Source organism: Pseudomonas sp. NPDC077408, assembly GCF_050269105.1.
Taxonomy (GTDB): domain Bacteria; phylum Pseudomonadota; class Gammaproteobacteria; order Pseudomonadales; family Pseudomonadaceae; genus Stutzerimonas.
Map to the genome: position 1 here is coordinate 1 of NZ_JBNNHS010000012.1, position 113,923 is coordinate 113,923.

General features: G+C 61.2%; 102 protein-coding genes, 1 tRNA gene and 1 pseudogene (1 of these 104 cut by a window edge). 43 read left to right on the top strand and 61 right to left on the bottom strand.

The window, feature by feature from the left end; translation table 11 throughout:
* Positions 1-150: 150 nt before the first annotated feature.
* The 3 genes from lafA (ACQKEK_RS20980) to flgA form a co-directional block, all read right to left on the bottom strand.
* Entirely contained in the window at positions 151-1,080 is a 930-nt protein-coding gene (lafA, locus tag ACQKEK_RS20980; protein WP_499144269.1) for a lateral flagellin LafA, read from the bottom strand.
* Between the two features lie 88 nt (positions 1,081-1,168).
* Positions 1,169-2,056: a lateral flagellin LafA gene (gene lafA, locus ACQKEK_RS20985; protein ID WP_499144268.1), complete on the bottom strand. Its 888-nt coding sequence runs from the start codon at positions 2,054-2,056 to the stop codon at positions 1,169-1,171.
* A 326-nt stretch (positions 2,057-2,382) separates the two neighbouring features.
* Entirely contained in the window at positions 2,383-3,051 is a 669-nt protein-coding gene (flgA, locus tag ACQKEK_RS20990) for a flagellar basal body P-ring formation chaperone FlgA (protein WP_499144267.1), read from the bottom strand.
* Positions 3,052-3,287: 236 nt separating this feature from the next.
* On the opposite strand from flgA, the gene flgB reads away from it, so the two are divergent.
* The 12 genes from flgB (at position 3,288) to ACQKEK_RS21050 (ending at position 13,790) form a co-directional block, all read left to right on the top strand.
* Positions 3,288-3,653: a flagellar basal body rod protein FlgB gene (flgB, locus tag ACQKEK_RS20995; RefSeq protein WP_102837137.1), complete on the top strand. Its 366-nt coding sequence runs from the start codon at positions 3,288-3,290 to the stop codon at positions 3,651-3,653.
* A gap of 3 nt (positions 3,654-3,656) precedes the next feature.
* On the top strand, positions 3,657-4,085 hold the full coding sequence (gene flgC, locus ACQKEK_RS21000; RefSeq protein WP_021209033.1) for a flagellar basal body rod protein FlgC: 429 nt from the start codon (positions 3,657-3,659) through the stop codon (positions 4,083-4,085).
* A complete protein-coding gene (locus ACQKEK_RS21005; protein WP_499144266.1) occupies positions 4,085-4,768 on the top strand; it encodes a flagellar hook capping FlgD N-terminal domain-containing protein in 684 nt (227 codons plus the stop codon). The genes flgC and ACQKEK_RS21005 overlap by 1 nt, the downstream gene beginning before the upstream one ends.
* A gap of 50 nt (positions 4,769-4,818) precedes the next feature.
* Positions 4,819-6,006, top strand: coding sequence for a flagellar hook protein FlgE (flgE, locus tag ACQKEK_RS21010; RefSeq protein WP_499144265.1), 1,188 nt, complete (start codon positions 4,819-4,821; stop codon positions 6,004-6,006).
* A 9-nt stretch (positions 6,007-6,015) separates the two neighbouring features.
* Entirely contained in the window at positions 6,016-6,744 is a 729-nt protein-coding gene (gene flgF / locus ACQKEK_RS21015; protein ID WP_499144264.1) for a flagellar basal-body rod protein FlgF, read from the top strand.
* Between the two features lie 14 nt (positions 6,745-6,758).
* Entirely contained in the window at positions 6,759-7,544 is a 786-nt protein-coding gene (gene flgG, locus ACQKEK_RS21020; protein WP_499144263.1) for a flagellar basal-body rod protein FlgG, read from the top strand.
* 5 nt (positions 7,545-7,549) lie between these two features.
* The gene (flgH, locus tag ACQKEK_RS21025) at positions 7,550-8,215 is read left to right on the top strand and encodes a flagellar basal body L-ring protein FlgH (protein ID WP_046163497.1); all 666 of its coding nucleotides are present in this window, start codon (positions 7,550-7,552) and stop codon (positions 8,213-8,215) included.
* A 27-nt stretch (positions 8,216-8,242) separates the two neighbouring features.
* Positions 8,243-9,340 (top strand): flagellar basal body P-ring protein FlgI, encoded by a 1,098-nt coding sequence (locus ACQKEK_RS21030; protein WP_064481219.1) that lies wholly within the window; start codon positions 8,243-8,245, stop codon positions 9,338-9,340.
* A 62-nt stretch (positions 9,341-9,402) separates the two neighbouring features.
* Positions 9,403-10,428, top strand: coding sequence for a lytic transglycosylase domain-containing protein (locus tag ACQKEK_RS21035; RefSeq protein WP_499144262.1), 1,026 nt, complete (start codon positions 9,403-9,405; stop codon positions 10,426-10,428).
* Complete coding sequence (gene flgK, locus ACQKEK_RS21040; RefSeq protein ID WP_499144261.1) at positions 10,425-11,792, top strand: flagellar hook-associated protein FlgK; 1,368 nt, start codon at positions 10,425-10,427, stop codon at positions 11,790-11,792. Before ACQKEK_RS21035 ends, flgK begins: the two co-directional genes overlap by 4 nt.
* Positions 11,793-11,829: 37 nt before the next feature.
* Positions 11,830-12,744, top strand: a complete 915-nt coding sequence (flgL, locus tag ACQKEK_RS21045; protein ID WP_499144260.1) for a flagellar hook-associated protein FlgL — start codon at positions 11,830-11,832, stop codon at positions 12,742-12,744.
* A 14-nt stretch (positions 12,745-12,758) separates the two neighbouring features.
* Complete coding sequence (locus tag ACQKEK_RS21050) at positions 12,759-13,790, top strand: hypothetical protein (protein WP_499144259.1); 1,032 nt, start codon at positions 12,759-12,761, stop codon at positions 13,788-13,790.
* A 20-nt stretch (positions 13,791-13,810) separates the two neighbouring features.
* Here the strand turns inward: ACQKEK_RS21050 and ACQKEK_RS21055 are convergent, their stop codons facing one another.
* On the bottom strand, positions 13,811-14,989 hold the full coding sequence (locus ACQKEK_RS21055; RefSeq protein ID WP_499144258.1) for a lactonase family protein: 1,179 nt from the start codon (positions 14,987-14,989) through the stop codon (positions 13,811-13,813).
* Between the two features lie 243 nt (positions 14,990-15,232).
* Between ACQKEK_RS21055 and ACQKEK_RS21060 the strand changes: the two genes are divergently transcribed.
* From ACQKEK_RS21060 to ACQKEK_RS21085, 6 genes are all read left to right on the top strand, one after another.
* Positions 15,233-16,387 carry an acyl-CoA dehydrogenase family protein gene (locus ACQKEK_RS21060; RefSeq protein WP_499144257.1) on the top strand — a complete coding sequence of 385 codons (1,155 nt, stop codon included), beginning with the start codon at positions 15,233-15,235 and terminating at the stop codon, positions 16,385-16,387.
* A 68-nt stretch (positions 16,388-16,455) separates the two neighbouring features.
* The gene (locus ACQKEK_RS21065) at positions 16,456-19,215 is read left to right on the top strand and encodes a response regulator (RefSeq protein WP_499144273.1); all 2,760 of its coding nucleotides are present in this window, start codon (positions 16,456-16,458) and stop codon (positions 19,213-19,215) included.
* A 79-nt stretch (positions 19,216-19,294) separates the two neighbouring features.
* Positions 19,295-19,651 carry a YciI family protein gene (locus ACQKEK_RS21070; protein ID WP_499144256.1) on the top strand — a complete coding sequence of 119 codons (357 nt, stop codon included), beginning with the start codon at positions 19,295-19,297 and terminating at the stop codon, positions 19,649-19,651.
* Between the two features lie 49 nt (positions 19,652-19,700).
* Positions 19,701-20,168, top strand: coding sequence for a YybH family protein (locus ACQKEK_RS21075; RefSeq protein ID WP_499144255.1), 468 nt, complete (start codon positions 19,701-19,703; stop codon positions 20,166-20,168).
* A gap of 62 nt (positions 20,169-20,230) precedes the next feature.
* Positions 20,231-20,587: a YciI family protein gene (locus ACQKEK_RS21080; RefSeq protein ID WP_499144254.1), complete on the top strand. Its 357-nt coding sequence runs from the start codon at positions 20,231-20,233 to the stop codon at positions 20,585-20,587.
* A gap of 3 nt (positions 20,588-20,590) precedes the next feature.
* Complete coding sequence (locus ACQKEK_RS21085; RefSeq protein WP_499144253.1) at positions 20,591-21,880, top strand: RNA polymerase sigma factor; 1,290 nt, start codon at positions 20,591-20,593, stop codon at positions 21,878-21,880.
* Positions 21,881-22,445: 565 nt separating this feature from the next.
* Here ACQKEK_RS21085 and ACQKEK_RS21090 read toward each other — a convergent pair.
* Together ACQKEK_RS21090 and ACQKEK_RS21095 are read right to left on the bottom strand one after the other, a co-directional pair.
* Complete coding sequence (locus tag ACQKEK_RS21090) at positions 22,446-23,801, bottom strand: sigma-54-dependent transcriptional regulator (protein ID WP_499144252.1); 1,356 nt, start codon at positions 23,799-23,801, stop codon at positions 22,446-22,448.
* Between the two features lie 27 nt (positions 23,802-23,828).
* Positions 23,829-25,592, bottom strand: coding sequence for a sensor histidine kinase (locus ACQKEK_RS21095; RefSeq protein ID WP_499144272.1), 1,764 nt, complete (start codon positions 25,590-25,592; stop codon positions 23,829-23,831).
* Between the two features lie 217 nt (positions 25,593-25,809).
* Between ACQKEK_RS21095 and ACQKEK_RS21100 the strand changes: the two are divergent.
* The 3 genes and pseudogenes from ACQKEK_RS21100 (at position 25,810) to ACQKEK_RS21110 (ending at position 29,739) form a co-directional block, all read left to right on the top strand.
* Positions 25,810-27,013: pseudogene (locus ACQKEK_RS21100) on the top strand (HD-GYP domain-containing protein).
* A 372-nt stretch (positions 27,014-27,385) separates the two neighbouring features.
* Positions 27,386-28,873, top strand: a complete 1,488-nt coding sequence (locus tag ACQKEK_RS21105) for a SulP family inorganic anion transporter (RefSeq protein ID WP_499144251.1) — start codon at positions 27,386-27,388, stop codon at positions 28,871-28,873.
* Between the two features lie 14 nt (positions 28,874-28,887).
* Entirely contained in the window at positions 28,888-29,739 is an 852-nt protein-coding gene (locus tag ACQKEK_RS21110) for a universal stress protein (RefSeq protein ID WP_128119661.1), read from the top strand.
* A gap of 198 nt (positions 29,740-29,937) precedes the next feature.
* Here ACQKEK_RS21110 and cfaB read toward each other — a convergent pair whose 3' ends face one another.
* Positions 29,938-31,119 (bottom strand): C17 cyclopropane fatty acid synthase CfaB, encoded by a 1,182-nt coding sequence (gene cfaB, locus ACQKEK_RS21115; RefSeq protein ID WP_499144250.1) that lies wholly within the window; start codon positions 31,117-31,119, stop codon positions 29,938-29,940.
* A gap of 269 nt (positions 31,120-31,388) precedes the next feature.
* Here cfaB and ACQKEK_RS21120 point away from each other — a divergent pair, with 269 nt between their 5' ends.
* A complete protein-coding gene (locus ACQKEK_RS21120; RefSeq protein ID WP_128119659.1) occupies positions 31,389-31,601 on the top strand; it encodes a DUF6434 domain-containing protein in 213 nt (70 codons plus the stop codon).
* A 33-nt stretch (positions 31,602-31,634) separates the two neighbouring features.
* Here the strand turns inward: ACQKEK_RS21120 and ACQKEK_RS21125 are convergent.
* The 6 genes from ACQKEK_RS21125 to uvrD form a co-directional block, all read right to left on the bottom strand.
* Positions 31,635-31,730, bottom strand: a tRNA-Sec gene (locus tag ACQKEK_RS21125).
* Between the two features lie 44 nt (positions 31,731-31,774).
* Positions 31,775-33,691, bottom strand: a complete 1,917-nt coding sequence (gene selB, locus ACQKEK_RS21130; protein WP_499144249.1) for a selenocysteine-specific translation elongation factor — start codon at positions 33,689-33,691, stop codon at positions 31,775-31,777.
* Entirely contained in the window at positions 33,688-35,097 is a 1,410-nt protein-coding gene (gene selA / locus ACQKEK_RS21135; protein WP_499144248.1) for an L-seryl-tRNA(Sec) selenium transferase, read from the bottom strand. Before selA ends, selB begins: the two co-directional genes overlap by 4 nt.
* A gap of 384 nt (positions 35,098-35,481) precedes the next feature.
* On the bottom strand, positions 35,482-36,327 hold the full coding sequence (locus tag ACQKEK_RS21140) for a Tim44 domain-containing protein (RefSeq protein WP_064481234.1): 846 nt from the start codon (positions 36,325-36,327) through the stop codon (positions 35,482-35,484).
* A gap of 135 nt (positions 36,328-36,462) precedes the next feature.
* Positions 36,463-37,572 (bottom strand): TRAP transporter substrate-binding protein, encoded by a 1,110-nt coding sequence (locus ACQKEK_RS21145; protein ID WP_499144247.1) that lies wholly within the window; start codon positions 37,570-37,572, stop codon positions 36,463-36,465.
* 55 nt (positions 37,573-37,627) lie between these two features.
* Complete coding sequence (gene uvrD / locus ACQKEK_RS21150; protein ID WP_128119641.1) at positions 37,628-39,817, bottom strand: DNA helicase II; 2,190 nt, start codon at positions 39,815-39,817, stop codon at positions 37,628-37,630.
* A gap of 275 nt (positions 39,818-40,092) precedes the next feature.
* Between uvrD and ACQKEK_RS21155 the strand changes: the two genes are divergently transcribed.
* Positions 40,093-42,933, top strand: a complete 2,841-nt coding sequence (locus ACQKEK_RS21155; protein ID WP_499144246.1) for a putative bifunctional diguanylate cyclase/phosphodiesterase — start codon at positions 40,093-40,095, stop codon at positions 42,931-42,933.
* A 159-nt stretch (positions 42,934-43,092) separates the two neighbouring features.
* Here the strand turns inward: ACQKEK_RS21155 and trhP are convergent, their stop codons facing one another.
* Positions 43,093-44,463, bottom strand: a complete 1,371-nt coding sequence (gene trhP / locus ACQKEK_RS21160; RefSeq protein WP_499144245.1) for a prephenate-dependent tRNA uridine(34) hydroxylase TrhP — start codon at positions 44,461-44,463, stop codon at positions 43,093-43,095.
* A gap of 186 nt (positions 44,464-44,649) precedes the next feature.
* On the opposite strand from trhP, the gene ACQKEK_RS21165 reads away from it, so the two are divergent.
* The gene (locus tag ACQKEK_RS21165; RefSeq protein WP_463308616.1) at positions 44,650-45,117 is read left to right on the top strand and encodes a DUF2243 domain-containing protein; all 468 of its coding nucleotides are present in this window, start codon (positions 44,650-44,652) and stop codon (positions 45,115-45,117) included.
* 54 nt (positions 45,118-45,171) lie between these two features.
* Positions 45,172-45,933, top strand: a complete 762-nt coding sequence (locus ACQKEK_RS21170) for a cytochrome c oxidase assembly protein (protein WP_499144244.1) — start codon at positions 45,172-45,174, stop codon at positions 45,931-45,933.
* Positions 45,934-45,965: 32 nt separating this feature from the next.
* On the opposite strand, the gene ACQKEK_RS21175 is transcribed toward ACQKEK_RS21170, so the two are convergent.
* The 6 genes from ACQKEK_RS21175 to zwf all read right to left on the bottom strand — a co-directional run bounded on the left by ACQKEK_RS21175 (position 45,966) and on the right by zwf (position 52,785).
* On the bottom strand, positions 45,966-47,396 hold the full coding sequence (locus ACQKEK_RS21175) for an aspartate kinase (protein WP_128119636.1): 1,431 nt from the start codon (positions 47,394-47,396) through the stop codon (positions 45,966-45,968).
* 98 nt (positions 47,397-47,494) lie between these two features.
* Entirely contained in the window at positions 47,495-48,403 is a 909-nt protein-coding gene (thpD, locus tag ACQKEK_RS21180; protein WP_499144271.1) for an ectoine hydroxylase, read from the bottom strand.
* Positions 48,404-48,472: 69 nt separating this feature from the next.
* Positions 48,473-48,871 carry an ectoine synthase gene (locus tag ACQKEK_RS21185; RefSeq protein WP_045422582.1) on the bottom strand — a complete coding sequence of 133 codons (399 nt, stop codon included), beginning with the start codon at positions 48,869-48,871 and terminating at the stop codon, positions 48,473-48,475.
* Between the two features lie 10 nt (positions 48,872-48,881).
* Positions 48,882-50,156 carry a diaminobutyrate--2-oxoglutarate transaminase gene (gene ectB, locus ACQKEK_RS21190; protein ID WP_128119635.1) on the bottom strand — a complete coding sequence of 425 codons (1,275 nt, stop codon included), beginning with the start codon at positions 50,154-50,156 and terminating at the stop codon, positions 48,882-48,884.
* Positions 50,153-50,686 carry a diaminobutyrate acetyltransferase gene (ectA, locus tag ACQKEK_RS21195; RefSeq protein WP_499144243.1) on the bottom strand — a complete coding sequence of 178 codons (534 nt, stop codon included), beginning with the start codon at positions 50,684-50,686 and terminating at the stop codon, positions 50,153-50,155. The genes ectB and ectA overlap by 4 nt, the downstream gene beginning before the upstream one ends.
* 656 nt (positions 50,687-51,342) lie before the next feature.
* Complete coding sequence (gene zwf / locus ACQKEK_RS21200; RefSeq protein WP_101152764.1) at positions 51,343-52,785, bottom strand: glucose-6-phosphate dehydrogenase; 1,443 nt, start codon at positions 52,783-52,785, stop codon at positions 51,343-51,345.
* A gap of 161 nt (positions 52,786-52,946) precedes the next feature.
* On the opposite strand from zwf, the gene hexR reads away from it, so the two are divergent.
* The gene (hexR, locus tag ACQKEK_RS21205; protein WP_499144242.1) at positions 52,947-53,813 is read left to right on the top strand and encodes a transcriptional regulator HexR; all 867 of its coding nucleotides are present in this window, start codon (positions 52,947-52,949) and stop codon (positions 53,811-53,813) included.
* 104 nt (positions 53,814-53,917) lie between these two features.
* The gene (locus ACQKEK_RS21210) at positions 53,918-54,133 is read left to right on the top strand and encodes a PA3496 family putative envelope integrity protein (RefSeq protein WP_499144241.1); all 216 of its coding nucleotides are present in this window, start codon (positions 53,918-53,920) and stop codon (positions 54,131-54,133) included.
* Here ACQKEK_RS21210 and ACQKEK_RS21215 read toward each other — a convergent pair.
* Complete coding sequence (locus tag ACQKEK_RS21215) at positions 54,075-55,022, bottom strand: LysR family transcriptional regulator (protein ID WP_499144270.1); 948 nt, start codon at positions 55,020-55,022, stop codon at positions 54,075-54,077. The two genes, ACQKEK_RS21210 and ACQKEK_RS21215, sit on opposite strands and share 59 nt — an antisense overlap.
* Positions 55,023-55,272: 250 nt before the next feature.
* On the opposite strand from ACQKEK_RS21215, the gene ACQKEK_RS21220 reads away from it, so the two are divergent.
* The 4 genes from ACQKEK_RS21220 to ACQKEK_RS21235 all read left to right on the top strand — a co-directional run bounded on the left by ACQKEK_RS21220 (position 55,273) and on the right by ACQKEK_RS21235 (position 59,825).
* Positions 55,273-56,688: an acetyl-CoA carboxylase biotin carboxylase subunit gene (locus tag ACQKEK_RS21220; protein ID WP_045422571.1), complete on the top strand. Its 1,416-nt coding sequence runs from the start codon at positions 55,273-55,275 to the stop codon at positions 56,686-56,688.
* A gap of 10 nt (positions 56,689-56,698) precedes the next feature.
* On the top strand, positions 56,699-58,516 hold the full coding sequence (gene oadA, locus ACQKEK_RS21225) for a sodium-extruding oxaloacetate decarboxylase subunit alpha (protein WP_128119631.1): 1,818 nt from the start codon (positions 56,699-56,701) through the stop codon (positions 58,514-58,516).
* A gap of 62 nt (positions 58,517-58,578) precedes the next feature.
* Positions 58,579-59,520: a sodium-dependent bicarbonate transport family permease gene (locus ACQKEK_RS21230; RefSeq protein WP_045422567.1), complete on the top strand. Its 942-nt coding sequence runs from the start codon at positions 58,579-58,581 to the stop codon at positions 59,518-59,520.
* A 2-nt stretch (positions 59,521-59,522) separates the two neighbouring features.
* The gene (locus ACQKEK_RS21235) at positions 59,523-59,825 is read left to right on the top strand and encodes a P-II family nitrogen regulator (protein WP_045422564.1); all 303 of its coding nucleotides are present in this window, start codon (positions 59,523-59,525) and stop codon (positions 59,823-59,825) included.
* Positions 59,826-59,917: 92 nt separating this feature from the next.
* On the opposite strand, the gene ACQKEK_RS21240 is transcribed toward ACQKEK_RS21235, so the two are convergent.
* Positions 59,918-60,313: a hypothetical protein gene (locus ACQKEK_RS21240; RefSeq protein WP_499144240.1), complete on the bottom strand. Its 396-nt coding sequence runs from the start codon at positions 60,311-60,313 to the stop codon at positions 59,918-59,920.
* A gap of 322 nt (positions 60,314-60,635) precedes the next feature.
* On the opposite strand from ACQKEK_RS21240, the gene glsB reads away from it, so the two are divergent.
* Complete coding sequence (glsB, locus tag ACQKEK_RS21245; RefSeq protein WP_128119629.1) at positions 60,636-61,544, top strand: glutaminase B; 909 nt, start codon at positions 60,636-60,638, stop codon at positions 61,542-61,544.
* 128 nt (positions 61,545-61,672) lie between these two features.
* Entirely contained in the window at positions 61,673-62,368 is a 696-nt protein-coding gene (locus ACQKEK_RS21250; protein WP_128119628.1) for a carbonic anhydrase, read from the top strand.
* Positions 62,369-62,390: 22 nt separating this feature from the next.
* On the opposite strand, the gene ACQKEK_RS21255 is transcribed toward ACQKEK_RS21250, so the two are convergent.
* From ACQKEK_RS21255 to ACQKEK_RS21265, 3 genes are all read right to left on the bottom strand, one after another.
* On the bottom strand, positions 62,391-63,179 hold the full coding sequence (locus ACQKEK_RS21255) for a substrate-binding periplasmic protein (protein WP_128119627.1): 789 nt from the start codon (positions 63,177-63,179) through the stop codon (positions 62,391-62,393).
* Between the two features lie 257 nt (positions 63,180-63,436).
* Positions 63,437-63,889 (bottom strand): thioesterase domain-containing protein, encoded by a 453-nt coding sequence (locus tag ACQKEK_RS21260; RefSeq protein WP_045422554.1) that lies wholly within the window; start codon positions 63,887-63,889, stop codon positions 63,437-63,439.
* A 131-nt stretch (positions 63,890-64,020) separates the two neighbouring features.
* A complete protein-coding gene (locus ACQKEK_RS21265; protein ID WP_499144239.1) occupies positions 64,021-64,425 on the bottom strand; it encodes a YkgJ family cysteine cluster protein in 405 nt (134 codons plus the stop codon).
* A 202-nt stretch (positions 64,426-64,627) separates the two neighbouring features.
* Here ACQKEK_RS21265 and ACQKEK_RS21270 point away from each other — a divergent pair, with 202 nt between their 5' ends.
* The 5 genes from ACQKEK_RS21270 (at position 64,628) to ACQKEK_RS21290 (ending at position 69,817) form a co-directional block, all read left to right on the top strand.
* The gene (locus tag ACQKEK_RS21270) at positions 64,628-67,087 is read left to right on the top strand and encodes a glycogen/starch/alpha-glucan phosphorylase (RefSeq protein ID WP_499144238.1); all 2,460 of its coding nucleotides are present in this window, start codon (positions 64,628-64,630) and stop codon (positions 67,085-67,087) included.
* Positions 67,088-67,297: 210 nt separating this feature from the next.
* A complete protein-coding gene (locus tag ACQKEK_RS21275) occupies positions 67,298-68,308 on the top strand; it encodes a class 1 fructose-bisphosphatase (RefSeq protein ID WP_128119625.1) in 1,011 nt (336 codons plus the stop codon).
* Between the two features lie 3 nt (positions 68,309-68,311).
* The gene (locus tag ACQKEK_RS21280) at positions 68,312-68,914 is read left to right on the top strand and encodes a DUF924 family protein (RefSeq protein ID WP_499144237.1); all 603 of its coding nucleotides are present in this window, start codon (positions 68,312-68,314) and stop codon (positions 68,912-68,914) included.
* Between the two features lie 93 nt (positions 68,915-69,007).
* Positions 69,008-69,262 carry an outer membrane protein assembly factor BamE domain-containing protein gene (bamE, locus tag ACQKEK_RS21285; protein WP_499144236.1) on the top strand — a complete coding sequence of 85 codons (255 nt, stop codon included), beginning with the start codon at positions 69,008-69,010 and terminating at the stop codon, positions 69,260-69,262.
* A gap of 9 nt (positions 69,263-69,271) precedes the next feature.
* On the top strand, positions 69,272-69,817 hold the full coding sequence (locus ACQKEK_RS21290; protein ID WP_499144235.1) for a lipocalin family protein: 546 nt from the start codon (positions 69,272-69,274) through the stop codon (positions 69,815-69,817).
* Between the two features lie 26 nt (positions 69,818-69,843).
* On the opposite strand, the gene ACQKEK_RS21295 is transcribed toward ACQKEK_RS21290, so the two are convergent.
* Entirely contained in the window at positions 69,844-70,275 is a 432-nt protein-coding gene (locus ACQKEK_RS21295) for a hypothetical protein (protein WP_128119621.1), read from the bottom strand.
* A gap of 76 nt (positions 70,276-70,351) precedes the next feature.
* Here ACQKEK_RS21295 and pip point away from each other — a divergent pair, with 76 nt between their 5' ends.
* On the top strand, positions 70,352-71,323 hold the full coding sequence (gene pip / locus ACQKEK_RS21300) for a prolyl aminopeptidase (RefSeq protein WP_499144234.1): 972 nt from the start codon (positions 70,352-70,354) through the stop codon (positions 71,321-71,323).
* Positions 71,323-71,760, top strand: a complete 438-nt coding sequence (gene dtd, locus ACQKEK_RS21305; RefSeq protein ID WP_499144233.1) for a D-aminoacyl-tRNA deacylase — start codon at positions 71,323-71,325, stop codon at positions 71,758-71,760. Before pip ends, dtd begins: the two co-directional genes overlap by 1 nt.
* 20 nt (positions 71,761-71,780) lie before the next feature.
* On the opposite strand, the gene ACQKEK_RS21310 is transcribed toward dtd, so the two are convergent.
* The 14 genes from ACQKEK_RS21310 to trmL all read right to left on the bottom strand — a co-directional run bounded on the left by ACQKEK_RS21310 (position 71,781) and on the right by trmL (position 81,517).
* Entirely contained in the window at positions 71,781-72,200 is a 420-nt protein-coding gene (locus ACQKEK_RS21310; RefSeq protein WP_128119618.1) for a UPF0158 family protein, read from the bottom strand.
* 101 nt (positions 72,201-72,301) lie between these two features.
* Positions 72,302-73,009 carry a 16S rRNA (uracil(1498)-N(3))-methyltransferase gene (locus ACQKEK_RS21315; RefSeq protein ID WP_499144232.1) on the bottom strand — a complete coding sequence of 236 codons (708 nt, stop codon included), beginning with the start codon at positions 73,007-73,009 and terminating at the stop codon, positions 72,302-72,304.
* Complete coding sequence (gene tatC, locus ACQKEK_RS21320; RefSeq protein ID WP_128119616.1) at positions 73,006-73,809, bottom strand: twin-arginine translocase subunit TatC; 804 nt, start codon at positions 73,807-73,809, stop codon at positions 73,006-73,008. The genes ACQKEK_RS21315 and tatC overlap by 4 nt, the downstream gene beginning before the upstream one ends.
* A complete protein-coding gene (gene tatB / locus ACQKEK_RS21325; RefSeq protein WP_128119615.1) occupies positions 73,806-74,195 on the bottom strand; it encodes a Sec-independent protein translocase protein TatB in 390 nt (129 codons plus the stop codon). Before tatB ends, tatC begins: the two co-directional genes overlap by 4 nt.
* A gap of 6 nt (positions 74,196-74,201) precedes the next feature.
* Entirely contained in the window at positions 74,202-74,432 is a 231-nt protein-coding gene (gene tatA, locus ACQKEK_RS21330; protein WP_102837074.1) for a twin-arginine translocase TatA/TatE family subunit, read from the bottom strand.
* Between the two features lie 24 nt (positions 74,433-74,456).
* Positions 74,457-74,789, bottom strand: coding sequence for a phosphoribosyl-ATP diphosphatase (locus ACQKEK_RS21335; protein WP_045422524.1), 333 nt, complete (start codon positions 74,787-74,789; stop codon positions 74,457-74,459).
* On the bottom strand, positions 74,782-75,177 hold the full coding sequence (hisI, locus tag ACQKEK_RS21340; RefSeq protein WP_499144231.1) for a phosphoribosyl-AMP cyclohydrolase: 396 nt from the start codon (positions 75,175-75,177) through the stop codon (positions 74,782-74,784). Before hisI ends, ACQKEK_RS21335 begins: the two co-directional genes overlap by 8 nt.
* A gap of 49 nt (positions 75,178-75,226) precedes the next feature.
* Complete coding sequence (ubiB, locus tag ACQKEK_RS21345; RefSeq protein ID WP_499144230.1) at positions 75,227-76,837, bottom strand: ubiquinone biosynthesis regulatory protein kinase UbiB; 1,611 nt, start codon at positions 76,835-76,837, stop codon at positions 75,227-75,229.
* A complete protein-coding gene (locus ACQKEK_RS21350; RefSeq protein ID WP_499144229.1) occupies positions 76,834-77,457 on the bottom strand; it encodes a ubiquinone biosynthesis accessory factor UbiJ in 624 nt (207 codons plus the stop codon). Before ACQKEK_RS21350 ends, ubiB begins: the two co-directional genes overlap by 4 nt.
* Positions 77,457-78,227 (bottom strand): bifunctional demethylmenaquinone methyltransferase/2-methoxy-6-polyprenyl-1,4-benzoquinol methylase UbiE, encoded by a 771-nt coding sequence (gene ubiE, locus ACQKEK_RS21355; RefSeq protein ID WP_045422518.1) that lies wholly within the window; start codon positions 78,225-78,227, stop codon positions 77,457-77,459. Before ubiE ends, ACQKEK_RS21350 begins: the two co-directional genes overlap by 1 nt.
* Before the next feature lie 282 nt (positions 78,228-78,509).
* Entirely contained in the window at positions 78,510-78,884 is a 375-nt protein-coding gene (locus ACQKEK_RS21360) for a gamma-butyrobetaine hydroxylase family protein (protein WP_499144228.1), read from the bottom strand.
* A 53-nt stretch (positions 78,885-78,937) separates the two neighbouring features.
* Positions 78,938-80,284, bottom strand: coding sequence for an ATP-dependent protease ATPase subunit HslU (hslU, locus tag ACQKEK_RS21365; protein WP_046163548.1), 1,347 nt, complete (start codon positions 80,282-80,284; stop codon positions 78,938-78,940).
* A gap of 28 nt (positions 80,285-80,312) precedes the next feature.
* Positions 80,313-80,849, bottom strand: a complete 537-nt coding sequence (gene hslV, locus ACQKEK_RS21370) for an ATP-dependent protease subunit HslV (protein ID WP_045431382.1) — start codon at positions 80,847-80,849, stop codon at positions 80,313-80,315.
* A gap of 206 nt (positions 80,850-81,055) precedes the next feature.
* Positions 81,056-81,517: a tRNA (uridine(34)/cytosine(34)/5-carboxymethylaminomethyluridine(34)-2'-O)-methyltransferase TrmL gene (gene trmL, locus ACQKEK_RS21375; RefSeq protein WP_045422512.1), complete on the bottom strand. Its 462-nt coding sequence runs from the start codon at positions 81,515-81,517 to the stop codon at positions 81,056-81,058.
* On the opposite strand from trmL, the gene ACQKEK_RS21380 reads away from it, so the two are divergent.
* The gene (locus tag ACQKEK_RS21380) at positions 81,516-81,956 is read left to right on the top strand and encodes a hypothetical protein (RefSeq protein ID WP_045422510.1); all 441 of its coding nucleotides are present in this window, start codon (positions 81,516-81,518) and stop codon (positions 81,954-81,956) included. The genes trmL and ACQKEK_RS21380 overlap by 2 nt on opposite strands.
* A gap of 29 nt (positions 81,957-81,985) precedes the next feature.
* Here ACQKEK_RS21380 and ntrC read toward each other — a convergent pair whose 3' ends face one another.
* From ntrC to glnA, 5 genes are all read right to left on the bottom strand, one after another.
* Positions 81,986-83,419, bottom strand: coding sequence for a nitrogen regulation protein NR(I) (gene ntrC / locus ACQKEK_RS21385; RefSeq protein ID WP_499144227.1), 1,434 nt, complete (start codon positions 83,417-83,419; stop codon positions 81,986-81,988).
* Positions 83,416-84,498 carry a nitrogen regulation protein NR(II) gene (glnL, locus tag ACQKEK_RS21390; RefSeq protein ID WP_499144226.1) on the bottom strand — a complete coding sequence of 361 codons (1,083 nt, stop codon included), beginning with the start codon at positions 84,496-84,498 and terminating at the stop codon, positions 83,416-83,418. The genes ntrC and glnL overlap by 4 nt, the downstream gene beginning before the upstream one ends.
* A 167-nt stretch (positions 84,499-84,665) precedes the next feature.
* Entirely contained in the window at positions 84,666-85,298 is a 633-nt protein-coding gene (locus tag ACQKEK_RS21395) for a DUF4124 domain-containing protein (RefSeq protein ID WP_499144225.1), read from the bottom strand.
* Positions 85,295-85,822 (bottom strand): DUF4124 domain-containing protein, encoded by a 528-nt coding sequence (locus tag ACQKEK_RS21400; protein WP_128119606.1) that lies wholly within the window; start codon positions 85,820-85,822, stop codon positions 85,295-85,297. The genes ACQKEK_RS21395 and ACQKEK_RS21400 overlap by 4 nt, the downstream gene beginning before the upstream one ends.
* Positions 85,823-86,006: 184 nt before the next feature.
* Positions 86,007-87,413, bottom strand: a complete 1,407-nt coding sequence (gene glnA / locus ACQKEK_RS21405) for a glutamate--ammonia ligase (RefSeq protein WP_045422502.1) — start codon at positions 87,411-87,413, stop codon at positions 86,007-86,009.
* Between the two features lie 346 nt (positions 87,414-87,759).
* Here glnA and thiI point away from each other — a divergent pair, with 346 nt between their 5' ends.
* Both thiI and typA read left to right on the top strand, forming a co-directional pair.
* Positions 87,760-89,214: a tRNA uracil 4-sulfurtransferase ThiI gene (gene thiI / locus ACQKEK_RS21410; RefSeq protein ID WP_499144224.1), complete on the top strand. Its 1,455-nt coding sequence runs from the start codon at positions 87,760-87,762 to the stop codon at positions 89,212-89,214.
* A 168-nt stretch (positions 89,215-89,382) separates the two neighbouring features.
* The gene (gene typA, locus ACQKEK_RS21415; protein WP_216707009.1) at positions 89,383-91,203 is read left to right on the top strand and encodes a translational GTPase TypA; all 1,821 of its coding nucleotides are present in this window, start codon (positions 89,383-89,385) and stop codon (positions 91,201-91,203) included.
* 557 nt (positions 91,204-91,760) lie between these two features.
* Here the strand turns inward: typA and ACQKEK_RS21420 are convergent.
* The 16 genes from ACQKEK_RS21420 to ACQKEK_RS21495 form a co-directional block, all read right to left on the bottom strand.
* Positions 91,761-92,645, bottom strand: coding sequence for a tetratricopeptide repeat protein (locus ACQKEK_RS21420; protein ID WP_499144223.1), 885 nt, complete (start codon positions 92,643-92,645; stop codon positions 91,761-91,763).
* Entirely contained in the window at positions 92,646-95,105 is a 2,460-nt protein-coding gene (locus ACQKEK_RS21425; protein WP_499144222.1) for a hypothetical protein, read from the bottom strand.
* A gap of 50 nt (positions 95,106-95,155) precedes the next feature.
* Positions 95,156-97,204, bottom strand: coding sequence for a type VI secretion system Vgr family protein (locus ACQKEK_RS21430; protein WP_499144221.1), 2,049 nt, complete (start codon positions 97,202-97,204; stop codon positions 95,156-95,158).
* A gap of 20 nt (positions 97,205-97,224) precedes the next feature.
* The gene (locus tag ACQKEK_RS21435) at positions 97,225-98,214 is read right to left on the bottom strand and encodes a serine/threonine-protein kinase (RefSeq protein WP_216707008.1); all 990 of its coding nucleotides are present in this window, start codon (positions 98,212-98,214) and stop codon (positions 97,225-97,227) included.
* Positions 98,211-98,948, bottom strand: coding sequence for a PP2C family protein-serine/threonine phosphatase (locus tag ACQKEK_RS21440; protein ID WP_499144220.1), 738 nt, complete (start codon positions 98,946-98,948; stop codon positions 98,211-98,213). The genes ACQKEK_RS21435 and ACQKEK_RS21440 overlap by 4 nt, the downstream gene beginning before the upstream one ends.
* Entirely contained in the window at positions 98,948-102,487 is a 3,540-nt protein-coding gene (tssM, locus tag ACQKEK_RS21445) for a type VI secretion system membrane subunit TssM (protein ID WP_499144219.1), read from the bottom strand. Before tssM ends, ACQKEK_RS21440 begins: the two co-directional genes overlap by 1 nt.
* A 15-nt stretch (positions 102,488-102,502) precedes the next feature.
* Positions 102,503-103,375, bottom strand: coding sequence for a type IVB secretion system protein IcmH/DotU (gene icmH, locus ACQKEK_RS21450; RefSeq protein WP_499144218.1), 873 nt, complete (start codon positions 103,373-103,375; stop codon positions 102,503-102,505).
* Positions 103,376-103,380: 5 nt separating this feature from the next.
* A complete protein-coding gene (gene tssK, locus ACQKEK_RS21455) occupies positions 103,381-104,712 on the bottom strand; it encodes a type VI secretion system baseplate subunit TssK (RefSeq protein ID WP_064481266.1) in 1,332 nt (443 codons plus the stop codon).
* A 3-nt stretch (positions 104,713-104,715) separates the two neighbouring features.
* Positions 104,716-105,195 (bottom strand): type VI secretion system lipoprotein TssJ, encoded by a 480-nt coding sequence (gene tssJ, locus ACQKEK_RS21460; protein ID WP_499144217.1) that lies wholly within the window; start codon positions 105,193-105,195, stop codon positions 104,716-104,718.
* A 5-nt stretch (positions 105,196-105,200) separates the two neighbouring features.
* Entirely contained in the window at positions 105,201-106,394 is a 1,194-nt protein-coding gene (gene tagH / locus ACQKEK_RS21465) for a type VI secretion system-associated FHA domain protein TagH (RefSeq protein ID WP_499144216.1), read from the bottom strand.
* A gap of 20 nt (positions 106,395-106,414) precedes the next feature.
* Complete coding sequence (locus ACQKEK_RS21470; protein ID WP_045422479.1) at positions 106,415-106,549, bottom strand: hypothetical protein; 135 nt, start codon at positions 106,547-106,549, stop codon at positions 106,415-106,417.
* 194 nt (positions 106,550-106,743) lie between these two features.
* Positions 106,744-108,882: a lipase family protein gene (locus ACQKEK_RS21475; RefSeq protein ID WP_499144215.1), complete on the bottom strand. Its 2,139-nt coding sequence runs from the start codon at positions 108,880-108,882 to the stop codon at positions 106,744-106,746.
* A gap of 6 nt (positions 108,883-108,888) precedes the next feature.
* Positions 108,889-109,635 carry a hypothetical protein gene (locus ACQKEK_RS21480; RefSeq protein ID WP_499144214.1) on the bottom strand — a complete coding sequence of 249 codons (747 nt, stop codon included), beginning with the start codon at positions 109,633-109,635 and terminating at the stop codon, positions 108,889-108,891.
* A complete protein-coding gene (locus ACQKEK_RS21485; RefSeq protein ID WP_499144213.1) occupies positions 109,632-110,519 on the bottom strand; it encodes a DUF4123 domain-containing protein in 888 nt (295 codons plus the stop codon). The genes ACQKEK_RS21480 and ACQKEK_RS21485 overlap by 4 nt, the downstream gene beginning before the upstream one ends.
* On the bottom strand, positions 110,480-112,555 hold the full coding sequence (locus ACQKEK_RS21490; RefSeq protein ID WP_499144212.1) for a type VI secretion system Vgr family protein: 2,076 nt from the start codon (positions 112,553-112,555) through the stop codon (positions 110,480-110,482). Before ACQKEK_RS21490 ends, ACQKEK_RS21485 begins: the two co-directional genes overlap by 40 nt.
* 16 nt (positions 112,556-112,571) lie before the next feature.
* Positions 112,572-113,923, bottom strand: partial view of a sigma-54 interaction domain-containing protein gene (locus tag ACQKEK_RS21495; RefSeq protein WP_499144211.1) — the 3' portion only. 157 nt of this gene lie beyond the right edge of the window; the window shows 1,352 of its 1,509 coding nt (coding positions 158-1,509); its start codon lies beyond the right edge, outside the window — the gene reads right to left on this strand; its stop codon occupies positions 112,572-112,574.

The window sequence follows — 113,923 nt, forward strand, 5'->3', positions numbered from 1 at the left end:
GCTGAATGGGCATAAAAAATCCGATACCAGAGGACTGGTATCGGATTTTCTAGAAGCCACGGCCTGGACTCAAATGCTTAAGTGAACAGCATTACGAACCAGTCGGGGCTTTTTGATCCGGTCGTAGCGACCAGCGGTACTGCGTGCGGCTTAGCCCAGCAGGCCCATGACCATGCCTGGCATCTGGCCAGCTTGCTTGAGCATGGAGATGCCCGACTGCATGAGCATGGAATTCTTGCTCATGTTGGCGCTTTCGATGGCGAAGTCGGCGTCCATGATGCGGCCTTTGGCCATATCGGTGTTGTCCTTCATGTTCGCCAAGTTGTTGCTGGTGTGGTTCAGGCGGTTGATGCTGGCGCCGAAGGTAGCACGCATGGAGCCGATCGCATTGAGCGCAGTGGCCAGGTTATCGATTTCAGTGTTGGCCAAGGCAGCGGTTTTAATTTCACCACCTCCAGCGCTGACGTCAGCCGCCGGATCTGCCGCCAGTGCCGTGAATACGGTGCTGATGCCGCCGAGGCCGGTTGCGCCGAGTAACGTGGTGAGCTTACCGCTGACGTCTACCGTCATTTTCTCGGCCGTGGTGCCACCGATCTGGAAGGTGACGCCGGCCGCAGTGGAGCCAAACTTGCCCAAAGCGCCGTCTACAACACCCGCTGCGCTCGCAAACAGTTTTTCCCCGGCGTAGCTGGTATTACCCAGAATGTTGGCAATTTCTTTAGCCAGTTCATCGTATTCGCCCTGAAGGGAGGTGCGATCGTCGACGCTGTTGGTGCCGTTGGCTGACTGGGTCGCCAGGTCCTTCATGCGCTGGACGATGTCAGTCATTTCGCTCAACGCACCTTCGGCAGTCTGGAGCATTGACGTGGCATCACCCGTGTTGCGCATGGCAACGCCCATGCCGCGGCTTTGAGCGTTCAGGCGTGTAGCGATCTGCAGACCAGCGGCGTCATCCGCTGCAGAGTTGATACGCAGGCCGGTACCCAGGCGTTGCTGGTTGGTAGCAAGGGCGCCATTGAACTTGTTCAGGCTGGTGTTGGTGGTCAGCGCGGAGTAGTTAGTGTGAATGGACAGTGCCATGGTCTAAATCCTTCTGATTAGCGAGCGTTCAGCTCGTATAAGCGCGGTGTGGCGAGCCATTCGAAGGCTCGCTACGAGGGCGGGTGGTTTAGCCCAGCAGGCCCATGACCATGCCTGGCATCTGGCCGGCTTGTTTGAGCATGGAAATGCCCGACTGCATGAGCATGGAGTTCTTGCTCATGTTGGCGCTTTCGATGGCGAAGTCGGCGTCCATGATCCGGCCCTTGGCCATCTCGGTGTTGTCCTTCATGTTCGCCAGGTTGTTGTTGGTGTGGTTCAGGCGGTTGATGGTGGCGCCGAACTTAGCGCGCACAGTGCCAATGGCGTTCAGCGCAGTTGCTACCTTGTCGATCGTGGCATTAGCGGTGGCAGTGAGTTCGGTTCCGGCGGCGCCCGGTGTCATGTAAGCAGCGGAGGCAGCGTTGATGCCTGTGTTTACGGCCTGAACGGAAAGCGATGCATCAAATGTCATTTTCTCCGCAGTCGTCGCACCAATCTGGAAGTTGATACCCCCCGTTACGCCGAACTTGCCTGCGGCAAGGGCGGCACCGTCGTTGGCGCCGAAGAGCTTTTCACCGGCATAGCTGGTGTTATCCATGATGTTGCGAAGTTCCTTCGACAGCTCGTCGTACTCGCCCTGCAGCGAGGTGAGATCCGTCGCGCTGTTCGTGCCGTTTGCGCCTTGAGTTGCGAGGTCCTTCATGCGCTGGAGGATGTCGGTCATTTCGCTGAACGCGCCTTCAGCGGTCTGCAGCATGGAGGTGGCATCGCCCGTGTTGCGCATCGCAACGCCCATGCCGCGGCTCTGGGCATTAAGGCGGGTGGCAATCTGCAGGCCGGCGGCGTCATCGGCGGCGGAGTTGATGCGCAGGCCGGTGCCTAGGCGCTGCTGATTGGTTGCCAGGGCGCTATTGAACTTGTTCAGGCTGGTGTTTGTAGTCAGCGCGGAGTAGTTGGTATGAATGGACAGTGCCATGAAGATGATCCTTTTTGCGTAGGGCTGTTAGGAGCTGGCTTGACTGCCTGCTGAAAGGGAAGGGCGACAGCGCTGCGCAAAGGATTAAATCCTGACGTCAAATTTTTTTTGAAATCGATCGGCACGCCGGATAGGGGCGTCGGTTTGGTAGCGGCTGGGCTGTAGGGTTAAGCCTCGCCTTCAGCGCTTCGTGCAGCTCGGATCGCCAGCAAGCTGGCTCCTACAGGTCGCACCCGCTCCCTGATCGCTTCACCAGGCCGACGCGATCACGCTGCGTGGAAGCGGGTCGCGAGCGTGCTCGCTTCTACAGAGGCGGACCCGATCAACTAGAACGTACTGGTCACCACACCCTGCTCAAGCACCTTCGCGTCGATGACCTTGCCGCTACCGACGTTGCGCACGCGGATGACGTCGCCTGGCTGGCCGTCGGCCAGGGCTTCGCCAGAGGTAGAGGCTTCGATGCCTTCGTTGCTGGCGACGATCTTCACCGGCTGGCCGCGTTTGACCGCCATGGCTTGTTCCAGCAGGGCCGGGGTGATGGTCTGACCGGCGCGGATGCGGCGCTTGGCTGCCAGGCCGGCCACCTCTTCGATGCGGTTGTAGTAGCCGCGCCGGGCCTTGGCGATGTTGATGCGTTGTAGCTTGAGGTCGTTGGCCGTGAGGGTCTGGCCGCGGTCGATGATGCCTTCGGCGTGGACGGCCGGAAGGAACACGTGGGCTTGGCCTGTGGCGTTCGTTGACCAGCCGGGTGTGTCGACGCAGCGAAGCTGCAGGTTCTGCCGTTCCATGGCCGACGGCGCCTCGCCCGTCGCCCGGACCTGGAGCGCTTCGGAGCAGCGCGGCAGATTGGCCGCGCTGGCCGGCACGCTGATGTCGTAGCGCAGTTGCATGCCTTGCCAGCCCTGACGCGTGGCCTGCTGTTCAAGCATCAGCCGCAGGTGGTTTTCCACGGCCTGCTGAACCTGCGTTGTGGCGTCCGCCTGCGCCTGGGGCATGACACCCATCAGGAGAAAGGTGACGAGCCACCATGCGGAAGGCGCTTTTCCGCTTCCGCATGGCCGCTTCTCGCCAAGCGGAAAAAAACGCTCGCTGCGTTCTGCTCTGTTCTCTATTTTTTCCATGAAAATCAATGGATTACCCGTATCTGTAGGTTCGGCACGCTTTCTGCAAAAAGTATCAGCAAAGCGGTGGGCTGGGTTCAGCCTGCACAGGCTGCAAAGGGTATCGGCAAATGAGTATACGGATTGATGATGCGCTGGGCGTTCACGAGCGCGCCCTCGGTCTGCGCATGCAGCGCAGCGAGATTCTCGCGGCAAACCTGGCCAACGAAGACACCCCGGGCTTCCAGGCGCGGGACATCGATTTCAGCAAGGAAATGCAGCGGCTCGACAGCAGTACTTCGTCGCGCGCCAGCATGGTCGGTACCGATCCGCGTCTGTTGTTCCGCGTGCCGAGCCAGGCTTCGCAGGACGGCAACACCGTCGAGCTGTCGACCGAGCAGGCGCAGTTCTCGCGTAACTCCATGGATTTCCAGACCAGCCTGACCTTCGTCACGATGAAATTTCGTGGCTTGAAACAAGCCATCGAGGGCCGTTAAGCCATGTCGTTCGATTCTATCTACCGCATCGCCGGCTCGGCGATGAACGCCCAGACCGTGCGTCTGAACACCGTGGCGAGCAACCTGGCCAACACCGACTCGGCCGCCAACAACGCTGCCGATGTCTACCAGGCGCGCAAGCCGATGTTTGCCGCCGTGTATGAGAACAACTCGCTGACTCGCGGCGTCGGCCTCGGTGGTGCTCATGTACAGGTGCTCGACGTGGTCACCTCCGGCGCCGAGCCCAAGCGTCGTTATGAGCCGGGTAATCCGCTGGCCGATGGCGATGGCTACGTCTATTACCCGGACATCAACGAGATCGAAGAAATGACCGACATGATGTCGGCCACGCGCAGCTTCGAGACCGGCGTCGAGGTGTTGAACCGTGTGAAAAGCATGCAGCAGAGCCTGTTGCGGCTGGGAGAATCCTGATGGCCGTGACCAATAACCTGCAGGGCAACGGTCTATCCGGCGCTGCAGCGAGCGATCTGCCCAAGCAGGCGGTGAACATCAGCGATGCCACGCAGATGGAGAACAACTTCATCAGCCTGATGGTTGCGCAGATCAAGTATCAGGATCCGACCAAGCCGGTCGACAGCACCGAGTTTCTAAATCAGTTCTCGGCCATGTCTCAGGTCAAGAGCATGGAGAACCTGGCCACCCTGGCGCAGAACAATCTGGTGCTGACAGACAACCTGCAGACCCTCACTGCCGCCGGCCTGGTCGGCCAGCAGGTAAGCGTTGCGGTTGAGTCGCTGGATCTGAGCGGGCAGGCCGTGAGCGGCGGGTTCGATCTGAGCCATGCATCGACACGGACTGCTGTTGTGCTGACCGACTCCAACGGCACCCAGACCCGCATCGAGCTGGGCGCGCAGTCCGCTGGCAAGGTGCCCTTCGTCATCGATCCGGCCAAGCACGGCCTTCGCGATGGCAAATACAGCGTCAGCATCGAATCGGAGAACGGTGAATTCCCACAGGTGGAAGTCGCCGGTCAGGTCTCCAACGTGCGCGTCAGTGCCGAAGGTCCGGTGCTCCAGGTTCAAGGCGTCGGTGCGGTGCCTTTCTACAACATCCTTGAATTTGCCCAGGCCGATGCCGGGCTGCTCGGCGGCTGAGCCCCAGGGCTCGCCAGTCTTCATTTCCCTTTAAGTATCGAGATCAGTCCATGAGCTTCAACATCGCCCTGACCGGCCTGTCCGCCGTCAACGAACAACTCAACACCATCGGCAATAACATCGCCAACGCCGGCACCGTCGGCTTCAAGTCTTCGCGGACCAACTTCGGCAGTCTCTATGCTGAAAGCCAGGCCATGGGCGTTGAAGTGACCGGCACCAGCCAGAGCATCAGTCAGGGCGGTGCCTTGACCACCACCAACCGTAACCTCGACCTGGCCATTTCCGGCGGTGGCTTCTTTGTTACCCGCGCCAGTAACGGCGATGTGGCCTACACCCGCGCCGGCGTTTTCGGCACGGACAAGGACAGCTACCTGACCAACAGCCTCGGCCAACGCCTGCAGGGCTACCCGGCCGATGCAACCGGCAACCTGCAGACCGGCGTGGTCAGCGACCTACAGATGAAGGCCGGCGGCCTGCCTGCCAAGGCCACCGACGCGCTGAGCTTTGTCGCCAACCTCGACGCGAACCAGGAAGTCCCGGCGGTCGCTTTCGATCCGCTGGTCGCCGACAGCTACAACTCCACTTACACCACCAAACTGTACGACTCCCAGGGCAAGGAGCACACCCTGACCCAGTACTTTGCCAAAACGGCCGACAACAGCTGGAACGCCCACTACTACGTCGACGGCGCAGCCGTTGCCGGTCCGCAGCCGTTGACCTTCGATGGCGCGGGCACACTCTCGGCCCCGATTGGCAAGGTGGCGATAAATGCGGCTCTGGCCGGCGGCGTCGACCCGTTGGCCATTCAGCTCGACTACAACGGCACCAGCCAGTACGGCTCCGAGTTCAGCGTCACCAGCAACCGCGCCACCGGGTATTCCGCTGGCGAACAGACCGGCATGAGCGTCGAGAAGGATGGCAAGGTCTACGCCAGCTATTCCAACGGAGAGCGTCTGCTCCAGGGCCAGGTGGTGCTGGCCAACTTTGTCAATGCCGAAGGCCTGAAGAACATCAGTGGCACCGCCTGGACCGAAACCGCGGCGTCCGGCGCGGCCATGCTCGGGGCGCCGGGTGTCGGCCAGTACGGCAACCTGGCCAGCGGCGCGCTGGAAAGCTCCAACGTCGACCTCACCCAGCAGCTGGTGGGCCTGATGGAAGGCCAGCGTAACTACCAAGCCAATACCCAGGTCATTTCCACCAACAAGGAACTGACCCAGGTTCTGTTTAGCGCACTCTGAGGCTGATCCATGGATCGTTTGGGATACACGGCGATGACCGCTGCGAGCCGCACGATGATGTCGCTGCAGGTGCGCTCCAACAACCTCGCCAACGTCAACACACCGGGCTTTCGCGCCGACCTCGAGCGCGCTCAGGCCGTCGCCGTGGAAGGCTACGGCTATGACAGCCGCCACATGGCGGTGGTCGAGAACAACGGTGTCAGCCTGGCCGCCGGCCCGATGGTCGCCACCGGTCGCGAGCTGGATTTCGCCGTCAAAGGTTCCGGTCTGATCGTCCTGCAGGACGGCGAAGGCGAGGCCTATACGCGCCAGGGCAGCATGCAGATCGATGCCGAAGGTCGGCTGACGCTCAATGGCCGCGCGGTCATGGGCGAGGGCGGGCCGATCGAGCTGCCCGAGCATGAGCGGGTTGAGATTGGCAATGACGGCACCGTGTCGATCATGGCGCCGGGCGACTGGATGATGGCCGAGGTCGACCGCATCCGCCTGGTCGACGTGCCGGCTGCGGACCTGATGAAGAACGAGGCCGGCTTGCTGGTCACGCGCAACGGCGAGCCCGCCGCGCCCAGCGAAGACGTGCGCCTGGCCAGTGGTTTCCTCGAGTCGAGCAACGTCTCGGCGATCGACGAGCTGGCCTCGACCATGAGCCTGAATCGCCTGTTCGAAACCCAGGTAAAGATGATGAAAGCCGCCGAGGACCTCTCCGACGCTGGCAACCGAATGATCCGCGGCAGCTGATCGGGAGATAACGCATGAATTCTGCACTTTGGGTCAGCAAGACCGGCCTGGCTGCACAAGACACCGCCATGGCGACCGTCGCCAACAACCTGGCCAACGTCAACACCAACGGCTTCAAGGCTGATCGCGCGGTCTTCGAGGACCTGTTCTACAGCATCGAAAAGCAGCCCGGCGCCCAGGCGGATGAGATCAACACCGTGCCGTCCGGGATCCAGCTCGGCAGCGGCGTGCGTGTCGCCGGCACGCAGAAGGTATTCACCGAGGGCAGCATCCAGACCACCGGCCAGCCGATGGACCTGGCGATCGTCGGCCGTGGCTTCTTCCAGGTCGAGTCGCCCAACGGCGACATCCTCTACACCGAGAACGGTCAGTTCCAGCTCAACGCTGAAGGCGTGATGGTCAATGCCCAGGGCTTGCCGCTGACGCCTGCCATCGAAGTGCCGCAGGGCAGCACCGGCTTTACCGTGGGCGCCGATGGCATCGTCACGGCCGTTCTGCCGGGTGACACACTGCCGTCCGAGCTGGGCCAGATCACCCTGGTCAACTTCACCAATTCGGGTGGCCTGGAAGCGCTGGGCGGCAACCTCTATCGCGAAAGCGTCGCCAGCGGCGAAGCCGTGGAAGGCGTGCCGGGCGAAGAGGGCCTCGGCCAGCTCAAGCAGGGCGTACTGGAAGGCTCCAACGTGCAGGTGGTCGAGGCGATGGTGGCGATGATCGCCATCCAGCGCGCGTACGAGGCCAACGCCAAAGTCCTCGATGCCGCCAGCGGCATGCAGCAGTTCCTCAACCAGACCGTCTGAGAATCATGATGCGTACGCCCATTCTGCTCGTCGCTCTGGCCTTGCTCGGCGGCTGCGCCAGCTTCAACGAAATGCTGCCGGAAGAGCCCTCCACCGAGTACGAACCGCTGGAGCTGGACTACAGCCTGCCGCCGACCACCGGTGGTGGCCTGTTCCGCTCCGGTTACACCGGCTCGCTGATCAGCGACAGGCGCGCGGTGCGGGTCGGCGACATTCTCACCGTGGTGCTGGACGAATCCACGCAGTCGAGCAAGAGCGCCGGTACCAGCTTCGGCAAGGAGTCGAGCGTTGGGATCGGCGTGCCGACCATTCTCGGCAAGACCTACCCGGACGTCGAAACTTCGGCCTCCGGCGAGCGTGAGTTCAAGGGCTCGGCCAAGAGCTCGCAGCAGAACACCCTGCGCGGCTCCATCGCCGTCAGCGTGCACCGCGTGCTGCCCAACGGCACCTTGCTGATCAAGGGTGAAAAGGCCCTGCGGCTGAATCAGGGTGACGAATACATCCGCCTCACCGGCCTGGTGCGTATCGACGACATCAACCGCTACAACCAGGTGTCCTCGCAAAGCGTGGCCAACGCGAAGATTTCCTATGCCGGGCGTGGTGTGCTCAACGACAGCAACTCGGCCGGCTGGCTGACGCGCTTCTTCGCCTCGCCGCTGTTCCCTCTTTAAGTGATGGCCCTTGGAATGACTAGCCCGATGCGATCCCTCAAGCTGTTCCTCGCCGCCGTCGCGCTGTGGCAACTGCCGGCCCAGGCTGTGCCGTTGATGGACCTGGTGGATGTCGAGGGCATTCGTGGCAACCAGCTGATCGGCTACGGCCTGGTCGTGGGCCTCGACGGTACCGGCGACAAGAATCAGGTCAAATTCACCAGCCAGTCGGTGACGAACATGATCAAGCAGTTCGGCGTGAACCTGCCGCCGAACGTCGACCCGAAGCTGAAGAACGTCGCCGCGGTGACCATCACCGCGACGGTCCCGCCGTCCTACAGCGCCGGCCAGACGGTGGATGTCACCGTCTCCTCGCTGGGCGACGCCAAGAGCCTGCGCGGCGGCCAACTGCTGATGACCCCGCTGCAGGGCGTCGACGGTGAGATCTATGCCCTGGCTCAGGGTGCGGTAATCGTCGGGGGCGTCAACGCCGAAGGTGCAGACGGCTCCAAGGTTTCCATCAACACCTCCAACAGCGGCCTGATCCCCAACGGTGCGACGGTCGAGCGGATGATTCCCAGCGACTTCACCGAACGCCCGGAAGTGATGCTCAACGTCCGCCAGCCGAGCTTCCAGACCGTCACCCGTGTGGTCGACGCGGTGGATGCCTATTTCGGTAAAGGCACCGCCACGGCGCTCAACGCTACCAAGGTGTCGATCCGTGCGCCCCTTACCAGCACCCAGCGCATGAGCTTCATGGCCATGCTCGAACGCCTTGAAGTGGAAGAGGGCCGCACCCGGCCGAAAGTGGTCTTCAACAGCCGCACCGGCACTGTCGTGGTCGGTCAGGGTGTGCGGGTCAAAGCCGCGGCGGTGGCCCACGGCAGCCTGACCGTGACCATCAGCGAGAATCCCCAGGTCAGCCAGCCAAACGCATTCGCGGGCGGCGAAACCGTGGTTACGCCGCAGTCGGACGTCGCCATCGAGCAGGACCGCAAGGCCATGTTCAAGTGGCCCGAGGGTGCCAGCCTGGAAAGCATCATCAGCACCATCAACAGTCTTGGCGCCACACCCGACGACGTGATGAGCATCCTGCAGTCGCTGGAACGTGCCGGCGCACTGAACGCTGAATTGATCGTGATGTAACAAGCGCCTGCTTCTGATGAAGCAGGCCTGACGCGCAGCAGATTGAATAGGTTTTTTGTCGGATGAGCATCGTATCCCTCCCCCAGCACCTCAACACCCTGCGCAACCGCCAGGACGGCCCGACCGCGGCCCGGCGCCAGCAGCTGGAAGTCGTTGCCGAACAGTTCGAGGCGATGTTCCTGCAGCAGATCCTCAAGCAGATGCGCAAGGCCGGCGACGTGCTCGGTGCCGGCAACCCGATGCGCAGCCGCGAGCTGGATACCATGCGCGACTTCTATGACGAAGTGCTCGCCGACACCCTGGCCGGCAAGCGCCAGACGGGGATCGCCGACATGCTGGTGCAGCAGCTGAGTGGTGAAGCCGGCAGCGCGCCCGCGCCGACTGCCCTGGCCGGTCACGCTGGCAGCGGTTTGCAGGGTGGCGGCTTGCATGCGCTGCGTGGCACCTGGCAGCGAGGCGTCGATGCGCTGGACAGTGCTTGGGAAAGCGGCAAGGCCGGCTTCAAGTCGCTGGTCGACAGCGTGATCAAGCATGAGTCCAGCGGCAACATCGCTGCCGTCTCGCCCAAGGGCGCGCGTGGCCTGATGCAGTTGATGCCCGGCACCGCACGGGACATGGCGGCCGAGTTGGGCTTGCCGTTCAGTGAAGCGCGGCTGACCACCGATGCGGAATACAACAAGCGCCTCGGCAGCGCCTACCTGAACAAGATGCTCGACCGCTACGACGGCCATCAGGCGCTGGCGCTGGCCGCCTATAACGCCGGTCCCGGGCGGGTAGACGAGTGGCTGAAGAGCCACGGCGACCCCCGCAAGGGCGAGATCGGCACCGGCGCCTGGGTGCAGAAGATCCCTTTTGCGGAAACCCGCAACTACACCCGCAACATCCTCAACGATCTGAGCGCCGCCGCGCCTCGGCAGGCCGAACCGCGTGCGCAGCTGCAAACCGTTCCCCCTGTTGTGCCGTCGCCGCTTAATTCCGCTGGCGATTCGGTCGCTCTTTCTACTGGGCACAGTGTTGTTGCTGGCGCCCGCCTCTCGGTGGCGTTCGCGCAACCGATCCGGATCGAGCCGAAGGAAGTCGTGTCGTGAGTATTCTTGGTCAAATTGGCTACAGCGGCGTTCGCGCCTCGCAGATCGCCCTCTCGGCGACCGGGCAGAACATCGCCAACGTCAACACGCCGGGCTTCAGCCGTCTGACGCCTGACATGAAGTCGGTGGGCGGACAGACCTCGGTCAGCATCGGTGGTGGCGTACAGGTCAGCAGCATTCGGCGTCTGTCCAACGACTTCCAGAATCAGCAGCTCTGGCGCGCCAGCACCGACAAGAACTACTTCAACACCAGCCAGCAATACCTCACTGCCCTCGAAGGCCTGATCGACAGCGAAGGCTCGAGCGTCAGCGTTGGCCTGGACAACTTCTTCGCCGCCCTCAGCGAAGCCAGTTCGACCCCCGAATCCATCGCCCTGCGCCAGCAGATCATCGGCGAGTCGAAGCAGTTGGCACAGCGCTTCAACGGGCTGAACAGCAACATCGGCACCCAGCTCAACGCCCTGCAAGGCCAGCGCGTGGCCATGACCAGCGAAATCAACGGGCTGTCTGGCAACATCGCCGAGTTGAACGCACAGATCCGCGAGATGGAATCTGCGGGCCGTGATACCGCGACCCTGCGCGATTACCGCGACAACCTGGTCAAGGATCTCAGCCAATACGCCGGCATCCGCGTGCAAGAAGCTGCTGATGGCACTCTGAATGTCTCGCTGGCCAACGGTCAGCCGCTGGTCGCCGGGGCAACGGCGGGGCAGTTGAAGGTCAATGCCAACCTGGCCGGCGAGCAGGAAATGACGCTGGTGTTCGCCAAGACCACCTTCCCGCTCAACCAGCAGGGCATCGGCGGCTCGCTCGGCGGCCTCTACGACATGGAATACGGCGCGCTGCGCCCGGCCCAGCAGGACCTGCACGACATGGCCTCGGCCGTGGCGACGATGGTCAATGACACCCTCGCCGGTGGCTTCGACCTCAACGGCAACCCCGGCCAGCCGCTGTTCAGCTACAACGCGGGCAGCACCAGCGGGATGCTGGCGGTCAACGCGCTGGGCGCCTCGGAACTGGCGTTTTCCGGCACGGCAGGCGAGGTGGGTAACAACAAGACCCTGCTCACCATGCTTGAACTCAAATCGGCGGGTGTCACGGTCGCTGGCAACACCGTACCGCTCAACGACGCCTACGCCGGCCTGGTTGGCCGCGTCGGCAGTGCCAGCCGGCAGAACCAGGCGGATCTGCGCGCCGCGACCACGGTGGCCGAGCAGGCCCAGGCTCAGCGCGACAGCGTCAGTGCGGTCAACCTGGACGAGGAGGCTGTCAACCTCATGGCCTACGAGCAGGCCTACCAAGCCAACATGAAAGTCATCAGCACATCCAACGATCTGTTCAACGCCGTACTGGCGATGTTCTGAGTTGGCGCCCGCCGACTCGACTGACGAGAAAGACACCATGCGCATCTCCAACGCCCAAATCACCGCCATGATGCACGGCTCGATGAACACCAGCTCCGAGAAGCTCGGCAAGCTGATGCAGCAGATGGCCACCGGCGAGCGCATGCTGATGCCCTCGGATGACCCGATCTCCGCCGTGCGCGTGCTGCGCATCCAGCGCGAGGAAGCGACACTGACCCAGTACCGCACCAACATCGCCAACGTGTCCGGCAACCTGTCCAAGCAAGAAGCCAACCTCAAGGCGGCGTCGGACACCATGCTCAACGTGCGCGACCTGCTGCTGTGGGCCGCCAACGGCAGCAACACCAGCGAAGACCTGGCCGCCATCGCCAATGAGATGGGCAATCTGGAACGCACCATCCTCAGTTTCGCCAACGTGCGCGACGAGGAAGGTCGTTATCTGTTCTCCGGCACCCTCAGCGATCGTCCGGCCATCACCTTCAATGCCGCCACCCAGAGCTACCAGCTGACCGGCAACGATCAATACCGCCAGGCGGCAGTCGCCAATGGCGTACTGGTCGAGGAGAATGTCACCGCCGCGCAGGTCTTCGGTGGCGGCGTCGGCATGCTCAACGACCTCAATGCGCTGGTCAAAATGCTCGCCGACCCGGCACTGAATGCCAACGATCCGGCAGTACAGGCTTCGATCAGCGCTACGCTCAACAGCCTCGACAAGACTCACGGCGACCTGCTCGGTGCGGTCTCGGAGCTGGGCGGGCGGCAGAACACCCTGACGTTGCTGTCGAGCAGTAACGAGGACGTTTCGCTGGTGAACCAGAAAATCGACGGCGAGCTGTCGCAACTCGACTACGCCTCGGCCAGCATCGACCTGAACAACTATCAGCTGTCGCTGCAGGCGACGCAGAAAACCTATTTGAAGATCAACGGGCTGTCGCTGTTCGGCATGCTCTGACCGAGGTAGCGTGAATGAAGATTGGCAAGCAGCTCCCCGCTGTTTCCGCAATCAACCCACAGGAACGCCGCGAGGCGCTGCTGCGGGATGCGCCTGCGCCGCTGCGTGCCGGTACGCCGGTTGACACCCCGCACACCGAAACGGCCCCCAGCAAGAACACCAGCTTCAGCCTGCAGCTCAATCAGCAACTGTCCTCGATGCAGTCGGCCGACAGCTACCTCGGCGACCTGCAGACGCGTCTGTTGCAGCTCAAGCTGAATCTCAGTCGCCAGATCAGCTCGCCGCAGCCCAACGGCGAGGAAAGCATCCGCCAGACCGTGCAGCAGGTTGGCGAGTTGCTCAAAGAACGCAGCAAACGCTCCGGCAATTCTCTGGACGCCAATCTCAAACTGCGACTGACCGAACCGGTGCGCAGCCGCTTCAGCTTGCAAGGGCTGGAGTCGCTGGAAAAGATTCGCCAGTCAGGCCGCGAGACACTGCTGTTCAGCGGCGGTCGCCAACTGGCCGAGCCCGTGGCCGTAGTGCTCGACGACGAGATGACCGACGAGCAAATCCTGCGCCGCTTCAATGGCAGTCTGGGCCAGGCCGGTATCCGCGCCGAACTGGATCAGAACGGCGAGCTGAAGTTTTCCGCCCGCGAAGGCGACTGGCAAAAGCTCAAGGACCAGCTGGCGGTGCAGGGCGAAGGCAAGCTGTTCGACAAAGGCCGATACGTCCGCGTGCAGAGCGAGGACGAGCAGCTGCTGAGCTTCCCTGAAGAGCTGCAGCTCGATTCCTTCCGCGAATTGCGCCGCCTGCTTGACTCGGTGGTGGCCGGGCTCGACAAGGTCACTTCGCTGCGCGAACAGCTGAGCAACCGCCAGCAGGAGATCCGCGAGTTCCTTGCCCGTCAGGCCCACGCCGACGAGAAGCAGTGGGCCATGGACTTCTCCCGCTCAGTGTTCAACCTGATGCAGCGCAGCCCCTCCAGCTACGCGGCGGTCACCCAGACCGTCGTGGCCCAGGCGACCATTAGCCGCTTCGCAGTGGTCAGCCTGCTCTCCTGATCGATCCTGCGCCGGGCTGCTTACAGCCCGGTTCGATCGATGAATTTCACATCCGAAGGTCGCCCCATCGGCAACGTCTGCACGGTATCGCCCAGCTTGCCGCTGTCGGGGTCGCGCTGCACGATCACCAGTGCATCACTCTTCTGATTGGCAATGATCATGAACTGGCCGCTCGGGTCGATGGCGAACTCCCGCGGCTCGCGGCCCTCACTGTCGCGCTGCTGGATCTCGCGCAGATTGTTGTTCTCCTCGATGGCATAAACCATGATGCGGTTCTTCTCGGCGCGGTCACTGACGTAGAGAAAGCGACCGTCTGGCGAAGGATGGATGGCGCCGGGCGAATGCAGGCTGACATCGCCGCCCGCGGCCAGATCGACCAGTTGACGCTGCACCAGGCCGCCATCCACATGATCGAAGCGCGCCACCTGGGCGCTGAGTTCCAATGTCGCGTAGGCCTGGCTGCCATCCGGGCTGAACACCAGATGACGCGGGCCGCTGCCGTCCGGCAGGCTGATAAAGGCCGGGTCGGCTGGCGACAATGGGCGCTCGGCGTTGGTCGGGTCGTAGCGATAGACGAAGATCTTGTCGGCGCCCAAGTCGCTGACGAACAGCGTCTTGCCGTCCGGTGACATCACCGCGGAGTGCACGTGAGGCGATTGCTGGCGCTCCGGGTGCACTTCGCTGGCCTTGTGGGTCGCGATCTGGGTGACCGGCAAAAGGGTCCCATCCTTGGCCAACGGGACCACCGCGAGGCTGCCACCCGGGTTTGCGCGCGACCCGTAGTTGGAGACGAACAGATAACGCCCGTCGCGGCTCTGGCTCAGGTGCGTGGGTTCGTCGCCCAGGGTGATCTGCTGCTCCAGAACCGATAACTTGCCCGTGGTCGGTGACAGGATGAAGGCGCTGACCCGGCCCACCGGATCAGGATGGCCCGGGCCGTTCTCGTTCACCGCATAGAGCCGGTTGCGGTTGAGGTCCAGCGTCAACCAGGACGGGTTGTGAGTCCGCACGATCTGTAGCGGTTGCGGTTCGATCTGGCCGTTTTCGGCATCGAACTGCATGCGATAAATCCCTTCGCTGTTTCCTTCGGTGGTGTAGCTACCGATCAATATCTGATGCATGGGCGCCGCTGCTCCGCTGGTACAAATGGCTAGGAGTGCCGCGGCTATGCCGTGGCGAAAGGTGCGTGGTTCGTGCATGCCTGCATCCTTTTGGTGTCGGCGCGTGGCTGGGAGCCGTTCTTGCCTGTGGATCGTCTTTGACCAACTTACTGGCAGTACGTTGTGAAGCTCCCTGCCGAACTGTGTAGGGCGATCTGTGTCATTTCCCTGACTAGACCATTGCCCAAGCGAAAAGCTCGGGCATTATGACGGGGCCAATCCCACCAGACTTCATCCCGAACCCTTCCGGGCACTGACTCTCATCAGCGTGGCTTATCTCTCATGGAACTACCTGCTTACCTTCAGTCGCTCCAGGAACGCACGGCCGCCGTCGTTGAAGCCGAAATCGCGCCTCGCTCTTCTCAGGTGGACCAGGCCGCTCAGTGGCCAGCCCACTCGATGAAGGCGCTTGGCGAAGCAGGGCTGCTGGGGCTGATGGTGCCAGCCGCGCTCGGCGGCCATGGCCAAGGACTACTGGGGCTGAGCGTGATTACCGAAGCCATCGGGCGGGCTTGTCCGTCGTCTGCGCTGTGTTTCGGCATGCATTGCGTGGGCACGGCGGTTATCGCCGCCAAGGCTACCGAGTTCCAGCAGGAGCACTATCTGCGGGCCATCGCTGAAGGGCGTCACATCACCACGCTGGCGTTGTCCGAGCAAGGTTCCGGTGCGCATTTCTATGTACCCCAGACCCGAATCGAGGATACCGGCCAGCATTTTCTCGTCGAGGGCACCAAGCAGTTTGTTACCAATGGCGGACACGCCGACTCTTATGTTGTTTCCTCGGTCGCGAGTTCGGACAGTGATGCTGGCGATTTCAGCTGTCTGATCGTTGATTCCGACAGCGCTGGCATGAACTGGCTCGATCCCTGGCTGGGTTTCGGCATGCGCGGCAACTCATCGCGTCCGCTGCATCTGGATCGGGTGCAGGTGAGGCACGAAAATCTGCTCGGCGAAGAGGGCGACCAGGTCTGGTATGTCTTCGAGGTAGTCGCGCCGTTCTTCCTGATGGCCATGGCCGGCACCTATCTCGGCCTGGCTCAGGCTGCGCTCGACGTTACCGGTGAGCACTTGCGGGCGCGGCGTTATACCCATTCGGGCGAGTCGCTGCGCGATATCGAATCAATGCAGACGCGTTACGCCGAAATGTGGATGGCGGTCGAGAAGACCCGTGCGCTGATTCGCGAGGCGAGTCGGCGCGGCGACATGAACCATCCCGAGGCGCTGCCGTTCATCCTCTCCTGCAAGGCTGACGCCGGTGATACGGTGGTGCGAGTCACCAATGAGGCGATGACGCTCTGTGGTGGAGCTGCGTACCGGGAGAACAGCCGCATCGGCCAAATGCTGCGTGACGCCCGTGCCGCCCACATCATGAGTCCTACGACCGATCTGTTGAAGCTCTGGGCAGGCCGTAGCTTGCTCGGCCTGCCGCTGCTTTGAAGAGGACCGAGGCCGTGCAATCGCTGCTCTTGCTCACCGCCGTGGCAAATCAGGAAGCACCGCGCCGCATGCTTGAAGACATTGCGGTAGCGCAGCAGGTACGGCTGGATATCCTTGACCAATCATCATTAAGCGAACGGTTCCAGACAGAAGATGAACCCTCGCTGGTGCTGCTGGCACCTGGGCTTGGCAAGACGTTGTCGCTGGCCCGCGCGGTGCGCAAGCGATGGCCACAATGCGAGCTGATTTTTCTCTGCCTGCCGGGAGGCGTCGATACGCTGCGCCAGTCGTTCGGTATCGCACCGCTCATTGGGACGCACTGGTCCATCGCCGAGATGGAGCGTGACCAGCTCGCCCGTGAGGTGGCTCGCTCGCTGAACGCGGGGCGGCGGCGTAGCAAGCTGCGAACCACGCTGGACCGTGCCAATGCGACGATTGCAAAACCCCGTACGGAGTTCGAAGGCATATCGCAGCGTCGGCTGAACGCCGATTACTACGTGCATAACATCATCGACGCTGCCCGTGATGCCATTGTCGGGCTAGATACCACGCTTGAGGTGTTGTACTGGAGTGCTGGCGCTTGCGAGTTGTTCCGACTCTCCGCTCGTGACACGGTCGGGCGGCAGGCCGAGCAGCTGCCATTCTGGTCGGAAGCGCTGGTAACCGCGGTGCGCCAGGTGTTGTCGGGTAGCGGTACGCAAAGCCATGAATGCAGCTGCGTAGTCGGGGATGTCGAGCTGGCCCTCGAGGTCAACGTCTCGGCAGTGAGTGGTGGCGATGGGCTGGCCGTGGGCGCGTCTCTGACTATCCGCGACATTACGGCCCTGGCCGCGGAACGTCGCGCCAACGCAGAGCGGGGGCGTCAGCTGAGCGATGAGCGCCAGCATCTGCATCGACTGTTTGAACAGGCGCCCGGCTTCATCGCCATCACTCAGGGTCCACAACACGTTGTTGAGATCGCCAATCGCTCGTTTCATCAGCTCGTTGGGTTGCGTGACGTAATCGGCCTGCCCGCTGCGGTCGTGTTTCCTCAGATTGAGGGACAGGACGTTGGCAGCCTGTTGCAACGGGTCTACATCACCAGGCGGCCCTATGTGGGTCGCGGCACGCCAATATTGGTCACTCGTGCTGGCGAAGAGCAGCCGCGCAGAGGCTATGTCGATTTCGTCTTCCAGCCGGTGCTGTCCGAGCAGGATCAGCTCACTGGCGTTTTCTGTCAGGGCCATGATGTAACTCAGCAGGTGCTGGCGCAGCTGGCGCTGCAGCGTTCACAAGAGGACTTGCAAGCGCTGGTGGACGAACGGACCCGGGAGCTGGAGCAGAGCCGTCACGCGCTTTACCAGTCGCAGAAACTGGAAGCCATCGGCAAGCTGACCGGGGGCGTGGCCCATGATTTCAATAACGTGCTTCAGGTCGTCAGCGGCAATCTACAGCTGTTGCGTCCGCTGCTGAGCGGCAATCGCCTTGGTACCGGCCGGCTCGATGCGGCGACCGGCGCAGTCGACCGGGGTGCCAAGCTGGCGGCGGAGTTGCTTGCCTTTGCCCGCAAACAGCCTTTGCGTCCGGCGCCCACGCATCTGGCCCGACTGTTGCGCAACATGGATGCACTGCTGCGCCAGGCACTCGGCGAGGCGATCGAGATCGAGACGGTCGTTGCCGGCGGGCTATGGACCACCATGGTGGACCCGCACCAGCTTGAAAACGTCGTGCTCAACCTGGCGATCAACGCCCGCGACGCCATGCAGGCCAGCGGCAAGCTGACGCTGGAACTGAGCAACGCGATGCTTGACGAGCTGTATACCCAGACCCAAATCGATGTCGAGCCCGGCCAGTACGTGCTGCTGGCCGTGTCCGATACCGGTTCGGGCATGTCGGCGCAAACCCTTGAGCATGCGTTCGAACCCTTTTACACCACCAAGCCCGAGGGCGAGGGAACCGGCCTCGGCCTCAGCATGGCTTACGGGTTTGCCAAGCAGAGTGGCGGGCACATACGGATCTACAGCGAGCCCGGCAGCGGCACCACAGTAAAGCTGTACCTGCCGCGAACCGAACAGCCGGAAGTTCTAGCGGTGCCACTGCCGGTCGGGCCGGCTGTGGGTGGCGACGAAACCATTTTGGTGGTCGAGGATGACCTGGCGGTGCAGGGCACAGTAGTCGAGCTGCTCAATGGGCTCGGCTATCAGGTGCTGCGGGCCAACGACGCGCAGAGTGCCCTGAGCATCCTGCAAAGTGGCCTGCGCATCGATGTGTTGTTCACCGACGTGGTCATGCCCGGCGCGCTCAGCACGACTGAGCTGGCACGACAGGCCAAGCTCTTGCTGCCCGCTATCGCTGTTCTCTTTACCTCCGGCTACACGCGTAACGCCATCGTCCACGGCGGCAAGCTCGATACCGGCGTCGAGCTGCTGAGCAAGCCGTACCGGCAGGAAGAGCTGGCGCGCAAACTGCGGCAATTACTGGCGCCTCGACAGACCCCGGCGCTGCCTCCCGAAGCGGTGCGGCCAGCGGTATTGGTGGTCGAAGACCAGCTGCAGCTGCTAGCCCTGACCTGCGAGATGGTTCAGGAGCTGGGGCTGACCGCAGAGGGCTTTCCTTCGGCCGAAGCAGCACTACCAGCCCTGCGCGAGAAGCACTTTGAGTACCTGTTGGTCGACGTGAACCTCCCAGGCATGTCCGGCCCCGAGTTTGCCAGGCTCGCCTTGCAAGAACAGCCGAAGTTGCAGGTCGTGTTGCTCTCTGGCGAAGGTGCGGTGGAAACCAGCATTCCGGCACGCTCGTTGGGCAAGCCCTATACCTTCGAGCAGCTCGAGGCGATCCTCAAGGGCTGAGTTTTTTTCAGCAAGCTGTCGATTTCCGGCACGGCCAGACGACCAGTACACAAGAGAAGCCGCTGCCGGGGAAGCTGCGATGCGCTATCTGTGCCTGGTCTACCTGAACGAAGACGCCGTGGCGGCACTGCCACCAGGCGTTCACGCCGCGCTCGATGCCGAATGCTGTGAGTACCACGCGCAGCTGCGGCACAGCGGCGAGCTGGTCGTCGGCGAAGACCTGCAGCCGGTGTCGAGCACCACCACGGTGCGCCGACAAGGCGACCGCCTGCTTCTGCACGACGGGCCAGTGCGCGACGGGCACGAGCAGCCCGCGGCCATCTATCTGTTCGAGACCCAGGACCTTAACGGCGCGATCCGTCTGGCATCCCGCCTGCCATCGGCGCGGTTGGGTTGCGTCGAGGTGCATGCGCTGGAGGCGCGAGCGCCGGCTTGAGTGCCAACGACTGTGATCGGCCCGAACCATCGACCCCGAGGATTACGACATGAACAACCTTACCCAAACGCAGGACGAAGCCCGGATCCGCCAACTCACCGAAACCTTCCAGCAGGCCACCGTGCGCAAGGATCTGGACACCATCATGGCGCAGTACGCCGCAGACGTACGGGCCTTCGATGCGGTTGGTCCGCTGCAATTCAAAGGCGCTGAGGCGTACCGCCAACACTGGCAAAGCTGCTTTGATTTTTGTCAGGGCGAAGGCTTTTTCGACATCAGTGAGCTCGAGATCAACGTCAGCGGCGACCTGGCCTATAGTCATTTCCTGAGCCACTGCGGCGGCACCGATGAAAAAGGTGACATGCAGTCCGGGTGGATGCGCGGCAGCCGCTGCTGGCGTCGTCAGGACGGCGACTGGAAGGTCGTCCATGAGCATTTCTCGATGCCATTCGACATGGCCAGCGGCCAAGTCAATTTCGGCATCGAACCCGAACCACAGGCTGGCGCAGCCAACTGATCGACCCTTCGTCCCGTCGTTGCTGCCAGGGTGGCAGCCGACGGGCGCCATCGGAGAATGAAATGAAATACCTGTGTCTGGTCTATTACGACGAGCGGCGCGTAGATTCGATGACCGACGAGCAGTGGGCGGCGCTGGTCGAGCAATGCATTACCAACAGCGAGCGGCTGAAGCAGAGCGGGCAGTTCATCGCCGGCGAGCCGCTGCAATCGGTGCGTACCGCCAAAACGGTGCGGGTCCGCGACGGCGCGGTTTCGGTCGTCGACGGCCCGTTCGCCGAAACCCGAGAGCAGCTGGCGGGCTTCTATCTGATCGAAGCGCAGGACCTGGATGAGGCCCTGCACCTGGCGGCAAAAATCCCGCCCGCGCAACTGGGCAGTATCGAAGTTCGCCCGTTGCGCCAGTTACCTGATCGTTAATCGATGTCTGAGCGGGGCAGGCCGACACCAACCGATCGTGGCGGTAACGGGCCGACGCTGGCCGAAATCGACATGCTTTACCGCACTCAATCGCGGCGGGTGTTGGCGACGCTGATTCGTTTGTTGGGTGATTTCGAACTGGCCGAAGAAGCCTTGCACGACGCCTTTATCGCAGCGGTGCAGCAGTGGCCGCGCGATGGTCTGCCCTCCAATCCCCGTGCCTGGTTGGTCTCGGCGGGTCGCTTCAAGGCCATCGACGGGCTGCGCCGGCGTGCGCGTTTCGACGCATCCCTGAGCCTGTTGGCCGATCAGCTGGACGGCCGCGATGAACCCGAATGGGAACGTGAAGACCTTGAGGACGATCGCTTGCGACTGATCTTCACCTGCTGCCACCCGGCGTTACCGGGCGATGCGCAGGTGGCGCTGACGCTGCGTGAGGTCTGCGATCTCAAGACCGAAGAGATCGCGCGAGCCTTTTTCGTCTCCCCGAGCACCATTGCCCAGCGCATCGTCCGCGCCAAGCAGAAGATCCGCGACGCGAGAATTCCCTACCGGGTGCCCACACGCGAAGAGCTGCCGGCTCGACTGGATAACGTGTTGCGGGTGATCTATCTGGTCTTCAACGAAGGTTATTCCGCCTCCAGCGGCAGCGAGCTGACCCGTGCAGACCTCAGCGCGGAGGCCATCCGTCTCGGTTGTCTGCTGCTCGAACTGTTGCCGGACCCCGAGCTGATGGGCTTGCTGGCGCTGATGCTGCTGCACGACTCGCGTCGCGCCGCGCGTACCGATGAGGCCGGCGAGCTGGTGCGCCTCGACGAGCAGGATCGCAGCCGCTGGAATCAGGCGCAGATCGTTGAAGGTGCCGCGCTGGTGCAGCGTGCGCTCGCCTCCAGGCGCTTTGGCCCTTACACCGTTCAGGCCGCCATCGTCGCTGTACACGCCGAGGCCGCATCTTCAGCTGAGACGGATTGGGTGCAGATTGTCGGGCTCTATGACCTGTTGCTGCGCATCAGCCCGTCGCCGGTCATCGAGCTCAATCGCGCGGTGGCGCTGGCGATGCGTGACGGTGCCGCGGTCGGGCTGGCCGCGGTCGACAGGTTGCTGGCCCGCGGCGAACTGCGTGACTACCATCTGCTGCACGCAGCCCGCGCTGACTTCTGCCGCCAACTGGGCCGCCTGGACGAGGCCCGCAAGGCCTACCGAACCGCGTTGGCCTTGGCTCAGCTGGAGCCGGAAAAGCGCTTTTTGCAGCAGCGGCTCAATGAGCTGGAAACCGGGCCGCGTGAGGCTTGAAGGCGATCGCGAGCAAGCTCGCTCCTACAGGAAATTGCTGCGCGTCCGCGCGGGGTTATTCATCCCGACGGCTTTCTGCGATCACCGTTGCAGCGCACGAAGCATGTCTACACCCGGCTCAAGGGCTCATTCGCACAAGCTTTCGTGGGAGCCAGCTTGCTGGCGAAGCGGGCCTCCCCAAGGTGTACTAAGGATTCGCGAGCAAGCTCGCTTCTACGGGTGTGACCTTGCCGGAGAGCGCATCTTCAGCTCCTTCCTCGGGTCCAGTCGCTTCACCGGCCTTCACGACGAGACCCGAATTGCCGTACAGGGTGTAGATGAGGGCAGTTTCCGGGGTAGGGATAGTCAGCGGAGTCGAGGTTATGGCCGCGATCAACTGCCCTGTACTGATCGCTTTCCGCTTGCTGTCGCTGCACCTCAGGGCCCGCTTATCGTAGGAGCGAGCTTGCTCGCGATCCGCTGCTGCGCGGTGCGACGGTGATGGCCAGCAACGACTCGGCGTGCCTTGGCTTCTACAACAGGCTGCAGGCTGATCGGCCCCGATCCCGGTTCCCCTGGCAACTGCTCAACCCTCAGCAGCGCCGGCTGGCAGGTAATCGCTGCGGCTCAGCCCGTGGCGTTGCATCTTTTCGTTGAGGGTGCGGCGGGGCAGCTGCAGTTGCGCCATGACTTCGCTGATGTTGCCTTTGTGCTGTTGCAGGGCGCTGTGCAGGCACTGGGCTTCGAAGGCTTCCATCTGGTCGGCCAGTGACGTGCCGGTGATGGCTGTCGGGGGCGTGGCGGGTGGAGGTGGCGTCAGGCCAAGGGCGTGGCGCTCGGCGGCGTTGATCAGTTCGCGCACGTTGCCGGGCCAGTCGTGGGTCAGCAGCTGCGCCAGTTCGGCCGGGCTGGCTGGGACCGGATCGCGGCCGTGGCGTTGTGCGGCCTGGGTGGCAAAGTGATCGAACAACAGGGGAATGTCCTCGCGGCGATCACGCAGCGGCGGGATGTGCAGTTCGGCGACGTTCAGGCGGTACAACAGATCCTCACGGAAGCGCCCACCACGCACCTCTTCCAGCAGGTCCGGCTTGGACGCGCTGATCACGCGCAGGTCGACCTCGATGCTGCGGTTCGAGCCCAGCCGTTCCAGCGTTTTTTCCTGCAGGACGCGCAGCAGCTTGACCTGCTGGGCCAGCGGCATGCTCTCGATCTCGTCGAGAAACAGGGTGCCGCCGTGGGCGTGCTCGATGCGGCCGATGCGTTTGCCCTGGGCGCCGGTGAACGCACCGCTCTCGTGGCCGAATAACTCGCTTTCGAAGATGGTTTCCGGAATCGCCGCGCAGTTGAGTGCGACGAAGGGGTGGCGTGCCCGTGGGCTGAAATCATGCAGGCAGCGCGCGACCTGTTCTTTGCCGCTCCCGGTGTCGCCGCGAATAAGTACGTTGACGTCCGTGCCCGCCAGCTCCAGCACCTGGCGGCGAAGGTTCTCCATCGTCCGCGAGACGCCCAGCAGCATCGATTCGATGCGACCTTTGCGGGTGAACTGTTCGCGAAGCTGACGGTTCTCACAGACCAGCCGGCGCTTATCCTGGGCGCGACGGACACTGTCGAGCAGGCGTTCCGGGGTGAAGGGTTTCTCGATGAAGTCGTAGGCGCCCTGGCGCAGCGCCTGGACCGCCATCGGCACATCGCCGTGGCCGGTCACCATGATCACCGGCAGCTCCGGGTCCAGCGCCACCAGCTTCTCCAGCAGGCCAAGGCCGTCCAGGTCCGGCATGCGCACATCGCTGATCAGCACACCGGGAAAGCCCCGGTCGACGATGGCCAAGGCTTCCTGGGCGCGTGCGCAGGTACGGACACTGAAGCCCGACAGCTCCAGCCACTGCTGCACCGCCTGGCGAATCGCCGCTTCGTCATCGATGAAGATCACCTGACCGCTCATGTTTCACTCCTCCTGTGAGTGGCCAGTCTACTCGTCGCCATGCGATTCGGCCGCCGGCAGATGCAGCTCGAATACGGCGCCCTGCGCATCGTTGTGCACGCTGAGGCTGCCGCCAAGGTCGCGTACGATGCCGTAGGAGACGGCAAGGCCGAGGCCGAGCCCGTGGCCGACCGGTTTGGTGGTGAAGAACGGCTCGAAGACCTGATCCAGATGCGCATCAGCGATGCCACCACCGCTGTCGGCAACACTCAGCGTCCAGCCGTCGCCCTGCGGCTGGCAGATGATGCGCAGCGTTTTGGTCTCGGCATTGCACATGGCATCCAGCGCGTTGGTCAGCAGGTTGATCAGCACCTGCTCCAGGCGAATCGCATCGCCATTGACCCAGGCCTCAGACGGCACCTGACAGATCACCTCGACGCGTTCGCTGCGAATGCGCGGGCCGAGCAATTGCAGCGCCTGGTCCAGTACCTCGGCCAGGCTCAATCGTTGGCGCAGCCCGGCGGGGCTCTTGCGCGCGAAGGTCTTCAGGTGACTGGTCAGCGCGGCCATGCGTTCGAGCAGGCCTTCGACCTGGCCGATGCCTTCGCGCACGGCGTCGGTGCGGCCGCTGTCCAGCAGCAACCGCTGGCTGGCGAGCTGCATGCGCAGGGCGGTCAGTGGCTGGTTGATTTCGTGGGCGAGGGCGGCTGACATCTGCCCCAGCGCGGCCATGCGCGCGGCATGCACCAGTTCATCCTGTGCCGTGTTCAGCTCGCGGGTACGTTCCTCTACCAGGCGCTCCAGCTCGTTGCGGCTGCGTCGCTCCACACGCAGGGTCTTGCGCCGCTGGGCCAGGTACAAGAGCAGGAACGCCAGCGTCATCCAGACGCCCGCCGCGGCCAGGCGATAGCTGCGGACGTTGGCGGCCACCAGTTGCGGCTCCTGCAATAGGTGCAGGGTCCAGTCTTCTTCCGGTAGAGCCAGGCGTTGCCAGAGGTAGTCGCGGCGGCCATCGGGGCCGTCGACCAGGCGTCGCTCGCTGTTATCGGCGATACGCTGCAGGCTTTGGCTGGCCAGCGGCTGCAGGTTCTGTTCGGCGTAGCGGCGGACCGCGACGAGGCGGTCGCGCACGGCGTCGCTGAGCGGGCGCAGGTAACGGAAGCGCCAGGCCGGACGGTTGGTCAGGATGACGATGTCCAGCGAGTCGGAGATCAGCAGGATGCCGGACTGCCCGACCCATTCTCGCTGCATGTCTTCAAGTTCGAGCTTGACCACCAGGACGCCGATCACCTCGCCGTTGGCATTCTTGACCGAACTGGAGAGGAAATAGCCGGGGATGCCGGTGGTCACGCCGACGGCGAAGTAGCGGCCCGAGTCGTTGGCCACCGCATCGATGAAATAGGGCCGAAAGGCGTAGTTGTTACCGACGAAGCTGCTCCAGTCGCGCCAGTTGCTGGCCGCCAGGGTTTCGCCATGGCGGTCGAGCAGGTACAGCACCGAGGAGCCCGCGGCCTGATTCTGCTCCTCCAGCCGATGATTGAGCTGCTCACGCAAGGCCTGGTCGCTGGGGTTGTTCAGCAGCGCCTGAATGTCACTGTCGAGCGCCAGCAGCGCGGGCACCGAGCGGAAGCGTTGCACCTGGGTGTGGATCGCTTGGGCATATAACTCGAGCTGGCCTGCAGCTTCCTGGCTGCGCTCGGTCCAGGCACGTTGCTCGGCGATGCGCCCGGCCCAATACATGCTCAGCAGTAGCCCGGCCAGAATAAGCGAGGTGATCAGGGCGACGCGGTAGCGGCTGGTCTGGGCTGGCATGGTCGGCTCGGGCAGTGATGCCGCATGGTAATGCAGCGCATGTCCTGTGATGAAAAGCCTGTACATATATTTCATGTTGTACAGTTATCCTGATAGAGGCACTATGATGCCAACGCGCGACTTTATCGAGTTGCTCGATCAGCAAGGACGCTACTGTCAGTAGTGGCCACCTCGGCAAGGTGGCCAGCTCCTTGTTTCGTATTGCCTCGAGGTGCCCATGCTGAAGAAGATTCCTGCCGATGCGGTGCGTTTAGGCATGTATCTCCACGCATTCGAAGGCAGCTGGCTTTCGCATCCGTTCTGGAAAAATAAGTTCATCCTCGACGATCCTGAAGATGTGCAGCGTCTGCACCAGAGCGGGCTGACGGCCGTTTGGATCGACCCTAGCAAGGGCGTCGATGTCGTCGATCCGGCGGTGGTGCTGTCCACGACGCCGGCCTCGACTCCTCCGCCTGAAGCGCCTACCGCTCCGGTCGTGGCGCGCTGCAGTGCGCGTGATGAACTGCAGCGCGCTGCCCGCGTGCTCAACCGCTCGAAGAAGGCGATCACCGAACTGTTCAACGAGGCACGGCTGGGCAATGCGATCAGCGTCGAAAGCTGCCTGCCGTTGGTGGCGGAGATCAGCGACTCGTTGGCGCGCAACAGCTCGGCGCTGATCGGCCTGGCGCGGCTCAAGCACAAGGACGAATACACCTACATGCACTCGGTGGCCGTTTGCGCCCTGATGGTTTCGCTGGCCCGCCAGCTCGCTCGGCCTGAGCGAAGACGTCGTGCGTGAGGCGGGGCTGGCGGGGTTGTTACACGACGTGGGCAAGATGGCCATGCCAGTGGAGGTACTGAACAAACCCGGCAGCCTGACCGATGCCGAATTCGCCGTGATGCGCAGCCATCCCGAGCGGGGGCATGCGCTGCTGCTGGCAGCAGGGTCAATTCCCGCATCCGCACTGGATGTCTGCTTGCACCATCATGAGAAATACGACGGCAGCGGCTATCCGCATCGCGTGCAAGGCGAGGCCATCAGCCTGTTCGCGCGGATGGGTGCGGTCTGCGATGTATATGACGCCATCACCTCCAACCGTCCTTATAAAAAGGCATGGAACCCGGCGGAGTCGCTGGCCCGCATGGCGCAATGGACTGGCCACTTCGATACCCAGGTGTTTCACGCCTTTGTGCGCTCGGTGGGCATCTATCCGCTCGGCTCCTTGGTGCGGTTGGAATCCGGCCGGCTCGGCGTGGTGATTGACCAGCACCCGGAAAAACTCACCGAACCGCTGGTACGGGTGTTCTTCTCGGCAAAGGCCAAGACGCCAATCCAGCAGCTGGACCTGGACCTGTCTCGGCCGGGTGCGAACGACCGCATCGTGGGCCGGGAAGATCCTGCGCAGTGGGGCTTCGGCAACCTCGATGACTTCTGGCGGTAGGCCGGTCATGCCGGATTTGGAGGCACTCGACCAGATCCGTAGGGCGCGTCGGGCGCGACGGCGGAGGCTCTGACGGCCGCTGTGGGTCGCGCCAGACGGCTTGCTGCGCTATCATCCGCGGCCTGTTTTCAGCGGCTTCGAGCTGTCGAAGCCCGCCACCGAGTAAGACCTGTCACATGATTTGGTTGCCCAGTCCGCCTTAGCGCAATGCCCCCGCCTTGCCGCGATCGCTTGTAATCGGATGCAGGCGCACACGGCTGCACGCACGTCGCATGTGCGCGAATCGCACGTTAATCGAAATCAGAAACTAGCCTTGTATCAACCGCGTGCCGCCTCCGGCCTGCCTGCGATGCCTTTGCTCCGGAAATCACCATGCTTCATTCACTGAAACAAAACTGGTTCTGCAACATTCGTGGCGACGTGCTCGCCGGTCTCGTCGTCGCCCTGGCGCTCATTCCAGAAGCGATCGCCTTCTCGATCATCGCCGGGGTCGACCCACGCGTCGGCCTTTATGCCTCTTTCTGCATCGCTGTGGTGATTGCCTTCGTCGGCGGCCGACCGGGGATGATTTCCGCGGCCACCGGCGCCATGGCGCTGCTGATGGTGACGCTGGTGCGCGAGCATGGCCTGCAGTACCTGCTGGCGGCCACATTGTTGTGCGGCGTGCTGCAAATCGGCGCCGGTTACCTGCGCCTCGGCTCGCTGATGCGCTTCGTCTCGCGTTCGGTGGTCACCGGCTTCGTCAACGCGCTGGCGATTCTGATTTTCATGGCGCAGCTGCCGGAGCTGACGAACGTCACCTGGCACGTCTACGCCATGACCGCCGCCGGGCTGGGCATCATCTACCTGTTCCCCTATGTGCCGAAGATCGGGCGGATCATTCCGTCACCGCTGGTGTGCATCCTCGCGCTGACCGCCGTCGCCATGTACATGGGCCTGGATATCCGCACCGTGGCCGACATGGGCGACCTGCCGGACACCCTGCCGATCTTCCTCTGGCCCGAAGTGCCGCTGACCTTCGAAACCCTCGCGATCATCTTTCCGTACTCCGCCGCGCTGGCCGTGGTTGGCCTGCTGGAATCGCTGATGACGGCGACTATCGTCGATGACCTGACCGATACCGGCAGCGACAAGAACCGCGAATGCAAAGGCCAGGGCGTCGCCAATATCGTCTCCGGACTGTTTGGTGGCATGGCTGGCTGCGCGATGATCGGCCAGTCAGTGATCAACGTGAAATCCGGCGGCCGCACCCGACTGTCGACCCTGATCGCCGGCGTCGTGCTGCTGCTGATGGTGGTGTTCCTCAGTGACTGGGTCGGTCAGATCCCCATGGCGGCGCTGGTTGCCGTGATGATCATGGTCTCCATCGGCACCTTTAGCTGGGACTCGCTGCGCAACCTCAAGCGCTACCCGCTCTCCACCAATATCGTCATGGTGGTGACCGTCGTGGTGGTGGTCTTTACCCATAACCTGGCGTACGGCGTGCTGGCTGGCGTGCTGCTGGCGGCGCTGTTCTTCGCCAACAAGGTCGGGCATTACCTGCACATCGGCTCGGAACTGGATGCCGAAGGCAACCAGCGCACCTACCGGGTCACGGGCCAGGTGTTCTTCAGCTCCTCGGACAAATTCACCGCCGCTTTCGACTTCAAGGAAGCGCTTTCCCGCATCATCATCGACCTGACCCATGCCCATTTCTGGGACATCACCGCCGTTGCGGCGCTCGACAAGGTCGTCGTCAAACTCCGCCGGGAAGGCACCGAGGTCGAGGTGCTGGGATTGAACGAAGCCAGCGCGACCATCGTCGACCGCTTCGGTGTCCACGATAAACCTGAAGCCATCGACAAGCTGATGAGCCACTGACCAGGAGAACAACAATGAACAACGTAATGGCTTGCATCGACGGCTCCCCTCAGGCCTCAGCCGTCTGCGATTGCGCCGCCTGGGCCAGCCGCCAGTTGGATGCACCGCTGACCCTGCTGCACGTGCTCGATCAGCAGCAGTACCCGGCGACCGGCAACCTCAGCGGCATCATCGGCCTCGGCAGCCGCGAATACCTGCTCGAAGAACTCGCCGCGCTGGATGAAAAGCGCAGCAAACTGGCGCTCGAAGAAGGCCGGATGATGCTCGACGCGGCCAAACATCGCGTCGTCGGCGCGGGCGTCGCGCAGCCGGAAGTGCGTCAGCGTCACGGCGATCTGGTGGAAAGCCTGCGTGATCTGGAATCCGATATCCGTCTATTGGTGATCGGCAAGCAGGGGGAGGACAGCGGCACCGACCTGCAACTCATCGGCAGCCAGCTGGAGAGCGTGATCCGCACCCTGCACCGGCCGATCCTGGTCACCCCGGCGAGCTTCTCTGTGCCCACCAGCGTCATGCTCGCCTTCGATGGCAGCGCTACCACCCGCAAGGGCGTGGAAATGCTGGCCTCCAGCCCGCTGTTCAAAGGCATACCGATCCATCTGGTGATGGTCGGCGAGGATACCGGCGACAGCCGCACCCTGCTGGAATCTGCGCGCGATGCGCTGGTGGCGGCCGGGTTCGAGGTGCACATCGCTATCCGTGCCGGCGAAGTCGAACCTACGCTGCATGCCTATCAGGCCGAGCACAACATCGGCCTGCTGGTGATGGGCGCCTACGGGCATTCGCGCATTCGCCAGTTCCTCGTCGGCAGCACCACCACCAGCATGATCCGCTCCGCCACCACGCCGTTGTTATTGCTGCGCTGAGGGCGCCAGGTCGCCGATAAAAGCAAACGCTTCGCCCCGAGGGCGGGCCTCCCACTTCAGCTCTTATTGCAGAACCTGAGGGAGGCGCGACCCGCGGCGAATGGCAGTCCCGGATCTGCCTCGGGGCCGCAGATCGCCGCCCTGACTGGCTGCCATCGTTGATCGGCCGGGGTTCAAGGATGCGATCAAGCGGATTTACTATCGGTAGATATCAGCCCGTGACCAGGGCAGCTCGTGAGAGCCATCGGGCAGCGGCTTGCTGGCCAGGATCTGATGCAGGTTGATCCAGTTGCGCCGGAAGCCGTAGGCACAGCCCGCAAGATAAACCCGCCAGATACGCAGCGCTCGCTCGGGGACCATCCGCTGCGCCTCGTCCAGCCGCGCCTCCAGCCGCTCGCTCCAGAAGTGCAGCGTGCGCGCGTAATGCAGGCGCAGGCTTTCCACATCGACGATTTCCAGTCCTGACTCGCTGATGCAGGCGCCGATCTTCACCAGATGCGGCAGCTCGCCATGGGGAAAGACGTAGCGGTCGATGAACTCGCCAGCACCATGGGCCACGGGCCGGCCGTCGATATGACGCGAGGTGATGCCATGGTTGAGCACCAGCCCACCCGGCCTAACCACCTCTGATAACTGCGTGCAGTACAGCGGCATGTTCTCGTGACCGACATGCTCGAACATGCCGACACTGACTACCTTGTCGAACTGGCCCTCGGTGGCCAGATCGCGGTAGTCCATCAGCTCCAGCTGCACCTGATATTCAAGTCCCTCAGCGGCGACCCGCTCGCGCCCTAACTTCAGCTGCTCACGGCTGAGTGTGATGCCGAGCACCTGTGCGCCATACTCGCGCGCCGCAAAACGCGCCAGGCCGCCCCAGCCGCAACCGACATCGAGGAGACGGTCGCCGGGTTTCAGTCGCAGCTTGCGACACAGATGCTGCAGCTTGGCCTGTTGCGCCTGGTCGAGATCTTCATTCCCCGTCTCGAAATAGCCGCAGGAATAGACCATGTCGCGGTCCAGCCAGAGCTGGTAAAACTCATTCGAAAGGTCGTAATGGTAGGAGATGGCCTCGGCGTCGGTTGCCTTATCGTGGGCTTCACGCACCGGCGGCGCGGAATGTGAGCCGCCCAGTGCCCGGCTGATCTCGTCGCCGATCCGGATCACCTCTTCCAGCGGGCCGTGGAGATCGACCTTGCCCTCGACGTAAGCGCCGCCAAGCAAGGCCAGGCTGGGGTGGGCCAGCTGCGGAATCAGGTTGGGGTCTTTGATCTCCAGTGTCACGCTGGGGGCGGGCCCGAGATCGATCTCGTTGCCGTCCCAAAGCCGCAGACGCAACGGCAACTCCAATTCTCGCAAGGTAGGAAGCAATGTGGCCAACATGCTCGTTCTCCTAGATTTGGCGTGCATGAAGCCTAGCCCAGCTTTTTTCCGCTTGCGCTCCATCGACCGATGGTTTCGGCTATCGGGAGATGGACGGAAGTGATTCGAGCAATGTTAGGGGTGACGGCCGTTTGCGGAAGCCTTCGCGCTAGATGCAGTGGGCTTTGCAGGCGGTAACCTGTCGCTAGAGCGACAGCGATAAACCTGTTTCGTGTACTCCTGTTGGAACCTACGGCCTGTTTGGCGTGCGAACAATAAAAGGCAAAGCGATGACCCATTTCGACTGGCATAGCGATCAGATAACGAACGAAACAGTGGTAACTGCCAGCTATAGAAACACGCAGAACGTACGAAGGTTCATGGCCGAGGCTTGCGGGCCCGATTTCAAGTTCGACCGTGATTTTATGGGCTGGATAAAGGATGGAACATCCAAAACCATGGGGCAGGTAGCCCGCGAGTGGCTGCGACGTCATAAGCGCTGACGCGCTGCCCGGTTAACGAGGCTGCTTCGAAGATGGCGGAAGGCAGTGGGAGTCGAACCCACCCAGGAACGGCTGCCGCCCCCAACCGGGTTTGAAGCCCGGCCGCACCACCGGGTGCGATTGCCTTCCAGCGAGGCCTCGAATGAGGTCTGGACTGGAGGTTAACAAGCAGCCTACCTGACCTCGGGCTCCGAGGCCAAGGCGCTGTCGCGTCGCACCTTGCGTTCGTTGCCGAACCGACGGGTAAGGCCGATGCGGTCGAAATGTTCGAGCAGTTGGATGCTGCGTTTACGGCCCAGTTGGATCTGGTCGCGGAAGGCGGCGGCGCGGATCACGCCGGACTGGCGCTCCATGTCCAGTACCTGGCTGGCCAGTTGGCGGATGGTTGCATCGGGGTAGAAGAGGTCTTTGACGACCTGCTGCAACTCGCCGATGCGCGAAAGCTTGCGCAGCAGGTGCCGGATGCGGTCCTCCTCGACATTCAGCGCGCTGGCGAGGTCGCGAACCCAGGGCGGGTTGAAACGAGCCGCTTCGAGCAATGGCCAGAGTTGGGCCTTCAGGGCTTCTTCTTGCTCGCTCAGGCGAACCCGGTGTCCGGGAAGGTGCAGCCACGGGCCGCTGGCTTCGATGGTGCCAACCGCCAGCAGGCTTTCCAGCAGTGCCAGGTAGACCGGTCGCTCAAGCTGAGGTAGGGCGTAGCGGCGCAGGCGATCACGATCCGGCCCAAGTTCGTCCGGTTGGGTTTCGTGAAAGCGCTGCAGGGCCGCTACCAGGCTTTGGCCGAGGTAGTCCCAAGTGCCGCGTTCGAACAGTCTCGGGCCCTGCCGCGTATCAATCTCCAGCGCTTCGTCTGGCAGCCGCCAGGTCTGCCGAGGACGATTGAATTGCCGCTCCAGCAAGGCGGGGTCCAAACCGTTCAGGGCGCTTGGCAGCAGCCCCGGCAAAATGTCTTCCAGTGTGTCGCCGGCCAGCGCGCGCAGCACCGCAAGGCGCGCCTGACGGTGTCGATTGCGCGGCGGTGCGAAGGGGTCGAGGACACGGCCGCCGCCAAGGGTGCGCTGGGCGGATTGATCGCGCAGCACCACGCGGTCGCCATGCACGGCATGCGCGGGGGCATTGAGCAGCAACTGGGCATGCACGTGCCCACCGGGAGCCAGACATTCGCCTTCTAGCAGGGCGATACGGCCGGTCACATCTTGGGCGCCCAGGTGGACGTGTACCGGTGTCCAGTGGCGCAGCTCACGGGTTTCGCTGGGAAGGAGCGTGAATTCGATGTCGATACGCTGGCTGCCGGCCTGCAGTTCGGGCGTCACCAGCCAATCGCCGCGCCTGATATCAGCTACCGAGAGCCGCTCACCGCTGAGGTTGAGGGCGACGCGCTGGCCAGCCTTAGCCTCCTGGGCCTTCTGATTCTGCGCATGCAGCCCGCGGACGCGGACCTCGCGGCCGGATGGCCCCAGACTCAGTTCGTCACCCACCTTGACGCGACCTGCGAAGGCGGTGCCGGTCACGACCACGCCAGCGCCAGTCACGCTAAACGCCCGGTCGATGGAGAGGCGGAAATGCCCGTCTTCCCGGCGCGCCTGCACTTCGCTGGCCTGCTCGAGCAACTGTGTGCGAAGCGCGTCGACGCCTTCGCCGGACACGCTGGACACCGGAAGGATCGGCGCGCCGCAGAGCGGCCCAGCCTCCAGCAGCGCTTCGACTTGCAGCTGCACTTCGGCGATGCGCGATGGCTCGACCCGGTCGATTTTGGTCAGTGCCACCAGTGCACGACGAATGCCCAGCAGCTCGACGATGGCCAGGTGCTCGCGGGTCTGCGGCATAACGCCGTCATCTGCGGCGACGACCAGCAGCACGCAGTCGATACCGCAGGCCCCGGCAAGCATGTTATGCACGAAGCGTTCATGACCGGGCACGTCGATGAAACCGGTCAGGTCGGGTTCGCCCAGCGAGGCATAGAGGTAGCCGAGATCGATGGTAATGCCGCGCAGACGTTCTTCCTGGCGCCGGTCGCCGGCCTGCCCGGTCAACGCCTGGAGCAGAGCCGTCTTGCCATGGTCGATGTGTCCCGCGGTGCCGATGATCATGATGCCAGCGCCTGCTCGAGTTGCGGAAGCTGTCCGAGAAATGCCGGCTCGTCATCCAACTGGCGCAGGTCGAGCCAGAGCGCGTCTTCGGCCACTCGACCCAGAACCGGGATCGGCAGGTCACGCAGCGCCTCTTCCAGCAAGCGCAGGCTGCGCCCACGCAGACGCCTGGGTTGTTGCGGGCGAATGCACAAGGCTGCGCTCGGCAGGCGCGCCACGGGTTGTGCACCACTGCCGATCATGCCAAGGGCGTCTTCAACCGCGACCTGCCATGACTCGCCCAAGGCGCAGGTCAGCGCCGGTGCCAGGCGTTCGGCCTGGATGCGGATGTCCGGCTGCGGACGGCTGAGCAGGCGCAGGCTGGTCAGTCGTTCACCGAGGCGATCTGGATCGCGATAGAGGTTGAGTACCGCTTCCAGTGCGGCAAGGGTCAGCTTGTCGACGCGCAGGGCGCGCTTGAGCGGGTTTTTCTTGATCTTCTGGATCAGCTCGCGGCTGCCGACGATCAGCCCTGCCTGCGGCCCCCCGAGCAGCTTGTCGCCACTGAAGGTGACGATGTCGGCGCCATCACGCAGGGCTTCCTGCACAGTGGGTTCCTTGGGCAGGCCCCAGCGCGAAAGGTCGACCAGGCTGCCGCTGCCGAGATCTTCTAGTAGCGGCAGACCGTGCGCATGGGCAATCTGTGCCAGCTCGGCGGTAGCGACGCTGGCGGTGAAGCCCTGCACGCTGTAATTGCTGGTGTGCACGCGCATCAGCAACCCACTGCGGGGGTTAATCGCGGCTTCGTAATCCCTGGCGTGGGTGCGGTTGGTGGTGCCCACCTCGTGCAGCTTCACGCCAGCGCGGGCCATGATGTCGGGGATGCGAAAGGCGCCGCCGATCTCGATCAGCTCGCCGCGGGAAATGATGCCTTCCTTGCGCGCGCCAAGGCTGTTCAGCGCAAGCAGCACGGCGGCGGCGTTGTTGTTCACCACGGTGACGGCTTCAGCGCCGGTCAATTCGCGGATCATGTCTTCGATGAGGTCGTCGCGGTCGCCGCGCTTGCCCGTCGCCAGGTCGAACTCCAGGTTCAGCGGATAGCGCGCCGCCAGAGTGATCGCCTCGATGGCTTCATCCGGCAGCAGCGCGCGGCCTAGATTGGTGTGCAGCACCGTGCCAGTCAGGTTAAAAACGCGTCGTACTCGGCTGCGGTGCTGATTGGCGAGCCGTTCGCCCGCGCGGCCTGCAAGCACTGCTTCGGACAGCTCCAGCGCCGCCAGCTGACCGTGGCGGGCCGGTTCTCGCAATTCTTCGAGCAGATCGCGCAGGGTGCCGAGCAGGGCGTCGCGGCCGTAACGCTGTTTCAGCGGCGCACAGGCGGGAGCGCGCAGCAGCTTGTCGACGGAAGGTAGGCGAACGCTATTCATCGTGGGTGTACGCAGTACTGGCGTGCGGTGAACACACCGCCCTGACTACAGCAGTGGCGCCAACCCTTGTTTCGATGCTGCCTGACACGCAGGACCTCTCGACTATTGCTGTTATGCGAACAGCATAGACGTCCATTTGCTGGCAGGGTTCAGATGGCCTCGCCAGGATGGGCAAGGGTTGGAGCCGGTGGAGGTGTGTTGGATCGGCGTGCTGACAGGCGCTATAGGGCAGCCTCTATTCAGCCATGGGCGGCGGTCGGGCAGGGCCCTGCTGGCTCGTTGCGTTCAGGAAGCAAAGCAAGCGCTCAATAAAAAGCCCCGCCAGTACGGCGGGGCTCTTTATCAAACGACTCTGTGCATAGCGGAGTCGCGTCAAACCTCAGCTCAGGCGTTCTGGCGGATGCCGGCCACCAGCCAAGGCTGGTTCTCGCCCTGTGCACGCTCCATGCGCCAGCTTTCGCTGAACGGCTCGCCCTGGTCGAAGCGTGAGTTCTTCGACACGCCTACGAACGTCAGGGTGGCGACGGTCTTGTCGGCCTGATCATCCACGCCATCGAGCTGAATCTGCAGGTCGTCAACGTAGGTAGATTGATAGGCGTCGCCGATCTCGGCACGTTCGCGCTGGAGGAATTCGAACAGCTGCGGCGTGACGAACTCGCTGATCTTGTCCATCTCGTTGGCATCCCAATGCTGTTGCAGGGAGATGAAATGTTCGCGAGCGGCCGCCACGAAGTTCTGCTCGTTGAACCAGGCCGGCGCGTTGATCACCGGTGCGGCAGCCGGACGTGCAGCGCTAGCGCCGCCGAAAATCGATTGCTGGGCAGGCATTTCGCGCTGCATCGGTGCGTTTCCGTGTCCGGCCATGGCCGGTTGTTGCTGGCGACGACGCGCCGCAAGGAATCGGAACAACAGGAAGGCAATGCCGCCGAAGATCAGGATGTCCATGAACTGGATGCCTTCGAAGCCATCGCCCATGAACATCGAAGCCAGCAGGCCACCTGCGGCGAGACCGGCCAGCGGGCCGAGCCAACGCGACGCGCCACTGGCAGCTGCGGGAGTTTGACGGCCAGCCTGGTTGGGCGCCGCCTGAGTTTGTTGGGGTGCCTGGCGAGTCTGATGGCTGGGCGCCGAGCCGAAGCTCTTGCCGCCACCGAAGCGCTTGGCGTGAACGTCGAGGCTGAAGGTCAGGCTGATACACAGGGCCATGAAAATGCTGAGCACACGTTGCATTTGGTATTCCTGAATGGATGATGATACGGCGCTGATGGTGCATGGCCCGGTGCGGGCACGCCAGTCATAGAGTGTTTCGGGCTTTTGCTTCGTTGCGCTTGCCGGCTCACCGACAAGCGCAACGGATCGTCTGACTCAACGCCAGTTGTACAACTCTTTCTCGGAGATCTCGTGCATCGGCTTGACCTGCGCCTGGAACGCCTTCATTGAGGCCCAGATGCGGCCATTCAGCTCGCTTTGTGCGGCCAGTTCGCCAAGGACGACGTCGGACTGCTCGCGCATGGCGTTCAGCACCTCGTCAGGGAAGCGCTTGAGTTGCGTACCTTGTTGCTTAAGCTGCTCGAGCGCCATGGCGTTGTTATAAACGTAATCGTCGATCATGTCGCGGCTGGCGGCGCCGGCCGCCTCGGTGAGGATGGCGCGCAAGTCGTCCGGCAGGGTGTCGAGCGCCTTCTGGTTGATCAACAGCTCCAGCACGGCCTGGGGCTCCTGCCAGCCGGGGTAGTAGTAGTACTTGGCGGCCTTGTGCAGACCAAAGGCGAGGTCGTTGTACGGGCTGACCCAGTCGGTGGCGTCGATCGCGCCGGTTTGTAGCGCGGTGAACACTTCACCGCCAGGCATGTTGACGGTGGTCGCGCCGAGACGGGTCAGCACTTCGCCGCCCAGGCCTGGGGTGCGGATCTTCAGGCCCTGCAGGTCCTGCAGCGAGTTGATTTCCTTGTTGAACCAACCGCCCATCTGCATGCCGGTGTTACCCACGACCATCGGCTTGACGCCATAGGGTGCGTAGGCTTCGTCCCAGAACTCCTGACCGCCGCCGCGGGTCAGCCAGGCGTTCATTTCACTGGTCGACAGGCCGAACGGAACCGAGGTGAAGAATTGCGCGGTGGGCACCTTGCCCTTCCAGTAGTAGGCCGCGCCATGGCCTAGCTCGGCGGTACCGCGCGAGACGGCATCAAACACTTCGAGGGCGGGAACCAGCTCACCTGCGGCATAAACCTTGATCGTCAGGCGACCATCGCTCATGGCCTCGACCCTATCGGCCAAGCGCTGGGCGGCAGTGCCCAGGCCCGGGTAGTTCTTCGGCCAGGCGGTGACCATTTTCCAGTTGTAGGTCTCGGGTGCTTCGCTGGCGGCGGCCTTCGGCTCGGCGGAGGGTTCGACTTTCTTTTCGTCGTTGCAGCCTGCAAGGCTGAGCGATGCAAGCAGGGCAGCAGCGGCACCAAACAAGTGACGGCGTTTCATGAATGGCTGTTCCTTTGGCGAATTTTATTAGTATGGATACAGGTTGACGTAAACGTCATAGCGGTTCCAGTTTGGCATAACTGAGCATCAACCACTTGCTTCCTTCACTTTCGAAATTCACCTGCACCCGCGCCTGGGCGCCGGAGCCTTCGAAATTGAGGATGGTGCCTTCGCCAAACAGCGAATGGCGGACGCGCTGACCGAGGTTGAACGGGGTATCCGGCACATTGGCGCCGTCGAACAGCGAGCCGCCACCCATGCCGCGTGTGTTGAAGCTGCGGCTGACTGTATTGCTCAGACGGACTTCGCTGATCAACGCTGGCGGCAATTCGCGGATGAAGCGCGAGATTTTATTGTAGGTCTCGCTCCCGTAGAGCCGACGGGTTTCTGCGTAGGTGACGATCAGCTGCTGCATGGCGCGGGTGATGCCGACGTAGGCCAGGCGGCGCTCCTCTTCCAGGCGGCCCGGTTCTTCCAGGCTCATCTTGTGCGGGAACAGGCCTTCTTCCATGCCGACCAGGAACACCAACGGAAACTCCAGGCCCTTGGCGCTGTGCAGGGTCATCAGCTGCACGCTATCTTCGTGGTCGCCGGCCTGCTGTTCACCGGCTTCCAGCGAGGCGTGATCAAGGAAGGCGGCGAGCGGTGTCTGCTCGTCTTCCTGGTCTTCGCTGTAGTTGTCGAAGGCGCGCGCAGCGGAGACCAGTTCCTCAAGGTTTTCCACCCGCGCCTGGGCTTTCTCACCTTTCTCGTCACGGTGGTACGCCAGCAGGCCGGACTGTTCGATGACCAGCTGCGCCATGTTGTGCAGCTGCATGCCCTCGACCTTCAGCGCGAGGGTATCGATCAGCTCGACGAAGCCGTTCAGCGCGCTCGCCGCGCGGCCCGACACCACCTTTGTGCCGACCGCCTGATGCAGCGCGGCCCACATCGAGCTTTCCTGCTGCCGGGCCAGCTGGCGAAGGCATTCGACAGTCTTCTCGCCGATGCCACGGGCCGGCACGTTGATTACCCGCTCCAGCGCCGCATCGTTGTCCCGTGCCTGAATCAGACGCAGGTAGGCCATGGCGTTCTTGATCTCGGCGCGCTCGAAGAAGCGCTGACCGCCGTAGATCCGATAGGGGATCCGCTCACGCAGCAAGGCTTCTTCGAGTACCCGCGACTGGGCGTTGGAGCGATAGAGGATGGCGATCTCGCTGCGGCTCATGCCGTCGCGGATCGCTTTCTCGATGCTCTCGACCACGTAGCGCGCCTCGTCGTGCTCGTTGAACGCGGCATACAGGCTGATCGGCTCGCCTTCGCAGCCTTCGGTCCACAGTTCCTTGCCCAGACGGCCCTGGTTGTTGGCGATCAGCGCGTTGGCGGCCTTGAGGATGCAGGCGGTGGAGCGGTAGTTCTGTTCCAGGCGGATGGTTACGGCGTCCTGGAAGTCTTCGCTGAACTGATGCAGGTTTTCCACCCGTGCGCCGCGCCAGCCGTAGATCGACTGGTCATCGTCGCCCACCACCATCAGACTGTCGCCGCCCTTGGCCAGCAAACGCAACCAGGCGTATTGAACGGCGTTGGTGTCCTGGAACTCGTCCACCAGGATGTGGCGGAAGCGGCGCTGGTAGTGATCCAGCAGGCCCGGGTTGTCACGCCAGAGGTCCAGCGCGCGCAGCAGCAATTCGGAAAAGTCGATGACGCCGGCGCGGGCACAGGCCTCTTCATAGCCCTGATAAATGCTCAGCATGGTCGCGAGGAACAGATCGCCGCTGGGCTGGATGTGCTTGGGCCGCAGACCTTCGTCCTTCTGCCCGTTGATCCACCACTGGGCCTGGCGCGCCGGCCAGCGCTGTTCGTCCAGGCCGAGCTCTCGGATGACCCGCTTGACCAGGCGCTGCTGATCGTCGGAATCGAGAATCTGGAAGTTCTGCGCCAGCTTTGCTTCCTGCCAGTGAGCGCGCAGCAGTCGGTGCGCTAACCCGTGGAAAGTGCCAACCCACATGCCTTGAGGGTTGACCTTCATCAGCTGCTCGATGCGCTGGCGCATCTCCGCCGCGGCCTTGTTGGTAAAGGTCACTGAAAGAATCGAGTGCAATGATGCGCGCTCGACCTGGTGCAGCCAGGCGATGCGGTGCACCAATACGCGGGTCTTGCCCGAGCCGGCACCAGCGAGGACCAATTGACGACCCAGCGGCGCGGCCACGGCCTGGCGTTGGGCATCGTTGAGGGAGTTCAGGAGGAGAGAGAGATCGTCATGCATGGGCGCCATTCTAGCCGGAAATCCGGCCGACCCGCTCGTGCAACGGACGGGCGCCAGTCAAGCGAGGGCTTGGTTGGGGGAGGACAGGAACCGCGCCGAGAGCCGGAGCGGGTCGTGGTCATCGACCTGTCGAAAATCCATCTGATCGATACCCGCGTATCGTCATCCACGGTCTTTGGTCGGAGAGACGATGACCAGACGCTAGCGTCGTGCCATTATCGAGGCGTGCTGAATGCACGCCTACTGCTCCAGACATCCATTACAAGAACAACCCGATGACCGATTCCGCACAAGCCAATCCGTCGGCGTCAATGGCCATGGAGGACCACGCCGCTTTCAACCTTGCAGAGCTTGATCAGCGGGCCGAGCGCACGCGGCTGCTCTATGAGGGCTCGCGGCTCGCGCTGCTGCTGATGATCATCACCAGCCTGGTATTCCCTGCCGTGCTCTGGACGGAAGGCCCGAAGCTGCAATTGGCGATCTGGTCTGGTGTGACCTTTGCACTCGCCCTGCTGAGGCTGCAGCAGACGCGCAGCTTCGCCAAGGCCAGCGCCGAGGAGCAGCAGCACCCCCGCTGGTATCGATCTTTCCTGCTGGCCAGTATCGCCAGCGCGGTGACGCTGGACTACGCGATCATCGAGCTGGCGCTAGACGGGCCATTCCTGCAACAAACGGTACTGCTCGGTTCGCTTGCCTCGGTGTTTTTTGCAGGCTGCGTGGCCTGCGGCGTATCGCTTCGCGCGTTCGGCGCCTTTGCCATCCCAGGGCTGCTTCCCGCTGCGGTGGTGCTGTTAAGCAGCGGCGAGCCCCACCTGCAGGGTTGGGGCGTGCTGGCGGCGATCGTGCTGCTGACGCTGAGCATGATTGCTTGGCAGATGAACAAAGTGGTTTCAGCCAGTCTGGCGCAACGTCTGCACAACCAGTTGCTGATTCGTCGCCTGGAAAGCATGCGTGGTGAAGCCTTCGAATTAAACGGCGAGCTGGCCCGGGAGATCGAGCAGCGACGCCATGCCGAGGTCCGGCTGCGAGAGGCTTTCGATGGGCTCGAGCGGCGGGTGATTGAGCGCACCGCTGCGCTGCGTGAAAGTGAGGCACGCCTGAGCCTGGCGCTGGAAGCCAGTGAGCTGGGCATGTGGGACTGGGACATGGCCAACGGTGAGGTCCATCACTCGAGAATGGATGTGGTTTTTGGTGTCGGCCTGAGTGACCGCCTGCTGCTGGCCGAGCAGCAGCGTCCCGAAGTGCATCCCGAAGATGGCCCGCGTGTACGGCAGGACATGATTGATCACCTGAAGGGCAAGACCGAAAGCTATGCCGTGCAATACCGGGCCATGCTCAACGACGGCAGTTCGATTTGGATCGAAGACCGCGGGCGTGTCACCGAGCGCGATGCTAATGGCCGGGCCTTGCGCATGATCGGTACCCGGCGAGACATCAGCGAGAGCCATCGCCAGGCCGAGCAATTGCGGTTGGCGGCCACGGTGTTCGAAGCGGCAGGTGAGGGCATGGCGATCATGGATCCCGAATTTCACCTGCTGGCAGTCAACCAGGCCTGCTGCACGCTGTCCGGTTTCAGCCGAGAGGAACTGATCGGACGAAGCGTCGCCCTGTTGGCGAGTTCCGAGGACAGCCGCCAGCAGTATTCGGTTATTCGCGAAAACCTGGCGCAGCACGGTATCTGGCAAGGCGAGCTGATCGAGACCCGCAAGAATGGCGAGGTGTACCCGCAATGGGCGCAGATGCGAGTGGTGCACGACCGGCACGGCAACGTCACCAACGTGGTCGCGTTCGTTTCCGATCTCAGCGTCAGGCGCCAGGTCGAGGAGCGTCTGCGTTACCTGACCCACTTCGACGAGCTCACCGGACTGGCCAATCGCAGCCTGCTCAAGGAGCGTCTGCACAGCGCCTGCGAGCGTAGCCGATGCAGCAATCGCGGGCTGGCGGTTTTGTATATCGATTTGGACCGTTTCAAGACGCTTAATGAAAGCCTTGGGCACGAGGCGGCTGATCAGCTGTTGCGCGAGGTCTCCCGCCGTCTGTCCCATACGTTGTCGGACGCCGACACCATTGCCCGTTTATCCGGTGACGAGTTCGTGGTGGTGCTCGAAGGTTACGGCAGCCTTGCCAGCCTGGCGCACAGCGGCAGCCGCCTGCTGTCGCGCATCAGCAAACCCATTCCGCTCGACGACCAGGAACTGGTCATCACCGCGTCCATCGGCGTCAGCCTGATGCCAGACAACTCGCGCGAGGCGACCTCGCTGCTGTTGCAGGCGAACATGGCCATGCAACATGCCAAACATCTCGGCGGCAACACCCTGCAGTTCTTCACCGAGCGCTTGCAGGTGTCGAGCCTGGAAAATCTCAAGCTTGAGAACCAACTGCGTCGCGCACTCGAGGAAGGCCAGCTGGAAGTCTTCTATCAACCGCGACTGAACGTGGCGGAAGACAGCCTGGATGCGGCCGAAGCACTGGTGCGCTGGCGGCATCCGCAGAAAGGCCTGATTGCGCCAGGCTTTTTCATTCCCCTGGCAGAAGAAACCGGGCTGATCATCCCGCTGGGTGAGTTTGTTCTGCGCGAAGCCTGCCGGCAGGCGCGTCAGTGGCAACTCGATGGGCTGGCCGCCATTCGGGTGTCGGTGAACCTGTCCGTTAAACAGTTGCGCCAGGGCAACTTCGTCAGCCTGGTGCGACAGGTACTGGAAGAGACCGGGTTGCCCGCCGACCGGCTCGAGCTGGAGCTGACCGAAAGTCAGCTGCTCGATGACATCGACAACGCGATCAACATCAGCCGCCAGTTACGCGCGCTGGGCGTGAAGCTGGCGATCGATGACTTTGGCACCGGCTATTCCTCGCTCAGCTACCTCAAGCGCTTCCCGGTGGACTACGTGAAGATCGATCGCTCGTTCATTTCCGAACTGGATCAGGTCGGAGAGGATTCAGCCATCGTCCGGGCCATCATCGCCATGGTCCATAGCCTGGAGCTGAAGGTCGTCGCCGAGGGCGTCGAAACCCAGGCACAGGCGGACTTCCTCAAGGCTCACGGCTGTGACGAGATGCAGGGTTACCTGATCAGCCGGCCAGTGCCGCCTGAGGAGTTCGTCAAACTCTTGGTTTGATGGTGCGGGCTGGGCTTTTGCGGACCGTAGGGTGGGCTTCAGCCCACCGCTTGTCTCTGCGCCACACCAGCTGCTGGTGGGCTGAAGCCCACCCTACGGCTGTCGCGGCGAAACCCGCCACGTGGTGGGGCGGGTCCTGAGCCAGCGCCGTGCTGGCGGCTAGCCGCGGGTGGTGCCGCCGTCCAGCTCCCGCATCACTAGCGCATACCGCAGGTCCACTGTTTCCGGGACCGGCAGGTAGAGCACGTGTCCGTCGCCGGGTGCCACATCGACACGTTCGCCGCGTTTGTTTTCCAACCCGTCCAGGCGGAAATTCAGGTTGCCCTGCGGCGTCATCAACTCCAGGCGATCGCCGACGGCGAAGCGGTTCTTGACGATCACTTCGGCGAGCCCGTTGCGCCGTTCACCGGTCATCTCCCCGACGAACTGCTGGCGCTCCGATAGCGAAAAGCCTCGCTCATAGTTCTGGTATTCGTCATGCACGTGACGACGCAGAAAGCCTTCGGTGTAGCCGCGGTGCGCGAGCGATTCCAAGGTGTCCATCAGTGACTTGTCGAAAGGTCTGCCTGCGACCGCATCGTCGATTGCCTTGCGATAGACCTGGGCGGTGCGCGCCACGTAGTAGTGGGATTTGGTCCGGCCTTCGATCTTCAGCGAATGCACGCCCATCTGTACCAGCCGCTCGACATGCTGGACGGCGCGCAAGTCCTTGGAATTCATGATGTAGGTGCCGTGCTCGTCCTCGAATGCTTCCATCATTTCGCCAGGACGGCTGCTGTCTTCGAGCAGGAAGACCTGATCGGTCGGCGCGCCGGCACCCAGGGTCGGCTGGATGGCGCCTGCTCCAAGCTGCTGCACGGGGATCGGCTGATACTGCTGGACGATATTGCCCAGCTCGTCTTCCTTGCCTTCGTGCGCCTTGTATTCCCAGCGGCAGGCGTTGGTGCAGGAACCCTGGTTGGGGTCGCGCTTGTTGATGTAGCCGGAGAGCAGGCAGCGTCCGGAATAGGCCATGCACAGCGCGCCGTGAACGAAGACCTCCAGCTCCATGCCCGGCACCTTTTCACGGATCTCGCCGATCTCTTCCAGCGACAGCTCGCGCGAGAGGATGGCGCGGGTGAGGCCCTGCTGGCGCCAGAACTCGACGCTGGCCCAGTTCACCGCGTTGGCCTGTACCGACAGGTGAATGGTCATCTCGGGGAAGTGTTGGCGAACCAGCATGATCAGACCGGGATCGGACATGATCAGCGCATCCGGGCCCATGGCGACCACCGGCTCGAGATCCTTGATGAAGGTGCGCAGCTTGGCGTTGTGCGGCGCGATGTTGACCACCACATAAAACTGCTTGCCCTGGGCATGCGCCTCGTCGATCCCCAGACGCAGGTTGGCGTGGTCGAATTCATTGTTGCGCACGCGCAGGCTGTAGCGCGGCTGCCCGGCGTAGACCGCGTCGGCGCCGTAGGCAAAGGCGTAGCGCATGGATTTCAGGGTGCCGGCGGGCGACAGCAGTTCGGTGCGAGGGTGGGTCATGGTGCGGTGGCTCTGTATACCAGCAGAAAGTGTGCGGATTCTACTGAGTTGGCCGGCGCTTTTCGCCCCGTCAGGTCAAGCCGATGGAGAACTCCTGAGGCTGACCCCAGTCACTCATAGACAGGGCTTGAGTCGAGCGTACCGAGTTCCGATGCAAGCCAACCCGTTAGCAGCCGGAGGCCCATCGTGAGCAAACACCCCGTCGATGCCAGAGGTAGTCTGATCGCGACGAGCTTTTTCGGGATTGGTTTGATGGCCGCCATCGACGAGATCGTCTTTCACCAGATACTCGCCTGGCACCATTTTTTCGACCGATCCACACAAACCGTCGGGCTGATATCTGACGGTCTGTTGCATTCAGCCGAGCTGCTGATGCTGGCCGCCGGCTTTTACCTGTTCGTGCAGCTGAGCAGCCGCCGCGCGGTGTCGCGCTTGCACGCTTGGGCCGGTTTGTTTCTTGGCGCAGGTGGCTTTCAACTGTTCGATGGGATCGTCGATCACAAGATTCTCCGGCTGCATCAGGTGCGCTACGTGGACAATCTTCTGCTCTACGACCTGGCGTGGAATGCATTTGGCGCGCTGCTGCTGGCGATAGGCTTCATGATCTGGCGAACAGCTCGGTCATCCCCTGCCTCGTTGCAAGGGGGTCGGTAGCCGGTGGCCCACGATACCCATCTACTCACCCTGGCCGGCACCTCGCTGCTGGTCTTGCTGACGCTGGCCCTCTGGTTTGCGTATGTTCTCGGTGTACGCGCGCAACGGCGGCGTCGAAAAACCTGGCATTGCTGGCGCACCGTCAGTTTCAGTCTGGGGTGCGGGCTTCTGGTGGCCGCGTTTTCGCCGTTTATGGTCGAGTGGGGCCATGCAGACCTGCGCGGGCACATGGCGCAGCATCTTCTGCTCGGCATGTTCGCGCCGATTGCGATGATGCTCGGCTCGCCGGGCACGCTGCTGTTGCGCAGTGTGCCGGCCGTGACCGCCCGACGAATTACCGAGTTTGCGGGCAGCGTGCCGGTGCGCTGCCTGAGCCATCCGGTGACCGCACTGATGTTGAATATCGGCGCGCTGTACATCCTCTATCTCACGCCGCTATACCAGCTGAGCTTCAGCGAACCCGTCCTGCATGTATGGCTGCATCTGCACTTCGTACTGGCGGGCTATCTTTTCAGCTGGTCGATTGCCGGACCGGACCCTGCGCCGCATCGCCCCGGCATGTGGTTGCGGCTGATCGTATTGTTCGTGGCGATTGCCGCTCATGCCGTGCTGGGCAAACTCATGTATGCCTACGGCTTTCCGCGCGACGCCGGCCACGACCTGGCGGAAATCGAAGCGGCTGCACAATTGATGTATTACGGCGGCGATCTCGCCGAGCTGTTGCTGGCGGTGGTGTTTTTTGCCACCTGGTATCGGCGGCGCAAGCTGGCCGGGTCCTCCAGCGACGGCGGACAGCAAACCGCCGACCCTGGCTAGAGCCAAGGCCGGCGGTCAGGTGCAGCCGTAGCTTAGGCTGCGGCGATCACATCACCGTGGTTTTCCGGCTCGATCAGCGCGCGGTGCAGGGCCGCGACGGCGTCGTCGTAGTCTTCCTCGTTGACCACACACTGCATCTCAACCTGTCGGATCGACTGATGCACCGCCTGTATGCTGATACCGGCACCGGCCAGGGCCGCGACGGTCTTGGCGAGGATGCCTTTGACCTTGAGGTCGGAGCCGATCGCCGAGACGATGGCAACGTTATGCACGGTCACTTCAGCAGCCGGGTACTTCTCCTCGATCAGTCGCGCGGCGCGGTTGATCAGCTTGCGCGAGCCCGACGCGTAGTAGGTGATGCTGTTGGCGTCGGAGTCCTTGTTGACCACGTAGAGGCGCAGCTGCTTGAGCAGCTTGCTGATCTCAATGTCGTAGCCGATGTCGCCGAGCATGTCCTGATCGAACACTTCGATGCCGAAGACATCCTTGCGCCCGGCGATAATCTCGACGCAGGGCCGCTCGCTCTTGTAGTCCTGGCTGATGAGCGTGCCGGCGTGGTCTGGCTCGAAGGCGTTCTTGATGCGCAGCTCGATGCCAGCACGACGCAGCGTCTTGGCCGCGCGCGGATGGATCGCTTCCATGCCCAGGTTCGACAACTGGTCGGCGACGTCGTAATTGGTACGGCCGATGGTGACCACCTTGTCCGCTCCGACCAGGTTCGGGTCGGCGCTGGAAAGGTGGAATTCCTTGTGGATGATCGCTTCACGGGCACCGGTAGCAGCGGCAATCTGAGCAAAGGTGATCTCGCTGTAACCGCGGTCGAAGGTGTTCATCAGGCCTTCGCTGCAGTGCGTGTAGCCGGTTGCGACCACCAGTTCGCGGGAGAGGTCGACCTCTTCGAAGCTATGGCGCACCATTTCTTCGAAGGGCAGCGGCGCGTCGCGATGCCAGCCGGTGAGGTCGACCATTTTCGCGTTGACGCCGCGATGCTTGAGCGCCAACACCGAGTTGAATGCCGAGTGCGCCTCGCCGAGGGAGGCGAGCATCTCGCGGACCTTCATCAGGTGCTCGTCGAGCTGGAAGTGGCCATAGGCACAGAGGCGCTGCAGGCTGCTCATGCACTCGCGGGCATCGTCAATGCGCGAGTTGATGAACTGGTTGGCGGCACGCAGCTCGAAGTCGCTGGCGAACAGCTCAGCGTTCTTGCCGAGCATGCGCTCGCGGACGATGTCCAGTGCATCGAGCCAGGCGCCCTCGTTGCGAGCGTCGGCGAAGCGTTGGTAGACGCCGGGTTCGCCAGTCTTCTTGTGTTCCAGCAGCAGGTTGGTCATGCCGCTGTAGGCTGAGACGACGAAGACGCGCTGATAGAGCTCGTCGCCTTCGCGTCCGCCGATAAAGATATTGTCCAATAGCTCGTCGAAGCGGCTCATGGATGTGCCGCCGATTTTTTCTACGGTATGCATCGATTCAACTTCCCGTCTTGGGGGTGAATTTTCATCCCTGGGCCGCCTCTCGGCCGCCAACAAAGAACAGGCCCGGTAGTCGGGCCTGATCGGGTACGTCAGAGATACTTCTGCTTCTGGATCTGCAGGGGCTCGAAATTCTCGCGTTCACCGACGAAGGCCGGACGTGGCGAGAGGCCGCAGAACGGCGCCTGCGCGGCATTATCTACATGGTTGTAGACATAGAACAGATTGCTGCGCGCGCTGGGTGTAATGTTGCTGTTGGAGCCGTGCATGGTGTTGCAATCGAAGAACACCACGCTGCCCGCCGGGCCCGTAGCGGTCTCGATGCCATAACGGTCCGCCAGCTCGGTCAGGCTGTCGTGATCCGGTACACCGAACTCCTGCTTGCGCAGGGACTTCTGGTAGTGGTTCTCCGGTGTCGCACCAACGCAACGGATGTAGTGCTTGTGTGATCCAGGCACCAGCATCAGCGGGCCGTTGTGCGGCTCATTGTCGGTCAGCAGGATCGAGCAGCTCAGGGTGCGCATGCGTGGCAGGCCGTCTTCGACGTGCCAGGTTTCGAAATCGGAGTGCCAGTAGAACTCTTTGCCGGTGAAGCCGGGTTTGAAGTTCATCCGCGACTGATGCACATAAATGTCACCACCGAGGATGAAGCTGGCGATGGCGGCAATGCGCTCGTCGCTGGCGACACGGGCAAACAACGGATTGTCGGCGTGGATGGCGAACACCGAGCGGATCGCGCCGCTGTCGGGTTCCTTGATGGTCTTGCCGGACTCGGCAACGGCCGGGTCCTGACGCATGCGGTCGAGTTCTTCGCGGAATACCGCGACTTCCTCGGCGCTGAACAGATTGGGGATGACCAGATAGCCGTCACGCTCGAAGCGTTCGATCATCTCTGGTGCGATCGGGGCGTTGGCCAGGTCACTGCGGTAGACGACCGGGTCCAGACGCTCTTGCCAGCTGGGTTCGTCGTGCTGGCGCGAAGGGTACAGGTCGGCTTGCACGGGGTTCACTTTAAACTCTCCTTGAATCGGGTGTCGCAGGGCGGGGTGCAGCCGCCCTGCGGAGTCGCATCAGACTACGGTTTCGGCCTCAAGCGGATACACACCGCTTTCGTCATGCACTTCCTTGCCGTTGAGTGGCGGGTTGAAGACGCACGCCAACTTCATTTCCTCGCTGCCGCCTCGGAGCAGGTGCTCGTCGTGCTTGTCGAGGATGTACAGAGTGCCGGGCTCGATCTTGTAGATCTTGCCGTCAGCGATGGTCTCGATCTCGCCATTGCCGCTCATGCAATACACCGACTCCAGATGGTTCTGGTAGTGGATGTGCGTCTCGGTGTTGGCGTAGATGGTGGTGATGTGGAACGAGAAGCCCATCTTGTCGTCCTTGAGCAGCATCCGCGTGCTGTCCCAGGTATCTGTCTTGATCTTGCGGTTGGACTGCTCGCATTCAGCCAGGGTACGTACGATCATTCTTCAATCCTCAAGAAGCTTGGTTGGCGGCTTGATCGGACATAACGGCAGCGAAGGCCTTGTCCAGGATGCTCATAGCCTTGTCGATCTGCTCTTCGCTGATGATCAGCGGGCAGAGACACTTGACCACTTCGCTGTGGGCGCCGCTGGTTTCGACGACCAGGCCGTTCTCGAAGGAATGGCGGCAAATCGCGGCGGCGGTGTCGCCGTCCGGGCAGCTGATGCCGATCATCATGCCGCGGCCTTTGACGAACAGTGAATCCGGGCCGTAGCGGCGAACGATCTTGTTCATGCCGTCGGCAATACGCTTGCCCTTGGCCTTGACGCTATTGGCGAACTCGTCGTCTTTCCAGAAGTGTTCGATGGCAGCAGCAGCAGTGACGAACGCGTGGTTGTTACCGCGGAAGGTGCCGTTGTGCTCGCCCGGCTTCCACTGGTCCAGCTCTTTGCGCAGCAGCACCATGGCGAATGGCAGGCCATAGCCCGACAGCGACTTGGACAAGGTGATCATGTCCGGCTTGATGCCCATCTCTTCAAAGCTGAAGAACGTACCAGTACGGCCGCAGCCGGCCTGGATGTCATCAACGATCAGCAGCATCTCGTGCTTGCGGCAGAGTTTCTCCAGCTTGCGGACCCACTCGGCGGATGCGGCGTTGAGGCCGCCTTCGCCCTGAACAACTTCCACAATCACCGCGGCCGGCTTGTCGATGCCGCTGGATGGGTCGGTCAGCAGCTTGTCCATCATCGCGATGGTGTTGACCTTGTCACCGAAGTAGTTGGCATAGGGCATGCGGCTGACGTCGGTCAGCGGTACACCGGCGGCGCCACGGTGATGCTTGTTGCCGGTCGCCGCCAGCGCGCCGATGCTGCAGCCGTGGAAGCCATTGGTGAAGCTGATGACGTTGTTGCGGCCGGTCACCTTGCGCGCCAGCTTCAGCGCGGCTTCCACCGCGTTGGTGCCGGTCGGGCCGGTGAACTGCATGACGTAATCCATCTTGCGCGGCTTGAGGATCAGGCGGTCGAAGGTCGATAGGAAGGTTTCCTTCGCCTCGGAGTACATGTCCAGACCATGGGTGATGCCGTCAGCTTCGATGTAATCGAGCAGCGCCTGCTTGAGCACCGGATGGTTGTGGCCGTAGTTGAGCGTGCCAGCGCCAGCGAGGAAGTCGATGTAGTGCTTGCCTTCGCGGGTGATCAGTTCAGCGCCACGGGCTTGCTTGAAGACCACTGGGAAGGAGCGGCAGTAGCTGCGAACGCCAGATTCGTGCAGTTCGAAAGTTTTCATGCGTTTTCCTCTAGTTCTTCTTCTGAATTAGGTGCGGCGAACGGGCCGGCGCGGTAGAGCACTTCGTCTTCATGCTTGCCGGCAAAGTGTTCGGCGCGGGAGAACAGGGTGCGGGTGCTGTAGTCGACGCCAAGTTTGGCGAAGGCCTTTTTAAACAGCGCCTGGGATGCCCCGTTGTCCGGCGAGATGGTGGTTTCCAGATTGGCGACGCCCTGCTCACTGGCGACTCGTGCGACCAGTGCCATCAGCATGCGCAGCGCCAGCCCCTGACCGCGCATCGACGCGTCGACTGCGACTTGCCAGACGAACAAAGTGTCTGGGCGAGCAGGAGGGCAGTAACCGGAAATGAAACCTACCAATTGGCCATCCGCGTTTGTGGCGGCAATGGAGGTGTCGGCGAAATCGGAGCATTGCAGGAGGTTGCAGTACGCCGAATTTGTGTCCAGAGGTTGGCAGCGTGCTACCAGCTCATGGAGGGGGAAACCGTCGCCGTCGGTTGGGCGACGGAGCGTTACGGTAGGAACACTCAAAACAAGACCTTTGGGGTTGCTGATTGAAATCCTTTTCTAGAATAAACACATCAAAAAATTAATCTCAACCTCAGTCGCCGATCATGGGCGTTGATTCGCCGCTGATATCTCCGAAGTTCGCCGTTTATCGCGAAAGTTGAACTTGCCGGTCAAGCGCCGTCACCGGACTCGATCTGGAGCGTATATACGGCCGAATATGCGCGTCGCATTTGGCTCATGGGCTGGGCGAATAGATCGGCCTGTTTCGGGCGCGGCAGAAGAGTACGTCACCGTGCTTGCGAAATTTGACAGAGCCCGCGCGAAACAAGGCGTTTAGCTGATCGTGGTGATAGCGGTTTGGTTGTGGATAACGTGCGCATTAGTCTGGCTAGAACCATCCGAAGTTACGGCTGGATTAAGCCCGGCTCGACGGGCTAGAGCGAGCCAGTTCAGTCGCCGATATCATGCCTAGATATCGGCGATCTGCTCCGCGGAGATGGCGACTTCGTCGCGTTCTGTTAATTTTTTTTGTCAGCGCGACAAATTGATGATGTTTGAAAGTTCAGTCAATAGTTACCAGGCACCTGGTTTGTTAGTTGCCGATACTTGCATTTGACCGCTCTAGTTCGCGGCTGGAAGCGACTTTGCAGGGCCGCTAATTGGATGCTTAGGATGGCTCAGCGCCACCATTGCCGACCCTGATGCTCAATCAGTTGGTGTGCTTGCTCGGGACCGTCCGTTCCGGCCGGATAGGGCCTGGGCTTGCGGTAGTGACTCTGCCAGCCGCAGAGGATCGGATCGACCCAGTTCCAGGCCGCTTCCACCTCATCGCGGCGCATGAACAGTGTCGAGTCGCCTTCGATAACGTCCAGCAACAGCCGCTCGTAGGCCTCCCAGCGGCGTGTGCTGCTGAACGCATGGGCCAGATTCAGATCGAGCTCGACGGGCTCCAGTTGCATCCCTTTACCGGGTGCCTTGGCCATGAGCTGCAGGCTGATGCTCTCCTCCGGCTGCAGGCGGATCACCAGGCGGTTGACCTCGCCTTTGGTGAACAGCATGTGCGGCACCTGTTTGAAGGTGATGATGATTTCCGAGCGCTTCTTCGCCATGCGCTTGCCAGTGCGCAGGTAGAAGGGCACGCCAGCCCAGCGCCAGTTGTCGATTTCGGCCTTTACGGCGACGAAGGTTTCGGTGTCGCTGTCGTTATCCACGTCCTTTTCGAAGTAGTAAGCCTGCACATCATTGCCGCCGATCTGCCCGGCGACGTACTGCCCGCGCACGGTCTTGTCCTGCACGTCGTTACCGGTAATCGGCTTGAGGGCTTCCAGAATCTTGACCTTTTCGCCGCGAATCGATTTGGCATCGAAGCGCACCGGGGCTTCCATCGCCACCAGGCAGAGCAGTTGCAGCAGGTGATTCTGCAGCATGTCGCGCATGGCGCCGGCATGGTCGTAATAGCTGCCGCGCTCCTCGACGCCGAGGGTCTCGGCCACCGTGATCTGTACATGATCGATATGGCCGCTGCGCCAGATTGGTTCGAACAGAGCGTTGGCAAAACGCAGCGCCATGAGGTTCTGCACGGTTTCCTTGCCGAGGTAGTGGTCGATCCGATAAATGCGCGATTCGGGGAAGACGTTACCGATGGCCTCGTTGATCTCGAGTGCTGATTCGAGGGAATGGCCGATGGGCTTCTCCAGGACGATGCGCGCGTCTTCTCCGGCAAGCCCGGCGCTCTCAAGGTTCGAGGCAATGGGCTCGAACAGGTTGGGCGCGGTCGCCAGGTAGTGCACCCGCACGCGGCCTTCGGCCTGGCCGAGGTGATGCGCCAGACGGACGTACTCACCCCTCTGAGTGGCGTCCATGGGGAAGTAGTCGAGGCGCTGGCTGAACGCATTCCAGATTTCAGCCTCGAAGTCCGTGCGCGCGATTTGCGCTCGGATATGTCGCTCGGCCAACGCGAGATAGGCGTTGCGATCAATATCCTGGCGCGCAATCGCCAGGATGCGGACATCATCATGCAGACGATGCTCACGGTGCAGGTAATAGAGTGCAGGGATGAGTTTGTGTAGCGCCAGGTCGCCGGTACCGCCAAATACCAGCATGTCGCAGGAAATGGACACAGCGTCACTCCTAGAAGGTGGACAGACTCGATAGGTGGGCGATACTGCGAGGCTTGTAGTATAACTACAAGCCCACTACAACCCAGCCGGCTTGACGGATGCGAGCGCACCCGCAGCGTTCGACCATTCTTGCCAGGTTTTGATCATAGCGAGTCCGCCACGTGAACCTGCTGCAACACATTGCCCAATCGAGAGGTTCGTTACGCAAGTCGGAGCTGAAAGTCGCCGACCATGTACTCCTCGATCCAGCTGCCGTGATGCACAGTTCAATGGCCGACCTAGCCCATGTGGTGGGAGTCAGTGAGCCGACCATCGTGCGTTTCTGTCGCGCCATCGGTTGCTTGGGATTTCAGGATCTCAAACTGAAATTGGCTCAGAGCCTCGCCGCGGGGGCCAGCTTCGGCCAGTTCGCTATCAGCGAAGATGACTCGGTAACAGACTTCGCGCTGAAGATCTTCGACACCACCCTGCATACCCTGATGGAAGTTCGCGAGAAGCTCGACTCCGATGCGCTCGAGCGCGCAGTGGCGGCGATGGCCAAGGCCGAGCGAGTCGAGTTTTACGGCTTTGGCGCATCCGGCGCGGTTGCGACCGATGCCCAGCACAAGTTCTTCCGCCTGCTGCTCAGCGCCGCGGCCTATTCCGACCCGCACATGCAGGCGATGTCGGCTGTCACGCTGAAGCCCACCGACGTGGCGATCTGCATTTCCCAGTCGGGCCGCTCCAAGGATTTGCTGATCACGGCGAATGTGGTTCGCGAATCTGGCGCTACGCTGATCACCCTCTGTCCGAGCCAGACCCCGCTCGCGGAACTGGCGACCATCAACCTGGCCATCGACGTGCAGGAAGACACCGAGATCTATACGCCGCTGACCTCGCGTATTGCGCATCTGGTGGTGATCGATGTACTGGCGATGGGTGTGGCGATGGCACGTGGTCCAAGCCTGGTCAATCACCTCAAGAGCGTGAAGCGCAGCTTGCGTAGCCTGCGCCTGTCGCCGAAATCGGTGAAGCCGCACGAAGATTGACGAGCGCTTGAGCGACGTTCATCGCTCCGTCATCTGCTTGTCCTCATAGCGTCACCCGGGGCTTCGATGCTGGGCTCTCCCGACACCTGTTCCGGAGACCGCGCATGTCCCAGCACCGTGAAGCCTACGTCAACCTCGATGCCCGTGCCCGCCGCAAGCAGCTGGACGAGCGCCGCATGCATTTCCGCCGTGCCATCGAAAGCTACGACGAGCAGCGCCAGCTGCATGCACAGCTGATGGAGTTCCCCGACCTGCTGATGGTCAGCCCGCTGCTGGAGTGTTTGCCTGCGAGCCGTCAAAGCGCGCAGCCAGGGCGATGATCTGCGCGCGTTCTTCGCGGATAAAAGTGAAGAACGCCTGAGCCACCGGGCTCAGCCGCTTGGCTCGCGGATGCACAACGCACCAGCTGCGGTACAGCGGTAGCTCCTCGACCGGCAGCTCTCGCAGCAGGCCGTGAGCCAGCTCCAGGTGAACTGCATGGCGTGGCATCAGCGCTACGCCGAGCCCTGCTACGACGCTCTCGCGTAGCGCGTCCAGTGAGGCCACCTGGATCGTCTGGGCGAAATGCGCACGCTTCTGGCGCAGATAGTCTTCGCCAGCTTTGCGCGTACCCGATCCCGGCTCTCGGACTAGCAGTGGGTAGGCGGTCAGGTCCTGCAAGGTCAGGGATGTCGCCTGGCTTAGTGGATGATCAGTCGGTGCGACGGCCACGATGGGGTTGTTCAGGAATGGCATGAATTCCAGATCCATGTCAGTGGGCACCTGCGACATGATCAGTAGATCGTCGCGGCTGATCGACAGGCGTTTGACCGCCTGCGCGTGATTGACCACCACGAGTTCCAGGCTGACCTCTGGATGCTTGCGTTTGAAGGCTGCAAACAGGTGCGGGGTGATGTATTTGGCGCTCGACTCGACCGCCAGATTCAGCTGGCCCTGTAGCGAGCCCTGGATGTCGGACAGTTGCATATCCAGGCTGTCCAGGCGCCCAAATATGTCGGTGCTGGCGCGCTGCAGCGCTTCGGCAGCGGCGGTCAGGTAGAGTTTTTTGCCCAGATACTCGAACAGCGGCTGGCCGATCAGCTCCTCGAGTTGGCGAATCTGCAAGCTCACGGCTGGCTGGGTCAGCGCCATTTCTTCCGCCGCTCGGCTATAGGAGCGGCTTTCACATACCGCCCGGAACACCTGCAGCTGACGCAAGGTTATCCGCATCATGCTTTTGCGCATTGATTCCGCCGCTCCTGTTTAGTTGGGTCCACTGATCCCGCTGATTGCTAGGCCGCTAAGGCCCGTCCAGTGGGGGGTTGACTGAGCGTATAAGTTATTGCTTATGCAAGATCAAACTATTATTCATTTTCAGTAATCATGCCGGTAGGCGTAGGGTTTATAGGCTTGTACAACGTGCAGGCGTGACATGGCCCCTCAAGGCGGCCTTCTGCTCATCGACCGAGGGAATGACAGCGTGATCAAGAAGCTGCTGATCGCTAACCGCGGTGAAATCGCCGTCCGCATCGTGCGGGCTTGTGCCGAAATGGACGTACGCTCGGTGGCGGTGTTTGCCGAGCCCGACCGGCACGCGTTGCACGTCAAGCGTGCCGACGAGGCCCATTTCATTGGCGACGATCCACTTGCCGGCTACCTCAACCCGCGCAAGCTGGTGAACCTGGCGGTGGAGACCGGCTGTGATGCTTTGCATCCAGGCTATGGATTCCTCTCCGAAAACGCCGAACTGGCGGAAATCTGCGCCGAGCGCGGCATCCGCTTCGTTGGCCCCAGCGCCGAAGTGATTCGACGCATGGGCGACAAGACCGAGGCGCGGCGCAGCATGATCAAGGCCGGCGTGCCGGTCACGCCGGGCACCGAAGGCAACGTGGCGGATGTCGAAGAAGCGCTGGCCGCAGCGGAGGGCATCGGCTATCCGGTGATGCTCAAAGCCACCTCGGGCGGTGGCGGCCGCGGTATCCGCCGCTGTAACTCGCGTGACGAGCTGGCCCAGGCCTATCCGCGAGTCATCTCCGAGGCGACCAAGGCGTTCGGATCGGCTGATGTATTCCTCGAGAAATGCATCGTCGAGCCCAAGCACATCGAGGCGCAAATTCTCGCTGACTCCTTTGGCAATACCGTGCACCTGTTCGAGCGCGACTGCTCGATCCAGCGCCGCAACCAGAAGCTCATCGAGATCGCCCCCAGCCCTCAGCTCACCCCGGAACAGCGCGCCTATATTGGCGACCTGGCGGTGCGTGCGGCCAAGGCGGTGGGTTACGAGAACGCCGGCACTGTGGAGTTCTTGCTCGCCGAGGGCGAGGTGTACTTCATGGAAATGAACACCCGCGTGCAGGTGGAGCACACCATCACCGAAGAAATTACCGGCATCGACATCGTCCGCGAGCAGATCCGCATCGCCTCCGGTCTGCCGCTCTCGGTCAAGCAGGAGGACATCCAGTATCGCGGCTTCGCCCTGCAATTCCGCATCAACGCCGAGGAACCGCGCAACAACTTCCTGCCCTGCTTCGGCAAGATCACCCGTTACTACGCCCCCGGCGGCCCCGGTGTGCGCACCGATACGGCGATCTACACCGGCTACACCATTCCACCGTATTACGACTCCATGTGCCTGAAGCTGATCGTCTGGGCACTGACCTGGGAAGAGGCACTGGCGCGCGGCTCGCGTGCGCTGGACGACATGCGCGTGCAAGGCGTGAAAACCACCGCCACCTATTACCAGCAGATTCTCGCCAACCCGGATTTCCGCAGCGGGCAGTTCAATACCAGCTTCGTCGACAACCATCCGGAACTGCTGAACTACTCGATCAAACGCAAGCCGGGCGAACTGGCCCTGGCCATCGCTGCCGCCATCGCCGCCCACGCAGGCCTGTGAGGAACGAACCATGACTGCTCAGAAGAAAATCACCGTTACCGACACCATCCTGCGTGACGCCCACCAGTCGCTGCTGGCTACGCGCATGCGTACCGAGGACATGCTGCCGATCTGCGACAAGCTCGACCGCGTGGGCTATTGGTCCCTCGAAGTCTGGGGCGGCGCGACCTTCGACGCCTGCGTGCGTTTTCTGAAAGAAGACCCGTGGGAGCGCCTGCGCCAGCTCAAGGCCGCGCTGCCCAACACCCGGTTGCAGATGTTGCTGCGCGGACAAAACCTGCTGGGCTACCGGCACTACGCCGATGACGTGGTCGAGGCGTTCTGCGCCAAGGCGGCAGAGAACGGCATCGACGTGTTCCGCATCTTCGATGCGATGAACGACGTGCGAAACCTCGAAACCGCCATCCGGGCGGTGAAGAAGACCGGCAAGCACGCCCAGGGCACCATCGCCTACACCACCAGCCCGGTGCATACCGTCGAGCTGTTCGTCGAGCAGGGGCGGGCGATGCGCGACATGGGCGTCGACTCCATCGCCATCAAGGACATGGCCGGTTTGCTGACACCGTTCGCCACCGGCGAGCTGGTTCGCGCACTGAAGGCCGAGATCGACCTGCCGGTGTTCATCCATTCCCATGACACGGCGGGCGTCGCCAGCATGTGTCAGCTCAAAGCCATCGAGAATGGTGCCGACCACATCGACACCGCGATCTCGTCCATGGCCTGGGGCACCAGCCACCCCGGCACCGAGTCGATGGTCGCTGCGCTGCGCGGCACGCCCTACGACACCGGCCTCGACCTGGAGCTGCTGCAGGAGATCGGCCTGTACTTCTATGCGGTGCGCAAGAAGTACCACCAGTTCGAGAGCGATTTCACCGGCGTCGACACCCGCGTGCAGGTCAACCAGGTCCCGGGCGGGATGATTTCCAACCTGGCCAACCAGCTGAAGGAGCAGGGCGCACTCAACCGTATGGATGAAGTGCTGGCCGAGATCCCTCGCGTGCGCAAGGACCTGGGCTACCCGCCGTTGGTGACGCCCACCTCGCAGATCGTTGGCACCCAGGCGTTCTTCAACGTGCTCGCCGGTGAGCGTTACAAGACCATTACTAATGAAGTGAAGCTCTACCTGCAGGGCGGCTACGGCAAGGCGCCGGGCACCATCGACGCCAAGCTGCAGCGCCAGGCCATCGGCGGTGAGGAGCTCATCGAGGTGCGTCCGGCCGATCTGATTAAACCCGAGTTGGACAAGCTGCGACGGGAGGTCGGTGCGCTGGCGAAATCCGAAGAGGACGTGCTGACCTACGCCATGTTCCCCGATATTGGCCGCAAGTTTCTTGAGGAGCGCGAAGCCGGTACGCTGGTGCCAGAAGTGCTGCTGCCGATTCCGGATGGCAGCACGGCAACTGCCGCGGGCGCGCAGGGCGTGCCGACCGAGTTCGTCATCGACGTGCACGGCGAGACCTATCGCGTCGATATCACGGGCGTCGGCGTAAAGGGCGAAGGCAAGCGGCACTTCTTCCTCTCTATCGATGGCATGCCGGAAGAAGTGGTATTCGAGCCACTGAACAACTTCGTCGGCGGCAGCGGCGGCGGACAGCGTAAACAGGCCAATGGTCCGGGGGACGTGAGCACCAGCATGCCGGGCAACGTGGTCGACGTGCTGGTCAAGGAGGGCGACGTGGTCAAGGCCGGCCAGGCCGTGCTGATCAGCGAAGCGATGAAGATGGAAACCGAGATCCAGGCGCCGATCGCCGGCAAGGTGAAAGCGGTGCATGTGGCCAAAGGTGACCGGGTGACCCCCGGCGATCTTCTTATCGAGATCGAAGCCTAAGCAGTTGTCCTCTGGGAGCCGAAAGGCTCCCTTTTTTCTGTTCAATGAATCGGGAGGTATCGATGGGGCTTGACCCAGTAGTGCTGTTCTTCCTGTTCGGCCTGTTTGCCGGGTTGGTGAAGAGTGAGTTGAAGCTGCCACCGGCGTTGTACGACACGCTGTCCATTCTGCTGCTGCTGGCGATCGGTCTACACGGTGGTGTCGAGCTGGCAGAACAAGCCAGCGCAGCGCTGCTGGGCCAGTCCGCGCTTGTGTTGCTGCTGGGTTGTACGCTGCCACTGTTGGCGTTTCCGTTTCTGCGGCTGCTGGGCTTTTCGCGGGTCGACTCGGCCAGCGTGGCGGCGCACTACGGCTCGGTCAGTGCCGGTACCTTTGCCGTGGTAGTGGCCTTTCTGTTGGCCAACAAAATCGCCTTCGAAAGCTACATGCCGCTGTTCGTGGCGATCCTGGAAATCCCGGCGATCCTTATCGGCATAATCCTGGCCAAGGGGATCAGCCGCGATACACATTGGAAGGAGCTGGGGCGCGAGATCTTTCTCGGCAAGAGCATCATGCTGCTACTGGGAGGATTGATCATCGGCGCCATCGCCGGCAAGGAGGGGATCAAGCCGCTCGAGCCCTTCTACACCAGCATGTTCAAGCCAGTGCTCGCACTCTTCCTGCTGGAAATGGGGTTGATTGCGTCCGGCCAGATGGGCTCCCTGCGCCGCTATGGGCTGAGGCTGGCGGTGTTCGGCCTGGGCATGCCACTGGTAGGCGCGGTGATCGGTGCGCTGCTAGCGCGACTGATGGGCCTGTCGCTCGGGGGCACTGCCATGCTCGCCACGCTGGCCGCCAGCGCCTCCTATATTGCGGTGCCGGCGGCTATGCGACTGGCATTGCCTGAGGCCAACCCTTCGTTGTCGCTGACGGCGTCGCTGGGCATCACCTTTCCGTTCAACATCCTGGTCGGCATTCCGCTGTATCTCGCGCTGGCCGAAACCCTGATCGCCTGGGGGCTGTAGACATGACAATCGCAACCCGAACCCTGCTTACCGTGATCTGCGAAGCAGCGCTGGAAAAGAAGCTGGTGGCCGACCTCGACCACCTCGGCGCACCGGGCTGGACGCTGTCCGAAGCGCGCGGGCGAGGCAGCCGTGGTGTGCGCAGCGCCGAATGGGATACCGAAGGCAACATCCGCCTGGAGATCATCTGCAACCGCGAGTTGGCCGAGCGCATCGCAGAGCATCTTCAGGCGCGCTATTACGATAACTTCGCCATGGTCTGCTATCTAGCTGAAGTTGAGGTGTTGCGCCCGGAAAAGTTTTAACCGACTTGTCACGCGCCATCGGCTGGACGAGCTTCAAGCGTTTGGAACGATCCATCGCCTCAGTGCATACCGAGGCGATGTGCCGCGGGAATCTAGCGGTCTAGACGGCGCTGACTGCGAAGATTCTTCAGGTCGCCCTGGGTGCAGCTGAGCGGCTCGGCACCGGTCAGGTCATAGCAGCGCTGACCGAACCCCATCGGCCAGTAGATGATGCCGCCTGGCGGCCAGAAAATGGAGGCGACGCGGAAGCGCGCACGCAGCTTGCCTTGCTGCAGCAGCTCTCCGTCTTCGCTGCTGAGTTTGTAGGGAATGCCGCCAGCGGCTGTCCAGAAGAACGGACGCGTCTTGACCAGACCCTGGGAGTATTGCTGCGGCCGTTCATAAACCGAGACTTTGCTGTTCTCGGGCAGTTTGAAGTAGGTCGCGGTGGAGCAGCCGCTCACTGCCATCGCGAGCGCCAGCAGGCCCGCCGCACGTTTCAGTTTCATCTGTTTTCTTTCCTTGTTGTGACGCCCGAGGCACAGGCCGTGCCCCGTGAAGCGGGCGGCACTATACCGGAGCCAATCGTGATCTCGAAAATAGGGTGCTATGTGTCGAGCGCAAGTTCCGCCGGAATGCGCCGTGAAGCCTTGATGTGTCACCAGCACGCGTTTGATTAGTGGGCTCGGCAGACTGTCTAGAGCATGGGTCGGAACGTGAGGCGTTGCGGTTGGACTCATGAAACAGACGCACCTTTTCGTACTGTGATGACCGTGGTTTTAGCGGCGTCTAGTAGCCTGGTGCGCCTCGCGCCATTTACATGAGGATGTCATGCAAAACCTATTGAGTGAGATTCTCGACGAAGTCCGCCCGCTCCTCGGCCAAGGCAAGGTGGCCGACTATATTCCGGCGCTGGCGCACGTACCGGCTGATCAATTGGGGATCGCGGTCTACAGCGCCGAGGGTGAGCTTTACCACGCCGGTGATGCGAAGACGCCGTTTTCGATCCAGAGCATTTCCAAGGTCTTTAGCTTGGTGCAGGCAATTCAGCATTGCGGCGAGTCGTTGTGGGAGCGCCTGGGTCACGAGCCGTCTGGGCAGCCGTTCAACTCGCTGGTGCAGCTGGAGTTCGAGCGTGGCATACCACGCAACCCGTTCATCAATGCCGGGGCGCTGGTGATCTGTGACATCAACCAGTCGCGCTTTGCCGTGCCGGCACTGTCCATGCGCGATTTCGTTCGGCATCTGTCGGGCAATCCGCTGATTGTGTCCGACTCGGTAGTAGCCGAATCGGAATACCAGCATCGCGCGCGTAACGCCGCGATGGCGTATCTGATGCAGGCGTTCGGTAACGTCCACAATGATGTCGAGGCGGTGCTGCGCAGTTACTTCCATCATTGCGCGCTGCGCATGAGCTGCGTCGACCTGGCGCGTGCGTTTGGCTTTTTGGCTCGTGATGGCGCTTGCCTGGCAGGTGGCGAACCGGTGCTGACACCGCGCCAAGCGAAACAGGTCAATGCGATCATGGCCACCAGCGGTCTGTATGACGAGGCAGGTAATTTCGCTTACCGCGTCGGGTTGCCCGGCAAGAGCGGCGTAGGCGGTGGCATCGTCGCGGTCGTGCCGGGGCGCTTCACGGTCTGCGTCTGGTCACCCGAACTGAACCAGGCTGGGAATTCACTGATCGGCATGGCGGCACTGGAGAAGCTCTCCCAGCGAATCGGCTGGTCTATCTTTTGAGATCAGCGGTACAGATTCATCACGTCGAGGCAAGCGCCCGGCGTTCGTTACGGTCTGTCACATCTGTGCAGTGTCCGGCCTGATGCGTGCAACGTCGTACCTAACCAAACCATAAGAGAGATCGTGTTATGAGTCTCGAAGACAAGAAGACCGAAACAGCGCAGGAGGCGCTCGACAACCTGATCGCGGGGGTCATTCAGTTCCGCGAGGACATCTATCCGGAGCAGCGTGAGCTGTTCAGCAAGCTGGCCCACGAGCAGACGCCTCGGGCCATGTTCATCACCTGCGCGGACTCGCGAATCCTGCCCGAGCTGATCACCCAGAGCTCGCCGGGCGACCTGTTCGTGACCCGTAATGTAGGCAATATCGTGCCGCCTTACGGGATCATGAATGGCGGCGTGTCGACTGCCATCGAGTTCGCGGTGATGGCGCTTGGCGTGCATCACATCATCGTCTGCGGCCATTCCGATTGTGGCGCGATGAAAGCGGTGCTGAATCCCTCGAGCCTCGACGGGATGCCGACCGTACGGAGCTGGCTGCGACACGCCGAAGTGGCAAGAACGGTGGTCGAGGAAAACTGTGGCTGCGCCGACCACAACACGCTGGGCGTGCTGACCGAGGAGAACGTGTTGGCCCAACTCGACCATCTACGTACTCACCCATCAGTGGCGGCGCGGTTGGCCAGTGGGCAGCTGTTCATCCATGGCTGGGTGTACAACATCGGCACCAGTGAAATCCGCGCTTACGATGCGTCCAAGGGCGAGTTCCGTCTGATCGGCGACGGCCCACTGCCGATGGCCACACCGAAGTCACGCTACGTCTAAGCGCCTCGCGACCCCGGTGCGCTCAGGGCACCTTGCGGTCGCGTATCAGATAGCAGAGGTCGGGGGTCTTGCTGCAGCCGGCATACCCCTCGCCAATCACATCATTGAGCGCGCTCTGCAGACGCTCCACGGCTTCGTCAGGCGTGTCCTTGTGCAGCGCCAGGTACAGGTCTTCAGCTCGATAACTCAGCGCTGGCTTGAGGCCTTCTGCGCCCTGTTCTTTGGCCTGGTAACGCCAGACCGGATCAGCCGTTGCCCAGAGATCGAGGCGGCCGCTGAGCAATTTGCGCAGGTTTTCGTCTTCGCTGAGGCTATCGATTGGGCGCAACCCTTGTTGTTCCAGGTACTGGCTGATGCCGCTGCTTTTCTGCGCGCCGATTTCCAGCCCCTGGGCCTGGGCCAAGGAGTTGAGGTCGATGTGCTTGTCCGCCGCCGCGAGCAGCACACTTTCGTAGCGGGCCAGGGGCCCGACCCATTTGAATAAGCCTTCGTTCTGCGCCGTACGGGTGACGGAAAACAACCCGTGACCGGTGTCGGTGAGGGTCTGGTTGTAGATGCGGTCCCAGGGCGAGCGAAGCGTCAGGTTGTAGTCGATGCCGGCACGTTTGAAGATCTCCCGCACGGTATCAGTGGCGATGCCTTGCACCTCATCGCCGCGAGCGAAGTTCTTGTGCGCTGGCCCCATGTTGAAGGGTGGGAAATTGTCGGTCTGCAGGATGATCTGATAGTTCTTCGGCAACTCGGCGTGCGCGGCACCGCTGAGGGCGAGCAGCACACTGAGCAATAGGATGGCTTTACGGGACAGGCCCATGGCATCGGCTCCTTGACGCTGTATTTTTATTGTTGGCAGGTGCAGCGTAGTCCGGCGTGCGCTTGCATGCCAGTCTTAGCGGTAGCTTGCTAGCGCGGTAACGTCCGCAATTGCTTACGATGGGTCACGACCGAACAGCCGGTGCCAGCCCGCCGCTTCGCAGTGGTTGCGCGGGCGTTTGGGCAGCGAGCGGTCAACGGTGCGCGCGGGCTGTAGCAGCCCGACGCACCCTGGCAGTGCAGAGGGGGCGGCTGCGTTTACTTATGCAGCACGAACTGGCCGGTGAAACGCACTGCGTCCCGGCCATCAGCAGCCAGGATGCGGCTGTGCAGGGTCAGACGCGAACGGCCACGGCGACGGTAGATCGTCTCGAATCGCTCCCAGGCGCTATCGTCCGGGGCCGAGCATACAGCGGTGGCGTCATCCATCACGGGCAGCGGATAGTCGATCTGGCCTTCCTGAATGACGATATGACCGTCGTCGATCCCGGCCTCGCGTAGCCGCAGGTGCAGCCAGCCCCAGCCAGCCAGCACCGAGGCGCAGTAGAGGCTGCCACCGAACATGCTGCTTTTGTGGTTGATGTTCGCTTGCAGCGGGACCTTCAGGCGCAGCTCATGATTTTCCCAATGCTCGACGCGCAGGCCCATCGCCCGGGTCAGTGGGATGTCGTGGTGCAGAATGGCTTCCAGGTAGCGGCTATCGCGGCTCATGCCGGGTGGATTCCTAACGTGTGCGGATACAGGCAGACGTCAAGCATGACTGCTGAGTCACGATATTGCCAGTTTCCGCGGCGCTTTTTAGCGGCCGTTTCCCGACGTTTCGGATGGGTTGGAAGGCGGCGTTAACGCGCTGCGGTTTTCTGCTGATAGGCGCAGTAGCCGGGCCTTGGACCGACATGCGGGTGGTTGCGGCAGGTATCGGAGCGCTTGGCATAGACCGTGCACAAGCGTGTCTTGCGATCGAGGTAAAGACCGTCTCCGTTGGCCAGTCGGGTCAGGGTGAAGATGCCGTGCTTCTGATTGAAATGTTCAACGAGGCCTTCTTTGCTCAGGCGTTTGGCGATGCCCTTGAGCGGCTCGTCACGCTCGAAGACGTCGACCATCTCTAGGCGGATCAGGTCATCGATCCGCACCTCGACCGGCAAAGTGCAACACCTGGCGTGGCAATCTCGGCACAGGCCGTTGCTGTATCGCGCCCAGGTTTCGAGGCGTTCGGGGTCGGCAGAAGCGATCAAACGTGTCTTCACGGCGGCGGTATCGGTAATGGCGGCGCGCACTCATAGCGACATGGGGCGGAATTTCCAGCGAAACCCACGAGTCGAACGCCGGACAGACGGTCGCCCAGATGCTGTTGAAACCTGCAAACCTGTCTGTATTGCCGTTTTTTGGGGCGGCCTGGCGCCGCCATGAATGCTTCGTATCCTTTCACCCGCTGCACGAGGTCTGTCCATGACGCAAGAAACGACTGCTCCCAACGCCGATGAGGTCGCAGCTTTTCGTGAAAACGTAATCAGCAAGCTGACCTATTCGATCGGTAAGGACCCCGAGCATGCCTCCGACCATGACTGGTTCGAGGCGGTGGCGCTGGCCACGCGTGACCGTATGATCGACCAGTGGATGGACCGTACCCGACAGGGCTATCGCGAAGGCAAGAAGCGGGTCTATTACCTCTCGCTGGAATTCCTCATAGGCCGTCTGCTCACCGACAGCCTCAGTAACCTGGGCCTGCTCGATGTGGCGCGCGAGGCGCTGGCCGGCGTAGATGTCGACTTCGAGCGCATTCGCGTGCTCGAGCCTGACGCCGCGCTGGGTAATGGTGGCCTGGGGCGTCTGGCGGCCTGTTTCATGGAAAGCATGGCGACTCTCGGCGTTGCCGCGCACGGCTATGGCATCCGCTACGATCACGGCCTGTTCCGCCAGGCGATCGTCGATGGTTGGCAGCACGAGCAGACCGAGACCTGGTTGAATTTCGGCAATCCATGGGAATTCGAGCGACCCGAAGTCAGCTATCTGATCGGCTTCGGCGGCAGCGTGGCGGCGATGCCGTCGGATGGCAGCAGCTCTGATCAGCCCAAGCATTTCTGGCACTGGGCCGAAGGGGTCCGGGCCATTGCCTACGACACGCCAGTGGTGGGCTGGCGCGGTGCTAGCGTTAACACCTTGCGTTTGTGGCGTGCGCGGGCCGAGGCGGACTTCCATCTGGAACGCTTCAACGCTGGCGACCACATCGGTGCGGTCGCTGAGGAAGCGCGCGCTGAAAGCATCTCTCGTGTTCTGTATCCCGCTGACAGCACCGAAGCGGGGCAGGAGCTGCGTCTGCGCCAGGAGTATTTCTTCGTTGCGGCATCCTTGCAGGATCTGCTGCGCCGGCACCTGGATCAGCGCGGCACGCTGATGAATCTTCCGGAATTCGCCGCTATCCAGCTCAACGACACGCACCCGGCGATCGCCGTTGCCGAGTTGATGCGCCTGCTGGTAGACGTGCATGACGTGCCGTGGCGCAAGGCCTGGGAGCTGACCGTCGGCACCCTGTCCTACACCAACCACACGCTACTGCCCGAGGCGCTGGAAACCTGGCCGGTGGGGCTGATGGAGCGCCTGCTGCCGCGGCACATGCAGATTATCTACCTGCTCAATGCCCAGCATCTTGATGCGTTGCGTGAGCGCGGTATCCACGACGTAAATCTGCTGCGCTCGGTCTCGCTGATCGAAGAAGGCCACGGCCGCCGCGTACGCATGGGCAACCTCGCGTTTCTCGGTTCGCACTGTGTTAACGGTGTTTCAGCACTGCACACCGGGCTGATGCGCGAGACGGTCTTCACCGACCTGCATTCGCTCTATCCCAAGCGGATCAGCAACAAGACCAACGGCATCACCTTCCGCCGTTGGCTGTATCAGGCCAACCCTCAGCTGACCCGGCTGCTGGTTGATCATGTCGGTGAAGAGCTGCTTGATTCGCCGGAGACGCTGCTGCGCAAGCTGGAGCCATGCGCCGATCAGCCGGATTTCCGCGCCCGCTTCGCCTCGCAGCGACTGGGCAATAAACAACTACTAGCGCGCATGATTCAGGACCGCCTGGGTATCATCGTCGACTCGAATGCCCTGTTTGATGTGCATGTCAAACGTATCCACGAGTACAAGCGGCAACTGCTCAACCTGCTGCATACCGTCGCGCTGTATCAGGCGATTCGCTCCGATCCAGGTGGTAACTGGGTGCCGCGCGTGAAGATATTTGCCGGCAAGGCGGCGGCCAGTTACCACACGGCAAAACTGATCATCAAGCTGACCAACGACATCGCGCGGACCATCAACGATGACCCAACGGTGCGCGGCCTGCTGAAGGTGGTGTTCCTGCCGAACTACAACGTGAGCCTGGCCGAACGCATCATCCCGGCGGCCGACCTGTCCGAACAGATATCCACGGCGGGGCTCGAGGCGTCGGGCACCAGCAACATGAAATTCGCCCTGAACGGCGCGCTGACTATCGGCACGCTGGATGGCGCCAACGTCGAAATGTGCGAGCAGATCGGTGCCGAGCATATGTTCATCTTTGGCATGACCGCGCAGGAGGTCGAGGCGCGCAAACAGGCCAACGAGTACAACGCCGAAGCCACCATCATCGGTTCGCCACGCCTCAACGAAGTCTTGATGGCGATCCGCAATGGTGCCTTCTCGGCTGAAGACCCGGGCCGCTATACCGCCTTGATCGATGGTTTGAAATGGCACGATACCTTCATGGTGTGTGCCGACTTCGAGGCCTATTGGCAGGCGCAGCTGGAGGTCGAGGCGCGCTGGCGCGATGCGGACAGCTGGTGGCGCTCGGCAGTGCTCAACACGGCACGCACCGGCTGGTTCTCGTCGGACCGTACCATCCGCGAATATGCCCAGGAGATCTGGAAGGTGCTCTGATGGGTAAAGTGAAGCGGCTTGGCGGATTGTTGGATCGAACCGCCGCCGCTTCCGCATGATGGGAGGCGTTCCGGGAAGACGGAAGATATGGTTTGCAGGCACTTTGCCGCTTCGCTGAACTCTGCGCCCGGTCGACAGGTCTGAGGGAGGGTTAGTTTCCCCCCGGCCTGCTAAACTGCGCGGGCTTATCCATCCCTCCGGAGCCATTCCATGTCACGCGTAACCCTGAGTCGCTACTTGATTGAGCAGACCCGCAGCAACAACACCCCTGCAGATCTGCGCTTCCTTATCGAAGTAGTGGCTCGAGCGTGCAAGGAGATCAGCCACGCCGTCTCCAAAGGCGCGCTGGGCGGCGTTCTCGGTGCGACTGAAACCGAGAACATTCAGGGCGAAGTGCAGAAGAAACTCGACGTCCTTTCCAACGAAATCCTGCTCGAAGCCAACGAATGGGGTGGCCACCTGGCCGGCATGGCTTCCGAAGAAATGGACAACGCCTACCAGATTCCCGGCAAGTACCCAAAAGGTGCCTACCTGCTGGTATTCGATCCGCTGGATGGCTCCAGCAACATCGACGTCAACGTATCCGTCGGCACCATCTTCTCCGTGCTGCGCTGCCCAGACGCGTGCTTCTCCCAAAATGACGCCCTTGGCGAGGAGGCTTTCCTCCAGCCCGGTACCAAGCAGGTTGCAGCCGGTTATGCGATCTACGGACCGCAGACCATGCTCATGCTGACGCTGGGCAATGGCGTTATGGGCTTCACCCTCGATCGCGAACTGGGCAGCTTCGTGCTGACTCATGAAAACATCCGTGTGCCGGAAAGCACCGCTGAGTTCGCCATCAACATGTCCAACCAGCGTCACTGGGAAGCACCGGTGCAGCGCTACGTTGGCGAGTTGCTGGCCGGCAATGAAGGCCCGCTGAACAAGAACTACAACATGCGTTGGATCGCTTCGATGGTGGCTGACGTGCACCGCATCCTGACCCGTGGCGGCATGTTCATGTACCCACGCGATTCGCGCGAGCCTGGCAAGGCCGGCAAGCTGCGCCTGATGTACGAAGCCAACCCGATGTCTTTTATCATCGAGCAGGCCGGCGGCGCGGCAACCACCGGCACTCAGCGCATTCTCGACGTCCAACCCGAGTCGCTGCACCAGCGTGTGCCAGTGTTCCTGGGGTCGAAGGAAGAAGTCGAGCGCGTCACTGGTTATCACAAGGCCTGAAAGATGACCTCGCCCTCACAGGAATTGCTGAACTGGTGGTTCGGTGAGGGCACCACCGCTACTGAGATAGCTGGCGCAAAAAATGGCCTCTGGTTCGGCTACAAGCCCGAGCAGGATGAAGAAGCCCGCGAGCGTTTCGGTGGTCTCACCGAGCGTGCACTCGCAGGCGAGCTGAACGAGTGGGCCGAGTCGCCACATGGCTGGCTCGCACTTGTCCTTCTCCTTGATCAGCTTCCACGCATGATCCATCGCGGCACGCCGAAGGCATTCGCCGGCGACGAGCGCGCGCTGCAGCTCGTGCGGGACGGCATGGCCCATGGCGGCGATGTCCTGCTGGCGCCTATACAGCGTGTATTCATTTACCTTGTGCTGGAACACGCGGAAAATCTCAGCGTGCAGGATCAGGCCGTGCAGCAGTTCGAGCAACTCCTTGGCATCGCCGATGCGGGCGAGCAAAAGCTGTTTGCCGATTTCCTCGACTTTGCTGAACGCCATCGGCAGGTCATTGCTCGCTTCGGCCGCTTTCCTCATCGCAATGCCATGCTGGGTCGCAGCTCGAGCGAGGCTGAACAGACTTTTCTCGCCGGGCCTGGTTCAGGCTTCTAGTCCTGCTGAGGAACCTTCCTGGGCGGCTTGTTTTCTATCTTTTACCGCAAGGCCAAGCAAGGCCAGCCGTTGACCCGAAAAAAGGAATCCGTCATGTCGTTGCGCTATGTATCGCTGGTCATCGCTGTCGTGCTGTTGGCTGCGTGCAGTCCGGTGACGCAGGAAAACTTCGCCAAGTTGCAGGCGGGGATGTCCCGTGCAGAGGTCGAAAAGCTATTGGGCAAGCCAGGCGAGTGCGCTGGCGCGCTGGGCATGTCGAGCTGCACCTGGGGGCAGAAAAATCGCTTTATCAGCATCCAGTTCGCGGGTGACAAAGTCATGATGTTTTCGGGCCAAGGTCTGAAATAAGGAGCTTGCATGCGGCTGTTCGTTGCGCTTTTCACTGCACTACTGGTCGCCGGATGTGCAGGTTCCGGCAGTAACGTGAACGGACCTGAGACCGCCGGGCAGGTGGATCTGGAACGCTATCAAGGCACCTGGTACGAGCAGGCGCGCCTGCCGATGTTTTTTCAGCGCAACTGCGTGCGCTCGCAGGCGAATTACCGGCTGCAGGATGATGGCAGCGTGGCGGTAACCAATCGCTGCGAAACCGAAGATGGTGAACAGCAGGAGGCCACGGGGGAGGCAGTACCGCAGCAGAAGGGCGAGACGGACAAGCTGTGGGTTCGCTTCGACAACTGGTTCAGCAATCTCTTCCCGGGCCTGACCAAGGGACATTACTGGATCCTTTATCTTGCCGATGACTACAGTGTGGCGCTGGTCGGCAGTCCTGATCGGGATTACCTCTGGTTGCTATCGCGAGAAAAGGAGATCAAGGATGCAACCCGGGACCGCTTGCTCGACGAGGCGCGTAAGCGTGGCTATGACACCAGCGAGCTGATCTGGCGCGGTGAAGCGGGCTGAGTTGCCATTTCGCAGGGGCAGGTCGGCTAGTCCCAGTTCAATCGAGCCAGTTGCCATTTCCCATCGGCTAGCCACCATTCGAGCCGGGCGTTGTAATGCCCGAGCCGCTGAGGCAGGAGGGCTTCGGCACCGGTCAGCGCCACCTGTGCCTCGCTGTAGCCTTTGTCCGGGTAGGTCGGGTCAATCCAGCTGCGGCTGTTGAGTGCGATGACGTGCACGTTGCGATGACGTAGGAACATCAAAGTAGCCGTGCGTCTTGCCCAGTCCCGATCCGCCTCTTGGTTAGCGCTGAACTCCTGGTGAATGAGATCCATGAGCCGTGAGGCGTCTTTGCTTTCGATGCTCTCCTGCAGCGATTCAACAGCCGCCTGCAGCGCAGCCTCTGGATCATCGCGACCACATCCGACCAGCATCAGCGCTACTGCCATGAACGCGACGGCTAATTTCCATACGGGCATGCCTAACCTCTCGAACCTCGTTATGATGCCGGAAACGTCCGGCGGCCTAACCCGCGTACCGATCATGGAGTGTGCCATGCAAACCTTGTATCCGGAGATCAAACCCTACGCCCGGCATGAGCTGGCGGTCGAAGCGCCGCATGTGCTTTACGTCGACGAGAGTGGGTCGCCGGAGGGCCTGCCTGTTGTATTCGTTCACGGTGGCCCAGGCGGTGGTTGTGATGCGCTGAGTCGTCGCTTCTTCGACCCTAACCTTTACCGCATCATCACGTTCGATCAGCGTGGCTGCGGTCGTTCCACGCCCCATGCAAGCCTCGAAAATAACACCACGGCGCACCTGATCGCGGACATGGAGCACATCCGCGAATTTCTTGGCATCGACAAGTGGGTGCTGTTTGGCGGCTCCTGGGGTTCGACGCTGTCGCTCGCGTATGCCCAGACCTTTCCCGAGCGTGTCCATGCACTCATCCTGCGAGGCATCTTTCTGTGTCGGCCGGAGGACTTCCAGTGGTTCTATCAGGGAGGCGCTAGCCGCCTGTTTCCAGATTATTGGCAGGACTTCATCGCCCCGATTCCGCCAGAAGAACGCGGCGATCTAATGCAGGCGTTCTACAAGCGTTTGACCGGTACCGACCAGATCGCTCAGATGCATGCGGCCAAGGCCTGGTCCTGCTGGGAGGGGCGCACGGCCACGCTGCGGCCCAATACCCAAGTAGTCGATCGTTTCTCCGATACTCATCGTGCGCTGGCAATGGCGCGTATCGAGTGCCATTACTTCGTCAACCAGGCATTTCTTGAGCCGAACCAGTTACTGCGCGACGTGCACAAGATTGCACACCTGCCGGGCATCATCGTGCATGGCCGTTATGACGTAATCTGCCCGCTGGACAATGCGTGGGCGCTGCACGAGGCCTGGCCCAACAGCGAGCTGCAGATCATTCGCGAGGCTGGCCATTCAGCATCCGAACATGGCATCTGCGATGCACTGGTCCGAGCCGCGGCCGAGATAGCACAGCGCCTGCTCGACCTGCCCCCTGAGGAGGCCTGATGAAGGCATTGATCCAGCGCGTGGGACAGGCGCGGGTCGAGGTGGCTGGCGAGGTGATCGGCTCGATCGATCAGGGCCTGCTGGTGCTGGTCGGGGTCGAGCGAGAGGATGATCGAGCGCGTGCCGATAAGCTCCTGCACAAGCTGTTGCGATACCGAGTGTTCAGCGACGAGAACGACAAGATGAACCGCTCACTTTCCGACGTCGGCGGTGGTCTGTTGCTGGTTTCTCAATTCACCCTAGCGGCGGACACGAACAGTGGTCTACGGCCGAGCTTCTCAACTGCTGCGCCTCCAGAGCTGGGTGAAGAGCTCTACAATTACCTGGTCGGTCAGGCGCGTCTGAAGCATGCGAATGTGGCCTGCGGCCGCTTCGGTGCCGATATGCAGGTCTATCTTCAGAACGACGGGCCGGTGACCTTCCTGCTGGAAAGCTGAGGGTAAGGCGGCGGGCAAGGTCAGCGTTTCGACGATTCGAGCCCGTTTTCGTGCAGCCAGGTTATAGCGTATTCACGTAACTGCACCGCTTGATAGTCGAGCCAGGCCTGGCGAACATCCGGAAAGTCTTCCAGCTTGAAGTCGAACGTTCGCAGCGGCTTGCGTCCCTGCAAGGCATTGGCAAGGACGGTATGTGCGTTGGGGTCGTGCTGGGTGAACAGGAACGCTTCACGCATCGCGATCGACTGCGCCAGCCCGAGAGGCTCGATGTGCAAGTAGCGATCTTCTTGCACATCATATTTTTCATCGGCACCTGGGGCGGCTTCTCCGGGGAAAACCGCCTGAATCTGGCCGGACTCCAGGTCCAGGTAATGCTCGCTGGCGTCGCGGTTTTCCAGGGCGTATTCCAGGCGGTGAAGATCTATGGTCAAGGGTCGCATGGCTACAACTATGATTGAGGGGTTCACAGAACCTGACCCGTGCGCACCGCTTGCGTGCACTACGTTCATCGGTACCGCGTCGCATCTCGGCTAAATGATCTTCAGAACAAGCGCGCCAGCAGGACGCTGACGGCGGTCTCAACTCGCAGAATGCGATCCCCAAGCTGCACTGGCTGCAGGCCTGCCTCGGTCAGTTTCTCCACTTCGTAGGGTATCCAGCCGCCTTCGGGACCAATAGCCAGCGTCACCGGCTCGCTCAGTGCACGAGGGCAGGCCGGGTAGTCGCCTGGGTGACCGACCAGGCCGCGGGTACCGGCAACCAGCTGTGGCAGGCGATCTTCTACGAAGGGTTTGAAGCGCTTCTCGATGATGACTTCAGGCAACACGGTATCGCGGGCCTGCTCCAATCCGAGTAGCAGCTGTTCGCGGATGGCCTGCGGCTCGAGGAACGGGGTCTGCCAGAAACTCTTCTCTACGCGGTAGCTGTTAAGCAAGACAAGCTTAGGCACGCCCATGCTGGCTACCGTTTGCAGGACGCGGCGCAGCATCTTCGGCCGGGGCAAGGCCAACAGCAGAGTAACGGGCAATTTGGCTGGCGGAGTTTGCTGCAGCTCGATCTTGAGTTCGGCTTCCGTGGCGTCCAGACGCAGCAGTTGTCCCTGGCCCATTTGGCCGCCTAGCAGTCCGACCCTCAGGCACTCTCCCGCCTCGGCGCGGTGAACCTCATGGAGGTGTGTCAGACGGCGGCCACGCAGAACTACCCGATCGGCGGCGACAAAGTCGGCCGCCTCCAGCAGCAACAGATTCACGGACGTGAAACGGGTGGTTGATCGCCGGGGTCGGGTTCGCTGCCGTCTGCATCACCGCGAAATTCTTCTTCGCGCTTCTTCACCATGCTGCCGCAGATTAGACCGGCCTCGAACAGTATCCACATAGGCACAGCGAGCAAGGCCTGGGAGAACACGTCGGGCGGCGTCAACACCATGCCAACGACGAAGCAGCCGACCACAACGTAGGGACGGCTTTTGCGCAGGGTGGCTACGTCGACGATGCCCACCCAGATCAGCAGGAAGGTCGCTACCGGGATTTCGAACGCCACGCCAAAGGCGAAGAACAATGTCAGCACGAAGTCGAGGTACTGACCGATGTCGGTCATCATCGCCACGCCTTCGGGTGTCACGCTGGCAAAGAAGCCGAACATGATTGGGAAAACCACGAAGTACGCGAAGGCCATGCCGCCGTAGAAGAGGAAGATGCTGGAGATCAGCAACGGCACCGCAACGCGCTTTTCATGCTTGTACAGACCGGGCGCAATAAAGCTCCAGATCTGATGCAGGATGACCGGCATCGACAGGAACAGCGCCACCATCATCGTCAGCTTGAACGGTGTCAGGAACGGCGAGGCCACGCCTGTGGCGATCATCGTCGCGCCTTCTGGCAGGTAGGCCCGCAGCGGTGCGGCCACCAGCGCGTAGATCTGCTGGGAGAAGTAAAACAACCCGCCAAACAGCAGCAGTATCGCCACCACGCAGCGCAGTAGCCGCTTGCGCAATTCGGTCAGGTGGGCAATCAGCGGCATTTCCTGATCATCAATGGATGTATTGCTCATGGCTCAGGCGATTTGTCCGGGCGAGGTACGGGGGCCGTGTCGGCGGGTTTGGCTTCTGTGGACGCTGCCTCTTCGAGGTGGCTAGCATCCGGTGGCGGTGTGGCCGATTGCGGAGATGGCGTGCTGTTGGCGATGGGCGAGCTGGGCATGATGCTCTGCTTCATTTCCCGCTCAAGGTCGAGGATGCGCTCGTTGTGTAGCTGACGGCGAATCTCGTCGGCGCCAATCTCGCGTTCGACCTCGGACTTAATATTCGCAAAGCTTCGCTTGGCGCGACCAATCCAAAGTCCAGCAGTGCGCACCGCACCGGGCAAGCGCTCAGGGCCGAGAACGAACAGCGCAACCAGGCCGATCAGCAGCAGTTCGGTGAAACCGATATCGAACATGGCGCGTCAGTTCTTCTTTGTCGGTTCTTCGACCTTGCGGGCCTCGGCATCGATGGTGTGGTTTTGTTTCTCATCGACACCGGGCTTTTCCTCGTCGGTGCCCATGGACTTGCGGAAGCCCTTGATCGCATCGCCAAGGTCGGAGCCCATGCCCTTGAGGCGCTTGGTGCCAAAAAGCATGACCACGATGAGCAGAACGATCAGGAGTTGCCAGACGCTGATTCCACCAAAACCCATGCTGCAGTACTCCGAAGTTGTCTATCAGGAATGTGGGCGCGCGGCTTTTTCCGCATGCCCAGAGAGACCGAATCGCCGGTCGAGTTCGTCCAGAACCGCCTGTGGATGCTGATCCAACGCGGCCAGCATTACCAAACTGTGAAACCAGAGGTCGGCGGTTTCGTAGATCAGGTCGCTGGCGTCACCGCTTGCGGCAGCGTCTTTGGCGGCTAGTATGGTTTCAACCGACTCCTCGCCGACCTTCTCAAGAATCTTGTTGAGTCCCTTATGGTAGAGGCTGGCCACATAGGAACTGTCTGCCGCGGCTCCCTTGCGGGCTTCCAGCACCTCGGCCAGGCGGGAAAAGGTATCACTCATGTGTGTGCTCCGCGTATATCGCGTGCGGGTCCTTGAGGACCGGTTCGACAGTCTTCCAATCACCGTTCTCAAAGACTCGGTAGAAACAGCTTTCACGCCCGGTGTGGCAGGCAATGCCACCAAGCTGTTCGACCATCAATACGATCACGTCGGCGTCGCAGTCCAGGCGCAGCTCGTGCAGCTTCTGCACGTGGCCGGATTCCTCCCCCTTGCGCCACAGCTTGCCACGCGAACGTGACCAATAGATGGCGCGGTTCTCTGCAGTGGTCAGTTCCAGCGCTTCGCGATTCATCCAGGCCATCATTAGGATGCGCCCGGTCTGATGGTCCTGGGCGATCGCCGGTACTAGCCCGTCTTCGTTCCAGTTGATTTGATCCAGCCAGTTCATCGGATTCTCCACTCTGTACGCTCAGTGTGCCAGCCTGCCCGACCGCTGGCTATCGGCGCACCACGATGTAGATCCCGGCCGCCAGCATCAGCCAGGCGGGCCAGGTCGCCAGCGCGGAAATACTCTCGGCCGCCGCCGCCAGCGTGGCGCCCCCGGCTAGCAACGCGGCGCCGACCAGACGCAATGGCCAGTGATGATGGTGTTCGCGCCAGGGCGGCGGCAGGTTGTTAGCGTGGGGTCCCGACATGCGCTCAAGCAGCTCGCGCGTCATGCCCGCCAGGTGCGGCAGCTGTTCGATCTGCGCCTGGGCGTTCTTCAACAGTTGTTTCGGGCTCATGCGTTCGCGCATCCAGCGCTCGAGGTAAGGCTGGCCAGTGGCCCAGAGGTCCAGTTCCGGGTAGAGCTCACGGCCCAGACCTTCGATGTTGAGCAGCGTTTTCTGGAGCAGGACCAGCTGCGGCTGGACTTCCATGTTGAAGCGGCGCGCGACCTGGAACAGGCGGACCAGCAGCTGGCCGAAGGAGATGTCCTTTAGCGGCTTTTCGAAGATTGGCTCGCAGACGGTACGGATTGCCGCCTCGAACTCATTGACTTTGGTTTCGGCCGGCACCCAGCCCGAGTCGATGTGCAGCTGTGCCACCTTGCGGTAGTCGCGTCGGAAGAAAGCCATCAAGTTGCGTGCAAGATAGTCCTGATCCTCCGGGGTGAGACTGCCGACGATGCCGAAGTCGACCGCTATGTATTGCGGGTTCCACGGCTGGTGCGTGCTGACGAAAATGTTGCCGGGATGCATGTCGGCGTGGAAGAAGCTGTCGCGGAAGACCTGGGTGAAGAAGATCTCTACGCCGCGCTCGGCCAGCTGTTTCATGTCGGTGCGCTGCTCAGCCAGGCGCTTCATGTCGGTCACAGGCACGCCGTAGATGCGCTCCATCACGAGCACCTGCGGGCGGCAGTAGTCCCAGTAAACCTGAGGGACATAAAGCAGCGGCGAACCTTGGAAGTTGCGCTTCAGCTGACTGGCGTTGGCCGCTTCGCGCAGCAGGTCGAGTTCGTCGTAGATGGTCTTGGCGTAGTCGTCGACCACTTCTACCAGGTGTAGGCGGCGGGCCTCGTTGGAGGCGCGTTCGGTGGTCTTCGCCAGCAGGAACAACCAGGCAATGTCCTGGCTGATGATTGGTCGCAGGTTCGGTCGTACCACCTTGACAACCACCTCTTCACCGCTGCGCAGTTTGGCGGCGTGTACCTGGGCGACCGAGGCGGACGCCAACGGCTTGCTGTCGAATCGGGCGAACACTTCGCCCACTGGCGCGCCCAGCTCACGTTCGATGAGTGCCGTGGCGACTGCCGAGTCGAACGGCGGTACCCGGTCCTGAAGCATGGCCAGCTCTTCGGCGATGTCGAGCGGCAGGAGGTCGCGTCGGGTCGAAAGAATCTGGCCGAATTTGATGAAAATCGGGCCGAGCCCTTCCAGCGCCAGGCGCAGGCGCGCCCCTCGAGAGAGTTCGGTGCGCCGGCGTGGCAGCCAGCGCCATGGCAGCAGGTAACTGGTCGCACGCAGCCACCACGGCATCGGCAGGTCGAGAATGATGTCGTCCAGGCGGTAGCGGATCACCACCAGCAGGATGCGAAACAGGCGGCGGGCCGCGGCGAACAGCTTCATTCGGATCGGTCTGGTTTTTGGGAGTGGGTGAGCCGCTCGATGCGGGCTTCGAGTCGGTCGAGGTCGAGCTTGAGGCGGTCGAGTTCAGCGAAGCGTGTTTCAGCCTCAGCTATGCCGACCAGTGTGCGTGATTCTTCGCTGAGGTATTCGGCCAGGTTCTGTTGCAGGCTGTCGGCAGTTTGGCGCAACCAGGCGGATTGACGCCGAGCGCTGGAACCGAGCAGATGCGCACCGACCGGACCCAGCCAGCGCGACACCTCGTATTCCCAATCAAGCTCGAGATCCTGCAGAACTTCGGCGAGGCTCATCAGCGCGCCGCTGTCGCCTTCGATTTCGACATCCGGACCATGCAGGATGGCCGTCTTGTTGCGGTTGGTCGCCAGGCGCAGCAGATCCGTGGCGGAAGCGCGCAAGCGGCAATCCGGCTCGCTGCCCCATTGCGTTGCTAACCGCAGGCCATCGGCATCGGCCAGGATGAATAGTTTCCAAGCCGGTGCCGTGCAGTCGATTTCTATGATTCGACCACTGAGCTTGGACAGCCGCGGCAGGGCGGTCGGATCCAGGCGCAGAACGCCATTGAGGCCGCGCTCGGCGCCGGCCAGCAGGGCAGCGCGCAGCATCAGGGCTTGATGCCGCGGTGCAGGGCGACGATGCCGCCGGTCATGTTGTGGTAGGTGACGCGCTCGAATCCGGCGTCGGCCATCATGCCCTTCAGGGTTTCCTGATCCGGATGCATGCGGATCGACTCGGCTAGGTAGCGGTAGCTTTCGGAGTCGTTGGTGATCAGCTTGCCCATCATCGGCAGGAGGCTGAACGAGTAGGCGTCGTAGGCCTTGGAGAACAGCTGGTTGGTCGGTTTGGAAAACTCCAGAACCAGCAGCCGACCGCCGGGCTTGAGGACGCGCAGCATGGACGCGATGGCGTCTTCCTTGTGCGTCACGTTGCGCAGGCCGAAGGCGATGGTAACCACATCGAAGTGGTTGTCCGGGAACGGCAGCTTTTCGGCATCGGCCTGAACGAACTTGACGTTATCGGCCACGCCTTTATCCAGCAGGCGGTCACGTCCAACCTTGAGCATCGAGGCATTGATATCGGCCAGTACGACTTCGCCGGTCGGCCCGACGATGCGTGAGAACTGGCGCGCCAGGTCGCCGGTGCCGCCGGCGATATCCAGCACCCGGTTGCCGTGGCGGACACCGGACAGCTCGATGGTGAAGCGCTTCCAGAGGCGATGCACGCCGCCGGACATCAGGTCGTTCATGAGGTCGTACTTGGCGGCCACAGAATGGAATACCTCTGCCACCTTCTGCGCTTTTTCGCTCTCCGGCACGTTCTTGTAGCCGAAGTGGGTGGTGGCTTCTGCGTCACGCTCTTTGCGGGGATCGGTCATGTCACTGTCACCGGAAGAATGTGCCGGCATTCTAAACCTAAAAGCATCCTCGAGCGCCAAGCCGCGAGCGGCAAGTCAGCACAGTCCATGCTGGCCGAACACAGCCTGACAGTCGGCGCTGGGCGACGGCGTTCAGACGCAAATCGAGCAAGCCCTGGTGCAGGCGCTTCGATCCTGAACCCCATTTGAGCGCAAGGCTGCTGCGATTTTTTGCAACCCCGGTGACCCGGTCGTGGATCAATGAAGCGCGGTCCACCGTAGCCGGTGCCTACACCTGGAAGCTTAGAGCATCAGTTTGACCGGTGAGATGTCCGGATCACGGGACTTACCAGCGCGGGCAAGTGCGTCGAGGTAGTCCGCCCACATCTGCTGCTGATCGGTCGCCAACCGGTAGAGATAGTCCCAGCTGTACAAGCCGCTGTCGTGGCCATCGCTGAAGGTCAGCTTGAGCGCGTACTGCCCGGCCGGCTCGATCCCTTCAAGCCCGACGTTGATCTTGCCGGTCTGCAAGATCGGATTGCCGTGACCCTGCACCTCGGCTGAGGGCGAGTGGACTCGCAGAAACTCAGCGGATAGCACATAGCGCTGCTCTGGCCCGTACTCCAGCTCCAGTGTTTTCGACGTTTTGTGCAGCTTGATTGCAGTTGGGATACGCATCGATTGCTCCTGACAGCGCGCCGAGCCTCGTCCATGAGGCGCAGTCGCTGGTTTCAAAGGATATAACGCGACAGGTCTTCGTCTTCGGCCAGTTCACCGAGGTGACTGTTGACGTAAGCGGTATCGATGCGGATCGGCTCGCCATTCTGCTGTCCGGCCAGGTCGCCAGCGCTGAACGAGACCTCTTCAAGCAGGCGCTCAAGCAGCGTGTGCAGGCGGCGAGCACCGATGTTCTCGGTCTTCTCGTTGACCTGCCAGGCGATCTGCGCCAGGCGCTTGATGCCGTCCTCGGTGAATTCAATGCCCAGCCCTTCGGTCTTCAGCAGCTCACGATACTGCTCGGTCAGCGAGGCGTGTGGCTCGGTAAGGATGCGCTCGAAGTCTTCCGGCGACAGCGCTTTCAGCTCGACGCGGATCGGCAGCCGACCCTGAAGTTCCGGCACCAGATCGCTGGGCTTGGACAGGTGGAACGCGCCGGAGGCGATGAACAGGATGTGGTCGGTCTTGACCATGCCCAGCTTGGTGTTGACCGTGCTGCCCTCGATCAACGGCAACAGGTCGCGCTGCACGCCTTCACGGGAGACATCGGCGCCGCTGGTGTTGCCGCGCTTGGCGACCTTGTCGATCTCGTCGATGAAGACGATGCCGTGCTGCTCTACCGCTTCCAGTGCGCGGGCTTTGAGCTCTTCCTCATTGACCAAGCGCGCGGCTTCTTCATCGCGGACCAGTTTGAGGGCGTCCTTGATCTTCAGCTTGCGGCTTTTCTTCTTGCCTTTACCCATGTTGGAGAAAAGGCTCTGCAGCTGATTGGTCATCTCCTCCATGCCTGGGGGAGCCATGATCTCGACCCCGGCTGGGCTCTCGGCCACTTCGATATCGATTTCCTTGTCGTCGAGCTGGCCCTCGCGCAGGCGCTTGCGAAACAGCTGGCGCGTATTGGAATCAGTGCTCTGCACCGGTTGCTCCTCATTGAAGCCGGCCGGGCGAGCCTGAGGTAGCAGCGCGTCGAGGATGCGCTCTTCGGCGGCATCTTCGGCGCGATGGCGCATCTTCACTACTTCCTGCTCGCGGAGCATCTTCAGTGCCGCATCGGCGAGGTCGCGGATTATCGACTCGACATCACGGCCGACATAACCCACTTCGGTGAACTTGGTCGCCTCCACCTTGATGAACGGCGCATTGGCTAGCTTCGCCAGGCGCCGAGCGATCTCGGTCTTGCCCACGCCAGTGGGGCCGATCATCAGGATATTCTTTGGCGTTACTTCCGGGCGCAGCTCGGCGGAGAGCTGCATCCGCCGCCAGCGGTTGCGCAGCGCAATGGCAACGGCACGCTTGGCGTCGTCCTGGCCGATGATATGGCGATTGAGTTCGTGGACGATCTCGCGGGGCGTCATGGACATGGTGCGGTACTCCGGGGCTCGAGGGCGATCAAATCGCGCTGTCGAGCTCCTCGATGGTGAGATTCTGGTTGGTGAAGACACAGATGGTGCCGGCAATGTTCAACGCGGTTTCGGTGATGTCCTGGGCGGACATGCTCTGGTCACCTTTCTGCATCAGTGCCATGGCGGCGGCCTGGGCGAAGCCGCCGCCGGAGCCCATGGCGATCAGGTCGTTCTCCGGCTGCACCACATCGCCGTTGCCGGTGATGATCAGCGAGGCGTCTTTGTTGGCTACCGCGAGCATGGCTTCCAAGCGGCTCAGTGAGCGATCGGTCCGCCAGTCTTTAGCCAACTCAACGGCCGCCCGAACCAAATGACCCTGATGTTTTTCCAGCTGACCTTCGAAACGCTCGAACAGTGTGAAGGCATCGGCGGTGGCGCCAGCGAAGCCCGCCAGGACCTGGCCGTGATAGAGGCGCCGGACTTTCTTGGCGTTGCCTTTCATGACGGTGTTGCCGAGGGAAACCTGGCCGTCGCCGCCCATGACGACTTTGCCGTTGCGGCGTACTGAAACGATGGTGGTCAAAGGAAAATCTCCACGCAGCGGGGCGATGAATGCCCGAATGCGCTTGATATGGGGACACTGCCGCGCATTTCAACCGATGCGAGGGAATCGCGTCTTGCCCCCTTATGAACCTGCCGATGTGACGCCAGGCGGCTCGCCGTGCAGGCAGGGCTGAGCGTTACGGATCGCCAAGCGACACGCACGGGCCCGCTGTTGGCGAGGCAGCGCTATTGCAGCGCGAAGTCCAGCTGTCGCCAGGCCTCGTAGACGGCGACGGCCACGGTGTTGGAGAGGTTCAGACTGCGGCTGTCTGGACGCATCGGCAGGCGCAGGCGCTGCTCGTTGGGCAGCGCGTCGCGGATCTCCGGCGGCAAACCGCGGCTTTCCGGGCCGAACAGGAAGGCATCGCCGCGCTGAAATTTGACCTCATGAAAGGGTTGCGAGCCTTTGGTGGTAAAGGCGAACAGGCGAGGGCGGCCGAGGCTCTCTAGGCAACTATCGAGATCGGCGTGTCGCTTGAGCGGCGCGTACTCGTGATAATCCAGCCCGGCGCGGCGCAACCGTTTGTCATCCAGCTCAAAGCCCAGCGGTTCGATCAGGTGCAGGCTACAACCGGCATTGGCGCAGAGCCTGATAATGTTGCCGGTATTCGGCGGAATCTCCGGTTGAAAAAGGATTACATGAAACATGCGCGGCACCGACTCTGAAAACGACCGGCATTCTACTGCGGCTAACGACCCGCTACCTCGCCTTCGCCGGCGCTTTTTCGGCTCGCTGGTGCTGCTCGGGCTGTTGTTCGGCTCTTTTCTCGGCCACGTCTTTCGGCCTGGCCCGGCCGAGCTGTTGCGTATCGAGCCTGTAGCGAGTGGGCTGCAGCTATGGTTTAACCGCGAGCCGGAGCTCTACAGCCAGGACGTCGAAGGCGCCGTGGGCATGCTGTTTCAGTCCAAGGGCAGCGCCGATGCGGGGCGTATAGCGGTTGGGAGCACCAGTGCTGGCTGGCGCGTGCAGACGACGGAAAAGGGGTTGTTGCTGCATTTCGTGGCGACCCGACCGCTCGTAGCGGCCTGGTCGGGTGAAAAAATCGATGGCGAGTGGCGCTTGCTGGTCGAGGTCAAGCCGCGCTAAGGCGCAGCCGCTGGCTGCGCCAGTTCAGGTCAGGCTTCGTCGCTCTCATCCTCGTCTGCGCTGTCGCCCATTCCCAGCTCTTTGATTTTGCGCGTCAGCGTATTCCGTCCCCAGCCCAATAGCAGAGCCGCATCACGGCGGCGGCCGGCGGTGTGCTTGAGTGCAGTCTCGATCATGATGCGTTCGAAAGCCGGTACCGCCTCGTCGAGCAGATTCGATTGGCCGCGAGCCAGCGCCAGGTCGGCCCAATGGCGCAGCGCCTGCTCCCAGTTGTTGGACGGCATGGCATCGGCCGGCTGATTGAGCAGTTCCGGGGGCAAGTCGTCGACATGCACTTCGCGCCCGGATGCCATCACCGTGATCCAGCGGCAGGTGTTCTCCAGCTGGCGCACGTTGCCCGGCCACGGCAGATTTTGCAGGTATTCCTCGGTTTCGGGCTTGAGCAGCTTGGTCTCGACTGCCAATTCGGTAGCGGCACTGGCGAGGAAATGTGAGGCGAGCGTCGGAATGTCTTCGCGGCGGTCGGACAGGCGCGGGATATGGATGCGGATGACATTCAGCCGATGAAACAGGTCTTCGCGAAACTTACCGGCCTGAACCAGGGTTTCCAGGTCCTGGTGGGTAGCGGCAATGATGCGCACGTCGACCTTGACCGGTGTATGACCGCCGACCCGATAGAACTCGCCGTCAGCCAGTACGCGCAGGAGGCGGGTCTGGGTGTCGGCGGGCATGTCGCCGATCTCGTCGAGGAACAGCGTGCCGCCATCGGCTTGCTCGAAGCGGCCGCGACGCTGGTTGGCAGCACCGGTGAAGGCCCCTTTCTCGTGACCGAACAGCTCCGATTCCATCAGATCCTTTGGAATCGCGGCCATATTCAGCGCAATAAACGGGGAAGCCGAACGTGGGCTATGCCGGTGCAAGGCATGAGCGACCAGCTCCTTGCCGGTGCCGGACTCACCGTTGATCAACACAGTAATGTTTGAGTGGGAGAGGCGGCCAATGGCGCGAAACACCTCCTGCATCGCTGGCGCTTCGCCGATGATTTCCGTTGTGTGGCGTTGATCGGCGGGTGCCTTTAGCCCTTGTTGCTCTTTGGCGTGCTGGTTGGCGCGCTTGACCAGCGATACCGCTTCATCCACATCGAAAGGCTTGGGCAGGTATTCGAACGCGCCGCCCTGGTAGGAGGCCACCGCGCTGTCGAGGTCCGAATGTGCGGTCATGATGATCACGGGCAGGCGCGGGTAGAGGTCGCGGATCTGCGCCAGCATGTCGAGACCGCTCACACCCGGCATGCGGATGTCGGAAATGATCACATCCGGCTGCTGCCGTGCGAGTTTCGCCAGTACACCATCAGCGCTTTCGAAACTTTGGGTGGTCATGCCTTCCTGTTGCAGCGCTTTCTCCAGGACCCAGCGGATGGAGCGGTCATCGTCGACAATCCAGACAGTTTCGCTGCGGCTCATGCGGTTGGTACTCCTTGTTCCAGCGGCAGGAAGATCGAAAACGAGGTGTGCCCGGGATGGCTTTCGCATTCGATCAGCCCCTGGTGCTGGCTAATGATGTTCTGGGTAATGGCCAGGCCTAGACCGGTGCCGTCGGGGCGGCCGCTGACCATCGGGTAGAAAAGCGTGTTCTGCAGTTCGGCGGGAATACCTGGGCCGTTGTCGATGATTTCGATCCGAGCGACCAGCCGATGGCGGATATGACCAATGGTGAACTGGCGCAGCGTGCGAGTACGTAGCGTCAGGCGGCCTAGCCCCAGTTCGGTTTGCCCGGCAAGCGCCTGCATGGCGTTACGCATGATGTTGAGCACGGCCTGAATCATCTGCTCGTGGTCCATCAGGACCTCGGGAATACTTGGGTCGTAATCACGCACCAAAATGAGGCTGCCTTGGCATTCGGCTTCGATCAGGCTGGCGACATGTTCGAGTACCTCGTGAATGTTGGTCATCGCCAACGATGGCAACTTGTTTGAGCCGAGCATCCGGTCGACCAGATTTCGCAGGCGGTCGGCCTCTTCGATGATGACTTCGGTGTAATCCTTGAGGTGTTCTTCGGGCAGTTCGCGAGCCAGCAGTTGGGCGGCGCCGCGTATTCCCCCAAGCGGGTTCTTGATTTCATGGGCAAGCCCGCGGACCAGCATCTTGGTGGTTTCCTGCTTGGATAGCTGCGCCTCTTCCTTGGTGATGCGCAGCAGCCGGTCGCGTGGCAGCACTTCCAGCAGCAGCATCGTCTCCTGCTTCGTCAGTACCGGCGTCACGGCGTAGTCGACGGTCAGTGACTGCCCGCTGGCCGAGGTGAGCGTTGCTTCCCGCTTGGTGAACGGATGGGCTTCTTCGACAGCCAGGCGCAATGCAGCCAGGGCTTCCGACGACTCGGTGAACAGTTCGCTGATGAACTGGCCGTGGCTGCGTTGGCCGCTGACTGCCAGCAGCATCTCGGCAGCGGGGTTCATGTATTCCAGGCGCAACCGTGAGTTAAGCAAAAGGGTGGCGGTGGTGAGATTCTCGATCAGCAGGCGCTGTAGGGCTTCGTTGATCATGGCAGTCTGCGTCCGGGGTGTACGTCAGGAAATGCAAGAAGCAAACCAAGGCGCTCCTTTTCGGCGCGGCGCCGCGAGCACTAGCGCTCCAGAGCAGGGCGTCGAACAGGAAGGGGAGCGCTACACAACATGGCTTAAACTATGCACCATTCAGGTGCGCAGCATGGTCACAGAAAGGGCACGAATGGAATATCTTTCTTTTCCTTCGGTTTATCTTTCAGCGGGCATTCTGGCCGAACGCCGTAGTCGCCTTTCTTGCAAGGGTTGACCATGCGGCGTTGCGCAAGGGAGGTGCGCATCATGTGGAACACGCGAGGCGCGCTGGCCTGTAGGCGCTCGCCCTGGCTGTCGATCACTTCGACCACCAACTGGTGGGTACCTCGGTCGACGTTTGGCAGCATCAATACGGGGCTTTCACCTGGCGCGCCCACAGCCGCACCATCAAGCAGCAATTGATACTGATGGCCCGGATGCAGGGCTGGCGTGCTGGTCACACTGACTGCCAGCTCACCGGCATTGTTGCGAATGGTGGCGTCGGGATCGGGCTGCACGATATCGAGCAATGTGTAGCCTGGTGTGGTCGCCTTTAGAACCTTAACCGCTTGCTTCGGCGGCGGTACGGGCTGTGCCGCCATGCTGTTAGCCGGTTTGGTCTCGACCTGCTCGGCGGCGCGGCCGCCCGGGCGATCGGTGAATACGCGGTTACCCTCGGCATCGGTGTAGCTGTAAATGGCTGCGCTCGCGGGCAATGCGAACGCTAGCAGCAGCCCCGAAAGCCCCAGCCGCGTGGTGCGTCTCATCGGCGCGCCGGGCTGGAGGTGTGGACGCGCTGAACGGTGAACTGCTCCTCGGCCTGCTGCACAACTTGGCCCCCGCTGAGCACCTGTACTTCGAGCAGGTGGGTGCCGCGATCCACGTTTATTAACTGTAGTGCGGTCGCGCTGCTGGGTTCTGCCTGGGGAACGCCGTCGAGCAGGAAGCGGATCTGGTGGCCCTGCTTTAGCGGCGGATCGAGCTGGGCGTTGACGATAAAGGTGCCGCTGTTTGCGCGCAGCGCTTGCTCGTCCGGAATACCGCCGATCGCGACGCTCCGATAGGGTTGCTGACGCTCCCCGCCGCTCTGCTCGTTGGCCAGCGGTGGTGGAGCTGTTGGCGTCTTGATATCAACGGTGTTGGCGGGCGGAAGGTCGACAGCGTCTGCCTCGACGCCCTCGGGTGGCTGATTGGTGAAGACGGTGTTGCCCTTGTCGTCGGTGTATTTGTAAATCTGTGCCATGGCCGGGGCCATGAGAGCGAGTAGCAGGCTGAACAATGCAATGCGCATGGGAAGCTCCGCGGTAGGGGTGGCGAGAAGCCTTGCACCGTGCTGGCGGCGAGGCAAGCGCGACCGTTGCGATTTGGGATCGACGCCACTCCGGTCGTTTGTCGTAACGTCGGTATCACCAACTGATGACATCGCAGAAACGGAAAAGCCTCCCGAAGGAGGCTTTTCTGTCACGCGTACTGGCTTAGACGCTGTAGTACAGGTCGTATTCCAGCGGGTGAACGAAGGTACGGACCTTGATTTCTTCCTCGCTCTTCAGCTCGAGGTAGGCATCGATGAAGTCATCGGAGAACACACCGCCCTTGGTCAGGAACGCACGGCCCTTGTCGAGTTCTTCCAGGGCTTCCTTCAGGCTGCCGCATACCTGCGGGATCAGCTTGCCTTCTTCTGGCGGCAGATCGTACAGGTTCTTGTCAGCAGCATCGCCGGGGTGGATCTTGTTTTGGATGCCGTCCAGGCCAGCCATCAGCAGTGCAGCGAAGCACAGGTATGGGTTGGCAGCCGGATCCGGGAAGCGCGCTTCGATACGGCGGGCTTTCGGGCTGGAAACGTAAGGGATACGGATCGAGGCGGAACGGTTACGAGCCGAGTAGGCCAGCATGACCGGTGCTTCGAAGCCTGGCACCAAGCGCTTGTAGGAGTTGGTAGCCGGGTTGGTGAAGCCGTTCAGCGCCTTGCCGTGCTTGATGATGCCGCCGATGAAGTACAGGGCGGTTTCGGACAGGCCGGCATAGCCTTCGCCAGCGAAGGTGTTCTTGCCGTCTTTGGAGATCGACATGTGTACGTGCATGCCCGAACCGTTGTCGCCGTACAGCGGCTTCGGCATGAAGGTCGCGGTCTTGCCGTAGACATCGGCCACGTTGTGCACGCAGTACTTCAGGGTCTGAACTTCGTCAGCCTTGTTTACCAGCGTGTTGAACTTGACGCCGATTTCGTTCTGACCGGCAGTCGCCACTTCGTGGTGATGCACTTCGACGACCAGGCCCATCTCTTCCATGGCGTTGCACATGGCAGTACGGATTTCGTGGTCGTGGTCGCACGGCGGAACTGGGAAGTAGCCACCCTTCACGGCCGGGCGATGGCCCTTGTTGCCGCCTTCGACGTCCTGGTCGGTCATCCAGGAGCCTTGCTCGGAGTAGATCTTGAACATCGAGCCGGAGATGTCGGACTTGAACTTCACCTGGTCGAAGATGAAGAACTCAGGTTCCGGGCCAACGAATACAGTGTCGCCGATGCCGGTGGACTTGAGGAATTCCTCGGCGCGCTTGGCGATGGAGCGTGGGTCGCGGTCATAGCCCTGCATGGTGCTTGGCTCGACGATGTCGCAGACCAGAATCAGGGTTGGCTCTTCGGTGAACGGATCCAGAACGGCAGTTTCATCGACCGGCATCAGGATCATGTCGGAGGCTTCAATGCCTTTCCAGCCATGGATGGACGAGCCGTCGAACATTTTGCCGTGCTCGAAGAAATCTTCGTCGTGAGCATCGCGCGCCGGAACGGTCACGTGGTGCTGCTTGCCCTTGGTGTCGGTGAAGCGCAGATCAATCCACTTCACATCGTAATCTTTGATCAGTTGAAGCGACTTCGACATGGTGCTCTCCAAGTGGTGGAAGCGTTGACAGATATGCTTCCGGAATCTAGGGGGTGAAGCCGAGCGGGCGATACTCCGTCAAGGCGACCTGCCTCACAAGGGAGCAAATTACATGCCAGTGCTCCGAGATGGATCCGAGCACCCTTGTTAAGCCGCCCTAGCGTACTCGCCGTCGTTTAGTGCAGCTGTGCTTGTTTATATGCGCTCTAAATTGGTGCGAAAAGTAATGGGATTGTTCCATAAGGGTGCAAGGTTGGGCTTTCCGATAAAACTGTCTAAAGCTTGACCAAATTCCGATATACTCCGCCCCCCTCTTTTCACGCCATGCTGGCGCTGCGCTGTTTCCATGAAACTGATCGTCAAGGTTTTCCCCGAAATCACCATAAAGAGCCCACCGGTACGCAAGGGCTTCATTCGCCAATTGGCGAAGAACATCCGTACCGTGCTGCGCGACCTCGATCCCGAACTGCGGGTGGAGGGGGTGTGGGACAACGTTGAGGTGGAAACCGCGCTCAGTGATCCGAAAATCTTGCACCAGATGATCGAGCGCCTGCGCTGCACGCCGGGCATCGCCCATTGCCTGGAAGTGCACGAGTACCCGCTAGGCGATCTGGACGACATCCTCGCCAAGTGCAAGGCGCACTATGCCGACCGTCTGCCGGGCAAGATCTTCGCCGTGCGATGCAAACGGGCAGGCAAGCACCCATTCAGCTCGATGGATGTAGAGCGATATGTTGGCAGCGAGCTTCGCCAACAGTGCGGCGCCGCTGGCATCTCGCTCAAAGCACCGGAAATCCAAGTGCGGATGGAAATCCGCGACCAACGCCTGTTTGTCGTGCACGCACAGCACGACGGTATTGGCGGCTACCCGCTGGGCGCGCTGGAGCAGACGCTGGTGCTGATGTCCGGCGGCTTCGATTCCACCGTGGCGGCATATCAGATGATGCGCCGCGGGTTGATGACCCATTTCTGCTTCTTCAATCTGGGTGGTCGCGCCCATGAGCTGGGCGTGATGGAAGTTGCCCACTATTTATGGAAGAAGTACGGCAGCTCCCATCGCGTACTGTTTATCAGCGTGCCGTTCGAAGAAGTAGTCGGTGAGATCCTGGAAAAGGTCGATAACAGCCACATGGGTGTGGTGTTGAAACGCATGATGCTGCGCGTCTCGACTCAGATCGCCGAACGTTTGCATATCGACGCGCTGGTAACCGGTGAAGCGATCTCTCAGGTCTCGAGCCAGACGCTGCCTAATCTGTCGGTTATCGACTCGGCTACCGATATGCTGGTGCTGCGTCCGCTGATCGCCAGCCACAAACAGGACATCATCGACACCGCTTCCGAGATCGGCACCGCCGAGTTTGCCAAGAACATGCCCGAGTACTGTGGCGTAATTTCGGTGAACCCGACGACCAAAGCCAAACGTTATCGCGTCGAGCACGAAGAGAAACAGTTCGACATGGCGATCCTCGAGCGCGCTCTGGCGAATGCCCGGCAAGTGGCCATCGATCGGGTGATCGACGAGCTGGGCCAGGATTTGCAAGTTGAAGAAGTTATCGAGGCGAGTGCCGGGCAGGTGGTAATCGACATTCGCCACCCCGACCTTGCCGAGGACGAACCTCTGCAACTGCAGGGCATCGAAGTGCAAACATTGCCGTTTTATGCACTGAACAACCGATTCAAGGAACTGGACGACAATCGCCAGTACCTGCTGTATTGCGATAAAGGTGTCATGAGCCGCCTGCATGCTCATCATTTGCTGAGCGAGGGGCATGTCAATGTGCGCGTTTATCGTCCGAGCTAAACAGCCCGGCCTGCTGGGCGGCAGTATCCGCCACCGCCCTCCCGACCCGCTTTGCGGCTGAATCGCCGCAACACGTCGCTAACGATTTGTTCCCTTCATCCAATTTTTTCGCGTTGGGCAGCTTGAAGCATTTGCCGAGTAGCCCAACCCAACTACGAGACCACTACTGTGATCGACAATCTTCGCAACATCGCCATCATCGCTCACGTTGACCATGGCAAAACCACTCTGGTCGACAAGCTCCTGCGTCAGTCCGGCACTCTGGAGCGCGGCGAGCTCAACGACGAGCGCGTGATGGACTCCAACGACCAGGAAAAAGAGCGCGGGATCACCATCCTGGCCAAGAACACCGCGATTCGCTGGAACGACTACCGCATCAACATCGTCGACACCCCCGGCCACGCCGACTTCGGCGGTGAAGTTGAGCGCGTGATGTCGATGGTCGACTCCGTGCTGCTGCTGGTCGATGCCCAGGACGGCCCGATGCCGCAAACCCGCTTCGTGACCAAGAAGGCCTTCGAAGCCGGCCTGCGTCCGATCGTGGTGATCAACAAGGTCGACCGTCCGGGCGCGCGTCCTGATTGGGTGCTGGACCAGATCTTCGACCTGTTCGACAACCTCGGCGCCACCGAAGAGCAGCTGGACTTCCAGGTCGTCTACGCCTCGGCCCTGAACGGCATTGCCGGTCTGGATCACACCGACATGGCTGAAGACATGACCCCGCTGTACCAGGCCATCGTCGACCACGTACCGGCTCCGAAGGTCGACATGGACGGCCCGTTCCAGATGCAGATTTCAGCGCTGGACTACAACAGCTTCCTCGGCATCATCGGTGTAGGCCGTATCGCCCGTGGTCGCGTCAAGCCGAACACCCCAGTCACTGCCATCGACATGCACGGCAAGAAGCGTAACGGCCGTATCCTCAAGCTGATGGGTCACCACGGTCTGCACCGTGTCGACGTCGAAGAAGCCACCGCTGGCGACATCGTCTGCATCAGCGGTATGGATGAACTGTTCATCTCCGACACCCTGTGCGACCAGAACAACGTCGAAGCGATGAAGCCGCTGACCGTTGACGAGCCGACCGTTTCCATGACCTTCCAGGTCAACGATTCGCCGTTCTGCGGCAAGGAAGGCAAGTTCGTCACCAGCCGTAACATCAAAGACCGTCTGGACAAGGAGCTGCTGTACAACGTAGCCCTGCGCGTTGAAGAAGGCGACTCGGCCGACAAGTTCAAGGTCTCCGGTCGTGGTGAGCTGCACCTGTCGGTACTGATCGAGAACATGCGCCGTGAAGGCTTCGAAATGGCCGTAGGCCGTCCGGAAGTGATCATTCGTGACGTCGACGGTGCCAAGCACGAGCCGTTCGAGAACGTCACCATCGACATCCCGGAAGAAGCTCAGGGCAAGGTCATGGAAGAGATGGGCTTGCGTAAGGGCGACCTGAGCAACATGGTTCCGGATGGCAAGGGCCGTGTGCGCCTTGAGTACAACATCCCGGCTCGTGGCCTGATCGGTTTCCGTAACCACTTCCTGACCATCACCAACGGTGCGGGCATCCTGACCTCGATCTTCGACCGCTACGACGTGATGAAGTCCGGCCACATGTCCGGTCGTCAGAACGGCGTATTGGTTTCGGTCGAAACCGGCAAGGCACTGACCTATTCCCTGGAAACCCTGCAGGCGCGCGGCAAGCTGTTCGTCGAGCACGGTCAGGAAATCTACAACGGTCAGATCGTCGGCCTGAACAGCCGTGACAACGACATGGGCGTAAACCCCACCAAAGGCAAGAAGCTCGACAACATGCGCGCCTCGGGCAAGGATGAAACCATCGCCCTGGTTCCGCCGGTGAAGTTCACCCTGGAGCAGGCGCTGGAATTCATCCAGGACGACGAGCTGTGCGAAGTCACGCCGAAGTCGATCCGTCTGCGCAAGAAGATCCTCGACGAAGGCGAGCGCAACCGCGCTGCGAAGAAAGCCAAGGCTTGATTTTCGCTTCGCTCCAACAGAAGGCGCCTTAGGGCGCCTTTTTTGCTACCCGCAAAAACTGCCAAACAAACGCCTGGGCTCGAAATCAGTTCAATGCATCGCTTAAAGATACGCAGTACTACTTAGATCGCGGGTCGTTCGGGTGCTCTGTGGGAGAGTCGTTACAGGTCTAGCGCTGTTTATACAGGCACTGGCTTGCTTGCCTGCTCAAGCTATATCGAGTTGTAACAGGTGCTTGCCGCGATGGTACCTCGCGTTAGGGAATGCCGAAGAGCAACGATGCAAGCGATCCAAAGCATTTGTTAGTGAGGCCGCATCTGAGCAAGAGCTGAACGCGATTAGTGAGGCGTTACAGCGTGGTCAGTGACTGGCGATAATAGGTTTATCGACGAAGTGCAACGCCTCACCGAGCGAAAAGCCAATGTAGGCTGCGAGCCAAAAACGAAAGTAAATCTGTTCCGTTTTTTTTTCTTTTTGACAAAAACAAAAACGCCCTAACAAAAGACCGGGCGTTTTTGGTCTCTTCTGCTGGGTTAAGGGTGCATACAACTCTGATGCTATCTCAATAATCGCGCCATGACTCTCGTAGGCACTAGCCTTTTCTTTCCAATATTTTCCATTTGTGAATAATATTTTTGGTAGTAAGGTTTCGCTTCCTCTTGAAGTCCTTTCTCCCAAAGGACGTCGGCCAGATTCAACATGAGTACAGTGCGTTCAGGCGATATTTCTTCTACGTTTCGAAGCACGCAAAGAGCTAGATCAAGCTCGTTCGCTTCAGCTAATGCATAGCCAATGTCGTTATAGATCGAAATGTCGCGTTTAGCGGTTGGAGGTTTTCTAATTGTTTCCTTATTTTTTCTGTCAGAGCTATAGGATCTGATTGCTTCATAGTCGCGGTTTGCCAGTCTGGTAAGAATTATTTGGTGAATAAGCTTAGGGGAGTCAGTTTCCCCATCTTTCAGCTTTTGTTTGGCCAGTTCACTTGTTGGATAAAAGTAATACTGCCTTTCTCCATTTTCTGCGTCCCCCTCGTAGCCAGAGATAAGCCTTTCCAGCCTTTCCAGCCTTTCGATTGATCCAGAAACCTCCTTAAACACGTAGCTGATATATTGCGTTCCTTTTAATCCTAAACCACTGTGGTTCAGGTCATAAGAACAGGTAATAACTAACGCATTAGACCCGTCGGGTAACGCGAGCGAGTAGGAGCTACTAAGCGACGGTTCTCCTCCCTCCGGGTTGCATCGCACTGGAAGGACCATGCGCTGCCCACCTTCCTGAATCAACTCAGCTGTTAGGGCCTTTTCGTCGCCATCGCTAGCGGTGTTAGAAAAGTGTATCTCATGGCTTCCTAAGAAACTTGGTGATAGGGGCTTGATTAGCTCTTCGGCTACACAGGTATTAACGAGGAGGATCGAAACTATTAGTGGCTTAAGGAAGTTCATTTATATCTCAAAGAGTCCACGGAGCGATTCGAAAAGTTTGACACGTTCGGGTAGGCCGATAGTCCCACCGTTAACGATTGTGGAAACGTCCGCGACGTGAGCGGTAATATCACTCTCAGTCCTTGCGCTATAAGATTTCAGTATTTTTCCATTCAAATCGTTCATTTCCCACCAGACAAAGGCGGACTCAATTCCATATTCAAGGTTGCTGGTAACCAAGTCTGGATTGCTTACAAAATCCTGGTGGTCCTGTGCGTTTTTTTCATTATGTATGCGGGTATAGGCTATGTAGTTATTTTTGCCGGTAAGCTGAATAATTCCTCGGCCACGGTACTTGTATCCGTCGCGGCTTTCTTCATCACCATTACCATTTCGGCCAGCGTAAACATAGCTGCCTAGGTTTTCTGCGTTTCTTTCGTATTTGGCAGCTTCTGTCCATAGCTTTGGCCTTAGCCTAGGGGAGATCTTGCAGTCGTCCTTGCTCGCGTCGTAACCACGTATGTTGTTCTTGCAGCCAAATACTTCCCGCATACGCTTGGCAGAATAGCTCAAGTTTTCTGATCTCACTATAAAGCCGCTTTCATGGCCGACTTGAGATAGAAAGTTGGCAATAAGTAGCGGCGTGTCTATCTTGTATGATATGGCGTATTTATTGAGGTGCGGAAGTACAGCTTCAGCGTAATTGTCAGTAATGCTAGGGCTCGCAGTTTTGAGCATTTTAAGAGTAATGAACTCTTTGCGTTTCGCTTTAAAGAGGACTGTTAACCACTGAGGCTGTACATGCCAAGCCTTACCATCCCCACCGATCCCGTGTTTTTCGGCTAGATCGCTCCACCAGCTCAGCTTCTCGATTCGCTGCTTTTCCGTTTGCCAAATCAGATTCGGTCTTCCAGGCTCTTCCTCCAGTAACGGATCCAGCTCATCCCATTTACTTTTTTCCCAGAACCATTCGCTTTCATGTCTGGTGATCAACTGTCCGATCAGTTGCGCCTGCCAAGGTTTGGCTAGGGCAGCACGGATTTCCCGGCTGCTCAATGTGCCGTCATTGTCTGTGTCGACGATGTCATGCAACCGGGCCAGCGTCAGGATGGGGCCACCGTCTGCCTTGTTGATCTGGGCGCGGTAGTTTTGCTGTTCTTCCGTGCTCAGCAGGCGGCGGGCGTTGAGACTATAAGCAAGCTTCTCGACAGCAGTCCCGGTTTCCTCGACGCATTGGAAGCCTTCCCATTCCCAAGGGCTATGGCGGGTAGTGATCAGCTCCTGCTCGGCGAGCCAGCCATCGATGGGGTTGCCGTTTTCGTCGGCGAACAGGCCGTTCAGTCGCCACCATATGGTTGTGCTTGCTGGCGTACTGCCTTCGGCAGGGATAGTGACCTGAATCTTGTGCGAAGCCGGCAATCCATCCAGCAGCGTTTGCGGAATTATCAGGTCGACACCGACTTGCGAGCCTTCATCGCTGAGTTTGGGTGGATTCTCAGCACCTATGTCCTCTCGATGAGCGATCAGTTTGCTGGCGCCTTTGTAGACCTTGAGCAGGGTTTTCTGGCCGTCTGGCAAGCGGCTGGCCCAGGCGCGGCTGCGCGCGATGAACGCAGGTGCATCATCGCAGCTGAACAGTTCGACATGGACCATGTGCTGGGCGGCGCTGTCGTGGTTCTGGTACAGGCCTGGATGGCCGATCAGATCACCGGCCTTGATCGGCAGCCCGCTCTCGAGAACGACTACCTTGTCGTATTCCGTTGGTTCGCTGTGCGGTTTGAGCAAACTGGTGGATACATAGCCGGGCAGTTGCCCTTGATCGTCAGCAGCCAGCGCGGGCTGTGCCGTCCCGCTGATGATGCTGATCAGCTTGCTGAATTCGCCTTCCGTTTCGCCAATGGTGACTTCAGCACCCTTGCACAGCTCTGATAGTTTGGTGGTGTTCTTACTCGGGCCTGCGCGAACGCTCAGACCGTCTCTCTGCGTATTCACGGTATAGCGCTTGGCCTCCCAGAAAGCGGGGCGCGCCAGGTCCGGTTTCGCTTGGTAGCCTGCCCAGTCCAGCAGATGCATGTACAGGCTGTAGAGGGTCAGGCTTGGAGGGTTTTGCTCATTGCTAAGGCTGCCGTCAGCGTTCTTTAGTGGCGGTGGCTGGAGGCTGTGCTTGACCAGCACGAACCCCGTGGAAAAGGGCGCTCGTTTCACGCGCGGGATCTCGTCAGTGAATTCGCTGACCGGGTAGCGCTCGTCGATGCGGTAGGCAATCACTTCGCCATCGGCTATACAGCGCACGCTCGACTGATTGAAAAATGCTGCCGTGCCATCGTCGAAATGTACGCCGCCGTGCCATAGGCCATTCTCCCCAGTGGGGTAGTAGCCACCCTTGGCGTTAGCCATATGGGTCATGAGCTGCAGTGGGTTGCTGTTCGGTTCCTTGCTGGGAAACGGGTATGCCCAGTTGATCGGCTTGTTTTCGGCCATCGATGCTTCCTTACTGTTCGAGCTGGCCTGACGGCCGCCCCTGTCCTTTTCTAGCCGGAGAAATTGAGAGAGCGCTTGCGTTTGCTGGTTACCTTGGCTCCCTCGCCCGGTGGTACCTGTTCCATCAGGCTCCCCGCCTTATCCCTATCAGCCATTCCCGGCGGCACCGGCGGCTTGATCTTTATCCCTGCTCCCTTACCTGGCGCACCACCGGCGTTGATCTTGATCATCGGGCCGCTGACGGTGATGCCGCCGGGGTCTAGCTTGATAAAGCTGCCGCCTGCTTGCAGGGTCAGTTCGATGCCGGCTTCGATGACCATCTTCTGGCCGGCTTTTAGGTGAATCTCGCGGCCGGCTTTGGTCAGTTGGGCGGTGCCGAGCTTAATGTGCTGGGCCTGGCCGACGGTGAGGTGATCTTCAGGTTTGACTTCGACCTTGCGGTGGCCGACGACGGTCAGGTGTTCTTCGGCGCGGAACTCGCTGTAGCTGTTCTTCTCAACGGTGTCGTGGCGTTCGTGGCCAACGCGGATCTTCTGGTCGTGCTCGATGTTTTCGTCCCAGTCCCGCTGGGCGTGGATATAGATTTGCTCGGCGCCCTTGCGGTCTTCGATGCGCAATTCGTTATAGCCGCCACCACTGGGCGAGCTAAGCGTCTTGAAGACGCTGCGGGTCTTGTTGGCTGGCAAGTCGTAAGGGACCTGATGCTCCTTGTGGTACAGGCAACCGGTAACAAGCGGCTGATCAGGGTCGCCTTCCAAAAAGGTGATCAGCACCTCCATCCCAACGCGTGGGATGGCTATGCCGCCGTAACGGTCGCCTGCCCAGCTTGAACTGACGCGTAGCCAGCAGCTTGTCTTGTCATCAGCTTGGCCGTGGCGATCCCAGAAGAACTGGACCTTCACGCGGCCGTATTCATCGCAATGGATCTCTTCGCCGGCCGGGCCTGTAACCACAGCGCTCTGGCTACCGAGCACCTTAGGCTTGGGGTGGTTCAGGGGAGGGCGGTGAGGGATATCCCAGGGCGTCGCGGTGAAGCGGTTGCGGTAGCCTTGGGTAAAATCTGTGCTTTCGCCTGATTGCGTAACCGACTCCTCCAGCACCTGAGGCTGTTTGCCTTCGTGAAGCACCTCGGTGAGCAGCCAGAGGTCATTCCATTCACGGCGCGGGTGATCTGCGATTTCCAGTAGGTGCCCGCTGACCAGCCGTGGCTGGTCGCTTCGGCCTTCAGCCAGGCGGTAGTCGGCGCGGTGGCGTTCCAGGGACCGCTGAGATAGGTGCTTGCCGCGTGTGCGATCAGTGAAGCGGCCCGGGTAGTCATAATCTTCGAGGTCTGGCTCCGGCAATTTTTGCCCGTCTAGCGGTTGGCCCTTCTGTGGGGCCTCCATCACCAGGCGCGGCTGTTCGAAGTCGTAATCGCGCCGGCTGACGCGGTTGGTACGGGTCTCCAGGCGCACCGAGAAGCGTTTGATCACCGGCTCGTCGGCGACCAGCCCGCTGTCCTGCAGGTACGCGGTGGGCTGGCCGAGTTTCGGGAAGCTCGTCTGGTCATCACCGAACACCAGCACATGGCCCTGTGCGCTGTGCTCAAAGTGATAGTGGATGCCTTCTTCTTCACACAGACGCTGGACGAAATGCAGGTCGGTTTCGTCGTACTGAGTGCAGTAGTCACGCTCGGGATAGATCGCCGGGCCGAGCTGAAATCGATAGACGTCCGCTTGTATGCCGTGACCTTCGAGCACCTGAGCGATGATTTGCGGGACGGTCAGGTGTTGAAAGATGCGCTGATCGGTGCGGTGCGCGAGGTAGGCCAGTTGCGGAACGAGGGTCACCTGGTAGCGGGTCAAGCGTTTGCCGGACTCGCCCTGGGCGACGCGATAGATCACCCCATTGATACCGTTGCCTGCCGGCGAGAGTGCTAGGAAGGCTGGCTGGTGCAGCAGGCTTTGCAGATCCAGATCGGCGTGCTCGCTGACAAGCTCCAAGTCGAAGCGGTAGGGCTGGCTGATGGCCTCGCGACCGTTGAAGGCGAGTACCTGCAGGTCGTGAACGATGCCTTCGATGGTGAGGCTGAAATGGGCTTCATTGGCCGCGTTGAACATGGCGCTTCCTTGTTTCCTTGTCATCCATGGGCGCGCCCGAACCAGCGCTGCAGGCGGCTTGGTGCGGGGCGGCGGAATATATTCAGCAGTTGGGTCAAGCTCGCTGTGCGCTGATCAGCATCAAACGCCAGCGCTGCCTGCAATGTGAGCCAGCCATGAGCCAAGTGCGGTGGGCGTTGTAGTTCCTTGTCGAGGGCCAGCGCTTTTGCCTGCTTGGCACTTAGCCGCCGGAACGGGTGGCGGCCGCTGGCCATTTCATAAAGCAGGCAACCGAGTGCGTACATATCGCTGGCTGCTGATGGCTCGCCGCCGTCCAGAAGCTCAGGGGCTGCATAGCGCGTGGTCCAGGCCTTGAATCGGTTGCGGGACAGACGAGGCAGATTCTTCAGCACGCCTTCGAGCGGCTGGCCAAGCCCGTAGTCGAACAAGCGCAGACCATCCTCCGCCAGTATTACGTTGCTTGGTTTGATGTCACCGTGAATGACACCGCGGCTGTGGGAGTAAGCCAAGGCTTCGATCAGCGGCACGGCGATTTCGCGTAACTCGTCCCAGGTGAGGCCTTCGGGACGTTCGCTGAGCAACTGGTCGAGCGTGGGTCCCTTGAGCAGTTCGAGTGTAATGAAGGCGCGCTGGCTGAGGGCGTCCACGTCAAAACCGAACAATCGCACAACGTGGCGGTGACTCAAGCGTGCGGTCAACGCGAACTCGGTATAAAGCAGCGCATGTGCGTCGGGGTACTCGGTGAACTCGTCGCTCAGGGTTTTGACGGCGATGTAGGGTTCCGGGTCGCCAAACTGCTCACGTAGAAGGTCCCGCGCGCGGTAGACGGCGCCCATGCCGCCGACGCCGAGCAGCCGTTCGATCAGGTAGCGTCCTGCCAAGACTTCAGGCAAGTCGCTAGCGGCGGTGGCTGCGGCGGATGTGGCCAGACTCGCTGGTGTGGTGGCCGAGGCAGCGAAAGCGAAGTAGGTGAGGTCTGATGCCGGCTCTGCACGCAGGGGCTCGTTCATAGGCGGATCACCACAGCGCTCAGGTTGTCTCGACACGGACCGTCCATGGCCTCGTCAAACAGCCGCTGCAGGGCTAGGCTCGTTGACGGTGCGTTGAGCGCTGCTCCCAGACTGTCCGGCGACAGGCTTTGGTAGAGCCCGTCGCTGCACAGCAGCAAGGTATCGCCTGGATACACGTCGAACTCGAGGATATCCAGCGTCAGTTGTTCGCTGGCGCCGATGGCGCGGGTAAGGGCATGCGCTGCAGGGTGGCGCGCGGCTTCCTGCGGGCTCAGGCTCTGCTCATCGATCAGCTGTTGCAGCAGCGAGTGGTCGCGTGAGAGCTGATAGAGCCGCCCGCGGCGCCAGAGGTAGCAGCGGCTGTCGCCAGCCCAGACGCAGGCGGCGCGATCGGCTTCCATCAGCAGCGCGACCACGGTGCTGCCAATCACGGGGTCGGGGCGGTCAGCCGTGACTGTCAGTTCCTGGCCCAGCCTGCGGTTAAGGTCATGCAGGCAGCGGCGCAAGCTGACCAGGCGCTCGGACATGTCGCCCTCAGGCAACACGGCGAGCTGCTCGACGATCAGACGGCTGGCCAGCGCGCCGTTGTGGTGGCCGCCCATTCCATCGGCGACAACCCAGAGGCCTTGCTCGGGACGGTCGAGAAGGGCATCTTCATTGCGCGCGCGAACTTTACCCGTATCGGTCCGCGCGGCGCTGCGCCAGCTGTAAGCCAGGCTTGCGGTGGCTGACATCACAGCGTTGCCGGAAGCTTGAAGTCACGCAGCCGGGCGATGTCGAACGGGTTCGGCGAGCGCTGGCTGTGCAATAGGTAGTTAGCGTTGCGACCTCCCAGATTGGCCTTGAGCATCAGAACGTCGCGACCGCTGTGGTAGTCGACCTGCATCAGGTCCAGCAGACGGAACAGCGACCAGGGGCCGGTGTTCTTCTCGATGCCAACGCGGCGCCCGCCCAACTCTTCGACTACCAGGCTGGTGCGGCCGTCCTCTGCATCGGCTGGCCAGCTGAAGGCGGTCTGCATGATCGGACCGTGGCGGTATTCCATCTGTTGATTACCGAAGCGGAAGTCGGCGCGACCCAGGCTCGAATCCAACGAGTAGGGTTCGAGTTTGAAACGAATCTGCGGCTCGTTCGGGTTTTCTGCAAAGAAACTGCGGCGGATGGTTTGTGCGTTACTCATTTGCGACAGGAATTCGCGTGACAGGGGCAAGCCACGGCCGTCGACTCGACGAAGTTGATAGTGGCCAGCGCTTCCGCTGACGAACGCCTTCAGGTAGCGATCAAAGAACCCGTCAGCGACGCCTTGCGTCTTGAAGAACTCCCTGAAGTCAGCGATGGCCACATCACTCTCGCTGTGGGCGCTAAACGGATAGCGCTGGCGCAGCGAACCCTTGTAGACCGCGTAGAGCTCGCTCTGGTAGCGCTGGTTGAGGTAGTGATAGGCATCGTTTAGAACGAGCGTCCAGCTGTCTTCGGCGAGGAGGCCGAGCCAGTTACCGATCGGTTGTGGCAAGCGCGCTGCGCTCGCCCGCAACTGGTTGATTGCATCACGTTGCCCGCCCATGCGCGCCTTGGCGAGTTCGAAAGCCGCCTGATCAGGCGCGCTGGCGTGGGTCAGGCTAGCCAGTTGCAATTGAAGAGCGTCGAGGGCTTGCAGTGTCGGAACAAGCTCGGCGCTGGCGCCTGCGTTTTCATCGAGCAGCCGATGCAGCGGTTCGAAGCGGCGCTCGAGTGTTTTGCGCGCCGTATCAGGCAGGTTCTTTGCTAATGCTGCCTGTGTTTGCTCTGCAGCGGCCGAAGCCAGCTTGGCCGCCTTGCCGAGCTTGCCGTTGGCTTCCTTGAGGGCATCGGCCGCCTCCGTGGCATCGCCGGCGGCATCGGCTGCGCCGGCGAATCGGGTGTTATCGCGCACCTCGACGAGCAATTGCAGCAGCGGCGAATTGGCTGCGCTCAAGCCGCTGAGAAGTACCGAGCCCTGGCCAGCACCTGCGATGGGCTCCAGCGCCAGCTGAGCTACCGCTTCGCTCCAATAGTTGGCGTAGTCACGGAAGTAGAGCTGCTCCATCTCGACCATCAGCCGTCCAAGATCTTTCAGACTCAAGCTGTCGCCTTCGCCGAGCACCCAGTTGTCGCGGAGGATCTCGCGTACCAACTCGCTGCCTTGGGCGAGATAAAACTTCTGATAACCATGCTGGGTATAGAAGCCAGGAATTGTGTAGTCGCTGCCGCTGAACAATGCGCCCTGCGGGCCAAGACGCTGACTGAACCGGTAGTCAGGCAAGCTGCGAGCCTGGTCGCGCAACATGCGATAGACGACGTTGGCTAGCGACTCGCTGCGCAGCACCTGACGTGCCTCGGTAACGAGCTGGTCGTTAAGCGCATAAGGAGCGAATCCGTCATTGAGTAGCCGCTCAAAATGGGTGTTGAGACCGTTCTGCGCGACGGCGTTTCCGGCGTAGCGCAGCGACCAGTCGGCGGCGAGCCAGTCCTTGAGGAAGTCGTCGTCGCGGCGTTCTTCCAGGTTGAGCATCAGGTAGGCGCGCAGGCTGCCAAGCAGGCGCTCTCGATCAGTGAGATTGGCGCGGATTTGGGCTTCGAGCTGACGCGCAACGCGAGGCAGCAGTAGGGTTTGCAACTCGCGGCGGTAGGCCTGATAGACGGTGGGATCGACCAGCGCGCCCTGGTAGAGCCCGCCGCGCTGAAGGTAGGACACCTTAGCCTTGTCTGGGAACACCTGGGCGGCCGCATAGCTGGTATCCAGCGCCTTGAGCGTACGCAATGCATCATCTTGGGGAGCGATTTCCTGGAGCTCGCGACCCAGCTGGTCAGCGAGGTTGCGCAGCTGCTCGAGTCGTTCGTGATTGTCGGAGAAACCGTTTGCCCAGAGCGCACCAAACAGTGCCAGGCAGGCGAAGCTCGCGGCATACAGGACGCGCTGACCCCAGTCGATGCGGCGTACTTCCTTCTGATCCAAGCCGGCCAGGTCCGCCTCGGGGAAAATCACGCGGCTTAGCAGGTGATTAATGAAGCGCGCCCGACCGCTACGGAACGTCGGCAATGTACTGCTCGACAAACCGAGGTTGCGTCCGATGCCGCTGGTGAGCGGGTCGAGTTCACCTTGCAGCTGCGGTGCGCTGGTCAAGTAGAACCCGCGCAGTTGGCTGGCACGCTGGTAGCGGTTGCCGGAAAACGCCAGCTCGACGAAGAGGCACAGCCGCTCGCCGATCTGGCCGAGCTGATGCGGAAAATCGAGAATGCGCCCCCGGCGCTGGGTGTCGCGCTCCTGGTGCATGCGCAGGATGACCTGGCTGTTGAGTCGGCGCAGCAGTTCCTCGAACTCGCCCCGGACTGCATTGACGTCGGTGCCGTCCTGCTCCTTGCGGAAGCTGGCCCCCAGCACCTGATCGCTTTCTTCGCGCGAGAGTTGATCGAAGAACTCGTCGAAGCCAAGCACCTTGTCCGCTTTACTCAATACCAGATAAACCGGTACGTCGGCCCCGAGGCGCTGGTGAATTTCGTGCAGGCGCTGACGGCTCTGGCGCGCCAGCGTCTCGAGTTCCAGTTCGCTCGAATGAAGCAGCTGCTCGACCGGAATGTTGATCAGTACGCCGTTGAGTGGCCGTGCACGGCGGCGACGCAGCAGGCCTAGCAATGTATCCCAGGCTTTGCCGTCGACTCCCGAGTCCGGCTGGGTCAGGTATCGGCCGGCGGTATCGATCAGCACGGCGTGGTCGGCGAAATACCAGTCAGCGTAACGGGTGCCTGATACATCTTTGGTCAGACGCTGGTTTTCACCGCGGTTGAGTGGGAAGTCCAGGCCGGAAAAGTCCAGCAACGAGGTTTTGCCACTGCCCTGAGGGCCGAGCAACAGGTACCAGGGCAGGTCGTTGCGCCATTTCTCACTGCGCCCGCGGTACAGGCTCGAACTCTTGAGCGTGCGCACGGCGTCGCGGTAGCGTTGGCTCAGGATGCCTTGTTCCTCACTGACCAAGCCCTCACGCCGAAGTCGCTCCTGCATTTGTTCGTCGCTGGCTTCGGCCTGTTTGCGGCGGGTGCTACGCCAGCTGGCGAACACGATGAATAGACCCCAGACCAAGCACAGGCCGGCAATGGTCAGCAGGCGGCTGGTCGAGGGCTCCCAGAATTTGTAGTCGTCCACCGCCAGCAGCGGTCCGACGAACCACACCAACAGGGCCAGGGCCAGCAAGACGCACAGGCTCCATACCCAGGTCTTGCGGAAAAACGCGGCAAGCTTGCCTAAAAAAACCTTCATGGCGTTACGTCCTTGTTACGGCTTGGGCTCGATCTGAATGGTTGGATCGATGGATTGGTATGGTTGAAGGACCGTTTCGCGCTGCTCGCCCAGCACCCAGGCAAAACCGGCGTAAAGCATCCCAAGGCAGATCAGGGTGCACAGCGCGACCATCCACCACGGCACGATGCGCACCAAGCGCCGGCGGGTATCCTTCAGACCCTGCCAGTGTGGCGAGACCTCGCGCGGTACGTCGCCGCGCAGTTGACGAATCTGCCGGTAGAGGCTGTCTCGCACCGCTTCGAGTTCGAGCATGCCGCGCGGCATGACCCGGTACTTGCCCTCGAAACCGAGCGACAGGCAGAGATACATCAGCTCCAGCATCGGCAAGTGCTTGACCGGGTTGCGCGAGAGGCGCTCGAGCAGCTGGAAGAACTTCTCGCCGCCAAAAGTCTCGTTATGGAAGGAGGAAAGCAGACTCATCTGCGACCATTCACTTTCGTTGCCCCAAGGTGTGGTCACGACAGCCTCGTCGATTGCCGTGCATAACACGTAACGGGCGGCCATCACCTGGCTGCTTTCCGCACCATCGTGCAGGGCCCGGTGTTCGAACAGCTTGAGTTCGCCGGACAGGCGCTGGTTCAGCGCGAGCAGATCTTCGCCTTCGTAGCTGTGCTTGAGCCGCACCACTTCCGAGAGCAGAGAGGAGGCCGCCGCGACCAATGGGTTGAGGCTGATGTTGAAGGTTTCGGCCGGACGCAGCCGCGCTGCGTAGATCATCCGCTCTTCGAGCTGCTCGAATTTGGGTGGCGTGCTGAAGTCGGTCAGCGGGCTTTGCGCCGGGGCATCGCCGTGGCGATTGAGGATGACGGTCTTGTCGTCCTGTGCGTAGTCCATTTCTCTGATCATGTCGGTCAGTTCCTGATCGCCCAAAATTTCAGCTCAAGGCCAGTGAATTCTCCGGACACGTGGAAGGCGAAGCCGCCGGAACGCTCCAGCTGCGCCAGTTCCTCGGAGTTGAGTTCCAGTGCGAAATAGGTCTTACCGGAATGAAATGGGATCTGCCGCGGCGCCACCGGCAGCGGTTTCACCTTGATCCCCGGCAGGTGAAGATTGACCAACTGGCGAATACGCTCCACCGGACCGACCTTGAGGTGAGCTGGCAAGCGCGTTCGCAACTCTTCGGAGTCGCATTGGGCGCTGGCTGCGAGTACGAACGAGGCGCTGCCGAGCAGCTTGTGGTCGTGCAGCGGTGAGACCTGGATGCCGTACTGGCGCTGCTGCAGTAGCAGCTCGATGGCGTGCTGCTCAAGCACCATCGACAGGACCTGGCGAATCGCGTCCATCAGCTTGCGAAACGACAGACCCTGGTCATTGTGCAGGTAGCGACCCTCCAGGCGAGGGCGCTTGGTCTCGCTGGAGAACGTCGCGAGTTCCCCCAGCAACCCCAGCAGCTCACGGTAGATGTGTTCGGGATGGATCCGGTCGATGCCCATGTAATGGCGTAGCACGGGTTCGTAGCGGTTGATCAGCTGCAGCATCATGAAGTCGCCGACTTCTGCGCCGCCTACTTTGCCGGTCGCGCGAATACGCTCGGCCAGGATGTCGCCGCGATGCCCCAGCATGCTGATCACTTCCTTCAGGCACGACAGCAGATAGCTGGACGCCTGGAAGTCGATAAAGGTCGGTATGTACTCGGGGTCGAGGCTGATGACCCCATCCGGTGTGGTGTCGAGGATGTCGCAAAGCTTGAGTTTCACGTAAGCCTGGTCGCTCTGCTGCTCACCCAGCAATAGCCGAAAGTCCGGTCGCCCAGTGCTGACCTGGCTGCTGCTGCTGTCGCCTGCGTTGGAGTCAGTGACCTCTTCGTCGAACGCGGTATAGCGCGCCAGCACGTCCTTCTGTTCTGGGCGGCGGCTCTCGATGTGATTGCCGGTCACCAGCGGTAACGCCAGGTACACAGGCGTATTTCCAGTGTTGGGCGGCACGTCCAGGGCCAGTGGCTCACGCTCGGCGCCAATCTCGAAAAGGCTGCCATCAGGAAGTAGACCACTCGCCTGGCTAAGCACCAGCTTGCCCATGTTGAGGAACTGACGGTCGATCTCCAGTCCGAAGAAGCCCCACGCGTAATGGCCTAACTTCTGTGTCCGCAGCTTGAGCTGCGCGTCGTAGTAGCGATCGCTTTGCTGGAAATGCTGTGGACGCAACAGCATGCCTTCCTGCCAGATGACTTTGTTCATGCTCATCAATCAGTCTCCCTTCGCGAGCGGATCGATGGCCTTGATGCCGTGCTCGTTCAGCATCAGCTCAATGCGGTTCTGTGCCTTGTCTTGCAGCGGGATTACGAAACGCCAGCTCGATTCAGGCAGGTCGCGATAGGCGGCCAGCACGCCGACATAGCGGCTACCGTCCTGAACAAACAGCTTGAGGTCGCGCTGCTCGCCTGGGCGCAGTTCAAGCTCTTCCTGAATCACCATGTCCGGGGACAGGGCTTCCTTGGGTCGCTGGTAGAGCGAGAAGAAGTCGGCGTTCTCGAAGGCCACCGGATGCTTGAGCTCCAACAGGCGGATCACGACGGGCGAAGGGCGGCCGTTAAGGTCGGGGTTGAGCCTGTCGCTCCCCTGCAGCGACAGGTCCAGCTTGGTCAGATCTGAGTTGGGCGTGAGCGCAGAGCAGCCGCTCAGAACGGCAAGTGCCGCCATCACTGCGGCGGGTAAAAAGCGTGACATGGACATCATCCTTGAAGGTCTGTGTTGAGCGTGGCGATCAGGCGGGCCTGCTCTTCGTAAGCCTGGGCGAAGTCTCGAGCAAACAAACGTTCGCCCCAATCGTCGTCACGCTGCATCGCCGAGTGCAGCCGCTTATAGGCACGCCAACGATTACCGGAGGTGGAAATAAGAGGTTTGTTGTCACGCTCGAAGCGCAGCGCCAGCTGATCAGGGGACAGTTGCTCCAGCATGCCTTTGATGGCGGCGCGACTGGCGGCCAGCATGGCCACTTGGTGCGCCTGGAGATCACGGTAAGCGCGCCCCATGGCCTGTTCCGCAGGTAGCTGCCCCGGTTTGCCGCCGCGCAGCAGGAGGTTCAGGGCTTCCCCGCTGTCGATGCTGTGCTTGAGCGGGTTGTTGCCAGCACTCTGCACGGTGGTCACTGACAGGCGCATCTCGTTTTTCAGCTCGCCCCGGGTGCGCAGCGCCTGTTGAAGCCCACCGACGCTCTGCTTGAGCAGACATGCGGCCTTGAGGGCCAATGCTTGACGAGCTTCTTCGTCCAGGCCGCCCAGATCAACGCCGAGCGCTTCACCGAAGCGCGTCCAGAAGTCTGGTGCTAGACGTTCGGGCTCCGGTGCGATCTGGGGTGGTGTGGCCTCCTTGGGCATCACCAATTCGGGAACCCGGAGGTTCTCCTCGTCGATCTGCGCATAATCGCGCTGCTGAGCTTGGGCGCGTGGGGGCGCGAGGACCGCAGTCAGGTCGTCGACCTCAGCGTAGACGCGTTCCTGCTGATCGAGAGCAGTCAACGGGTCGAGGTCAAGAAAGGCATCGTCGGGGATGATGCTGCCGGCCGGCTGCGGGCGGCCGATATCGCCTTCGAAAGAAGCGGGGTCCTGAATCAGTCGTGCGCGGATTTCGAAGTCGCCCAGGCAGTAGACGCTGCCATGCTCGATGCGTTGGGCCCGGCCTTTGTCCAGGCTGGCGCCAGAGTCTTTGAGCTGAATGCCGTTGCTACTGGTGTCGGTGAGGAAGAATGTCCCGTCGCGGTAGCTTACTTCGGCGTGTCGGCTGGACAACACCCGCTTACGGTCCGGGATTACCCAGTCGCAATCCTCAGCGCGGCCGATGATGCCGCCGGCCTGCTTGAAGGTCTTACTGCTAATCAGCCCTGGCGCGAACTGCTGCGCACTGACCATATCGAAAACCAGTTCCATGGCTTCTTCTCCTTGGCGAGTCAGCTACTGCGTGTCGATGCTTGCGGATCACCCAAAGGGCGATACTCGTCGTCGTTGAATTTGTAGTTACCGGAGCAGCCGGCAAGGGCGAGGGATGCGATGAATAAAACGAGGGCGCAATAGCGGGCTAGCACGCGATTTCCTCCTTGAAAGCGTGTGGGCAGACGGCCCCGCTGACCGATAACGGCGAAGCGAGACTCAGGCTGTGCATTGAAGTTCACCCAGATGTGAATGTGGGTGAACGGGGTCACGAAAAACGGGCGACTCGGGACTGAAACGAGAGCTGCAGCTATAAATGCTTTCGCCCTCGTCAGACCTAACGAAACTGCTAGGCGAAGGCTTGGGCGCTTTCTTTTTTGATGGCAGCAAGCCGCTCTGCTGCCTGGTTGTCGTTGATGGCGCGCCATTGCGCGACCAACTCCGCAATATCGACTCGTTCTGCGTGTTCGCCGAACACGCTGCGTGGCGTCACCAAGCGTTCCGCCTGTGCAAGTAAACGTTGCTGGGTTCGAGTAAGAGCGGGACTCTGTTCAGCTCGAACACGTTCCCCCTGTTCGATTGCATCGGCATAAATGGCACGTAGTTCCAGATCGCTTTTGCCGTAGAAACGCATCTCACCCCTGCGCCTGATTTCCCAGCGGAACTCATTGAATGAGCGCGCTTGCCAGTTTTCCAGTAGCTGGGCGGTGCTTAGCAGCTGGGCATAGATGTCACGGATTTCAGCCTCGCTGAAGAGCTTTCCGTTGCGCTCTTCGACGCTGGCATTCCAGCGCAGCAGATTAGTGAGCGCTGCTCGTGCATAGCCGCTATCGCTGGCATGGTGAGTACCCGCAAGTGCAAGCCGATTCGGCATATCACCATCCAAGCCGATTTCGCCAACGTAGCGTGCGCAGGTTTGCTCATCGATCAGCGCGCAGCCCGGTTGCCACAGAACCGCTGCCTCGCTTCCGCCCCCTGGTTTCCGAGGCATGAAATGCCACTGCTCGCCGTGGTGCTCGTAGGAGTCGCCCTGAAGATTAACGAGCCCTGCAAGCAACAATGCGATGCCGCTTACTGGCGAGCTGAAAAGCAGAGCTGTACCGGGGAGAGCCAGTTTCCACTCCGCGTCCATCCAGGGCAAAGGCACGGCGGGAACTGGATCGTTATGGTTGACGATACGGTGGTGGGTAAGCGGCTGGGCGGCTTTAACGAAAGCAGCGTCGCCGGCGCGCGGTGCGCCGTAGGTATAAAGGATGACCTTCGGTTTGGTGGGCTTACGACGCAGCCACTCCGCAAGCAGAAGGGCAACTGCTCCCCCTAGGCTATGGCCACAAATCACTAACGTTTGCTCGCCTGTGTAGAAGGCATTGAGGTAGCGCTCAACGAAGGGTTTCGCTGCTTTGTAGCCACCATAGAACCCGCGATGTGCCTGGCCTTCGCCATCCTCAAATGGCACCTGGCGAGCATCAGCGTCGCGGCTGGCATCTGCCAGCATTTCCTGAGTGCCGCGCACCGAGATCAGTACTACTTTGTCGTTATGTGTAATGAAGGCTTGGGTATTCGCGACCGCGCTGTATAGAAAATGCACGTCTTCTGGGTTGTGCCATTCATCCCGCGCTTCTTTTCCGTAGCGATCTGGATCGTAGGGCACAATCTCGAGGCGCTTCGAATAAGCAACTTCCTCACAAAGTAAATGATAGGGGCCCGCACCATCGAACTGCGTTGGCTTGACTCGACGTCCCAACTGATTCTGCAGCACATGGCCGATGCTCCCAATCGAGTCGTAGGGAGGAGGTGAAGAGACGTAAGGCTTCTTTTCGGTATTAAAAGGGGCGTAAACGAACGTACTCATCAGCGCGAGGTGGTAAGCGTTCAGTGCACAGAAGTCAGTATCGCGGGAAAGTAGTGGACTATAGGCGCGGAGCGCTTTGATTTCGATCACATGGTGTTGGTTTGGACTGAGCGCAATGCCTTGCTGATCGTGTGCCAAACCTGAGTTTCGCTTTAGTTCTGCTTTAGATCTGGGCCCCCAGGTATTGTCGGGTTCTGGAAGGTGACAGGAGACCTCAGCGAAGTCACTGACTTCTGCTCGAAGGAAGCGAGCCTGCTCTCTTATCGCCCGTGCTTCCGCCAGATAGGTATTTCCGTCAGCACCACGAGGCCCTGCCGGTGATTGCTCGGCAGCGACTTGCAACGCCGTAAGGGCTATACAAAAACTTTCTCGACGAGAAATGGCTGCATACCAGGGATCGCCGCCGGAATAGCTATCCAAAATTGACAGAACAACCGGGCCGCAATGAAGGTTGTCTGTTCTCGTATAACCGTCACTGTCCAGCACATCGAAATACTGTTGGCCTTGACTGTCCTGCAATTGGTACGAGAGGCCTGCATAGGGTTTTCCGTCGCCATGCTCATCTACTAAACGGAAGCTGATCCAATCGCGGCTGAGAGGGCATCGCATCGTTACGTTAGACACTGAGTCGTTCATCCATGATCACTCTGTGCAGTTGGGGTAGACCGTGCATTGCCGGCCATCCATCTGGAAGGTGCGGTATTGCGGTGGGTCCGTGCAGAGTTCCTCGAACCTCGTTCCCCAGCGGCCCGTGCACGGTTTCCAGCCGGTATCGGTATTCAGCCAGTAACCACTGAGGTATGGACGGTCTTCATCGTTTAGTTTGAATGCCAGGTTTACCGTCTTGTTCGGCAGTTGGTCACGGGATAAATAAAGCCCTGCGCTTTTGCAGCTCAGTTGCTTCGATAGTTCTAGTTCGAGCTTGCTGATCTGAAATAACCATGAGCATTCGGCTGTTTTGGATAGAGTCCCGTTTGCTTGAAATGCTGGAGCACGCTCGGGTAGTTGGTCGACTATGGTCAACCCACCGTTGTCATAAGTTTGTTGCCAGTCCTCGTCGCCGTAACGGGCATTGATGAACAGCCCGACCCGGGCCAGCGGCAGGTCGCACGTACCATCGCGGTAGTTCACTGGAATACGGAATCGGTATTCATGAGGGTGACTGTCAAAATCTGCTTTGAATGTCTTCGTCTGGCTCCGGCCGCCGCAGTTTCCCGCTGCTCCGTAGTGAGCCTGTGCTTTGAGGGCAAAGTCGGCGGGCAGCTCACCTTCTAGCGTGAAGGACTCAGCGCCTAGCGGACCCACCGTGCTGCAAGCATTAAGGGAAAGGGCTAGCAGCGCCGGCCACCACAGCAAGGCGCCGGTATAGGATTTCTTGGTCGGATTCATAAGAAAGGTTTCCGTGCATTGGGACTCGAAAGCACCGTGCTGACCCGGGCGAAATGGGCTTCTGTTGTTTCATGCTCGGCGGGCGCCCAAGCCGGGTGCTCAGCAAGCGCAGGGTCCAGTTGGTGGAGCAGCAAGAAATGCAGCTGTTGTTCAGCAAGCCAATTCCAGCGTCGGGCTTTATCGAGTTGCTGATCCAGCCAGTCCGTTAGCAGACGAGTTTCGGCGAGATCCGCGGTGGCCTTTGAATGGTTCTGCCACAGCCAGAGCTCAAGATTGTGTCTGCTGATATGGTGCTGCACCGTTTCCGGTTCGGCTATCGCCAGCCATGGCGTCTCGAACGGTGCGGGGTACTGGCCGGGCCGCGGATTATCGAAGCACTGCCAGTATTGACCATCCCAGCACAGCGCACTGCGTAGAGGGCCGAGCAAAATTGGCCGTTGGATTTCCTCTATCTCGCTAAGATGGTGCGCAATTACGCGGTTATCCTGAAATCGGTAAAGCGAGCGTTGCCCCTGTTCTTCGATCAACATCCGCTCGCGCCAGTGCTGGCTTAAGAGCGACAGGTCGAGCTGCTCCGCGCTTGCAAGCCAACCCCAGTTTTGCGCGGGTGAGTCGAGTAGCGACCGTATCTGCTCTGGATTCGAATCGCTTAACAGCACCAGCCAGGGCCCGACTTCCGCCATATCCGCGACCGCGGAGTCCTGATAAAGATTGACGTATTGCTGCATCAGGTCAGATGCAAATAGCCCTTCGACCGGATTGGGCTTTGCCAAGCTGTCCAGGATGAGCAGCAGCTGCCGCTGCTCAGCCTGTTGCTCATCGAACCAAGCATGGACTGTATCTATCATCGAGATGCTTCCACTTGGCACAATCCGTCCCTGCACGCTTCGCAGATCGGGCAGCGACTTGCGCCGATCTGCCTGGCCTTGCGGGCTATCTGCAGCTGGGTATTAGCCAACGCCAGTTTCGGCTTTGTACCGGCCTTGTCCTGATCCGCTGCCCAAGGCATCACCGGTGCCAGAATGCTCAGCCCTGAACCCTTGCCCGGTGCTCCACCGGAATTCATCTTGATAGTCGCGCCGCTCAAGGTCACGCCACTGGGGTCGAGTTTGAGGAAGCTACCGCCTCCAGCGGCGGTGAGCTCCATCCCCGCATCGATGATGACTTTGCTGCCGGCGTAGTAGTGGATCTCGTTGCCCGCTTCGACGAACTGCCCGGTGCCGATCTTAATGTGCTGGGTATTGCCGACAGTGAGGTGATCGTTGGCGCGGATTTCGGTCTTTCGATCGGCATGGGTTGTGCGGTGTTCTTCGGCCTTGAATTCGCTGTAGCTGTTGGCCTCGACGGTGTCGTGGCGTTCGTGGCCGATGCGGATCTTCTGGTCGTGTTCGATGTTCTCGTCCCAGTCGCGCTGGGCGTGGACGTAGATCTGCTCGGCGCCTTTGCGGTCTTCGATCCGCAGTTCGTTGTAACTAGCACCGCCGGGTGAACTAAGGGTCTTGAACACGCTGCGGGTCTTGTTTGCCGGCAGGTCATAGGGCACGACGTGCTCTTTGTGGTACAGGCAGCCAGTGACGAGGGGCTGGTCGGGGTCGCCTTCGAGGAAGGTGACCAGCACTTCCATCCCAACGCGGGGGATGGCGATGCCGCCGTAGCGGTCGCCGGCCCAGTTAGAACTGACACGCAGCCAGCAGCTGGTCTTGTCGTCGGCCTGGCCTTCGCGATCCCAGTGGAACTGGGCCTTCACGCGGCCGTACTCGTCGCAGTGAATTTCTTCGCCGGTGGGGCCTGTGACCACTGCGGTCTGACTGCCGAGCACCTTGGGCTTGGGGTGCTTCTGGGCCGGGCGGGAGGGAATGTCCCAAGGCGTGGCGGTGAATTGGTTGCGGTAGCCCTGAGCGAATCCGTCACGAGATAAGGTATCGCGCGTTACCGATTCCTCCAGCACCTGCGGCTGTTTGCCTTCGTGGAGGATCTCGTTCAGCAGCCAGAGCTGGTTCCAGTCACTGCGCGGGTGTTCGTTCAGGGCGAGAAGATGGCCGGTGACCAGCTGCGGCTGGTCACTCTCGCCTTCGGCCAGCTCGAAATCGCTGCGGTGACGCTCCAGTGCACGCTGGGACAGATGCTTGCCACGGGGGCGCTCGGTGAAGCGGCCGGGGTAGTCGTAGTCTTCCAGGTCCGGTTGGAACTCGCTCTGGAAGGCGCTTTCCATAGTCAGGCGCGGCTTCTCGAAGTCGTAATCGCGGCGAGTGACGCGGCTGGTGCGGGTCTCGACCCGCAGGCCGAAGCGCTTGACCACCGGCTCGTCGGCGACCAAACCGGAATCCTGCTGGTACGTCACCGGTGCGAGCTTGGGAAACCCCGTCTGGTCATCTCCGAAGACCAGCACATGGCCGGTGGCGCTGTGCTGGAAGTGGTAGTGAATGCCCTCTTCCTCGCACAGGCGCTGGATGAAGTGCAGATCGCTCTCGTCGTACTGCACGCAGTAGTCGCGCTCGGGATAGACCGAGCCGAGGCCAAAGCGAAAAGCGTTGGCCTGGATGCCATGCTCTTCGAGCACTTGGCTGATGATCTTCTCCACCGTCAGGTGCTGGAAGATGCGTTGGTTGGTGCGGTGAGCCAGGTAAGCCAGCTGCGGGCGCAGGGTGATGTGGTAGCGCGTCAGGCGCTGGGCGGAATCGCCCTGCGCGACACAGTAGATCAAGCCATGGATACCGTTGCCGGTCGGTGATAGGGCCAGGAAGGCCGGCTGGTGCAGCAGGCTTTCCAGATCCAGATCAGGACGTTCGCTGACCAGTTCGAGCTCGAAGGCAAAGGGCTGCGACAGTGCCTCGCGTCCCTTGAATTCGAGCACCTGTAGATCGTGCTCGACGCCCTCGATAGCGAGGCTGAAATGGGTGTCGTTGGCCGGGTTGAACATGGTCTCTGGTCCGTCCTTAGATTTCTGCTGGGCTGATGTTCAGCCGTTCCATGCGATAGAGCAGGGTGCGTCGGGGCAAGCCCAGCTCGCGGGCGGCCTGGCTCTGGTTGCCGCCGTTCTTGCGCAGGCAGTCGACCAACAAGTTGCGCTCGACCCGATCCAGCCGTTCGCGCAAGTTCATTGTGCTGTCGAGTTCATCATCCAGCTTGCGCAGATTGAAGTGCATCGGCAGCAATTCGCCGGACTCGCAGAGCAGCACGGCACGTTCGACCAAACCCTTCAGCTCGCGCACATTGCCTGGGAAGCCATAACCGGCGAGCTGTTCCAGCGCGGCGTCGGACCAGCGCACGGTGTCGCGTTGCAGGAATCCACAGGCGTTGTCGGCAAAATGCCGCGCCAGTCGCAGGATGTCTTGCCCGCGCTCGCGCAGGGGCGGCAGTTCTATCGGAAAAATGGAAAGCCGGTAGTAAAGATCCTCGCGAAAACGACCTTCCTCGACGCGCTTGTGCAGGTCTTGGTGAGTTGCAGCGACGATCCGGACATCGACCTTGTGGGTGCGAGTGCTGCCCAGCGGCCGCACTTCGCCTTCCTGCAGGACCCGTAAGAGCTTGGCCTGCAAGGTCAACGGCATGTCACCGATCTCGTCTAGAAACAGCGTGCCGCCATTGGCCGCATCGAACAGCCCTTCGTGGTCACGATCAGCACCGGTAAAGGCCCCCTTGCGATAGCCGAACAGTTCACTTTCCAGTAAATGCTCCGGTAAAGCCGCGCAGTTCTGGACGACAAAGGCCTGGCTGCGTCGCGAGCCGCAATCATGAATGGCGCGGGCAACGAGTTCCTTTCCGGTGCCGGTTTCGCCGGTCAGCATAACGCTTACCGGGTTGTGCAAGACCTTGCTGAGCAGCCCGTAGACTGCGCGCATCCGTGGACTGTCGCCTATCAGGCCATAGCCGCTGGCGCAGGGACGCGTCGATGCAGCGGGTGCGAGATCTGGTTGCCGAGTATCACGCAAGCGATTGAGCAGTTGCGCCTGGCCAAGGGCGAACCGGCCAAGGTTGGACAGCGTGGCCGAGCCCGCCGCGAGATCTTGATGGGTGTTGCTGGCAGCCACCAGTAACCCGGCGGTATGGCCCTCAGCGTCCTGCAGCGGCAGGCACAGCAGGCTGCGCCATGGGCGCGATGTTTCTGGCAGGAAGCTGGTCTGGTGCAGGCTGGCATCGAGTGGCGCGATGCTCAGTTGCTGGTTCTGGCTGAGGCAATACTGCAGCAATTGTTCGTCGCGATAGTCGCTGGGCACGCTGGTCGCCTCGTGCCCCCGCGCTCCCTCCAACCATTCGGCCGAAAGCGTCAGGCGCGTATGGGTTGCGT

Coding starts and splice junctions, on each gene's coding strand:
- lafA (WP_499144269.1), bottom strand. CDS start 1,080: ATGGCACTGTCCATTCACACTAACTACTCCGCGCTGACCACCAACACC.
- lafA (WP_499144268.1), bottom strand. CDS start 2,056: ATGGCACTGTCCATTCATACCAACTACTCCGCGCTGACTACAAACACC.
- flgA (WP_499144267.1), bottom strand. CDS start 3,051: ATGCCCCAGGCGCAGGCGGACGCCACAACGCAGGTTCAGCAGGCCGTG.
- flgB (WP_102837137.1), top strand. CDS start 3,288: ATGAGTATACGGATTGATGATGCGCTGGGCGTTCACGAGCGCGCCCTC.
- flgC (WP_021209033.1), top strand. CDS start 3,657: ATGTCGTTCGATTCTATCTACCGCATCGCCGGCTCGGCGATGAACGCC.
- ACQKEK_RS21005 (WP_499144266.1), top strand. CDS start 4,085: ATGGCCGTGACCAATAACCTGCAGGGCAACGGTCTATCCGGCGCTGCA.
- flgE (WP_499144265.1), top strand. CDS start 4,819: ATGAGCTTCAACATCGCCCTGACCGGCCTGTCCGCCGTCAACGAACAA.
- flgF (WP_499144264.1), top strand. CDS start 6,016: ATGGATCGTTTGGGATACACGGCGATGACCGCTGCGAGCCGCACGATG.
- flgG (WP_499144263.1), top strand. CDS start 6,759: ATGAATTCTGCACTTTGGGTCAGCAAGACCGGCCTGGCTGCACAAGAC.
- flgH (WP_046163497.1), top strand. CDS start 7,550: ATGATGCGTACGCCCATTCTGCTCGTCGCTCTGGCCTTGCTCGGCGGC.
- ACQKEK_RS21030 (WP_064481219.1), top strand. CDS start 8,243: ATGCGATCCCTCAAGCTGTTCCTCGCCGCCGTCGCGCTGTGGCAACTG.
- ACQKEK_RS21035 (WP_499144262.1), top strand. CDS start 9,403: ATGAGCATCGTATCCCTCCCCCAGCACCTCAACACCCTGCGCAACCGC.
- flgL (WP_499144260.1), top strand. CDS start 11,830: ATGCGCATCTCCAACGCCCAAATCACCGCCATGATGCACGGCTCGATG.
- ACQKEK_RS21050 (WP_499144259.1), top strand. CDS start 12,759: ATGAAGATTGGCAAGCAGCTCCCCGCTGTTTCCGCAATCAACCCACAG.
- ACQKEK_RS21055 (WP_499144258.1), bottom strand. CDS start 14,989: ATGCACGAACCACGCACCTTTCGCCACGGCATAGCCGCGGCACTCCTA.
- ACQKEK_RS21060 (WP_499144257.1), top strand. CDS start 15,233: ATGGAACTACCTGCTTACCTTCAGTCGCTCCAGGAACGCACGGCCGCC.
- ACQKEK_RS21065 (WP_499144273.1), top strand. CDS start 16,456: ATGCTTGAAGACATTGCGGTAGCGCAGCAGGTACGGCTGGATATCCTT.
- ACQKEK_RS21070 (WP_499144256.1), top strand. CDS start 19,295: ATGCGCTATCTGTGCCTGGTCTACCTGAACGAAGACGCCGTGGCGGCA.
- ACQKEK_RS21075 (WP_499144255.1), top strand. CDS start 19,701: ATGAACAACCTTACCCAAACGCAGGACGAAGCCCGGATCCGCCAACTC.
- ACQKEK_RS21080 (WP_499144254.1), top strand. CDS start 20,231: ATGAAATACCTGTGTCTGGTCTATTACGACGAGCGGCGCGTAGATTCG.
- ACQKEK_RS21085 (WP_499144253.1), top strand. CDS start 20,591: ATGTCTGAGCGGGGCAGGCCGACACCAACCGATCGTGGCGGTAACGGG.
- ACQKEK_RS21090 (WP_499144252.1), bottom strand. CDS start 23,801: ATGAGCGGTCAGGTGATCTTCATCGATGACGAAGCGGCGATTCGCCAG.
- ACQKEK_RS21095 (WP_499144272.1), bottom strand. CDS start 25,592: ATGCCAGCCCAGACCAGCCGCTACCGCGTCGCCCTGATCACCTCGCTT.
- ACQKEK_RS21105 (WP_499144251.1), top strand. CDS start 27,386: ATGCTTCATTCACTGAAACAAAACTGGTTCTGCAACATTCGTGGCGAC.
- ACQKEK_RS21110 (WP_128119661.1), top strand. CDS start 28,888: ATGAACAACGTAATGGCTTGCATCGACGGCTCCCCTCAGGCCTCAGCC.
- cfaB (WP_499144250.1), bottom strand. CDS start 31,119: ATGTTGGCCACATTGCTTCCTACCTTGCGAGAATTGGAGTTGCCGTTG.
- ACQKEK_RS21120 (WP_128119659.1), top strand. CDS start 31,389: ATGACCCATTTCGACTGGCATAGCGATCAGATAACGAACGAAACAGTG.
- selB (WP_499144249.1), bottom strand. CDS start 33,691: ATGATCATCGGCACCGCGGGACACATCGACCATGGCAAGACGGCTCTG.
- selA (WP_499144248.1), bottom strand. CDS start 35,097: ATGAATAGCGTTCGCCTACCTTCCGTCGACAAGCTGCTGCGCGCTCCC.
- ACQKEK_RS21140 (WP_064481234.1), bottom strand. CDS start 36,327: ATGCAACGTGTGCTCAGCATTTTCATGGCCCTGTGTATCAGCCTGACC.
- ACQKEK_RS21145 (WP_499144247.1), bottom strand. CDS start 37,572: ATGAAACGCCGTCACTTGTTTGGTGCCGCTGCTGCCCTGCTTGCATCG.
- uvrD (WP_128119641.1), bottom strand. CDS start 39,817: ATGCATGACGATCTCTCTCTCCTCCTGAACTCCCTCAACGATGCCCAA.
- ACQKEK_RS21155 (WP_499144246.1), top strand. CDS start 40,093: ATGACCGATTCCGCACAAGCCAATCCGTCGGCGTCAATGGCCATGGAG.
- trhP (WP_499144245.1), bottom strand. CDS start 44,463: ATGACCCACCCTCGCACCGAACTGCTGTCGCCCGCCGGCACCCTGAAA.
- ACQKEK_RS21175 (WP_128119636.1), bottom strand. CDS start 47,396: ATGCATACCGTAGAAAAAATCGGCGGCACATCCATGAGCCGCTTCGAC.
- ACQKEK_RS21185 (WP_045422582.1), bottom strand. CDS start 48,871: ATGATCGTACGTACCCTGGCTGAATGCGAGCAGTCCAACCGCAAGATC.
- ectB (WP_128119635.1), bottom strand. CDS start 50,156: ATGAAAACTTTCGAACTGCACGAATCTGGCGTTCGCAGCTACTGCCGC.
- ACQKEK_RS21210 (WP_499144241.1), top strand. CDS start 53,918: ATGTCCCAGCACCGTGAAGCCTACGTCAACCTCGATGCCCGTGCCCGC.
- ACQKEK_RS21215 (WP_499144270.1), bottom strand. CDS start 55,022: ATGCGGATAACCTTGCGTCAGCTGCAGGTGTTCCGGGCGGTATGTGAA.
- oadA (WP_128119631.1), top strand. CDS start 56,699: ATGACTGCTCAGAAGAAAATCACCGTTACCGACACCATCCTGCGTGAC.
- ACQKEK_RS21230 (WP_045422567.1), top strand. CDS start 58,579: ATGGGGCTTGACCCAGTAGTGCTGTTCTTCCTGTTCGGCCTGTTTGCC.
- ACQKEK_RS21235 (WP_045422564.1), top strand. CDS start 59,523: ATGACAATCGCAACCCGAACCCTGCTTACCGTGATCTGCGAAGCAGCG.
- ACQKEK_RS21240 (WP_499144240.1), bottom strand. CDS start 60,313: ATGAAACTGAAACGTGCGGCGGGCCTGCTGGCGCTCGCGATGGCAGTG.
- glsB (WP_128119629.1), top strand. CDS start 60,636: ATGCAAAACCTATTGAGTGAGATTCTCGACGAAGTCCGCCCGCTCCTC.
- ACQKEK_RS21250 (WP_128119628.1), top strand. CDS start 61,673: ATGAGTCTCGAAGACAAGAAGACCGAAACAGCGCAGGAGGCGCTCGAC.
- ACQKEK_RS21255 (WP_128119627.1), bottom strand. CDS start 63,179: ATGGGCCTGTCCCGTAAAGCCATCCTATTGCTCAGTGTGCTGCTCGCC.
- ACQKEK_RS21260 (WP_045422554.1), bottom strand. CDS start 63,889: ATGAGCCGCGATAGCCGCTACCTGGAAGCCATTCTGCACCACGACATC.
- ACQKEK_RS21270 (WP_499144238.1), top strand. CDS start 64,628: ATGACGCAAGAAACGACTGCTCCCAACGCCGATGAGGTCGCAGCTTTT.
- ACQKEK_RS21275 (WP_128119625.1), top strand. CDS start 67,298: ATGTCACGCGTAACCCTGAGTCGCTACTTGATTGAGCAGACCCGCAGC.
- ACQKEK_RS21280 (WP_499144237.1), top strand. CDS start 68,312: ATGACCTCGCCCTCACAGGAATTGCTGAACTGGTGGTTCGGTGAGGGC.
- bamE (WP_499144236.1), top strand. CDS start 69,008: ATGTCGTTGCGCTATGTATCGCTGGTCATCGCTGTCGTGCTGTTGGCT.
- ACQKEK_RS21290 (WP_499144235.1), top strand. CDS start 69,272: ATGCGGCTGTTCGTTGCGCTTTTCACTGCACTACTGGTCGCCGGATGT.
- ACQKEK_RS21295 (WP_128119621.1), bottom strand. CDS start 70,275: ATGCCCGTATGGAAATTAGCCGTCGCGTTCATGGCAGTAGCGCTGATG.
- pip (WP_499144234.1), top strand. CDS start 70,352: ATGCAAACCTTGTATCCGGAGATCAAACCCTACGCCCGGCATGAGCTG.
- dtd (WP_499144233.1), top strand. CDS start 71,323: ATGAAGGCATTGATCCAGCGCGTGGGACAGGCGCGGGTCGAGGTGGCT.
- ACQKEK_RS21310 (WP_128119618.1), bottom strand. CDS start 72,200: ATGCGACCCTTGACCATAGATCTTCACCGCCTGGAATACGCCCTGGAA.
- tatC (WP_128119616.1), bottom strand. CDS start 73,809: ATGAGCAATACATCCATTGATGATCAGGAAATGCCGCTGATTGCCCAC.
- tatB (WP_128119615.1), bottom strand. CDS start 74,195: ATGTTCGATATCGGTTTCACCGAACTGCTGCTGATCGGCCTGGTTGCG.
- tatA (WP_102837074.1), bottom strand. CDS start 74,432: ATGGGTTTTGGTGGAATCAGCGTCTGGCAACTCCTGATCGTTCTGCTC.
- ACQKEK_RS21335 (WP_045422524.1), bottom strand. CDS start 74,789: ATGAGTGATACCTTTTCCCGCCTGGCCGAGGTGCTGGAAGCCCGCAAG.
- hisI (WP_499144231.1), bottom strand. CDS start 75,177: ATGAACTGGCTGGATCAAATCAACTGGAACGAAGACGGGCTAGTACCG.
- ubiB (WP_499144230.1), bottom strand. CDS start 76,837: ATGAAGCTGTTCGCCGCGGCCCGCCGCCTGTTTCGCATCCTGCTGGTG.
- ACQKEK_RS21350 (WP_499144229.1), bottom strand. CDS start 77,457: ATGCTGCGCGCTGCCCTGCTGGCCGGCGCCGAGCGCGGCCTCAATGGC.
- ubiE (WP_045422518.1), bottom strand. CDS start 78,227: ATGACCGATCCCCGCAAAGAGCGTGACGCAGAAGCCACCACCCACTTC.
- ACQKEK_RS21360 (WP_499144228.1), bottom strand. CDS start 78,884: ATGCGTATCCCAACTGCAATCAAGCTGCACAAAACGTCGAAAACACTG.
- hslU (WP_046163548.1), bottom strand. CDS start 80,284: ATGTCCATGACGCCCCGCGAGATCGTCCACGAACTCAATCGCCATATC.
- ACQKEK_RS21380 (WP_045422510.1), top strand. CDS start 81,516: ATGCGCGGCACCGACTCTGAAAACGACCGGCATTCTACTGCGGCTAAC.
- trmL (WP_045422512.1), bottom strand. CDS start 81,517: ATGTTTCATGTAATCCTTTTTCAACCGGAGATTCCGCCGAATACCGGC.
- ntrC (WP_499144227.1), bottom strand. CDS start 83,419: ATGAGCCGCAGCGAAACTGTCTGGATTGTCGACGATGACCGCTCCATC.
- glnL (WP_499144226.1), bottom strand. CDS start 84,498: ATGATCAACGAAGCCCTACAGCGCCTGCTGATCGAGAATCTCACCACC.
- ACQKEK_RS21395 (WP_499144225.1), bottom strand. CDS start 85,298: ATGAGACGCACCACGCGGCTGGGGCTTTCGGGGCTGCTGCTAGCGTTC.
- ACQKEK_RS21400 (WP_128119606.1), bottom strand. CDS start 85,822: ATGCGCATTGCATTGTTCAGCCTGCTACTCGCTCTCATGGCCCCGGCC.
- glnA (WP_045422502.1), bottom strand. CDS start 87,413: ATGTCGAAGTCGCTTCAACTGATCAAAGATTACGATGTGAAGTGGATT.
- thiI (WP_499144224.1), top strand. CDS start 87,760: ATGAAACTGATCGTCAAGGTTTTCCCCGAAATCACCATAAAGAGCCCA.
- ACQKEK_RS21420 (WP_499144223.1), bottom strand. CDS start 92,645: ATGAACTTCCTTAAGCCACTAATAGTTTCGATCCTCCTCGTTAATACC.
- ACQKEK_RS21425 (WP_499144222.1), bottom strand. CDS start 95,105: ATGGCCGAAAACAAGCCGATCAACTGGGCATACCCGTTTCCCAGCAAG.
- ACQKEK_RS21430 (WP_499144221.1), bottom strand. CDS start 97,204: ATGTTCAACGCGGCCAATGAAGCCCATTTCAGCCTCACCATCGAAGGC.
- ACQKEK_RS21435 (WP_216707008.1), bottom strand. CDS start 98,214: ATGAACGAGCCCCTGCGTGCAGAGCCGGCATCAGACCTCACCTACTTC.
- ACQKEK_RS21440 (WP_499144220.1), bottom strand. CDS start 98,948: ATGTCAGCCACCGCAAGCCTGGCTTACAGCTGGCGCAGCGCCGCGCGG.
- tssM (WP_499144219.1), bottom strand. CDS start 102,487: ATGAAGGTTTTTTTAGGCAAGCTTGCCGCGTTTTTCCGCAAGACCTGG.
- icmH (WP_499144218.1), bottom strand. CDS start 103,375: ATGATCAGAGAAATGGACTACGCACAGGACGACAAGACCGTCATCCTC.
- tssK (WP_064481266.1), bottom strand. CDS start 104,712: ATGAGCATGAACAAAGTCATCTGGCAGGAAGGCATGCTGTTGCGTCCA.
- tssJ (WP_499144217.1), bottom strand. CDS start 105,195: ATGTCACGCTTTTTACCCGCCGCAGTGATGGCGGCACTTGCCGTTCTG.
- tagH (WP_499144216.1), bottom strand. CDS start 106,394: ATGGAACTGGTTTTCGATATGGTCAGTGCGCAGCAGTTCGCGCCAGGG.
- ACQKEK_RS21475 (WP_499144215.1), bottom strand. CDS start 108,882: ATGAACGACTCAGTGTCTAACGTAACGATGCGATGCCCTCTCAGCCGC.
- ACQKEK_RS21480 (WP_499144214.1), bottom strand. CDS start 109,635: ATGAATCCGACCAAGAAATCCTATACCGGCGCCTTGCTGTGGTGGCCG.
- ACQKEK_RS21490 (WP_499144212.1), bottom strand. CDS start 112,555: ATGTTCAACCCGGCCAACGACACCCATTTCAGCCTCGCTATCGAGGGC.